The sequence below is a fragment of the Streptomyces sp. NPDC079167 genome (assembly GCF_040686735.1).
GTDB lineage: Bacteria > Actinomycetota > Actinomycetes > Streptomycetales > Streptomycetaceae > Streptomyces.
In genome coordinates, this window is the sequence record NZ_JBFBLO010000001.1 from 736,640 (window position 1) to 848,461 (window position 111,822).

Sequence of the window (111,822 nt, forward strand, 5' to 3'; positions counted from 1 at the left end):
CGATCACGCGGGCGACGTTGTCCGCGAGCGTGACCCCCTTGATGCTCCCCGGTTCGGCGGACAGGGCGGCGAGATCCTGAGGAGCCTGGTAGGGCGCGGGGAAGGTCGCCTCGAATCCATGCCCGGGAAGATCGACCGCGACCGAGCGGTGGCCCAGCAGGGCGAGTTCGGCTTGCAGAGGTGCGAACGAGAACGAGTTCGCGAAGGCCCCGTGGACAAGGATGAATGTCGGTTGGTTCGGCATGTCTCAGCCTCCAACAGAACGATCTCCGGAGCAATACCGACGTCGGTGCGGTTCCGGCCGGCCCCGCACGCCGAGGGCGACCGCTTCTCCCGTGACCCCCAGGTCACCTACCGCTGTTCTCCTCCCGCCGACGCCTGCGCCGTTCGCGACGGCGCTCGGCCCTGCGCGCCCGGGACCGCGCCTGCCGCTCCTCCCGCAGACGGCGCTCCCGCGCCAGGCGTCGCGCCTCGCGTGCCGTGTCGGTGTGGCGATGCGCGGACCACGGGATCACGACGGCGACCGCGACCAGGGCGAACGCCACGATCCAGTGACCGAAGGAGGTACCCATGGTCAGCGCGACCACCGCCCCGGCGGCCGCTCCTGCCGAGTAGCCCAGGGCCGGGCGCCAGTCCGTGCGGTAGCGCCCGAAGGCCCTGGCCATGATGCCCAGCGGCCACAACGCGGCCATGAAGGCCGTGAAGTACTTGCCCCCGCCCTCCGGAACGCCACAGCCTCCCTTCGGATGCGGCGCGCACCCCAGGGTCACCATCCCCGCCAGGCCCCAGCCGAACCAGAGCATCAACCCCGCCGCGAAGGCGGCCCCCACCCATCTCGCACGCATGCCCGGATCATAGGGACGGCCGCTGACCGCCGCCCTGTGAAGCCGTCGGGCAGGGCCACCGGCTCTCCGGCCCGCCCCCGGCCCTTGCCCGAAATGCCGGTCTCTCCAACATGTGCAACCGGGGGTTGACCGTTCCGCCACACGCCCCTAAGTTTCTCGCAACCCGCTGGTACATCGATTAACCACCCTGGTCAACGTCCTGGTTGGAGACATCCCGCTGTGCGCTCACCCCTGAGTCGGCGCGGTTTCCTTGCCGCTGGTTCCGGCCTCACCGCCGCTGCCGCGCTGCCCGCAATGTCCGGCTGCTCCACGCTCGCCTCGGCCGATTCCGACCCCGGCTCCCTACTCGTCCACACCCAGCTCGGGACCACCGCGCCGGGCTCCGCCACGTACACCGCCGTCGTCAAGGCCTTCGAGAAGGAGAACCCGGGCCTCCGGGTCAAGAACCTCGTCAACGGCGACGACCTCCCCCAGGTCTACGAGACCTCACGGCTGGCCCGTAAGGAGCCGGACGTGGTCATGGTCAACCTGTACGACAAGACGCTGGCCTGGACCGACGTCGGTGCCACCGTCGACGTCAAGGGCTACCTCGACGACTGGGGGCTGCGCGACCGCGTCCTGCCCGCCGCCCTGACGGAGTGGACCGACGGACAGGGCAGGCTCCGCGCCTTCCCGTACTTCGCCACCAACTGGCCCGTCGCCTTCAACACCCACCTGCTCGACCGGGCCGGCGTCGGCTCCGTCCCCACCACCGGCGACCAGCTCATCGGCGCCGCACGGAAGTTGCGCGCCAAGGGCATCGCCCCCGTCACCGTCGGCGGCAACGACTGGACGGGGCAGAAGCTGCTCGCCCAGATCATCCAGACCTTCCTCACCCCCGAGGAGGCCAGGCAGGTCTACACGACCGGCGACTTCAGCGGCAGCCGGGGAGCCCGCGCGGGCATCGACTACTTCGTGACCCTGCGGGACGCCGGTGTCTTCGCCGACAAGGCGCAGGGGCTGACCTCCGACACGATGACCACGCAGTACAACACGGAGGCGGCGGCCGTCCAGTCCGCGATGTCGTCCGCGCTGGCGAAGGTCCCGGCGAAGGCGGCCGGGCACACCGAGATCGGCGGCTGGCCCCTCGCACCGGGTGCCGCCCACGAGAAGCCGACCATCCTGCGCTCGTACACCCTCATCGGCTTCTGGATCAGCCCCAACGGGGTCAAGAAGCTGTCCTCCGTCGAGAAGTTCCTCCGCTTCATGTACCGCCCCGACGTGGTGTCCCGCTTCATCACCGAGAGCGGCCGGGACATGGCGCTCGTGACCGACACCGTCAGCAAGGACTTCCCGCTGGTGGCCGAGGCCCAGCAGCTCGGCGACCGGGTCGGCCAGGTGCTCCTCCCCGACCTGTACGTCCCCCCGACCGCCACCCAGCCGCTGATCACCGCGACCAGCACCGCCTTCACCCGGGGAACGAGCGCGGCCTCCGTGCGCTCCGCCCTGGAATCCGCGTACCGCACGGCCTGATCCGCGCGCCCGAGCCCTTGCGAGTCCTCCCATGACGATGCTTTCGTCCGCCCCGGGCGGCGCCTCGGTCCGCGGACCGGTCACTCCGCCGCTGTCCGCCCCCACCACGAAGCGCCGTACGCAGGGCGGGGTCATCCTCGCCGTGCCCGCGCTGGTCTGGTACCTCGTCTTCATGGTCGGCCCGCTGGTCGCCATCTTCGTGATCGCCGCCCTGCACTGGCCCGGCATGCTCCAGCCGGTCTCCTTCGCCGGCACGGGCAACATCGGCGCGGTCCTCGACGACCCGGTCTTCTGGGACGCGGTGCAGAACACCGCCGTGCAGCTCGTCGTGGCCGTGCCCCTGATGATCGTCGGGGCGTACATGCTCGGGTACTACGTGGCCCAGAAACCGCCGGGCCACCGCGTCCTGCGTTATCTGCTCTTCATCCCCGGGCTGATCTCCACCCCCGCCAAGGCGATGGTGTTCTACGCGGTCCTCTCCCCGGACGGCCTGCTCAACGGCGCCCTGGACAAGGCCGGTCTCGGCTCGCTGACCGACGCATGGCTCGCCTCGCCGTCCACCGCGCTCGGCTCCCTCATCCTCCTCGACGTGTGGAGCGGCATCGGGTTCACCGCCGTGCTGTTCGCGGCCCGGCTCGGCAGCGTCCCGGACGAGATCGGTGAGGCCGCGCAGCTCGACGGCGCCGGGCACTGGCGCGCCATGTGGCGCATCCACTTCCCCGTCATCCGTGACTTCGTGGGCGTCGTGACGATGCTCCAGTTCCTCTGGACGCTGTTCGGCTCCGCGCAGAACGTGCTGCTGCTGACGCAGGGCGGGCCGGGCAGCTCGTCGACGACGCTGTCCTTCCTCGTCTACCAGAAGGCGTTCATCGCGGCCGACCTCGGCTACAGCCAGACCGTCGGCGTGGTGCTCTTCCTGGTGGGCCTGGCCGGGCTGCTGACCATCCGTCGCGTCTTCCGCCAGAACTACTGATCGGAGCTGGTCCCATGAAGTTCGGAAGGTCCTGGCTGCCGGCGCACATCTTCGCCTGGCTGTACATGGTGCTGCTGGTCGTCCCCCTCTACTACCTGCTGGTCTCGGCGTTCAAGACGAACGACCAGATCTTCGGGAGCCCGTTCTCCCTCCCCACCTCCCTCTCCACCGCGAACTTCACCGAGTCGTTCACCTCGGCCCACCTCGGGCCGGCGATCCTCAACTCGATGCTCGTGACCGTGCTGGCGCTCGTGCTCACCCTGGCGCTCGCGATACCGGCGGCCTTCGCCATCGCCCGTGCCGAGGGACGGCTCGGCGCCCTGGTCGAGCGGGTGTTCTCGCTGGGCTTCCTGATCCCCACCTTCGCCGCGCTCTTCCCGACGTTCCTGCTGGCCGCCGCGACCGGGCTGTTCCACACCCGCGCGTTCATGGTGCTGTTCCTGCCGGCCACGGCGATGCCGCTCTCCGTCGTCATCCTGGTGCAGTTCATGCGGACCATCCCGCGTGAGATGGAGGAGGCCGCGCGCATGGACGGCGCGTCCACCTTCGCCGTCCTGCGGCACGTCTACACGCCGATGTGCATGCCGGGCATCGCGACGATCCTGCTGCTGAACTTCCTGACGTTCTGGAACGAGTACCTCTACTCGCTCGTCATCATCGGCCCCGACCCGGACCTGCGGACCGTGCAGGTCGCCCTGCCGACGCTCAAGTCCCTGACGGGTACGGACTACGGCATCCTTACGGCGGGCACGGTGCTGACCCTGGTCCCGGTCTGGGCGGTCTACACCGTGCTCCAGAAGCGGATGCAGCAGGCCCTCGTCAGCGGAGCGGTGAAGATGTGAACAAGCCTCTGGAAGGCCGCACGACCGTACGGCCCACGATCAAGGCCGTGGCCGCAGCGGCGGGGGTCTCCACCGCCGCGGTCTCCCAGGCCGTCAACGGCACCGGCCGGATCTCGGAGGCCACCCGCCGCCGGGTCCTGGACGCGGCCACCGAACTGGGCTGGTCCCCCAGTGCCTCCGCGACGGCGCTGCGCCGCGCGCGTACCCGTACGATCGCCCTCGTCGTGCGGCGGCCCACCGATGTGCTGGGCTCCGACCCGCACTTCAGTGAGCTGATCACCGGTCTGGAGGGCGAGCTCGCGCCGCGCGGCTACGGTCTGCTGCTCCACCTGGTCGCGGGCATGGACCAGGAGAACGCGCTGTACGAACGGCTCGTCGCGGAGGGCCGCATAGACGGCGCCGTGCTGACCGACGCCCGCGCCGACGACCCCCGCCCCGGCCTGCTGCGGAGCCTCGGGCTGCCCGCCGTCCTGCTGGGCGCCCCCGACGCCGGATCGCCCGTGCCCCGGGTGGGGCTCGGGCAGCAGGGCGCGGGTGTGAAGGAGGCCGTGGCCCATCTGCTGGAGCTCGGCCACCGCCGCGTCGCCTATGTCGCGGGCCCGGCCGAGCTGTTGCACACCCGGCGGCGGCTGCACGCGTTCGAGGAGGCCCTGGCCGAGGCGGGGCTGCGCCCCGTCGCCGTGCGGCACAGCGACTTCACCGAGCAGGCCGCCGTCGACGTCACCGAGGAGCTGCTCGCCCTGCCCGACCGGCCGACGGCCCTGGTGTTCCCGAACGACTCCATGGCCGTCTGCGGCATCGGCACGGCGCAGCGCGCCGGGCTCCGGGTGCCCGGAGACCTGTCGGTCATCGGTTACGACAACCTCTCGCTCGGCCGCTGGGTCCACCCCCGGCTCACCACCGTCGACCAGCAGGTACAGCGCGTCGGTGCGGCCGCCGCGCTCACCCTGCTCGCCGGGTGCGGGGAGGACGTGCCCCCGCCGGTGCTCGACGGCCGACCGCGTCTGGTCGTACGGGAGTCGACGGGCCCCCTGACCTCCCCGACCTGAACCACCGCACCACCCCGCACCCCCCGCACATCGAAGAGGACCCAGAGACACCATGCGACGCCACAGCGCCCAGCTCACCCACGACTCCGCCGTCCTCCCGTGGCTCGGCGCCAACTTCTGGTCCCGGACCGGCGGGCCGCTGATGTGGCGGAACTACGAGCCGAAGACGGTCCGCGAGGAGCTTGCCGTGCTCGCGGAGCACGGCCTGAACATGACCCGGTCGTTCTTCTACTGGCCCGACTTCCACCCGGAGCCCGGACGGATCGACGAGGAACTCTGCGACCGCTTCCGGGACTTCCTGGACGCCCACCACGAGCTGGGCATGGGCACGGTCCCCACGTTCATCGTCGGCCACATGTCGGGCGAGAACTGGGACCCGGCGTGGCGTGGTGACCGGGATCTGTACGAGGACGTGTGGCTCGTCGGCCGGCAGGCGTGGTTCGTCTCGCAGATGACCCGCCGCTTCAAGGACCATCCGGCGGTGACCGGCTGGCTGATCACCAACGAGATGCCGGGCTACGGCCGGATCTACCAGGTCGACCCGCCGTCGAGCGACGTCGTGACCGCCTGGGCGCAGTTCATGTGCGACGCGGTGCGCGCGGCCGGCGGCACCCAGCCGGTGTCGCTGGGCGACGGCGCGTGGGGCATCGAGGTGACGGGCCGGGACAACGGCTTCTCGCTGCGGGAGACCGCCGAGTACGTCGACTTCGTGGGCCCGCACGTCTACCGCTCCGACACGGACCGGCCGCGCCAGCACTACCGGGCCGCGTTCGAGTGCGAGCTCGCCGCCGTCACCGGTCAGCCGGTCGTGCTGGAGGAGTTCGGGCTCTCCACGGACACGGTCTCGGCCGCGAACGCCGGGGTCTTCTACCGGCAGACGCTGCACAACTCGCTGCTCGGCGGGGCCACCGGCTGGATGGCCTGGAACAACACGGACTACGACGATCTGTGGGAGCAGTCGCCGTACGACCACCACCCCTTCGAGATGCACTTCGGGATCACCGACAGTACCGGGCGCCCGAAGGAGCCGCTGCGCGAACTGGCGGCCTTCGCGAAGGTCCTGGAGCAGGTCGACTTCCCGCGCTGCCGCCGTACCGACGCGGACGCGGCTCTCGTCGTGCCGGCCTTCCTGGAGCGGGGCTACCCGTACAGCCGGCCCGCCGACCGCCCGTTGATCTTCACCTCGCTGCACCAGGGTTACGTGGCGGCGCGCGGCGCCGACCTGCCGGTGGCGTTCGCGCGGGAGGCCGACGGACTGCCGGACGACGCCTCGCTGTATCTGCTGCCGTCGACCCGTCAGCTGACCACCCGCACCCGCCGTGCGCTGGAGCGCCGGGCGAGGGAGGGGGCCACGGTCTACCTGTCGTTCTGCTCGGGCGAGTACCCGACGACGCGCGGCCCGTGGTTCCACGACCTCGACGGGCTGTTCGGCGTGGAGCTCCAGCTGTCCTACGGTGTCGCCGAGCCGATCGAGGACGACGTCCTGGAGATGACGTTCACCGAGGACTTCGGCTCGATAGCCGCCGGCGAGGTGCTGACCTTCCCCGTCGCGGGCAACGAGGACAGCCGCGCCTATCTGCCGGTCGTCCCGGACGGCGCGCGGGTCGTCGCCACCGACGCGCACGGCCGCCCAGCGCTCCTGCGTCACGAGACGGGCGCCGGCCGCACGGTCCTGTCCACGTATCCGCTGGAGCACATGGCCGCCCATACGGCCCGCGCCAACCCCGAGCAGACCCACCGGCTGTACGCGGCGCTCGCCGAGCTGGCCGGGGCGGCGCGCCCGGTGACGGTGGACACCCCGTACGTCAGCGCCGACACGCTGGTCCGCGAGGACGGCGCGCGCTTCGTGTGGCTGGTGAGCCAGTCCGGCGAGGAGCTGACCGTACGCCCGTCGGCGGACGGGGAGCTGCGCGAGCTGACCGGCGGGGGCCCGGTGCGGGACGTGACCCTGGCTCCGTACGGCGTGCGCGTGCTCGGACTGCGCTGACCGCCCGGTCCTTGAGGAGGCTCCCGATGTCCGATCCCCTGTTCCGCGACCCGGAAGCGCCCGTCACCGACCGGGTGCGCGATCTGCTGTCGCGGATGACGCTCACCGAGAAGGTGGGCCAGGTCAACCAGCGGATGTACGGCTGGCACGCGTACGAGCGCACCCCGTCCGGCCACCGGCTGACCGACGCGTTCCGTGCGGAGGTGGCGGCCTACGACGGGATGGGCGCGCTGTACGGACTCCAGCGCGCCGACCCCTGGTCCGGGGTGACGGCGGAGACGGGGATCGGCGCCGCTGACGGGGCGCGGGTCTCGGACGCGGTGCAGCGGCACGTCGTCGAGAACACCCGGCTCGGCATACCGGTGCTGCTGGTCGAGGAGATGCCGCACGGCGTGCAGGCGCTGGACGGGACGGTGCTGCCGGTGAACCTGGCGGTCGGCGCCACCTGGAATCCGGAGCTGTACGAGGAGGCGGCGGCCCTCGCCGCCGGGCAGCTCCGGGCCCGGGGCGGCCACGTGGCGCTGGTGTCCGCGCTCGACCTGGTGCGGGATCCGCGCTGGGGCCGCGCCGAGGAGTGCTTCGGGGAGGACCCGTATCTGGCGGCGCGGTTCACCGAGGCGCTGGTGCGCGGGGTGCAGGGGCCGGCCGGTGACCGCATCGGCCGGGACCGGGCGGCCGTCGTGCTCAAGCACTTCGCCGGGCAGGGGGCCACGGTCGGCGGCCGCAACAGCGCGGCCACGGAGCTGGGCGCGCGGGAGCTGCACGAGATCCACCTCGTGGCGGCGCTGGCGGGCGTACGGGCCGGGGCGGCGGGCCTGATGGCCGCGTACAACGAGTTCGACGGCGTCCCGTGCGCGGCGAGCCGTCACCTGCTGACGGGGATCCTCCGGGAACGGTGGGGCTTCGGCGGCCTGGTGATGGCCGACGGGCTCGCGATCGACCGGCTGGTGCGGATGGCGGGTGATCCGGCGGCGGCCGGGGCGCTGGCGCTGCGGGCCGGGACCGACCTGAGCCTGTGGGACGACTGCTACCCCCGGCTGGCGGAGGCGGTCCGGCGCGGGCTGGTCGACGAGGCGACGCTCGACACGGCGGTCGGGCGCGTCCTGGCGCTGAAGTTCCGCCTCGGGCTGTTCGAGGATCCGTACACCGGCGCCCGGGTGACGGATCCCGCGCGCGTGGAGGAGCTGAGTGAGCGCCTCGCCCGCGAGTCCGTGACCCTCCTCGAACACGACGGGGTGACGCTGCCACTGGCCGATCGCCCCATCGGGACCGTCGCGGTGATCGGGCCGAACGCCGACTCCGTGCCGCAGCAGATCGGCGACTACACCGCGCCGCAACGGCCCGGCACGGGCGGCAGTGTGCTCGCCGGCCTCCGGGCCGCGGCGCCCGCCGGTACGGACGTCACGTACGCCCGGGGGTGCGGCCTCATCGGGGGCGACCGGTCGGAGCTGCCGGAGGCGGTGGCGCTGGCCTCCGCCGCCGATGTGGCGGTGCTGGTCCTCGGCGGGTCGAGCGCGCGCGAGTCCGGGACACGCTTCGACGCGAACGGGGCGGCCGTCGTCGCCTCCGGGAACCCGGTGGAGATGACGTGCGGCGAGGGCGTCGATCTGGCCGGACTCTCTCTGCCGGAGGGGCAGGCGGCGCTGCTGGACGCGGTCGTCGCGACGGGCACCCCGGTGGTCGTGGTGCTGGTCCAGGGCCGGCCGCACGCCCTGCCCGACCTCACCGGCAGGGCGGCGGCGGTGCTGAGCGCCTGGTATCCGGGCCCGTGGGGCGGGAGGGCGGTCGCGGACGTGCTGTTCGGCCGGTCGGACCCCCAGGGGAGGCTACCGGTCTCGGTGCCCCGCTCGGCGGCCCAACTGCCCGTGTTCTACAACGTGAAGGACCACGGCTACCGGGGTTACGTCGACCAGCCGGCCACCGCTCGTCATGCGTTCGGCCACGGGCTGTCCTACACGACGGTCGCATACGGCACGCCCCGGCTGTCCGTGCGGTCCCTGGCGGCGGACCGGTTCGACGGGCCGGCACCGCTGATCTGCACGGTCCGCGTCACCAACACGGGCGCCCGGCCCGTGCGGGAGACCGTCCAGCTCTACGTGCGCCGGGTGCTCGGCGGGTCTTCGTGGCCACGGGTGCGCGAACTGCGGGGCTTCGCCCGGGTGGAGCTGGCGCCGGGCGAGAGCACCGAGGTCGCCTTCCCCTTGGACGCGGCGGCGCTGGCCTCGTACACGTACGCGGGGGAATGGGCCGTGGAGCCGGGCGAGTTCGCGATCGAGACGGGGCCGTCGTCGCAGCGCACCCGGGCGGCCGGGCTCACGGTGACGCCTGCTCCCGCCCGGCCCGCAGACCGTCGATGACGACGGCGAGCATGCGTTCGCCGCGTTCCTGCCAGTCGGGCCCGTCGGCCTTCCACAGGAACGACACGAGCAGCAGCACCTCGTCGGCGTCGGCGTCGGGGCGCAGCTCCCCCGCCTCCTTGCAGGCGGTGAGCAGCAGGTCCAGCGCGGCGACGACCGGCGCGTAGTACTCGTTGCCCAGGTCGGCGCGGGTGGCGGCCTCGACGGCCAGGGACGCGCCGTGCTTGATCCGGCCGTAGGCGGCGAGGCGGCCGAACCAGAGGCGGAGCGCGTCGAGCGGCTCGTGCTCCGCGAGCAGAACCGGGGCGGCGTCGACGAGCGCCTCGACATCCTCCCGGTAGACGGCGACGAGCAGTGCCTCGCGGTTGGGGAAGTGCCGGTACATCGTGCCCTGGCCGATACCGACCGCCTTGGCGATCGACTGGAGTGTCGCGCCGGGGGTCTCGGTGAACGCGGTCCGCGCGGTGTCGATGATGCGCGCCCTGTTGTCCTGCGCGTCCGACCGCGTGGCACGGCGGCGTGGCTCCGTCATCGGCTCTCCCTCGTTCCGTGCGCACGGACGGCATTGCTTATCCGGACACGTGTCCGCTAACGTGGAAACCGTACTGGACACGTGTCCGCATAACAGTCTAGAGCGCCTGGAACGGAGATTCGGCATGCCTGGAACCGAGGGCAAGGTCGTGGCGGTCACAGGGGCGAGCAGCGGGATCGGCGCCGCCACCGCGCGCCTGCTGGCGGAGGGCGGAGCGAAGCTCGTACTCGGCGCCCGCCGGGAGGAACGGCTCGCGGCCCTGGCCGACGAGCTGCGGGAGAAGGGGTGCGAGGTGGCGTACACCGCGGTCGACGTCACCCGCCGCGAGGACCCGGCACGCCTGGTGGAGCTGGCCCGCGAACGCTTCGGCAGGCTGGACGTCCTCGTCGGCAACGCGGGGATCGGCCCGGTCTCACCGCTCGACGACCTGCGGGTGGACGACTGGGACGCGATGATCGACGTGAACGTCAAGGGGCTGCTGTACGGCATCGCGGCCGCCCTCCCCGTCTTCCGGAGCCAGGGACACGGCCAGTTCGTGCACACCCTCTCGACCGCGGCCTACCGGACGGTGCCCACCATGGCCGTCTACTCGGCCTCCAAGGTCGCCGCGCGCACCCTCACCGAGGGCCTGCGGCAGGAGGCCGGGCCGTCGATCCGGGTCTCCGCGGTCTCGCCGGGATTCGTGGCCACCGACTTCATCGACTCCGTGCCGGACGCGGACCTGCGTGCGCGGATGAACGAGTCGAAGGAGGAGACCGCCATCCCGCCGGCGGCGGTCGCGCGTGCCATCCGGTTCGCGATCGAGCAGCCCGACGACGTCGACGTCAACGAGATCGTGGTCCGCCCGACCGCCCAGGCCTGACCCGCCCCCGTCACCGCGTGTCGCGCAGCCGGAGAACTGACCCGGGACGGAGGCGGGCGCGGCGCCAGGGCGCCGGGCGGGCACCGGTCCCACGGGGTTCTCACTGCACGCGCGCGGAGCCCCGGCCCGAGCGGTCGTCCTTGTCCTCCTCGTCCCCGTCGTCGTCCGGGACGTGGACGTCGAAGACGTGGATGTTGATCTCGACGACCTCCAGACCGGTCATCGACTCCACCGCGTCCGTCACCTGGGCCCTGATCCGGTCGGCCAGCTTGTGGATCGGGACGCCGTACTCCACCTCCACGTCGACGTCGATCGCGGCCTCCTTCTCGCCCACTTCCACCTTGACGGAACGCCCGGCCCCCGAGGACCCCGACCTCCGCCCGGTGACCGCCCCCATGGCCTTGGAAGCCCCCCGGCCGACCGAATGCACGCCGTCGGTCTCGCGGATGGCGATTCCGGCGATGGTCGCGACGACACCGTCGGCGATGGTCGTCGTGCCGCGCCCGGCCTGCCCCGTGCTCCTGTCCGCGGTTGAACTCACGCCCTGGGTCCCGACATCAGCCATGACTGCCTCACAGAGAGTTGGTGCGGCGGGGCTGCTGGCGTCCCCGCCGGCTCTCATTTCACTGTGCGCCTGCCCGCCGCCGCCCGCCATCGAGACATACGCAGCGCTCTCCACCGCCACGCTCCGCGACCGGACGCCCGGTGGAACAGGGCGTGCGCAGCATCACCCTGGACAGCCGCCGTGACCGCCGGGTAACTTTTGACCAGGACTGAGCAAGCGCTTAGCCACCGCGACCGACGCTGAAGCTGACATCAGGAGGCATCCCGTGCGCCGTACGGTTTACAACGAGGACCACGAGGCGTTCCGGGAGACCATCCGCGCCTTCATCGAGTCCGAGGTCGTCCCCGTCTACGACGAGTGGTTCGCGGCGGGCCAGGCGCCCCGCGACTTCTACTACAAGCTCGCCGAGCTCGGCATCTTCGGCATCGAGGTGCCCGAGGAGTACGGCGGCGCGGGCGTGGAGTCCTTCAAGTTCGAGGCGATCCTGTACGAGGAGACCGCCCGCGCGGGCATCTCCTTCGGCGGCTCCGGGGTGCACGTCCTGCTCTGTCTGCCGTACCTCAAGGCGTACGCCACCGAGGAGCAGAAGAAGCGCTGGCTGCCGGACTTCGTCTCCGGCAGGTCGATGTACGCGATAGCCATGACCGAGCCGGGCACCGGGTCGGACCTGGCCGGCATGAAGACGACCGCCAAGCTCTCCGAGGACGGCACGCACTACGTCCTCAACGGTGCCAAGACCTTCATCACCGGTGGTGTGCACGCCGACAAGGTCATCGTCTGCGCCCGCACGGACGCCCCCAAGGCCGACGACCGCCGGCACGGCATCTCGCTCCTGGTGGTCGACACCAAGTCCGAGGGTTACTCGGTCGGCCGCAAGCTCGACAAGCTGGGCCTGAAGGTCTCCGACACCGCCGAACTGGCCTTCGTGGACGTCAAGGTGCCCGTCGAGGACCTGCTGGGCGAGGAGAACAAGGGCTTCTCCTACCTCGGCCAGAACCTCCCCCAGGAGCGCCTGGGCATCGCCGTCGGCGCGTACGCGCAGGCGAAGGCCGCCGTGCGGTTCGCCCAGCAGTACACGCAGGACCGCACCGTCTTCGGCAAGACCGTCGCGTCCTTCCAGAACACGAAGTTCGAGCTGGCCGCCTGCAAGGCCGAGGTCGACGCGGCCGAGGCCGTCTGCGACCGGGCGATCGAGGCCCTGGACGCCGGTGAGCTCACCCCCGCCGAGGCCGCCTCGGCGAAGCTGTTCTGCACCGAGGTCGCGCACCGCGTGATCGACCGCTGCCTCCAGCTGCACGGCGGCTACGGCTTCATGAACGAGTACCCGATCGCCCGCCTCTACACGGACAACCGGGTCAACCGCATCTACGGCGGCACCAGCGAGGTCATGAAGTCGATCATCGCCAAGTCCATGGGCCTCTGAGAACGGCTACGTTTCTCCTCCATGAGCGCAGCACTTGAATCCCTGCTCGATCTGCTCGACCTGGAGCAGATCGAGCAGGACATCTTCCGGGGCACGAGCCGTTCCGCGGTCGTGCCCCGTGTCTTCGGCGGCCAGGTCGCGGCCCAGGCCCTGGTCGCCGCCGGGCGTACGGTCCCCGAGGACCGTGGAGCCCACTCCCTCCACGCCTATTTCCTGCGCCCCGGGGATCCCGGCGCGCCGATCGTCTACAGCGTGGACCGGATCCGCGACGGGCGGTCCTTCACCACCCGCCGGGTCGTCGCCGTCCAGCACGGCAAGCCGATCTTCCACCTCTCGGCGTCCTTCCAGGTGCACGAGGAGGGCTTGGACCACCAGGCGGTCATGCCCCCGGCCCCGGACCCGGAGACCCTGCCGACCGCGGCGGAGATGCTGCCCCGCCACGCGCACCGCTTCACCGACCCGCGCATGGTGGACCGGCTGCTGGAGGCCAGGGCCGCGGTCGACCTGCGGTATGTGGACGCGCCGCCGTTCGCCACCGCCGGTGAGCCGCGCGAGCCTCGCTCCCAGGTCTGGTTCCGGACACACGGCAAGCTGGCGGACGACCCGCTGCTGCACGTCTGCATGGCGACGTACGTCTCCGACATGACGCTGCTCGACTCGGTGCTGCTCGCCCACGGGCGCGGCGGCTGGTCGGTGGGTGACGTGGTGGGCGCCAGCCTGGACCACGCGATGTGGTTCCACCGCCCCTTCCGGGCTGACGAGTGGCTGCTGTACGACCAGGAGTCACCCTCCTCGTCCGGTGGGCGCGGTCTCGGCCAGGCCAGGATCTGGACGGCGGACGGGAAGCTGGCCATCACGGTCATCCAGGAGGGCCTGGTCCGCGTCCCGAGGGACTGAAACCGCGCTATTCGGACATACTGCCGTCCATGAGTGACGAGCAGACCGGCGCCGGCGAGTCCACCTTCACCGTGGTGGTCGCGGCGGCCGCCAACCTCGGCATCGCGGTGGCGAAGCTGGTGGCGGGGCTGATCAGCGGTTCGAGCGCGATGCTGTCGGAGGCCGCGCACTCGGTCGCCGACACCGTCACCGAGGTCATGCTCCTGACCGCGCTGAAGCGCAGCGAGAAGCCCGCCGACGAGGACCATCCGCTGGGCTACGGCCCCGAGCGGTACATCTGGGCGATGCTCGCAGCCGTCGCGACGTTCGTGGGCGGCGCGGTGTTCTCCCTCTACGACGGGATCCACACCCTGCTGCGGGGTGAGGAACTCGGGGATCCGCTCGTGTCGTACCTCGTACTCGCGGTCGCCTTCCTGCTGGAGGGCTTCTCACTGCGTACGGGCGTCCGGCAGGTGCGCGGTGAGGCCGCGCGGCTCCGGATGCCCGCGCCGCACTATCTGCGCCGGACCCCGGACACGGCGGTCAAGGCCGTGGTGATGGAGGACTCGGCGGCGCTGGCCGGGCTGCTGCTGGCGGCGGGCGGCCTGCTCGGCGGGCAGCTCTCGGGCTCCGGGGTGTGGGACGGCATCGCCTCCGTCCTCATCGGCGTACTGCTGGTGTACGTGGCATGGGTGCTCTGCCGGTCCAACGCCCAGTTGCTGATCGGCCGGCCGCTGCCGGCCGGGATGCGGGACGGGGTGCGCGAGGAACTGCTCTCCGTGCCGCACGTCGTCGAGGTGGTGGAGCTGACCACGCTGATCCAGGGGCCGTCGGAGATGCTGGTCGCGGCGAAGATCGACTTCCGCGACGCGTCCACGGCCGCGCAGATCGAGTGGGCGTGCGAGGAGGCGGAGCAGCAGCTGCGGGAGCGCTACCCGTCGATCCGGCGGGTGTACCTGGACCCGACACCGGGGCGCGCCCAGCGCCTTGCGGCACGCGCCGACGGCTGAGCGGGGCGCCCCCGCACCGGCGCGGCCGGCCTGACTCACCGCCCGCCGGAGACATTGTGCCTATGTACCTTTTTACGTTTCATATCAATTTTTGGAATACCTCGGTGGTTCCTGAAATTACCCGAGGGCTCGAATTCCAGCCATGATCAGCGAATTCATTGCATCTGCGGCCAGGAACCGGTGTCCTTCTCAGGGTTGCCTCAACTCGCCCTGGCCGTACGCGGGCAGGGCATCCCCCCATCCACCGAGGACCTTGTGATGACGCACATATCGGAGGCCGGTCCCTGGGTACTGGCGCTGGCCATGACGGCCGTCGCCCTCACCCTGGCGCTCCTCCACCTCCGCACGCGCCGGTCGAACGCGGCACTGCGTGCTGAGGCTCTCACCGAAGCGCGGGCCGCGGCCGGCAGATACCAGGCACTGGAGGCCAATGCGCGGTCCGGCGCACAGGCGGCGGAGCAGGCTTCGGATGCCCGCTACCGGTCGATGGAAGCCACCCTCCTCGCCGAGGCGCAGGAGGCCGAGCGCGCCAGACTCGCCGCCGAGCAGCAGACCGGCCGGATGGGCGGGGAGCTGGCGTACTTCGTCGACACCCGGCTGCCGGCGCTCGTCACGCACCTGAGACACCGTCATGTGCCGGTCCCCGGAACGCAGGACCCGGAGCTCACCCACACCGACATCGGGGCCCTCCTGGAGCGGGCCCTGAACCAGGTCGCCCAGGTCGTCGTCGACACCGAGCAGCGGGTCGACGCCGGCGCCCAGGCCGTGCTGAGGGCCACCACCGCCGAGATCCAGGCCAAGTCCTACCGCCTCCAGGAGATGATCGAGGAGGCGCAGTTCACCTTCGACGACCCGGAGATCGCGAAACGGCTCGTATCGATGGACCGCACGAACGAGGAGAACCTCCGGCAGATCCAGGCGACCGGAGTGCTCTGCGGGGCGTGGCCGGGCCTGACACGGGAGGACTCCCACCTCGGTGACATCGTTGCCGGAGCCCAGTCCCGCATCGCGGGCTACCAGCGCGTCCAGATCACCAGCCAGCTCTCCGACCCGGTCGGGGTGGTGGCCCGGGCGGTGGAGCCGCTCGCCGTGATCGTCGCCGAGCTGCTCTCCAACGCGGTGCACCACACTCCTCAGGGCACGCGGCCCGTGGACGTCAGCCTGCACCAGGTGCAGGCGGGGGCGTGCGTGGTGATCGACGACCCGGGCGTGGGCATGACCGACGAGGAGCGGGAGTTCGCCGCGCGCATGCTCTCCGGTCAGCAGGGTGTCCTGCTGACCCATCTGGGAGATCCACCGCGCGCGGGGTTCGCCACGATCGGCCGTCTTGTGCAGCAGTTCGGCTTCACCGTCACTGTCGACAAGCCCTCGTCGTACGGCGGAGTGCGGGCCGTGGCGTTCGTCCCCGATCACCTGCTGATGCTGATGGATGAGGTGGCCCGGCCCATGTCGGCCATGTCCCCCGCCCTGCGCAAGCCCGAGCCGCCCAGGCAGGAGAGCCCCGCGCCGTCCCCGGCCGGCGGGACCGCCGGCGCGGTCGAACTGCCGCGGCGGCGACGCCAGCGAGCCGTTCAGGACACGGACCGGCCCGACCGGCAGGGCCCGGACCCGACGCCTGTGATCAGCCCGGACGAAGCGGCCCGGACGTGGGGCGCCTGGCAGACCGGCACCATGCGCGGATTCGAGGACGCGCACACCGACCAGGAAGAAGGCACGCAGCCATGACCGTCGTTCCCAAGCGCCCCCTCCTCAGGGACATGTCCTGGGTGCTCACCCCGCTTCTGGAGGTGCCGGGGGTCGTGCACGCCCTGGTCCTCTCCGGAGACGGGATGATCCAGGGCGCCACCCAGGCCCTCACCCGGGAGGCCGGGGAGGGCGCCTCCGCGATGGCCTCGGCCGTCCAGGGCGCCTGCAAGGAGCTGGTCAGGAAACTGGCGGGGCAGGAGGAGAGCCCCGTACTCCACCAGGTGGTGGTCAGCACGAACTACGGGTTCGCCTTCCTGATCCCCGCGGGCGACAACACGGTCATGGCGGTCTTCGCACAGCCGGCCGTGGACATGGGCGTCATCGCCCACGCCATGCAGGTGCAGGTCTCGAAGCTCGGCGACAAGGTGATGAACTCGCCTGCTCGGGCCCGGGGATGACGCCGGCGCCCCGCCGGCGGCTCGTACCGTCGTTCCTGGCCACCGACAGCGTCCAGCCGACGCGCAACACGCTGGACCGCCTGACCCTGCTGTCGTCCACCGGCGTCACCGCCGTGGACGACCTGACGCACGCGCAGCGCCGGCTGGTCGAACTCCTCCGGGGCGGCCCGCTGGCGCTGGTCGAGGTCGCCGCGCGCCTCGTGCTGCCGGTGAGCCTGGTCCGCGTCCTCGTGGCGGATCTCGTCGACAGTTCGCACCTGCACGCCCGCGCCCCCATCCCCGAAGCGAAGGCACACGATCCCCAGCTGCTAGAGAAGGTGCTCGATGGACTCCGCAGTATCCGATAACACCTTCCTCGACAGCGACGAGCAGACGCTGGTGAAGATCGTGGTGACCGGGCCTTTCGGCGTCGGGAAGACGACGCTGATCAACACGCTCTCCGAGACCGCTCCGCTGCACACCGAGGAGGTCATGACCCAGGCCGGTGCCGCGGCCGACGATCTCGCCGGGGTGCGGGACAAGGCCACCACCACGGTCGCCATCGACTTCGGCCGCAGGACGCTCCCCGGTGACCTGGTCCTCTACCTGTTCGGCACCCCGGGCCAGAAGAGGTTCAAGCCGCTCTGGGAGGACATCGCGCGCGGCGCCCTGGGCGCGGTGGTCCTGGTCGACACCCGCCGTCTCGACGACTCGTTCGACGTCATCGACATGATCGAGCAGCAGGGGCTGTCCTACGCCGTGGCCGTCAACAGCTTCCCCGACTCGCCCGACTACCCGCCCGAGGTGCTCCGCGACCACCTGGACCTGGAGTCGCACACCCCACTGGTCGTCTGCGACGCCCGTGAGACGACCTCGGCCGTGGACGTACTGATCGCGCTGGTGACCCACCTGCTCGCCGCCCACCCCGTCCTGGAAGCCTCATGAGCACCTACCTGCCCCTGGCCGTCCCCCTGTACGGCCCGGACTTCGCCGCGGATCCCGGGCGCGTCTACGCGCGCCTGCGCGCGTTCGGGCCGGTCGCCCCCGTCGAGGTGTCCCCCGGCGTCAGCGGCTATCTCGTCACCGACCGGGACGCCGCTCTCGCCGTGCTCAACGACCCCGACGTCTGGTCGAAGGACCCGCGGGTCTGGGAGAGCGGCCTCCCGGCCGACTCGCCGGTGAAGCCGATGATGGGGTGGCGGCCCAACGCCCTGTTCAACGACGGCGCCGAGCACCGTCGTTACCGGTCGGTCATCACCGACAGTTTCAGCCGGATCGAGCCGCACGACCTCCGTCGGCAGGTCGCGGAGACCGCGGACGGCCTGATCCAGGACTTCGCCGGCACGGGTGAGGTGGACCTGGTCGGTCAGTACGCCCGCCCGCTGCCGCTGGTGCTGTTCAACGCGATGTTCGGCATGCCGCCCGAGGACGGGCCCCGCCTGGTGGCCGCCATGGGTGGCCTGTTCGAGTCCGAGCCCGAGCACGCGATCAAGGCGAACGAGGACTTCGGCCGGTACATGGACGAGCTCATCGCGCTCAAGGTGAGACAGCGCGGCGAGGACCTGACGAGCTGGTTCATGGACCACCCCGCCGGTCTGGCGCCGGAGGAACTCGCCCACCAGGTGATCCTCACGATGGCCGCCGGGCAGGAGCCGACCACGAACCTGATCTCGAACGCGCTGTCGCGCATGCTGTCCAACCCGGACTACTACAGCAGCCTCTCCAACGGTGCCCGCACCGCCCGCGACGCCATCGACGACGTGCTGCGCCACGAGCCGCCGATGGCGAACTACAGCGCGCACTACCCGCGGCGCAACATGCAGATCGGCAGCACCTGGATCGCCGCCGACAGTCTGGTACTCATCTCGTACCACGCGGCGAACACCACCCCGGACGGTTACGACGGCGGCGAGCGCACCGACGGCGGCGCGCACCTCGCCTGGTCCTCCGGCCCGCACGCCTGCCCCGTCAAGCAGCCCGCCCTGCTCATCGCGATCACCGCGATCGAGAGGCTCACCAGCCACCTCGGTGACCTCGAACTCGCCGTGCCCCGCGAGAGCCTGCAATGGCGCCCCGGCCCCTTCCACCGCGCACTGGCACACCTCCCGGCCCGCTTCGGTCCCATCACGCCGCAGAAAACTGGAGTCACCCCATGGAGCAGCAGCCCCTCGTCCTCGACCCCGCCGGCCGCGACATCCACGGAGAGTCCGGTCTCCTCCGCGAGCGCGGGCCGGCGACCCGGGTCGTACTCCCCGGCCCCATAGACGCCTGGGCCGTCACCAGCCACTCGCTCCTCAAGGAACTCCTGACCGACGACCGCGTGACCAAGGATCCCCGCGCCTGGAACGCCTGGCAGCGCGGCGAGATCACCCCGGACATGTGGGTCTACACCTGGGTGGCGGTCAACAACATGTTCACCGCCGCGGGGCAGGACCACCGCCGCCTGCGCAAACTCATCACCCCCGCGTTCACCGCACGCCGCATCGAGGCGCTGCGGCCCGTCATCCAGAAGATCGCCGACCAGCTGCTGGACGACGTGGCGATCAGCTCCGACGGCACGGTGGACCTGCGCAGCTCCTACGCCCACCCGCTGCCGATGCAGGTCATCTGCCATCTGTTCGGGCTGCCGGAGGAACTGCGGCCGCGCATGGCCCAGTTGGTGGAGAAGGTCTTCGACACGACCATCGAGGACGCCGCGTCGAACTTCGCGGAGCTCCAGCAGATGCTGACCGGCCTCATCGCGAGCAAGCGGCAGAACCCCGGCGACGACATGACGAGCGTCCTGATCGCCACCCGTGACGAGGACGGCGCCCGCCTGAGCGAGGCCGAGCTGACCGACACCCTGCTGCTCATCATCAGCGCCGGCTTCGAGACCACCGTCAACCTCATCGGCAACGCCGTCCGCGCCCTGCTGGACCACCCCGAGCAGCGCCGGCAGGTCACCGAGGCCGGTGCGAAGCGCTGGAACGACGTCGTCGAGGAGACCCTGCGCTGGGAGCCGAGCGTGGCCCACCTGCCGCTGCGCTACGCCGTCGAGGACATCGACCTGCCGGACGGCCGGCGCATCGCCCGGGGTGAGGCGATCCTCGCCTCCTACGCCGCGGCGGGCCGGGAGCCGGCCCAGCACGGCCCGGACGCCGACCGGTTCGACATCGACCGGTTCGGCCGGGAGCACCTGGCGTTCGGCTACGGCGTCCACTTCTGCCTCGGGGCCCCGCTCGCGCGCCTGGAGGCCGATGTCGCCCTGACCACCCTGTTCGCCCGGTACCCGGACCTCTCCCCGGCGTCCCCCGCCGCGGACGTGCTCCCCGTGGAGTCGTTCATCGTCAACGGCGCTCAGCGCATCGACGTCACGCTGAACGGCCGGACCACGGTCTGAGCACGGGAGAGCCGAGGGGACGGGCCCGGCCGGCCGGTCCCGGTGACGTCCACCGGCCGGCCGGCTCGACGGGCTCACTCCCGCGTCGTCACTCCCGGTCCTCGGCGGGGAGCAGTCCGGCCGCGTCCAGGAGGTAGTCGGTCATCAGGTCGTAGTAGCGCGGGTCGGTGACGTGGTCGTCGAGCGGCACGGTGACCTGGAGGGTGCCCTCCGCCTCGCCGAGGAAGAGCGCGGGGTCGTTGCAGTCGGCGTAACCGATCGAGTCGATCCCGCGCTGTCCCGCGCACCCGGCCCATCCGTGGTCGGCCACGACCAGGTCGGGCCGGGGCCGGCCCTCGCGCTCCAGGCCGTCCAGGATGGCGGCCATCGGCACCGGTGAGTGCGTGTGCCACAGGGTCGCGCCGCGCTCCAGGACGGCGACGTCGGCGAACTGGAAGACCATGCCCTCGTCCGCCATCAGGCCGCCGGGGATCCGTACGATCTCGCATCCGGCGGTCCGCAGCGCGTCCCCGGTCCGCCGGTGCACGTCGAGCAGCCCGCCCGGGTGGCCGGTGGCGAGCAGCACCCGTTCCCGGCCGGCCGCCGCCTTCCGCAGCCGCGCGGCCATCCGGTCGAGGGCGTCGACCGTCAGCTCGGGGTCGATGGTGTCCTGACCCTGGCGGTGCTCGGGGTCGTCGTTCACCCCGCATCTCTCGGCCATCACGGCGAGGACGTCCTGCTCGTCGGTCCACCGGTCGCCGAGCTCCAGCCCCAGCCAGAAGTGGCGGTTGCCGTTGGCGAGCTGGCGGTAGTGGGAGAGGTTGTTGTCGCGGGGGGTGGCGACGTCGCCCGCGATACGTGTGCGGACGAGGTGCTCGACGAGTTCGGCGCGGCTGGGTATCGGCATGCACCCATTGTGCCGTCGGCGGCGCGCTGTGTGCCTGGTGTCTCGTACGGCGGAATCCCGCGGACGGTACGGCGTCCGGGTTACGAGGCCGCCGCCTCGAAGGCCCCGCGCGCCAGCCGGTGCAGCAGGGCGGCCGTGGCCGCCCTGCCCGGGAGGGCTTCCGGGCGGGTCAGGTGGGGGGTGGAGTTCAGCAGGCCGAACACGGCGTGGACGGTGACCCGGGCCTCGTTCTCCGCGAGGGCCGGGTAGAGGGCGCGTACGGCCTCGACCCAGACCTCGACGTACTGCCGCTGGAGCTGGCGCACGCGCTTGCGGTCGGTGTCACGCAGGCGGTCCAGCTCGCGGTCGTGGAGGGTGATCAGGGGGCGGTCGTCCAGGGCGAAGTCGATGTGGCCCTCGATGAGCGCGTCCAGGAGCGCCTCCGGGGAGCCCTCGCGGGACGCGCCGTCCTCGGTGACGCGCAGCTTCCCGCCGGCCAGCAGGCGCTCGCTGATGCCGACGAGCAGTTCGGCGAGCATCGCGTCCTTGCCGGGGAAGTGGCGGTAGAGGCCGGGGCCGCTGATACCGACCGCCGCCCCTATCTCGTCGACCCCGACACCGTGGAAACCGCGCTCGGCGAAGAGGCGGGCGGCCTCCCGGAGGATCTGCTCGCGGCGGGTGGGAGCCGCGACACGGGCGGCGGCGTGGGTGCTCATGGGGATTCATTCTAGACAGGCGGGTTAGCGCTCGTTAACCTGAGCGTCATGCGTTAACGCTCATTAACGTTCATCCGATCACCGCGGTACGGGCAAGGGGGCTCGACAGGATGCAGCAGGCACCGGTCCTGGTGAGCGCGGCCGATCCCGCCTCGGAGGCCTGGCAGGCCAACGAGGCGGCGCATCACGCGCTCGCCGAGGAGCTGCGTACGCGGCTCGCCACAGCACGGCTGGGCGGGGGTGAGAAGGCCCGCGCCCGGCATGTGGCGCGCGGCAAGCTGCTGCCCCGGGAGCGGGTGGACACGCTGCTCGATCCGGGCTCGCCCTTCCTGGAGCTGGCCCCGCTCGCGGCCGAGGGGCTGTACGGGGGCGCGGCGCCGGCCGCCGGGGTGATCGCCGGAATCGGGCGGGTCAGCGGCCGGGAGTGCGTGATCGTCGCCAACGACGCGACCGTCAAGGGCGGCACGTACTACCCGATGACCGTGAAGAAGCACCTCCGCGCCCAGGAGGTGGCCCTGGAGAACCGGCTGCCCTGCCTGTACCTGGTGGACTCGGGGGGCGCCTTCCTCCCGATGCAGGACGAGGTCTTCCCCGACCGGGACCACTTCGGGCGGATCTTCTACAACCAGGCCCGGATGTCGGGCGCCGGCATCCCGCAGATCGCCGCGGTGCTCGGCTCGTGCACGGCGGGCGGGGCGTACGTCCCGGCCATGAGCGACGAGGCCGTCATCGTCCGGAACCAGGGCACGATCTTCCTGGGCGGCCCGCCGCTCGTGAAGGCGGCCACCGGTGAGGTCGTCACGGCCGAGGAGCTGGGCGGCGGCGAGGTCCACTCGCGTACGTCCGGGGTCACCGACCATCTCGCCGAGGACGACGCGCACGCGCTGCGGATCGTGCGGAACATCGTCGCGACCCTCCCCGGCCGGGGGCCGCTCCCCTGGTCCGTGGAGCCAGCCGAGGAGCCGAAGGCGGACCCCGCCGGCCTGTACGGCGCGGTGCCCGTCGACTCGCGTACGCCCTACGACGTGCGTGAGGTCATCGCCCGGGTCGTGGACGGCTCCCGCTTCCAGGAGTTCAAGGCGGAGTACGGCCAGACGCTGATCACCGGCTTCGCCCGGATCCACGGCCATCCCGTCGGGATCGTCGCGAACAACGGCATCCTGTTCTCGGAGTCCGCCCAGAAGGGCGCCCACTTCATCGAGCTGTGCGACCAGCGCGGCATCCCGCTGGTGTTCCTCCAGAACATCTCCGGCTTCATGGTCGGCCGTGACTACGAGGCCGGGGGCATCGCCAAGCACGGCGCCAAGATGGTCACGGCCGTGGCGTGCACCAGGGTCCCGAAGCTGACGGTCGTGGTCGGCGGGTCGTACGGCGCGGGGAACTACTCCATGTGCGGCCGGGCCTACGGGCCGCGCTTCCTGTGGATGTGGCCCAACGCCAAGATCTCGGTCATGGGCGGCGAGCAGGCCGCCTCCGTGCTGGCCACCGTCAAGCGCGACCAGATCGAGGGCCGCGGCGAGGAGTGGCCCGCCGAGGAGGAAGAGGCGTTCAAGGACCCCGTCCGCGCTCAGTACGAGCAGCAGGGCAACGCCTACTACGCCACCGCCCGGCTGTGGGACGACGGTGTGATCGACCCCGTGGAGACCCGGCAGGTGCTGGGGCTCGCCCTGACCGCGTGTGCCAACGCCCCGCTGGGCGACCCCCAGTTCGGCGTCTTCCGGATGTGATGTGAGGACTTCCATGTTCAGCACTGTTCTGGTCGCCAACCGTGGCGAGATCGCGGTCCGGGTCATCCGGACCCTGCGCGAGCTCGGCGTGCGGTCGGTCGCCGTCTTCAGCGACGCGGACGCGGACGCCCGGCACGTCCGGGAGGCGGACACGGCGGTACGGATCGGGCCGGCGCCCGCCGCCGAGAGCTATCTGTCGGTGGAGCGGCTGCTGGACGCCGCCCGCCGCACGGGCGCGGAGGCGGTTCACCCGGGCTACGGCTTCCTCGCGGAGAACGCGGCCTTCGCCCGGGCGTGCGCGGAGGCGGGGCTGGTCTTCATCGGCCCGCCCGCCTCCGCGATCGCGCTGATGGGCGACAAGATCCGCGCCAAGGAGACCGTCGCCGCGGCCGGGGTGCCGGTGGTGCCCGGCTCCTCCGGGAGCGGGCTCACCGACGCCCAGCTGGGCGCGGCCGCCCGCGAGATCGGGATGCCCGTCCTGCTGAAGCCCTCGGCGGGCGGCGGCGGCAAGGGCATGCGGCTGGTGCGCGAGGAGAGGCTGCTCGCCGACGAGATCACGGCGGCCCGGCGCGAGGCGCGCGCCTCGTTCGGTGACGACACGCTCCTCGTGGAGCGGTGGATCGACCGGCCGCGCCACATCGAGATCCAGGTCCTGGCCGACGGCCACGGCAACGTGGTGCACCTCGGCGAGCGCGAGTGCTCCCTCCAGCGCCGCCACCAGAAGATCATCGAGGAGGCCCCCTCGGTCCTGCTCGACGAGACGACCCGGGCCGCGATGGGCGAGGCGGCCGTGCAGGCGGCCCGCTCCTGCGGATATGTCGGGGCGGGCACGGTCGAGTTCATCGTCCCGGGCAGCGACCCCTCCTCGTACTACTTCATGGAGATGAACACCCGCCTCCAGGTCGAGCACCCGGTCACCGAGCTGGTCACCGGGCTCGACCTGGTGGAGTGGCAGTTGCGGGTCGCCTCCGGAGACCGACTGCCCTACGGCCAGGGCGACATCACGCTCACCGGGCACGCCGTCGAGGCCCGGGTCTGCGCGGAGGACCCGGCGCGCGGCTTCCTGCCGTCCGGCGGCACGGTGCTCGCGCTGCACGAGCCGGCGGGCGGCGGGGTGCGGACCGACTCGGGGCTCAGCGAGGGCGTGCCGGTCGGCAGCACGTACGACCCGATGCTGTCGAAGGTCATCGCCTACGGCCCCGACCGGGCGACCGCCCTGCGCCGGCTGCGGGCGGCGCTCGCGGACACGGTGGTGCTGGGCGTCCCGACGAACGCCGGGTTCCTGCGGCGGCTGCTGGCCCATCCGGCGGTGGCAGCGGGCGATCTGGACACCGGCCTCGTGGAGCGGGAGGCGGACGGCCTGGTCCCAGACGGGGTTCCGGAGGAGGTGTACGCGGCGGCGGCGCTGCTGCGGCAGCCGTCCCCCGTTCCCGCCGGCGGCTGGGTCGATCCGTTCTCGGTGCCCAGCGGCTGGCGGCTGGGCGGCACTCCCGCGGAAACCTTCCACCACTTCCGCGTCCCCGGCCATGACCCGGTGCGCGTGGGTCTGCGTACGGGCGCGGGGTCCACGGCGGCGCTGACGTTCGGCCACGCCGGGGACCGGGAGGAGCCCGTGGACACGTGCGGTCCGGTGCCCTCGCTGCCGGGCGCGGAGCGGTCCCGGCTGGTCGAGGCGTCCGGGAGGCGGGTCGTCGTCGAACTCGACGGCCTGACCCACACGTTCAGCCTGGCGTCGTCCCCGGACGGTATCTGGCTCGGCCGGGACGGGGACGCCTGGCACGTCCAGGACCACGACCCGGTCGAGGCGTCCCTCAGCGGCGCCGCCCGTTCGGGCGCCGACACGCTCGCCGCGCCCATGCCCGGCACCGTGACGGTGGTGAAGGTGGCGGTCGGGGACGAGGTCGTGGCCGGGCAGAGCCTGCTGGTCGTCGAGGCGATGAAGATGGAGCACGTCATCTCCGCCCCGCACGCGGGGACCGTCACCGAGCTGGACGTCATCGCCGGTGCCACGGTCGCCATGGACCAGGTCCTGGCCGTGGTGGCCCCGAGGGAGGAATCGTGACCGACACCGGTCTGCCCATGACGGTGCCCGCGCCGGGGCTGCCCGCCCGGATCCGCATCCATGAGGTCGGCGCCCGCGACGGACTGCAGAACGAGAAGACCGTCGTACCGACCGGGGTGAAGGCGGAGTTCGTCCGCCGTCTCGCGGAGGCCGGGCTCTCCACGATCGAGGCGACCAGCTTCGTCCATCCGAAGTGGGTTCCCCAACTGGCGGACGCGGAGCAGCTGTTCCCGATGCTCGGCGAGATCGCCGACGTCGGGGACGTGGCCCTGCCCGTCCTGGTGCCCAACGAACGCGGCCTGGACCGGGCGCTCGCGCTCGGTGCCCGCAGGATCGCCGTGTTCGGTTCGGCGACGGAGACGTTCGCCGCCCGCAACCTCAACCGCACGGTGGACGAGTCGCTCGCCATGTTCGAGCCGGTGGTGGCCCGGGCGAAGGCGGCCGGGGTGCATGTGCGCGGCTACCTCTCGATGTGTTTCGGCGACCCGTGGGAGGGCGCCGTGCCCGTCGCGCAGGTCGTCCGGGTGGCCAGGGCGCTGATGGACCTCGGCTGTGACGAGCTCTCCCTCGGCGACACGATCGGTGTGGCCACCCCGGGCCATGTGACGGCGCTGCTGACCGCGCTGAACGAGTCGGGAGTCGCCACCGGCACGATCGGGGTGCACTTCCACGACACGTACGGCCAGGCGCTCTCCAACACCCTGGCCGCGCTCCAGCACGGTGTGACGACCGTGGACGCCTCGGCGGGCGGCCTCGGCGGCTGCCCGTACGCGAAGAGCGCGACCGGCAATCTCGCCACCGAGGATCTCGTGTGGATGCTCGACGGCCTCGGTGTCGAAACCGGGGTCGATCTCGGCGCACTCACCGCCACCAGCGTGTGGATGGCCGAACAGCTGGGCCGCCCGAGCCCTTCCCGTACCGTCCGCGCGCTGTCCCACAAGGAGTGAACGACACATGTCCCTTGACCACCGGCTGACCGCCGAGCACGAGGAACTGCGCCGTACCGTCGAGGAGTTCGCACACGATGTGATCGCCCCGAAGATCGGCGACTTCTACGAGCGCCATGAGTTCCCGTACGAGATCGTGCGGGAGATGGGGCGCATGGGCCTGTTCGGCCTGCCCTTCCCCGAGGAGTACGGCGGCATGGGCGGCGACTACCTCGCGCTCGGGATCGCCCTGGAGGAGCTGGCCCGGGTCGACTCCTCCGTGGCGATCACGCTGGAGGCGGGTGTCTCGCTCGGCGCCATGCCGGTCTTCCGCTTCGGGACCGAGGAGCAGAAGCAGCGGTGGCTGCCGAAGCTCTGTGCGGGCGAGGCGCTCGGCGCGTTCGGCCTGACGGAGCCGGACGGCGGTTCGGACGCGGGCGGAACGCGGACGACGGCCGTGCTGGACGAGGCCGCCGGCGAGTGGGTGATCAACGGCTCCAAGTGCTTCATCACCAACTCGGGTACGGACATCACGGAGCTGGTCACGGTGACGGCGGTCACCGGCCGCAAGGAGAACGGCGCCCCGCGCATCTCCGCGATCATCGTCCCGTCGGGCACCCCCGGCTTCACGGTGGCCGCCCCGTACTCCAAGGTCGGCTGGAACGCCTCGGACACCCGTGAGCTGTCCTTCTCCGACGTCCGCGTCCCGGCGGCGAACCTGCTGGGCGAGGAGGGCCGTGGTTACGCGCAGTTCCTGCGGATCCTGGACGAGGGCCGGATCGCGATCTCGGCGCTGTCGACGGGCCTGGCGCAGGGCTGTGTGGACGAGTCGCTGAAGTACGCGAGGGAACGCCACGCCTTCGGGAAGCCGATCGGCGCCAACCAGGCCATCCAGTTCAAGATCGCGGACATGGAGACGCGGGCGCACATGGCCCGGGTCGGCTGGCGGGACGCGGCCTCGCGGCTGGTGGCGGGCGAGCCGTTCAAGAAGGAGGCGGCGATCGCGAAGCTGTACTCCTCGACGGTGGCGGTGGACAACGCCCGCGAGGCTACGCAGATCCACGGCGGCTACGGCTTCATGAACGAGTACCCGGTGGCCCGGATGTGGCGCGACTCCAAGATCCTGGAGATCGGCGAGGGCACGAGCGAGGTCCAGCGGATGCTGATCGCCCGCGAGCTGGGCATGGACGCCTGACGAACGCGGAGCTGCACGTGGACGACGACTTCGGCGCGATCTCCAAGGTGTGCCCCGGCATCGACATCCCGCGTCTCCAGCCGGTCACCGGCTGAGCCGGACGCTCCAGGCAGCCGCCTTCCCTGGTCACGGGGGAGGCGGCTTTCCCGTGGGCCGGTAACGGAACGGCCGCTGCCTCTTGCCCTCCACGTCCGCGCTATGTGAGGTTAGGCTAGCCTTCCTTCGAATCGTCAGCGGGCGCCCTGGGGCGCGTACGAAAGCAGACCCACTCATGTCCAACCTCCGGACCAGCCCACTCTCCCGCCGCGGCCTGCTGGCCGCCGGTGGTGCCGTCGGTCTCGGTGCCGTCCTCGCAGCCTGTGGCGACGGCGACGAGAAGAGCTCCGCCTCGGGTACGGGTGCGGAGAAATCCGGCCCCTGGTCCTTCAAGGACGACCGCGGGCAGACGGCGAAGGCCGATTCCGTACCGAAGAACATAGTCGCGTTCATCGGTGTGGCCGCCGCGCTCCACGACTACGGGGTCGAGGTCAAGGGTGTCTTCGGTCCGACGAAGACCTCCGACGGCAAGGCCGATGTGCAGGCCGGCGACCTGGACATCAGCAAGGTCGAGGTGCTCGGCAACGTCTGGGGCGAGTTCAACGTCGAGAAGTACGCCGGTCTCGCGCCGGAACTCCTCGTCACCGCCATGTGGGAGAAGGACGCCCTCTGGTACGTGCCGGACCAGTCCAAGGACAAGATCCTCAAGCTGGCCCCGAGCGTCGCCCTGTGGGCCGCGCAGACCACCGTGCCGAAGGCGATCCAGCGTCATGAGGACCTCGCCGCCTCCCTCGGTGCCGACATCAAGGCCAAGAAGGTCACCGACGCCAAGGCCGCGTTCGAGAAGGCGGCGGCCCGGCTGCGCGCCGCCGCCAAGTCCCAGCCGAACATCAAGGTCATGGTCGGCTCGGCCAGCCAGGACCTGTTCTACGTCTCCCTCGCCAAGACGTCCGCCGACACCCTGTACTTCCAGGAGCTCGGCGTGCAGTTCGTCGAGCCGAAGGTCAACGCGGCCGGCTTCTTCGAGGAGCTGAGCTGGGAGAACGTCGACAAGTACGACGCCGACATCATCATGATGGACAACCGCTCCTCGGCCCTGCAGCCCGACGCCCTGACCTCCAAGCCGACCTGGGCCCAGCTGCCCGCCGTCAAGGCCGGCCAGGTCGTCCCGCGTACGACGGAGCCCATCTACTCCTACGACAAGTGCGCGCCGATCCTCGACGCCCTCGCCGAGGCCATCGAGAAGGCCAAGAAGGTCAGCTGACCCTCCGGCCCTGCCGGGAGCGGATCCCGGCAGGGCCTTCGCCGTTCCGGTTCCCGGGAGGACCCCTCGCATGACGACCGCCACCGCACCCGCCGTCGCCCCCTACCGGTTCTTCGGCCTGACGGTCCTGAGGACCAGCAGGCTGAGCCCCTCCATGCGCAGAATCACCTTCGGCGGACCGGGGAGCGAGGGCTTCGTCGCCGGGGGCAGGGACCAGAGCCTCTCGATCTTCCTGCCGCACCCGGGCCGGACCGAGGCCGTCGTCCCGGTCGACGAGAACGGTGAGTGGTTCGCCGCCTGGCGGGCCCAGCCCCCGGAGGTCCGGGCCCTGATGCGGTCGTACACCGTGCGCGCCCAGCGGTACGCCCCGGACGGCTCGACCGAGATCGACATCGACTTCGCCCTCCACGCGGACGGCGGACCGGCCTGCCGTTGGGCCGAGGCGGCCGCACCGGGGCAGCGGCTCACCGTGCTGGGCCCGACCGGCGAGGACAACAACGGCATCCGCTTCCAGCCGCCGCAGGACACCGGCTGCGTCCTGATCTGCGCCGACGAGACGGCGCTTCCCGCCGCCTCGGCCGCCCTGGAATGGCTCCCGGCCGGCACGAAGGCCAGGGTCTGGCTGGAGGTCCCGCACACCCAGGACCGGCTGGACATCCGCACCGAGGCCGACGCGCACATCACCTGGCTCGTACGGGAGGAGGGCGCCCCCTCCGCCGTGGACGCCGTGCGCGCCGCCGCACTGCCCGAGGGCACTCCGTACGTCTGGATCGCCGGCGAGTCGTCCGGGGTAAAGGCGCTGCGCCGCCACTTCGTGCGGGAGCGGGAGTTCGACCGCAGGCGCGTCACCTTCACCGGCTACTGGCGGCGCGGGCTGAACGAGGAGCAGCTGAGGGAGCAAGCGGCGCGGGTCGCCTCGTAACCGCTGCCCGGCCCGGCGGAACCGCTTCGAGCGGACCGGGCAGTCGGTTACGCAGTGGCGCGAGGCCGGCAGCCCCCTCGCCGGATCCCCTCCACGCTGGCCGGAACCGCGCACCGGCCGGCCGAGGAACCGACCGCGGCCGCACAGCTCACCGTGGCCGGTTTCCGGGCGGTGGGGACCGGCACGACCGAGGGGTACCCCCGTTTTGCCGCCAACGGCGGGCAGCCCGGCTTCGCCCCTCTCCCCCTCGCGGCCACTGAGGCCGAATGATGAGAACGTAACGGACATTCCCACCCCTTCGACTCTCCAGGATGAGATTCCTGCCCGATATCGGGCAGATTTCTTGCGTAGCGCCTCCGATCCACGCAATATCGACGAGTGCTCGAACACCGCCCCACGCATGACGACCTCATCGACCACCTCGTACGCTCCACCGCGCTCCAGCGCGGCGAGGCCGCCCGGGTGATCCTCGACGTGCTGGCGTACTTCGACGAGACGACCGAGACCTTCGTCCGGCGCCGCCACCGCGAACTGCAGTCCGGCGGCCTGGTGAACACGGAGATCTTCGAGCGGATCGCGGCCGAACTGCCGCACCGCGCGGTGGCGCCGCAGGAGCTCTCGCTCCGCCAGTTGCGCCGCATCGTCTACGGCTGAGCGGGACGGCCCGGGCACCGGTCTTTTTGTACGTCGATGGAGGGCAGGACCCATGTGCGGGATCGTCGGATACATCGGGAAGCGTGACGTGGCTCCGCTGCTGCTGGAAGGCCTCCAGCGGCTGGAGTACCGGGGGTACGACTCCGCGGGCATCGTCATCACGGGCAAGGCCGCGGCCGGGAAGCCCGGCGTCCTGAAGATGGTCAAGGCCAAAGGCCGGGTCCGTGAGCTGGAGGCCCGGGTGCCCAAGCGGTTCGCCGGCACCACCGGCATCGCCCACACCCGCTGGGCCACGCACGGCGCCCCGAGCGACGAGAACGCGCACCCCCACCTGGACGCGGAGAGCAAGGTCGCCGTCGTCCACAACGGCATCATCGACAACGCCTCCGAGCTCCGGGCGAAGCTCGTCGCCGACGGTGTCGTCTTCCTCTCGGAGACCGACACCGAGGTGCTGGTCCACCTGATCTCCCGCGCGGCCGCGCTGACGCTGGAGGAGAAGGTCCGCGAGGCGCTGAAGTCCGTCGAGGGCACGTACGGCATCGCCGTCCTGCACGCCGACTTCAACGACCGCATCGTCGTCGCCCGCAACGGCTCCCCGGTCGTCCTCGGCATCGGCGAGAAGGAGATGTTCGTCGCCTCCGACGTGGCCGCCCTGGTCGCGCACACCCGCCAGATCGTCACCCTGGACGACGGCGAGATGGCCACCCTCAAGGCCGACGACTTCCGTACGTACACCACGGAGGGCTCCACCACGACGGCCACGCCGACCACCGTGGAGTGGGAGGCCGAGTCGTACGACATGGGCGGCCACGACACGTACATGCACAAGGAGATCTCCGAGCAGGCCGACGCCGTGGACCGCGTGCTGCGCGGCCGCATCGACGACCGTTTCTCCACCGTGCACCTGGGCGGCCTGAACCTGGACGCCCGCGAGGCGCGCGGGGTCCGCCGGATCAAGATCCTGGGCTGCGGCACCTCGTACCACGCGGGCATGATCGGCGCCGGCCTCATCGAGGAGCTGGCCCGCATCCCCGCGGACGCTGAGCCCGCGTCCGAGTTCCGCTACCGCAACCCGGTCGTGGACCCCGACACCCTGTACGTCGCCGTCTCCCAGTCCGGCGAGACCTACGACGTGCTGGCCGCCGTGCAGGAGCTCAAGCGCAAGGGCGCCCGTGTCCTGGGCGTCGTGAACGTCGTCGGCTCGGCGATCGCCCGCGAGGCGGACGGCGGCATGTACGTCCACGCGGGTCCCGAGGTCTGCGTCGTCTCCACCAAGTGCTTCACCAACACCGTCGTCGCCTTCGCGCTGCTCGCCCTGCACCTGGGCCGCATCCGCGACCTGTCGGTGGCCGACGGCAAGCGGATCATCGAGGGCCTGCGCAAGCTGCCGGAGCAGATCGGTCAGATCCTCGAATCCGAGGACGAGATCAAGAAGCTGGCCGAGGAGTACGCCGGTGCGCAGTCGATGATGTTCATCGGCCGCGTCCGGGGCTACCCGGTCGCGCTGGAGGCATCCCTGAAGCTCAAGGAGATCTCGTACATCCACGCCGAGGCCTACCCCGCCTCGGAGCTCAAGCACGGGCCTCTCGCGCTCATCGAGCCGGCGCTCCCCACCGTCGCGATCGTCCCGGACGACGACCTGCTGGAGAAGAACCGCGCCGCGCTGGAGGAGATCAAGGCCCGCAGCGGACGCATCCTCGCCGTCGCCCACCGCGAGCAGGAGAAGGCCGACCACACGATCGTCGTCCCGAAGAACGAGAACGAGCTGGACCCGATCCTGATGGGCATCCCGCTGCAGCTGCTCGCCTACCACACGGCCCTGGCCATGGGCCGTGACATCGACAAGCCGCGCAACCTGGCGAAGTCGGTCACCGTCGAGTAGCGGACACCGTCCCGACGCGCGCACAAAGGCCCCTGACGTGCCGTCAGGGGCCTTTGTGCGCGCTCAGGGCCGCTCAGGGGATGACGATGACCGGGCGCTGGGCGCGGCGCGCGAGACGGCCGGCCACGGACCCGAAGATGCGGCCCACGATGCCGTGCGTCGAGCCGACGACGATCGCGTCGGCCGAATACTCGCGGCCGACCTCCTCCAGCTCGTGGCAGATGTCCCCGCCTCGCTCCACGAGGACCCAGGGCACCTCGGAGAGATAGTCCGCGCAGGCCAGCTCCAGGCCGAGGACCTCGGTGCGGTGGTCCGGGACGTCGACGAAGACGGGCGGCTCACAGCCGGCCCAGACGGTGGTCGGCAGCCGGTTGGCCACATGGACGATGATCAGCCCGGAGCTGTGCCGGTTCGCCATTCCGATGGCGTACGCGAGGGCTCGTTCGCTGGACATGGAGCCGTCGAAACCGACCACGACGCCATGCCGGAAGGCGGGATCGCAGGAAGGGCGCGACTCTTCGACCGTCTGCGGTTCCGACCCGGGGTCGGCTACCTGCTTGCGGTCTGCGGGTTCAGGGATTTCGTGACCGGCCATCGGTGTCTCGGCGAAGAGAGTCCTCGTGAGGAGGGAGCGGTTTGGAGGTGTACCTGCGCGCGGTGGAGCTGTGTCCGGGAAACATCTTCCCAACCCCCTACCCCCAAGGGTACGGCGCCACTCCTCCACTGCCCAGCGCTCACACATCGCGGGCGGCGATGGAGGGAGCATGCCGGAGAGTGCCCCGGTATGGCAATGCCGGTTGCGTCGTACATCCAGCTCGTGGAGGCTTCGACGGGTTCCGGTCACGGTGTCCGGCCGGCGCCCGCCGTGATCCGGGCGGGGCGGCCGAATGTGTCGCCCACCCCTCCGGCAGGGGCCGTCACACCCCGCCATCATGCAATTGCACATCGTTCACCCAGGGCGCCCGGACGGCCTCAAGAGGCCCCGGAGGCGCGTGCGTGCTCCTGTGAACAGGGGGCGTACGCCGGTCGCATGACTGGATTACGCGCACGCACCCATCGGTTTTCAGCCAACTTCACGTTCACCCCGTTCCCTTGGGGTAACAGCCGCCCAACCCACGTGCCACCAGGCAGGAATAGACCGCGCGGTACGCTTTGACCCTATGGGGACGGGCCATGATCGCCATGCGCCCTTCCCTGTGGGGCTCGCGGGTGAAACGCTTCGTGATCGAACGCTTCGCGCCAAGTTGCCTTGTCGACATAGTGCCGGTGGGGGAACGTGTCACGTCGGGACCATGGGACGCAGTAGATTCGATCTTGAGTGTCGAGGACTGGGGACGCGTGCGAGACCGAGGGGAAACGTGCAGGAGCGACAGGCCCGCAGGGACCAGGAAGACGCGAACACCGAGGGGGGCTTAGCGTCATGAGCCAGGACTCCGCCACCGCAACGGAGGCGTCACGGAAGCTGACCGGGCGGCGACGCCGGGAAGTCGTAGCCGTACTGCTGTTCAGTGGCGGCCCTATCTTCGAGAGCTCCATTCCGCTCTCGGTTTTCGGAATCGACCGGCAGGACGCGGGCGTTCCGCGCTACCGCCTGCTGGTCTGCGGGGGTGAGGAAGGACCGCTGCGCACCACCGGCGGTCTGGAACTCAGCGCACCGTACGGCCTGGAGGCGATCAGCAGGGCGGGCACCGTCGTGGTGCCGGCCTGGCGGTCGATCACCTCCCCGCCGCCCGCAGAGGCCCTGGACGCGCTGCGCCGCGCCCATGAGGAGGGTGCCCGCATCGTCGGACTCTGCACGGGGGCCTTCGTGCTCGCCGCGGCCGGCCTGCTGGACGGCCGCCCGGCCACCACTCACTGGATGTACGCACCGACGCTGGCCAAGCGCTATCCGTCGGTGCACGTCGATCCGCGTGAGCTGTTCGTCGACGACGGCGATGTGCTCACCTCGGCCGGAACGGCGGCCGGAATCGATCTGTGCCTCCACATAGTCCGTACCGACCACGGCACCGAGGCGGCAGGGGCCCTGGCCCGCCGGCTCGTCGTACCACCGCGGCGCAGTGGCGGCCAGGAGCGCTACCTCGACAGGTCTTTACCCGAAGAGATCGGCTCCGACCCGCTCGCCGAGGTCGTGGCCTGGGCGCTGGAGCATCTCCACGAGCAGTTCGACGTGGAGACGCTGGCCGCGCGTGCCTACATGAGCCGGCGGACCTTCGACCGCAGGTTCCGCTCGCTCACGGGCAGCGCCCCGCTCCAGTGGCTCATCACCCAGCGCGTGCTGCAGGCGCAGCGGCTGCTCGAGACCTCCGACTACTCCGTAGACGAGGTCGCCGGCCGCTGCGGCTTCCGCTCGCCGGTCGCGCTGCGCGGGCACTTCCGCCGCCAGCTGGGCTCCTCCCCCGCCGCGTACCGGGCCGCCTACCGGGCCCGCCGTCCGCAGGGCGGGGCGCTGGAGAGCGTCGCCACGGTGATCGAGACGTCCGTACCCGTCCAGGGCACGGCGTCGAGCCGGCGGGCCGCCGCGGCGTCCTCACCCGGCCCGTCGCCGGTCACCGCGAACGCCGCTGCGGGCAGCCCGGCGGACCGTCCCGGACCGGGCCCGGAGGCGTACGCTCCGGGCCGCCCGGCCCTGCCGGGGCAGCGCAGCGCCCCGTAGGGTGGGGCCCATGAACGACCGTATGGTGTGGATCGACTGCGAGATGACCGGGCTCTCGCTGACGGACGACGCACTCGTCGAGGTGGCCGCCCTGGTCACCGACTCGGAACTGAACGTGCTCGGTGAAGGGGTGGACATCGTGATCCGCCCGCCGGACGCGGCCCTGGAGACCATGCCCGAGGTGGTGCGGCAGATGCACACCGCCTCGGGCCTCCTCGACGAGCTGGCCGGGGGCACGACCCTGGCCGACGCGGAGGAGCGGGTCATGGCCTACATCCGCGAGCACGTGAAGGAGCCGGGCAAGGCCCCGCTGTGCGGAAACTCCGTCGGCACCGACCGGGGCTTCCTGGCGCGTGACATGCCGTCGCTGGAGGGCTACCTCCACTACCGGATCGTCGATGTGTCCTCGGTCAAGGAGCTGGCGCGCCGCTGGTACCCGAGGGCGTACTTCAACAGTCCGGAGAAGAACGGCAACCACCGGGCGCTCGCCGACATCCGCGACTCCATCACGGAGCTGCGCTACTACCGGGAGGCGGTCTTCGTGCCGCAGCCCGGCCCGGACTCGGCCCGTGCCAAGGAGATCGCGGCGCGCCACACGCCGGCCGCCGGGCAGTAGGCACACACCCGCTGGTCACGGGCCTTCCGAGGCCCGTGCACCCGCGCCGGAGAACTGGGGCGCGAGCACCCGCTCGGACCCTGTACACTTTTTCTCGGCCGGTCAGGAAAGCGACCGGGCGACATGGTGGGTATAGCTCAGCTGGCAGAGCACCTGGTTGTGGTCCAGGATGTCGCGGGTTCAAGTCCCGTTACTCACCCTGAACGATCAGCCCCTGACCTGGGAAAACAGGTCAGGGGCTGATTGCGTTCCGGTCTTGCCGTCCTCGGGTCCGGGCTGCTTCCGCCCTTCGCCCAGGGCGGCACGCAGGTCCCCAGCGGGGGCGTACGTCGTTCCGGGACGGTTCACGTCCCCCGCGCGGGTCTCCTGCGTGTCGTGCCACACAGCGAGGAACGCGGCCCACGCAGGGCCGGGCACCCTCCAGCTCGGCGAATGACCGAGGCGATCAGTGAGGTACGCCACGAATGCTCGGCGGCGCTCCCGGGGTCACGGACGCCTGCCATCCGCCACCCTGTTCGCCGCGTCTGCTCAAGCGTGCCCGCCCCGGCCGTGGCAAGCTCCCGAGACCCGGTGTCGCCGGTTCCGGCTCGGGAGACAGGGCCGTGGCGCCGTGCGCGGCGGCAGGGATCACGCGCGGTCAGGGCCGCAGGAGCCTGACCGCGAGGAAACACGGAGCGTGGTGAAGCTTGTCGTAGGCGGCTTCGTCGTGGTCTCGCAGGCCAGGCGTGGGGCGAGGCTCGATGAGCTGTTCGAGCATGAAGCCGGCGGCCAGCAGCTGGCCGAGGAAACTCTCCAGCGGCATGCGCTGGTAGTGGACTGACAGTGATCCCCCGGCGACCGGGAGGTCGACCCAGTCCTCGGCGTAGTACGAGCCACCGAATTCCCTCCAGTCAGCCGTCGGGTGGGTCGTCGAGACCAGCAGCCATCCGCCCGGGCGGAGGACGCGTCGTAGCTCGCCGAGGAGACGCGGCCGGTCGGCGATGTGGTGGAACACCAATGCGCACACGACTCCGTCGAACGACGAGTCGTCGATGAAGTCCAGCGGCGTCTCCGCGTCGTGCACGTGGAGTTCGGCCCGGTCACCCAGTCGCTCCCGTGCGTGACCCAGCAGAGTGGCGCTGCCGTCGATCCCGACGACCTCGGCACCGGCCGCCAGGAGCTCAGCCGCGTAGTGCCCGGCGCCGCAGCCGACATCCAGAATCCTCAGCCCGGCGACCTCCCCCGCCAACGCGAGCATCGCCGGCCGGTCGGTGTAGGCGTTGTAGGGGCTGGTGTCGGCGTTCTTCGCGAAGAAGTCGCCGACTCGGTCGTGGTAAGCGTGCTCTGCGGACATCAGGACAGCATCGTGCCCACGGCTGCCGACCGCGAGCGGCTTCCCACGTTTCGGTCAGCCGACGGCCTGATCCGTGTGCGGCCGAGCGGCCCCGCCGCGTCTGGGGAGTGCGCGGCGGGGGCCGCCTTTCCGGGTGCCCGGCGGCAGGCGGTCCATGCGGGGCGTGGGGGCCGCTGGCGCCAAAAATCCGCAGCTGTGTGGGAGGCGTGAGGAAGGTTCATGCATACGTTCGGGTCTCATGGGCACGCGCAGTGCAGCCCGAACGAATGGCTGACCGAACGAAGCCGACAGGTAGCCACAATGACGCGCGGCAGGTGAAGCACATGGCCACGACCGAGAACACCAAGAGTGATGAGGGAAGCAGTGGCGGCAACGGCCGGATCGGTGTCTCCACAGCGATGCGGAAAGCGGCCGAACAGCTTGCCGAACTCCTCCAGCGCCAGCCCGATTCGGTGTCCTCGCTGAATGCGACGGACGACGGCTGGGCGGCGGATGTGGAAGTCGTCGAGATCGAGAAGATCCCGGACACCATGAGCGTGATGGCCTCTTATCGCGTCAGGCTCGACGGTCAGGGCCAACTCATGGGCTACGAACGAATTCGACGGTACTCGCGAGGACAGGTCGACCGCTGAGCCGGCCACTCGCCGAGCAGCCGTACCGCGTCACACAACTCATTGGAAGGAAGACCGACCATGAGTCTCGTACAGCAGAGCAACGCCTCCAACAGCAGCGGGGGCGGTTCCGGAAATCTCTACGACGTTCTTGAGCTCATTCTCGACAGGGGGCTCGTCATCGATGCCTTCATTCGTGTCTCGCTCGTCGGTATCGAGATCCTCAAGATCGACGTACGTGTCGTCGTCGCCAGCGTGGACACGTATCTGCGCTTCGCCGAGGCGTGCAACCGGCTGGACCTGGAGTCGGGCCGGAAGGCTCCCGCTCAGCTCACCGACATAGTCGGCGACACCATGGAGAGCGGTGCCAAGGGCAAGTCGAAAGGGGCACTGACCGGTGCGGTCGAAGCCTTCACGGACTCCTTCCAGGGTGGCCGTGACGACTCCGACGAGAAGGAGAAGGAGAAGCGGCCCGCCCGGAAGACCTCCGCTTCCAGCAGCCGCCGGACGTCCCAGCGGGGGGAGGAGTAACGCATGCCGACCTACATCTACGCCATCACCGCGGCCGACCACCCGCTGCGGCTGGACGGCCTGTCCGGCGTCGGGGAACCGGCTTCGGAGCTGCGCACCGTCACGGCGGGAGCGCTCGCCGCGGTGGTCAGCGACACACCGGCCGACCTGCGGGCCAAGCGACGTGATCTGGTGGCCCACCAGAGCGTGCTGGAGAGGCTGATGGCCGACGGCGCCGCGCTGCCGATGCGCTTCGGTCTCGTGGGACCGGACGACGAGCAGGTGCGCAACGCGCTCGAACAGGGCAAGGACAGCTACACGGCCCGCCTTGCCGAGCTGGACGGCCGGCTCGAGTACAACGTGAAGGTCTCGCGCGACGAGGAGAGCCTGCTGCGGGAGATCCTCACGGAATCGCCCGAGGCCCGGCGGCTCAGCGAACACACCCGGCAGAACCCGGGGGCGCAGGACCAGAAGATGGCACTCGGCGAACTCGTCTCGCACGAGGTCCAGGCCAGGCAGGAAGCAATGGGCCGGGAATTGGCGCGTGCGCTGGCGACCGCCGCGGAACGGGTCTCCGAAGGAGAACCCACGAAGACCCACTTCCTGAACGTGTCGTACCTCGTACGGCGCGACGAGGCGTCCGCCTTCTCACAGGCGGTCCACGAGGAGGCGGAGCGCAGGGGCGACGATTACACCTTCGCCCTGAACGGCCCTCTGCCGCCCTACAGCTTCGTCTGACGTACATCCCTCGCAGAGGGGAGGCACCTGTTCATGGGCCTCATCACGCAACTGCTCACCCTTCCGCTGGCTCCGGTACGCGGCACGGCATGGGTTCTCGACCAAGTGGTGCAAGCCGCGGAACGCGAGCACTACGACCCGGCAGCCGTACGCACGCAATTGGCCGAGCTGGAACGTGAACTGCTGAGCGGCGACATCGACGAGGAAGAATTCGACCGACGCGAGGACGAACTGCTGGACTGGCTCGCCGAGTGCGAGGCCTACCGGAATCGTCCGACCGGCAACTCCTGATGGTGGGAGATTGAGGTGTTCGACAGATGACCGGCAATGCGAAGATAGGTGCGGCCCTGGTGGGCGGCTATCTGCTGGGACGCACCAAGAAGGCCAAACTGGCGATCGGCTTCGGGATGTTCCTGGCGGGCAAGAAGCTGAGCCTGGACCCGAGGCAGATCGGGAAGATGCTGGCCGACTCGCCGCTTCTGGGCGGCCTGAACGACCAGGTCCGCAAGGAGCTGGTGGGCGCCACGAAGACGGCGGCAACCAACGCCCTCACCCAGCGGGCCACCGGCCTCGCCGACTCCCTGCACAAGCGCACGCTCGAACTCGAGGACCCGTCCGGCGCCCAGGCGCGGGACGAGGAGGACGAGGCCGACGAGGAGTCCGGGGAGGACGACGACCTCGACGCGCGGGACGCGCAGGACGACGAGGACAAGGACACCGAGGACACCGAGGAGAAGCCGGCCCCGCGCCGCACGGCGGCGGCCAGGAAGACCGCCAAGCCGGCGGCCAAGGCCGCAGGAGGCGCCCGGCGAACCGCATCGGGCGGAGCGCGGAAGAAGGCCGCTCCGGCCGCCCGCAAGACCGCCTCCGGCGCCCGTGGGAAGCGTGGTGGCAGCAATGGCTGACTCGGCTTTCAGCAAGCTCAAGGACGACGTGGCGAACAACCCCGCCACCGACCGCCTCAAGGAAGAGCTGCAGAACTACCTCAAGGCGCGTGCGCAGCACGCGGTCACCGATCTCGGCCGCAAGCTGGGCGAGGGGGCCTCCAGACTCGCGGACGGTGACGGACCCGGGGGCGCGGCGAGGACCCTCGCCAAGGGCGGCAAGGCGCTCAGCGAGGGCAAGTCCCCCGCACAGGCCGCCGTCAGCGCCGGCGCGTCCCATGTGAAGGACGCCATCAAGGACAAGGTCAAGGGATTGTTCGGCAAGGGGCGCAAGGGCGGCGGAGGCAAGTCGAAGAGCGTCACGATCTCCGAGGACATCGACGTCGGTGTGCCGGTGCGTGAGGCCTACGACCAGTGGACGCAGTTCCAGGAGTTCAGCACCTTCGCCAAGGGTGTCGTGAGCGTCGAGAAGTCCGACGACACGAGCAGCAACTGGAAGGTGAAGGTCGCCAAGTCCACGCGCAGCTGGAAGGCGAACGTCACGGAGCAGGTGCCGGACGAGCGGATCACCTGGACCACCGAGGGTGCCAAGGGGACGGTCAAGGGCGTGGTGACGTTCCACGCCATCACCGACAACCTGACGCGGGTCCTGCTCGTCCTCGAGTACTTCCCCAAGGGCCTGTTCGAGAAGACCGGCAACATCTGGCGTGCCCAGGGCCGCAGGGCCCGCCTCGACCTGAAGCTCTACCGCAAGTTCATCATGATGCGCGGTGAGGCGACCGACGGCTGGCGCGGTGAGATCCGCGACGGCGAGGTCGTCCTGGAGCACGACGAGGCCGTCGAGGAGGAAGAGGCACGCGCCGAGGAGGAGAACGGCTCCGAGGCGGAGGAGCCCGAGTCCCGGGACGGTGACGACGAGGAGCTCGCCGAGGACGAGGACGGCGAACTCCCCCCGGAGGACGAGGCCTACGAGGACGACGAAGAGGCTCCCGCCGACGAGGACGAGGCTCCCGCCGACGAACCGCGTGCGGACGACTCCTACGAGGACGAGGACGAGGACGAGCCCGAGGAGGAGGACGCGGGTGCCGAGGAGGAGCAGGAGGAGCCTCTGGAGGACGAGGACGACGAAGAAGAGGAGCCGGCCCCGCGCACCCGGCGCCGTACCGCCTCCGCCCGGAGCTGACATGCGCCGCCTACAGCACGGATGGGACTGATCCGACGTGTCCGATTCACTGGCCGGCCGTATGGGGGCCTCTTCGGGAGCGTCCCCGTACGGTCAGCAGCAGTCCTCCGCGAATCTGGCCGACATCCTCGAACGCGTCCTGGACAAGGGCGTCGTCATCGCGGGTGACATCCAGATCAACCTGCTCGACATCGAACTCCTGACGATCAAGCTGCGCCTGCTGGTCGCCTCCGTGGACAAGGCCAAGGAGATGGGCATCGACTGGTGGGAGCACGATCCCTCGCTCTCCTCCCGGGCCCGCCCTCCGCAGACGTCCCAGGCGGTGGACGGGTCGCGGGACGGGACGGCGGTGGAGGCGGAGAACGCACGGCTGCGGGCCGAGATAGCCGAGCTGAGGGCCGCTGTGGGGCTGCCGGCCGGGCAGGCCGCGCACGGGGAAGACGAGGAGCGGAAGTGACTGAGCAAGCGACCCCGGCGACCGGCCCTGACATGTCCTACGTCTATGCCGTCAGCCGCGCCGGCACCCCCCTCGACGCGGCGCTCGCGGGCCGGCAGGGCCTGGAGGGGACCCCTCTGCGGACGGTCCACTCCGGAGACCTCGCGGCCGTGGTCTCGTCCGTTCCCTCCGCCCTGTACGGAACCGAGGGCATGCAGGCGCAGATGGAGGACCTCGGCCGGCTGGAGGTGCTGGCCCGCACCCACCACGCGGTCGTCGAGGGGGCGTACGAGCACGCGACGGTACTGCCGATGCGACTGGCGACGGTCTACCTCGACGACGAGCGCGTGCGCGGGATGCTCGACGCGCGCGAGCCGGAGTTCACCGCTCTGCTCGCCCGCCTCGAAGGTCACGTCGAGCTCGGCGTCAAGGTCTACGCCGACCCGCGCGAGGCGGTCTCGGTGAGCGGCGCGGCACCGGAGGCGGACACGACGGCGAGTCCGGGGCGGGCGTACCTGCAGCGGCGCCGTGCCCAGCAGCAGAACCACCGCGCGACCTACCGGTCGGCGGGCTCGGTGGCCGCCGAGGTGCCCGCCCGGGTGGCCGGCATCGCCCGGGCGCACGTCACGCACCGTCCGCAGCAGGGGGACCTCGCGCAGGCGGCGGGCGAGAACATCGTCAACGACGCCTATCTGGTGCAGGGCACCGAGGCCGAGGCGTTCCGCGCGGCCCTCGCGGGGCTCGCCGACGGCGTACCGGGCGTACGCGTGGAGATCACCGGCCCCTGGGCCCCGTACTCCTTCGCGACTCCGCCCGCGGCGGGTGGCGGTGAGCCGGGGTGAACGAGGACTCCATCGAGTCCCTGGCGGGGCGCCAGGTGGCTCTGATCGACCTGCTGGACCGGTTGCTGAACGGGGGCGCGGTGCTCACGGGAGACCTGGTGCTCTCCGTCGCCGACGTCGACCTGGTGCACATCAACCTGCGGGCCGTGATCCGGTCGATCACGTCGGAGGAACCGGCCCCGTGGTGAGGACGAGCGAGGAGGAGCACCCCATGTCCGAGCACCCCGGGGAAGCAGCGGACCCCCGTACGCCGGCGACGAGCCTCCAGGAGGTCGCACAGGCCGCGGCGCACGCCTTCGACCTCGTGCCCGCCGGGCCCGACGAGCCGGGCACGCGCAGCGGCCTGGCTCAGCGTCTGGAGACGGACCCGGAGACGGTGGAACGCGACCTCATCAAGCTGGTGCTGACCATCGTCGAACTGCTGCGCCAGCTCATGGAGCGCACCGCTCTGCACCGGGTCGACGTGGGTGATCTCCGTGAGGACCAGGAGGAACGCATCGGCATGACGCTGATGATCCTCCAGGACCGGATGTCGGAGCTCTGCGAGCGCTACGACCTCACCATGGAGGACCTCAACCTGGACCTGGGGCCGCTGGGTTCGCTGCTTCCACGGGATTCCGGCTGAATGTTCACCGCCCCGTTTCGAGCCACTGCGAGAGGTAACACGAACACCATGACTGCAGAGAGCGAAGAATCCAAGAAGGTAGACGGTTCTGCGGCGAAGGCCGGTACGGGTGCCAGGACGGCCGCCGCCAAGGGGCGACAGACCACAGCGGCAGCCGGCAACCACGCCAAGTCCGGCTCGGCGGTCGCAGCCTCGAAGGCCAAGTCCTCGGCGCAGGACGCCAAGTCGTCCGCCGGGGAAGCCGCCCGCTCGGCGGAGACCGGAGTGCGGTCGGCCGGCCAGGCGACGAAGCGGGCAGCGGTCGCCGGCTGGGACACGGGCCGGCAGACCGTCCTGGACACAGCGGGGAAGGTGACCTCGACGGCCACCACCGCGTGGACGGTCGTCAAGCACCGCAAGGCCATAGCCGTGGGTGCCGCCGCCGGTGTCGGCGGCCTCCTGGGCGGCGCGTTCGCCCTCGGCCGCCAGACGGCCAGGACCCACGCCGGCCCGATCACCCGCCTCACCGGCGGCCGGATCTGACCGCACGGCGGCACCCGCTCCGAAAGAGGGCCGACAGACCACTGTCGGCCCTCTTTCCGTGCCGGGCCCCTCAGGACGACTCGCGCACCACCAGCTCCGTGGGCAGCACGATCCTCGGGCGCTCCTGGGTGCCGTCGCCCGAGGAGCGGTTCGCGATCTCCTGCAGCAGGACGCGCGTCATCGTGCGGCCCATCTCCTCGATCGGCTGACGCACGCTCGTCAGGGGCGGGTCCATGTGGCGGGCCACCGCGGAGTCGTCGAAGCCGATCAGGGCCACGTCGTCCGGGATGCTGCGGCCGGACTCGCGCAGCACGTGGCGGGCGCCCGCGGCCATCACGTCGGATGCGGCGAAGACCGCGTCCACGTCGGGGCGGCGCTCCAGCAGCTCCCGCATCGCGCGGGCGCCGCCCTCCTCGCTGAAGTCGGCGGGGGCGATGAGCCGTTCGTCGGGGTCGAGACCGGCCGCGGCAATGGCCTTGCGGTAGCCGTCGAGGCGGCGCTGGGCGCCGTAGACGTCCAGGCGGCCGGTGATCGTGGCGATGGAGCGGCGGCCTCGCGATATGAAGTGGTCGACGGCCGCGCGGGCACCCTCGAAGTTGTCGGAGTCCACGGAGGGCAGCGTCTCCGCGGCGTGCCTGCGACCGCTGATCACGGAGGGCATGCCGAGCTGTTCGAGGAGGTCCGGCAGCGGGTCGTCGGCGTGGACGGAGACCAGGAGCACCCCGTCGACACGGTGTGCGGTCAGGTACTGGGCCAGCCGGCGGCGCTCGCGGTCGTTGCCCGCGAGGGTCAGCAGCAGCTGCATCTCCGTGTCGGCGAGGGCCGCGCCGACGCCCCGCACGATGTCGGAGAAGTAGGGCTCGGCGAAGAACCGGGTCTCGGACTCGGGCACGACGAGCGCGATGGCGTCCGTGCGGTTGCCCGCGAGGGCGCGGGCCGCGCGGTTGGGTACGTAACCCAGTTCGGCGACCGCCGCCTCCACGGCCTCCCGGGTCTGTGCGCTGACCCGCGGTGAGCCGTTGATGACGCGTGAGGCCGTGCCCCGCCCCACTCCGGCCCGCGCCGCTACCTCTTCGAGCGTGGGCCGCCCGCCACTCCGTACTCGCGCTGCCGCCATGGCTGCCTCCCGTTCGCGGTCAATTTCTCACAGCGGGTTGGCCAAACCAAGTCCCGCCGCCCGATCCCTCGACACTTGTCAGGACCAGCCGGTCTCTGCAGCGCCACACCTCTTGGGAGCGCTCCCAAGCCTACGGGGTCCGGATGACGAACACGTAAGGCGGGCGGGCCGGGCAACGGAAAGCGGGACCCGGCGGTGTGCCGGGTCCCGCTTTTCCGTGCCGGTCGGGGTCAGACGGTGCCGACCGGGGGCAGTGCGTGGCGACGGATCACGTCGGAGTACCAGTGGGCGCTCGTCTTGGGGATACGGCGCTGGGAGGCGTAGTCGACGTACACCGCGCCGAAGCGCTTCGAATAGCCGTACGCCCACTCGAAGTTGTCCATCAGCGACCAGAGGAAGTAGCCGCGGACGTCCGCACCGTCGGCGACCGCCCGCTGCACGGCGTCGAGGTGGCCGTGCAGGTACGCGACCCGCTCCGGGTCCTCGACCTTGCCCTCGGGAGAGACGTAGTCGTCGAACGCGGCGCCGTTCTCCGTGACCATCAGCGGGAGGCCCGGGTGGTCCCTGGTCACGTCCATGAGCAGGTTGTAGAGCCCGTTGGGGTCGATCGACCAGTCCATCGCGGTGCGCTCCTTCCCCTCGGCGAGGTGGAAGGCGACGTGCTCGGAGCCGGGCCAGGGGGAATGGTCGCTGGCGCCGTGGGCGTCGCTGCGCGCGTAGTCGGCGCCCTCCACCGGGGTGGAGACCAGCGTCGGCGTGTAGTAGTTGATGCCGAGGGCGTCCACCGGGCGCGAGATGGTGGCGAGGTCGCCGTCCCGCACCAGCTTCGACCAGTCCACCAGGTGCGAGGTGTCGGTGATCAGGTCCTCGGGGTACTCCCCGCGCAGCATCGGGCCGGTGAAGACGCGGTTGCCGACGGCGTCGATGCGGCGGGCCGCGTCCGCGTCGGCCTCGCTGCCGGTGAGCGGGCGGACCTGGTGGAGGTTGAGGGTGACCGAGGTCTGCGCAGAAGCGGGGAGTTGGGCGCGCAGAACCTCGATCGCCCGGCCATGGGCGAGGTTGAGGTGATGGGCCGCCTGCAGCGCGGCTGCGGGCTCGGTACGGCCGGGGGCGTGCACACCGGAGCCGTAACCGAGGTAGGCCGAGCACCAGGGCTCGTTGAGGGTGGTCCACATGCCGACGCGGTCGCCGAGGGCGCCCGAGACGATGGCGGCGTAGTCGGCGAAGCGGTCGGCGGTCACCCGCTCGGGCCAGCCGCCGGCGTCCTCCAGCTCCTGGGGCAGGTCCCAGTGGTAGAGGGTGGCGACGGGCATGATGCCGGCGTCCAGCAGCTCGTCGACGAGCTTGCGGTAGAAGTCAAGACCGCGCTCGACGGCGGGGCCGCGGCCGGTGGGCTGGACCCGGGACCAGGAGACGGAGAAGCGGTACGCCTTCAGTCCGAGCTGCTTCATGAGCGCGACGTCGTCGCGGTAGCGGTGGTAGTGGTCGGCGGCGATGTCGCCGGTGTCCCCGTTGCGGACCTTGCCTGGCGTACGGCTGAAGGTGTCCCAGATGGACGGCGTGCGGCCGTCCTCGGCGGCGGCGCCCTCGACCTGGTAGGAGGCGGTCGCCGCGCCCCAGATGAAGCCCGTGGGGAACTGTGTACCGGGCGCCTGCTTCGGGGTGGTGTCGGGTCGTACGGCTGTCATGCGGGAGCGCTCCCATGGGGGTGGAGGGACGGGGACAGGAAGTGCGGAACCCGGTAACCGTACGGCCTGTTGTGGTCAGGCACAGGCCGTACGGGCGCGGACCGCGGCGGACGGGCGGGTCAGCCCTTGACGGCGCCGGCCATGATGCCTCCGACGATCTGCTTGCCGAAGATCACGAAGACGACGAGCAGCGGCAGGGTGCTGATCAGTGCGCCCGCCATGATGATGCTCTGGTCGGGGACGTAGGAGGCGGTCAGCTCGCCGAGGGCCACCTGGAGCGTCGGGTTGTCCGCGTTCAGAGCGAGGTACGGCCAGAAGAAGTCGTTCCATGCCTGGACGAAGGTGAGCATGCCGAGCACCATCATGGCCGGTCGGGCGACCGGAAGCACGATGCTCCACACGATGCGGAGGTTGTTCGCCCCGTCCACGCGGCCCGCCTCGATGAGCTCGTACGGCAGGGCCTCCAGGAGGTACTGGCGCATGAAGAACACACCGAACGCGCTCACCAGGGTCGGGAAGATCACCGACTCCAGCTGACCGCCCCAGCCGATGTCCGACATCATCATGAACAGCGGGACGACGCTGAGCTGCGGGGGGATGGTCAGCGTGGCGATGACCGCCGTCATCAGCGCGCCGCGGCCCCTGAAGCGCATCTTGGCGAAGGCGTAGCCGGCCAGGGTGCAGAAGAACAGGGTCGCGATCGTGATGGAACTGGACACGATGAACGTGTTGAGAATGGCCTTGCCGAGGTGGGCCTGTTCCCAGGCCGCCTCGATGTTGTGGAACAGGTTGCCGCCCGGCAGGAACGGAGGCGGTGTGTCCAGCACCTCGTCCTGGGTGCGGGACGCGGTGACGAGCGTCCAGTACAGCGGGAACAGCGAGCCGATGCCGACGACGGCGAGGACGAAGTAGGCGAAGGGGCCGGCATGGTGCTGACGGCCCGCCCCGGGCTGGAACCGACGGCGCCGCGGGGGCTGGCCGGGGACGGCGGCGTCCTTGGAGACGCGGCGGTCCGGAGCGGTGATGGGGCTGGTGGTGGTCATGGAAATCGCTCCCCGTCAGGCCGCGGTCTTGCGCGCGAGGCGCCCGATGAGCCAGTTGATCGCGGCAATGAGCAGCAGCAGGACGAGCATGGCCCACGCCACTGCGGCGGCCGGACCGAGGTGCCCGAGGTTCCAGCCGTAGTTGTAGAGGTAGATGCTGAGCGTCTCGTACTGGTTCTCGGTGCCGCCCTGCGCTCCGTTGGCGCCGCCCTCGAGCAGGAGGGGCTCACCGAACAGCTGCATGGCGCCGATGGTGGAGATGACGATCGTGAAGAGGATCGTCGGCCGCAGCGCGGGAATCGTCACGTTGCGGAACTGCTGCCAGCGCGAGGCTCCGTCGATGGACGCGGCCTCGTACAGATCGGACGGGACGGCCTGCATCGCGGCCAGGTAGATCAGCGTGTTGTAGCCCGTCCAGCGCCAGATCACGATGACCGCGATGGCGATGTTGGACGTCCAGTGGCCATTGACCCAGTTCGTCTCACCGACGCCGAAGAGGCCGAGGAACCAGTTCAGCAGGCCGCCGTCGGCCCGGAACACCAGGGCGAAGACCAGGGCCGCGGAGGCCACCGACGTGGCGTACGGGGTGAGGATCACGGTGCGCCAGAAGGTGCTGGCACGGAGCTTGTAGTTCAGCAGGTGGGCGAGGCCCAGCGCCATCATCAGCTGCGGGACGGTCGAGATGACACCGATGATGAAGGTGTTGCTGACCGCGGTCCAGAACTCGCTGTCCTGGAGGATGGTGCTGAAGTTCTCCCAGCCGACCCACTCCATCTGGTCGAGGCTGGTCATCTCCACCTTGTGCAGGGCGATCCAGCCGGTGTAGATGAGCGGGTAGAGCCCGAAGGCCCCGAAGACGAGGAAGAAGGGCGCGATGTAGGCGTACGGCGACACCTTGTCGTCGAAGCGCCACAGCCGGCTGCGCCAGGCCTGGCGGCGGGGTGTCATCGGCTTCGGAGCACGACGGCTGGGCCGCGAGCCTTGAGCGCCCCGGGTGGGGGTCGTGGTTGCCACAGGTGGGAGTCCTTCCCTGGGGTGTGCCGACACCGCAGGGGCAGGCCGGACCTCTGGTCAGGTCCGGCGGAGGTGTCGGAAAAGGTGCACGGGGCCGGTGGGGGAACCGGCACCGGTGCGGGCCGGCCGGGACGCGTGGAAGTCGTCCCGGCCGCCCGCACCGGTGAGGATCAGCCGATCACCTTGTCGATCGCCTTGGTGGCGGCGTCCCAGGCGTCGTCCGGCTTGGTGCCGCGCTGCTCCATGTTGTTGATCTGGGTGGAGATGGTGTCCTTGATGATGCCGTCCTTCGGGCCGAGCACGGCGGCCGGAATGACCTGGGCCTCTTCGGCGTAGATCTCACCGATCGGGGCGTTGTTGAAGTACTCCAGCTTGGCGGTCTTCACGTCGGGGAGCTGGTAGGCGCCCTTGTTCGACGGGAAGAGGCCGGCGGCCTTGAACACGGCGGCCTGCTGCTCGGGCGCGGTCAGCCACTTGACGAGCTCGGCGGCCTCCTTGACGTGCTTGCCCTTCTTGGGCACCGTCAGGAACGAACCGCCCCAGTTGGCGGCGGTCTTGCCCGGGGTCATGGCGATGTCCCACTTGCCCTTGTACTCGTCACCGGCGTCCGTGGTGATACGAGCGGCCATCCACGCCGGGCAGGCCACGGAGGCGATGCTGCCCTTGCGCAGGGCCACACCCCACTCGTCGGTGAACTGGGCCAGGCCCTGGCTCAGACCCTTGTCGACCGCCTGGGTGGCCAGCTGCCAGCCCTTCTCGACGCCGGCGCTCTCCTTGTAGATCGCCTCGCCGTCCTTGGAGTAGTACTGCTCCTCGCTCGAGCCGACCACGCCGTTGTACATGGCACTGGCGGAGTCCATGAAGTAGGTGTCCTTGGGAGCCTTCTTCTTGTACTCCTCACCGAGCTTGAGGTAGTCCTCCCAGCCGCCGGCGACCTTCGCGGCGACCTCGGTGCGGTCGGCCGGCAGTCCGGCCTTCTCGAAGAGGTCACGGCGGTAGCAGATCGACATCGGGCCGATGTCGGTGCCGGCGCCGATGACCTTGCCCTCGTCGGTGGTCGCCTGCAGCGCCTTCCAGTTCACCCACTGGTCGGTGTCGATCACCTTGGAGAGGTCTTCGAAGGCGTCGGCCTTCGTGTCGACGAGCTCCTTGACGCGGCCGACCTCGACACCGTGGATGTCGGCCAGACCGCTGCCCGTGTTGAGCTGCTGGAGGAACTTGGGGTAGTAGATCTTCTCGTCGCTGGAGGTGTTCGCCTTGACGGTGATGTTCGGGTGAAGCTCGTGGTACTTCTCGAAGAGCTTCGCCTCCTTGTACCCGAACTGTCCGAAGTCGGCGAGGGTCAGGGTGATGTTCCCGCCCGCGTCTGCCTCGTCGGAATCCGAGCCGGAATCGCCACAGCCGGTCAGCAGCAGGGCGGCGGCCGTGAGGCCCGTGGTAGCCATGACGGCTGTTCTGCGGCGTCGACCTGCGACGGTGCGGGTGATGCGCATTCCACTACTCCTTGTTCCAGGGTGGGACTGGCGTTCGTTCTGCGGCATACGCGCTGGTGGGTGCGGGTGCCATGAGTACGGAGAGGACATGGGCGGTGTCGTCCCCCGTACGAGCGAAAACGTCGTTCGATATGGGAGCGCTCCCATGCGCTGATGCCGGAAGATTGCTACCTCCCGGGGTGGGTGTCAAGAGTTGAAGACGCTTCCGTTGCCCGAGCGTGTCCTGCAAGTCACGGGAACGTGTCCGACCGAGGACTTGCGTTTACCTCCGCGCCCTGCATGCGAAACGCGCAAGCATTTCAATTGCCGCAGGTCAGCGGGGTGTTGATCGCTGTCGGACTCCTCCGGTGACAGGAAGAGCCCGTCCGTCGCGCAGATTTCCGCGCCATGCCCGAAAGGGCCGCGCCGAGCCCCTCCGCCGCGACATGCCCGCCGGAAGATGAACGGGACAGGGGGTTGCGGGGGGTGCACAGGGGGTCATGGGGCGTTTCCGTGTTCTTTCCCCGAACTCCACCCCGGCGCAGGGAGGTTCCGGCCCCTCGGGACGCAAGCACCCCTCCACACACCGGGGACCGGGCGTGGAGAGGCGGTGGGGGCGCGCGTCCCGGCCGGGTGTGGGGGGCGTGGGGGGCGGCCGGGACGCGCGCGTCGAGGTGGTGGCCGAAGGGTGGTGCGGACTATCCGAAGGCGCCGAACGCCTTGGTGAAGGCCAGCGGCTCCTGGAGGATCGAGCTGCAGGTCGCGTCTGCGGTCGGCTTCGCGCCGCCTTGGCACTGCGCGTCCCGCGTGCCCGACCACATCGCCAGCCGGCCGATGCCCTTCGCCCGGGCGAACTCCACCAGCTGCGTGGCGTCCTCGACGGTGAAGATCTCGGTGGCGACGTCGTTCACGCCGATCATCGGGGTGACCGCGACGGCCTTCCACGCCTCCGCGTCCGTGAGCCCGAGCACGCCCTTGACCTGGGCCTGCGTGGCGGTGGCCGCCTGGGTGGCGTAGTCGCCCATGTCCTCGCTGTACGACGCCCCGTAGTCCATCGCCATGACGTTGACGGCGCCGATCGAGACGCCGTTCTTCTTCGCGTCCGCGATCAGGTCCACGCCCGGCTGGGTCAGTCCCTCGGGCATCACGGGCAGCGTGAAGGACACGTCGAGTCCGGGGTGGGACTTCTGGAGCTGGGCGATGGCCGCCGAGCGGCGGGAGTTGGCGGCGGTGTCGGGCAGCGCGCCGCCTTCGATGTCGAAGTCGACCTTGGTCAGCTCGTACGTGTCGATGACTTCGGCGTACGCCGCGGCGAGCTCGTCCGCCGAGGAGCAGTGCAGCGCCAGTTCGGCGCCGGCCGCCCCGCCGAAGGAGACCCGTACGTCACCGCCCTCGGCCCGCAGTGCGCCGATCTGGGCGGCCACCTTGTCGTCGGCGAGACCCGTGACCCCGCCCCACAGCGGGGCGCAGCCGCCGCCCGACGTGATGAACGCCAGGTTGAACTCCTTGACGCCGGTCCTGGACGCGGTGTCCAGAAGGTCGTAGGCGGGGTGGAGCGACGTGTCGACGTACGGGGCGAATCCCGCTCCGCCGGCCGTGCCGCCCGGGGTCACGGACGGCTCGGCCGTCGCGGTCTCCGTCGGGATGGCGTCCTCCGTCGGCGTCGGTGCGGGTGCCGGGGTTCCGGTCGGGCGTCCGCTCGGTTCCGGGGTCGCGCCGCCGTCCGCCGAGCAGGGGGCCTCGTCGATGCGACAGCCTTCCGGGTCGGCGGCGGTCGTCGCGGAGGCGGACCTGGTGACGAATCCGACCGTCACGGACGCGCCCGGCGCGATGTCCTTGTTCCAGCTTTCCGGCTTCACGGTGACGTGGTTGCCGCTGACGGTGTGCTCGCCGTTCCAGAGCGAGTCGATCTCCGTGCCGGCGGGCAGGTCGAATTCGAGCGTCCAGCCCGACTGGACCGTCCCGGTGTCGTTCGAGACGACGTACTGCCCGGTGTAGCCACCGGTCCAGGCGCTGGCCCTCGTGTACGTGGCGCCCACGGCAGCCGCCTGCGCGGTGCCGGTGAGCGCGAAGACCGTGCCACCCACGACGGCCGCGGCGACGAGGGCGCCGACGGCCTTCGTGCGGGTGCTCGCCGTGCGGCGGTGCGTACTGGTGCCCATCGCGTGCCTCTGTCCTGCCGGGGGGTGATTGCGTCTGCACGCTAGCCGCCGCGAACCAGGCAAAAGGTGCTCATGGGACCCGAGTTGATGTTCTTAGGGTTTGCTTAAGGGAGACATCGGCGCCGGTTAAGCCCGGCTCTCCCGAGGGCCGGAACCCGACCCCTCAGCTCCCCGGAATTCTGCGTTCCGGCCTCGCGCTCCCCGCGGCCCCCGCTTTCCGGTACGCCGCCCCACCCGGTGTCCCCGGCGCGCGCGCTCGGCCGGGCCGCCGTCGAGCCCGATCCAGATGCGCACCTCCGTGCCGCCGAGGACCGACCGCCCGATCCGCAGGTCACCACCGGTGGATTCGGCGACCCGGCGGACGATGTCGAGACCGAGCCCGGTCGAACCCACCTCGCTCCGCGCCCCGTTCCGGCCGCTGGCGCCCCGAGTGAGGGCGGATTCCGGATCGGGTATCCCGGGCCCGGCGTCCGAGACCAGCACGATCACCGCGTGGCCGGTGTGGTGCACGTCGACGGCGAAGGCGGTGCCTTCCGGGGTGTGCCGGAAGACGTTGCCGAGCAGCGCGTCCAGAGCGGCGGCCAGCTCGGGCCTGGCCACCGGGATCCGTACGGTGCGGTCCACACCGGCCAGCCGCACCGTGCGCCCCTCGTCCTCGGCCAGCGCCGACCAGAACCCCATGCGTTCCCGGATGACCTCCGACGCGTCGCACCCGGCTCCGGCCCCCGTCTGCCCGCCCTGGGTCTGCGGGCGCTGTTCCCGGGCGGTGCGGATGATCGTGTCGACCTCGTGTTCCAGCTGTTCGACGGCCGCCCTGGTCTGCTCGGCGGCCGGGCCCTCGCCCAGCGAGGCGGCGTTGAGGCGGAGCACGGTCAGCGGGGTGCGGAGCCGGTGCGAGAGGTCGGCGGCCAGTTCGCGTTCGTTGGCCAGGAGCTGGACCACCTGGTCGGCCATGGAGTTGAAGGCGACGGCGGCGGAGCGGAGCTCGGTGGGGCCCTCCTCGGGGACCCGGGTGCCCAGCCGGCCCTCCCCCAGGTCCTGTGCGGCGCCGGCGAGCCGCTGGGCGGGCTCCACCATCCGTACGCCGAGCCGGTCGGCCACGGCCACCGAGCCGACGATCAGCGCGATCCCGACGCCGGCGAGCACCAGCCAGGCCGTGGAGACGCCGTTGGAGACCTCGTCCTCGGGCACGAAGACCTCGACGACGGCGATGCCTCCGGTGCCGAGCGCGGTGGGCTGGAGCAGCGCGGAGCCGCCGGGCACCTCGGCGATGGAGGCGCGGCCCGACTTCCGTACGGTCTCCAGGTCTTCGCGGGTGGCTCGCCGGGTGCCTATCTCCAGCCGGTGGCCGCCCTGTTCGGCTGCGGCGGGGACGTGGACCGCGAGGCGGCCCCGGCCGCCGGGCTCGGTGGAGAGGACGGCCCGGGTCAGTTCCTCCCGGTCGGTGGTGATGGTGAGGGTGGGGCCGATGGTGGCGGCCTGCCGCTCGGCGTCGGAGAAGGCGCGGTCACGGGCCATCTCCTTGATGACGAGCCCGAGCGGGACGGCGAACGCGATCACGACCATGGCGGTGACCGCCAGGCAGACCTTGACCAGGGCCCATCTCATGCGGCCGGCCCCGCGGCCGGTGGTTCGAGCTTGACGCCGACTCCGCGCAGGGTGTGCAGATAGCGGGGCCGGGCGGCCGTCTCACCCAGTTTGCGGCGCAGCCAGGAGAGATGGACGTCGATGGTCTGGTCGTCCCCGTAGGACTGCTTCCAGACCTCGGCCAGCAGCTCGCGGCGCGGGACGACGACACCGGGACGCCCGGCGAGGAAGGCCAGCAGGTCGAATTCACGGCGGGTCAGGTCCAGTGCGGCTCCGTCCAGTTCGGCCTGGCGGCGGAGCGGGTCGATGGAGAGTCCGCCGACCTGGAGGACACGCGGGGGCGGGGCCTGGGCGCCGGGACCACGGGTGCGGCGCAGGACGGCCGCCATGCGGGCGGAGAGGTGCTCCACCGAGAACGGTTTGGTCAGGTAGTCGTCGGCACCGTCGTTGAGCAGCCTGACTATCTCGGCCTCGTCGTCCCGCGCGGTCGCGATGATCACGGGTACGTCGGTGATGGAGCGCAGCATCTTCAGGGCTTCGGAGCCGTCGAGGTCGGGCAGTCCGAGATCGAGGACGACGACGTCGAAGCGGAAGTGCGCGACTTCGCGCAGTGCTTCGAGCGCGGTCCCGACGCTCCGTACGGTGTGCGAGGCCTCGGTCAGGTGCCGGATGAGGGCGGAACGTACGAACTGGTCGTCCTCGACCACGAGCACACTAGGCATGCGCCGCACCGTAGCCCATCCGGAGGAACCCGGTCCCCTCCAGGACAGCCCGTGTGCGGGTGGTGCAGGATGTGCCCGATGCAACGAGGACTCGTACACGCGATCGCGTGGTCGCTCGCCACGGGTGCGGCGGTGACCCTGTCGTGGTGGGGCGTGCACACGGTCATGTCGGGAACGGCGTACGACCCTCCGCGCGCGGTTCCGATCTCGGTGGGGGCGCGGGGCGCGCAGGCGACGGACGAGCCGGTGTCGTCCTCGACGCACCGCGCGCTGCCCTCCCCCTCGCCGAGTGCCACCGCCTCCCGCTCCACGGCCCCGGCCTCTCCACGGCCCTCCCGGAAGCCTTCGTCCCGGCCGCCGGCCGCGAGCAGCGGGGCGCCACGGCCTCCTGCGTCACCGGCCGCATCGGGCGAGGTGAAGAGCTACCCGACGCGTGGGGGCAGGGTCGTCCTGGAGCTCGCGGACGCGTCGGCGAAGCTGGTTTCGGCGACGCCGGAGCCGGGCTGGTCGATGCAGGTGTGGACGAACCCGGAGTGGATCCGGGTGGACTTCAGCGACGGGGCGGGCGCGACGGTCTCCGTGTTCTGTACCTGGAACGGCCACCCGCCGATCGTGGAGACCGTGGACCAGTAGTCCGGTTACGAGAACGCGTCGGGCGGCGGGGCCGGGGACGGCTTGGCGCCCGCGTCGGTGACGACGGCGGCGCCTCCCGTGAAGTCGGCGAGCGCGCGGCCCTGTTCGACACGGCCGGGGTGGGGGTCGCTCGCGACCCGCCGGGTCAGGTCGGCGACGGCGATCGGCAGGTCGGAGGCGACCAGGACGGCGTTCCCGAAGCGGCGGCCGCGCCAGACGGTCGGATCGGCGGCCAGGGCCACCTCGGGGAAGAGCGAGGCGGCCGTGGCGATCTGGCCGCGCAGATGGGCGAGCGGCGGGCCGTCCGCGAGGTTGGCGGCGTACTGCCCGCCGGGCTTCAGCACCCGTCGCACCTCGGCGAGGAATTCGACGGAGGTGAGGTGCGCGGGGGTCCGGGCTCCGCCGAACACGTCGGCGATGACGAGGTCGGCCCAGCCGTCCTGGATCCTGCCGAGTCCGGCGCGGGCGTCCGCCGAGCGGACCCGTATCCGCGCCTGTGGGTCCAGGGGCAGCTCCCGCCGCACCAGCTGGACGAGGGGCGCGTCGATCTCCACGATCTGCTGCGTGGAGCGCGGGCGGCTCGCGGCGACGTACCGGGCGAGCGTGAAGGCTCCGCCGCCGAGGTGCACCACCTGGAGGGGCCGGCCGGCCGGCGCGGCGAGATCGATGACATGGCCGAGCCTGCGCTGGTATTCGAACGAGAGGTACGCGGGATCGTCCAGGTCCACGTGGGACTGCGGGGCACCGTCCAGCAGCAGCGTCCACGCGCGCGGGCGCTCACGGTCGGGCACCAGCTCGGCGAGGCCGCCGTCCACCGTCGCGGAGACGGACTCCTGCCGGCGCTCGGACCGCTTCCGGTCGCTCGCGCCCCGGGCCGCTCCTCGACGTGCCACGCGCGCTCGTCCCCACTACTCACCGGTTCGGGCCGGTTCCCTGGTAGGGCCGGCGAGGGCGGGAGACCCCGCCCACCTGGCCATTATGGCCTCAGCGGCAGTTGTCGGCCGCCTCGATGAGCCTGGCCGCCTGGTCGAGGGCGGCCCGGAGGACGGCCGGATCGGTGACCGGGGCCTCGTCGACGGGCGGCAGGAGCCACCCCCCTCCGATGACGGGCGGCTCGGCGGGAACGCGCAGCCCCCGGCCGTCCGTCCTCGTACAGGCGCTGCCGGGCACGTCCCACGCCTCCGCTGTGCCGGGCGGCACCAGGAAGCCGAGGACCGCGCAGGCTCCGTCGTGCAGGACCGGGCCGACGGGCTCGTTCTCCGCTCCCCTGCGCAGGATGTCCACGGCCTCCAGGCCCTGACGCGCCGGGACGGTCACCAGGTCACACGGTGTGGTCTCCGGGCCCCTGTCCGTATGAGGCAAGGGAACCCCTCCTCTCGTCTCGACGAGACGGCGCCGCGCCCGTCTCCTCATGGACCAACGCGCCGACGGCGTCAAGGGCTACGGCGGCACGCCGCCGCAAAGGGTGGCAGTTCATGGCGGATCACGGGCGAGATGTCCGCTTTATAGCTAAACGCTTCGTGTGCGCTCCGTCACAGCAGGTACGTTCTTGCTCCGCCGGGACACCGGAAGCAGGAGCCCGGCTGCACCAGAGAGGGCCTTGCCATGGTGTCGACACGGGCAGTTCCCAACCTCGCCTTCCGGCGGCTGCGCGGACAGCGCTCCGCCGGGGAGTTCGCGGCCGCGGTCCGCCGGGCCGCGCGCGAGATCGGTGAACACGTCGCGTGCGACGCCCGGTACGTCGGACGCGTGGAGTCGGGTGAGATCCGCTGCCCCAACTACGCGTACGAACGGGTGTTCCTGCACATGTTCCCCGGGGCGAGCCTCGCGGACCTGGGCTTCTCGGCGCGCGAGAGCGTGCGCGGCCGGGGGGCCCGCGCGACACCTCTGCCCCCGCCCACCACACCCCCCGCGCTCGACAGCGACATCCACGAGGAGAGCGACGTGCTGCGTCGCGTGTTCATGACCAGCGGTACCACCACGGTGGCGGCCGCGTCCCTGGGCCTGGGCGGCCATGCGTCCGCCGCGGGCCCCCCCACCGTCCCCGCGCAGCGCCGGATCGGCGAGGCCGAGGTGAGCGCCGTGGAGAAGGCCGTACGCCAGATCCGGCTGCTGGACGACCGGCACGGCGCGGACGGCCTGTACCGGCGGGCCTCCCAGCCGCTGCGGGCCGCGTACGCCCTGCTCGACTCCGGGACGACGGCGCGGCGCAGCACGGCGGACCGGCTGCACGCGGGCGCCGGTGAGCTGGCGATCTCCGTGGGCTGGCTGGCCCACGACTCGGGGCGCTTCGACGACGCGCGCTCCCATTACGCGGAGGCGCTCGCGACGGCCCGGCTGGCCGGCGACGCCGCGCTGGAAGCGCACGCGTTCTGCAACGCCTCGTTCCTGGCCCGCGACACGGGGCGGGCCAGGGAGGCGGTCCGCGCGGCGGAGGCCGGGCAGCGGGCCGCCCGGCCGCTCGGCTCACCGCGGCTGCTGGCCCTGCTGGCGCTGCGGGAGGCGGGGGCCAGGGCGTGGCTCGGGGACCGTACGGGGTGCGAGCGGGCGATCGGGCGGGCGCAGACGGCGTTCGGGCGCGGGCCGAGCGACGCGGACCCTGAGTGGATGACCTTCTTCCGGGAGGCGGAACTGGAGCTGCTGGAGGCGCAGTGCTGGTCGGCGCTGGGTGACTGGTCCCGGGCGGCGCGGCACGGCCGGCGGGCGACCCGGCTGCAGGACCCGCACTTCACCCGGAACCTCGCGCTGTACCGCGCGCAGCTCGCGGGAGACCTGGCGCGGGCGGGGACGGCCGACGAGGCCGCGGCGGCGGGCCACCAGGTACTGGACCTGCTGGACCGTGTCCAGTCCTCCCGGATCCGCGGGATGCTGGCGAGCGCCGTGCGGGTGCTCCGCCCTCGGGGCGGCCCGGAGGTGACGGCCCTCCTGGCCCGCTACGAGGAGCTGCCCCCGGACACGTGACGCCGGGCCCGCCCGGCACCTTCCGGCTTTGGCCGACCAATACAAGCCCGTCCGGCGATTGAGGACGGAACCGGTGCGCGGGTCCCAGCAGGCGCTCTCCAGCCCGGACCCGCCAAAGCCCCCTCCCCCGGACCTTCCAGCCTCCGCCGGCCAATACAAGCCCGTCCGGCGATTGAGGACGGAACCGGTGCGCGGGTCCTGGCTGCGCTCCCCCTCAGGCCCGCATGGTCAGCCGGCCGAACCCGACACCAGGGTTCCGTCCTCAAACGCCGGACGGGCTGGATTTGCCGGCCCGGAACCGGAGCAGACGGGCTCGATCGGCCCGACTGGGCCGGGTGGGGCGGCCCGCCCGAGCCGAAGAGGACCGGCCCGGGCGGCCCGGGTCAGCGGTCCAGGTGGCCCGTGTCGTTCCAGCGCTCCAGCGCGGGCATGCCGTACGCCCACCCCAGCACCGACAGCGACGTCGGCTCCAGCCGGATCCGCGCGGCGAACGACACGTCCTCGCCCAGCCACCGCGCCCCCAGCGCCCGCAGGATGTGGCCGTGCGCGAAGACCAGCACATCGCGGTCGGCGGACCGCGCCCACTCGACGACCTCGTCCGCCCGGGCCGCCAGTGAGGCGAGGCTCTCGCCCCCCGGGACCCCGTCGCGCCAGATGAGCCAGTCCGGCCGGTCCGCCTTGATCTGCGCCGGGGTCAGCCCCTCGTAATCCCCGTAGTCCCACTCCATCAGCGCGTCCCACGGCTGGGCCCGGTCGCCGAATCCGGCGATCGCGCAGGTCTCGGCGGCGCGGACGAGCGGGCTGGTCCGCACCTCGACGCCGGGCAGGCCGCCCCAGGGCTCCCGGTGCAGCCGTTCGCCGAGCAGCTTGGCGCCCTCGCGGCCGGTGTCGAGGAGGGGGATGTCGGTCCTGCCGGTGTGATTGCCCTGGACCGACCACTGTGTCTGGCCGTGCCGGGCGAGCAGGATTCGCGGTGCCATGACGGCTCTCCCTGAAAATACGAAGATCCGAAGATCCGGGGACCCTAGGATCTGGTGGGTCCGGGACGGCGGTGTCCGGGACGGCGACGGAGCGGCGGACGCGAGCGGCCGGCTGGGACACCGGTGCGGGATCGGGCCCCGCTCCATCATCTCTCACCTGCCGCACGGGCAACCCGGGGGGCGGCGTCCGCGTCCCTCCTCACGCATGACCAGGGCCGTCCGCGTGGGACGGGCCCCGGGGGGAATCAGGGCATACGACCGCCGTACGGTTGAACGCCCGCCGTCGACCGCATGAACACTGGGGAGAGCTACCGGATGCCGCACGCCACCGCCGCGACCCCTTCCTCCGGTCACCGGCCCCGCTGGTGGACGGAGCTTCCGCTGATCGCGGTGGTGTACGGGCTGTATTCGACGGGACGGCTGCTGGTCCACGAGAACATACCGGCGGCCGTGGACAACGGGCTCGCGATCCTCCGCCTGGAGAAGGCGCTGCACCTCAACGCCGAGCACCCCCTCAACCGGCTCCTGACCGGCAACCCCGCGCTCGGGATACCCGCCGACTTCGCGTACGCCTCCCTGCACTACCTGGTCACCCCCGCCATCCTGGTCTGGATCTTCCGGCGCCGTACCGCCGTCTACCGGGCGGCCCGCACCTGGCTGATGACCTCCACCCTCCTCGGACTGGTCGGCTTCACGCTGATGCCGACCTGCCCGCCCCGGCTGCTCGACGCCCACCACGGCTTCGTCGACACGATGGCGCAGTACAGCGCGTACGGGTGGTGGGGCGCGGGCGCGAGCGCCCCGCGCGGGCTCAGCGGGATGACCAACCAGTACGCGGCGATGCCGAGCCTGCACGTCGGCTGGGCGGTGTGGTGCGGCGTCCTGCTGTGGCGGCACGGCCGCCACCCGGTCGTCCGGGCCGCGGGGGTCGCCTATCCGCTGATCACCGTGTTCGTGGTGATGGGCACGGCGAACCACTATTTCCTCGACGCCGTGGCCGGCGCCGCCGTGATGGTGGTCGGCGCGCTGCTGACCAGGCCGTTCATGCGGCTCGCGGACCGCGTCAAGGACCGGGTGAGGGCGGTGTTCGCACCGGTGCCCACGTCCGTCACCCCCACGGGCTCCACGATTGTCAGTGACGGATGCAAGACTTCCGCGGGTGAGCGAATACCCGGCCGGCGGACCGCCTCCGCAGATTCCAGCGACGCGCGCCCCCGCTCCGCGGTCGAAGCCGGCGACGACACTCCGGCAGCGGCTCGCTGAGCTGCGGGGTCCGGCCGTCGCGCCGCATCCCCTCGACGCACGCGCGCTGGCAGCGCTCGCCGCCAACCCGGGATGCAAGCGGCGCGCCCTGCTCGACGGCGCGGGCGTCGACAAGGCGGAGCTGGCCACCGCGCTCGGCTCCCCCGCGGCGTTCGGCCAGTCGCAGTTCGCGTTCGTCCGGGGCAACGCCTTCGAGGCGAAGGTCAAGGCCGACGGCGGCACGGAGCTGCTGCGCCTCCTCGTCGAGCGGCTCGGCGGCGGCGCCGAAGCGCCGGTCTCGGCCGTGGTGCCCGATCTGACGGCCGCCGGCCCCGAGGGCCGCGCCGCGCGGACGGCGCTGGCGCTGCGCGAGGCCACGGCGGCGGGCGGCTGGGCGCTGCTCGACCATCCGATGCTGGCCCTGGAGGTAGCGGGCTCGCCCGCCTACCTGGAGCCGGACGCCGTGGTGGTGCACCCCGACGGCACCTGGACGGTCGTCGAGATCAAGTCCTTCCCCATGATCGACAGCTCGGCGGACGCCGCGAAGGTCGGCGCGGCGGCCCGTCAGTCCGCGGTCTACGTCCTGGCGCTGGAGCGGATCGCCGCGATGACGGAGGGCGCCCGGGTCGCGCACCGGATCCTGCTGGTCTGCCCGAAGGACTTCTCCAACCTGCCGACCGCCTCGGTCGTGGACGTGCGCAAACAGCGTGCCGTCACCAGCCGCCAGCTGACCAGGCTGACCCGTGTCGAGGACATCGCGGCCGCCCTGCCCGAGGGCACGACCTTCGACCCGGGCCGCTCCCCCGAGGAGCTGGGCACCGCGGTCGAGGCGGTCCCCGCGGCGTACGCCCCCGAGTGCCTGGCCGCGTGCGAGCTGGCCTTCCACTGCCGGGCCAAGGCCCGCGCCGAGGGCGCGGTGGAGTCGCTGGGCCGGAGCGTGCGGGGTGAGCTCGGCGGCCTGACGACGGTCGCCGGGGTGCTGGCCGCGGCGGCCGGCAAGGAGGGGGACCCGGCCGACCCGACGGTGGCGGCCCTGCGCCGGGCCGCCGCGCTGCGGGCCGAGGCGCTGGCCGGCGCGGACGGCGGTGTCCCATGTCGTTGATCAGCACGCTCGCCCGGCTGGAGGCCGTCGACAGCGGCCGTGCCCAGCCGCTGGCCACCGTCCGCCACCGCCATCTGACCGACCGGCCGCTCGTGCTGGTGCCGCTGACGACCGCCGGTGAGGCGGGCGCCCCGCTCGGCGCGCTCGTGGGCACGGACCGCGCGGAACCCCGGCTGCTGGTGGTGGCCCAGCCGCGCGACCGGGATCTGCGGTTCGCGTTCCTCGCCGAGCTGGCCGAGGCGGTGCTGCCGCACATCGAGTCGTACGCCGACACGGTCGAGCCGGCCGAGCGCACGGAGGCCGATCCCGAGACCGGCAAGAAGGTCAGGGTCGAGGTGGAGCTGTGCGCGGACGCGGCGCAGCTGATCGTGCCCAGCAGGGCGGGTCTCGACTTCGTACGGCTGCTCGGGCGGTCCATGCGGTTCCGGCGTACGGCCGAGGACGATCCGGACACGCCCTATCCGGCGCCCGCCCGGGTGCCGCTGCTCGGCCGCTGGCTGACGCACTACGGAGAGCGGGCCAGGGTGCCGGGTTCCTCGCTGCTGCTGGCCACGACGGATCTGCTGAACCGGCACTGGGCGACGGGGCAGAGCAGCCTGGAGGACCAGCACCTCGGGGCCCTGCTCGCCTGGGTCGACCCGCCGGCCGGTGAGTCCGGCGCGGAGGCGGCACTGCGGGCGGAGGGGGAGCGGGACCGCGCCGGTCAGCTGGTCTGCCCGCCCGCCGGACCGGCGACGGATCCGGCGTTCGACAACAGGCTGCTGGCGCCCGCGATCGAGCGGTACGACCGTGCGCGGCAAGCACTGGCCGCCGCGGAGGACGGGGTCGACGCCGACACCCGGCTCGGTGAGCTGAGCGGTGCGGAGCGGGAGATCAGGTCGCTGCTGGCGGGGGTGCTGCTGCCCACCTGGGATGCCGTGTGGCGGGGGCTCGACCTGCTGCGGGAGCTGCCGGAGGGGGCCAGGGCACAGGACCGCTGGACGCGGGACCGCTGGTCGTTCACCGCGCACCGGGACCGGGTCCGGGCGGGCGAGCCCCCGCAGCCGCGCCGGGACGACGCGGTCACGGCCGCGCAGAAGCTGGCCTCGCGGGAGGCGGCCCAGGCGCAGTTGGACGCCCAGGAGGCACTCGACGACCCGCTGGTGCTTGCGGGCCGCAGGCTGGCCGGCGAGGCGTTCGTCGGGGAGGTGACGGAGGTCGAGATGGCGTACAGCGAGTCCAAGCGGCCCTCGCCGCGCCCCCTGGTCACGGTGTGGACCGAGGAGCGCCCGCATCTCGGGGAGCGCACCAAGGTGTACCGCTCGCTGGAGGGCAAGCCGCAGACGGCGGAGTTCGTGGGGTACGCCGCCGAGGATCCCGAAGCCGGCACGGTCGGCCTCGTCCTGCGCGTCACGGACCGGATGGGCCGGTCCAAGGAACCGGCGCCGGGTTCGGTGCCCGAGCCCGGCGACCGGATCGCCTGGACCCTGTTCGAACACGACCAGCGGGGCGGCCCGAAGCTGCCCGATCCGGAGGACACCCCGTGGACCCACGGCGGTCCGCCGGGCGCCGACGGCTCCGCCGGCCATGCCGAGCAGCCCGATCCCGTGACCGCGGAGGACCTCCTGTGACTGCCGTTACCGACCCGGGGGCCGCGGCGGCGCGGGCGACCGACGCGATCCTGGACGACACCCTGCGCGGCACGGCGCGCGGCATCGTCGTGGACTCTCCGCCGGGCGCGGGGAAGTCGACGCTGGTGGTGCGCGCGGCGCTGGAGCTGGCCGCCGCGGGCCGCCCGCTGATGGTGGTCGCGCAGACGAACGCCCAGGTGGACGATCTGGTGGTGCGGCTGGCGGAGAAGGCTCCCGAGCTGCCGGTGGGGCGGCTGCACAGCAGCGACTCCGATCCGTACGACAAGGTCCTGGACGGCCTGGACAACGTACGGAAGTCGGCGAAGGCGGCGGATCTGGCGGGCCTGGACATCGTCATCTCCACGGCCGCGAAGTGGGCGCACGTGAAGAACGTGGAGCCGTGGGGGCACGCGATCGTCGACGAGGCGTACCAGATGCGGTCGGACGCCCTCCTGGCGGTGGCCGGACTGTTCGAGCGGGCGCTGTTCGTCGGGGATCCGGGCCAGCTCGACCCGTTCTCGATCGTGGGCGCCGACCAGTGGGCGGGCCTGTCGTACGACCCGTCGGCGAGCGCCGTCTCGACTCTGCTCGCGCACAATCCCGATCTGCCGCAGCACCGGCTGCCGGTGTCATGGCGGCTGCCCGCGTCGGCCGCGCCACTGGTCTCCGCCGCGTTCTACCCGTACACACCGTTCCGCAGCGGCACGGACCACGGTGACCGGCGGCTGTCGTTCGGGGTGCCATCGGACGGGTCGGCCCCCGACCGGGTGCTGGACGAGGCGGCGGAGTCCGGCTGGGGGCTGCTGGAGCTCCCGGCCCGGCACACCCCGCGCACGGACCCGGAGGCGGTCAGGGCGGTGGCCCTGGTGGTGCGCAGGCTGCTGGACCGGGGCGGCGCCGCGACGAGCGAGCGCGGCCCGGATCCGGTCCCGGTGACGGCGGACCGGGTCGCGGTCGGCACGGCCCACCGCGACCAGGCCGCCGCGGTGCGGGCGGCGCTCGCGGAACTGGGTGTGACGGGTGTGGCGGTGGACACGGCGAACCGGCTCCAGGGCCGCGAGTTCGACGTGACCGTGGTCCTGCACCCGCTGTCGGGCCGCCCGGACGCCACGGCCTTCCACCTGGAGACGGGCCGCCTCTGCGTCCTGGCCTCGCGGCACCGGCACGCGTGCGTGGTGGTGTGCCGTGCCGGGGTGGCGGACCTGCTGGACGAGCACCCGTCGACGGAGCCGGTGCAGCTGGGTGTGACGGTGAAGTTCCCGGACGGCTGGGAGGCGAACCACGCGGTGCTGGCGCACCTCGCCGAGCACCGCGTGCATGGGGCGCCCTGACCCTGGGCAGCGCTCCCGGTGCGCAGAACGGCAGCGCTCTTGCGCCCGGCTGGACAATGGAAGGTGGCCGTCCGGCCGTACGAGGAAGGAACACCACATGGCACAACCCGAGCGGAACGAGCGGCAGAGGCTGCGTCCGGCGCCGCTGCTCTTCGAGCCGTCGGAGGCGGCGGCGGATCCCGAGCACTTCTTCGACCTGGAGTCGATGGAGGACCCGAAGGAGCTGCTGGCCCGCGCGACGGAACTGACGCTCGCCTTCCGGGCGGCGACCGACCGGGCCGTGGAGTTCCAGGCCGTGGCCGCCGCCCAGCTCGCCGATCCGCGACGGTTCGACCGGCTCACGGCCGCGGACATAGCCGAGCGCGCGGAGTGGACCGAGGACTACGCCAAGAAGATGATCGAGTTCGGCCGGTCCCTGCTCGACGCCCCCGCGCCCTGACCGCAGGGCCCCGGGCGACCCGACACCGCACGACCGACGAATTCGGTCACCCCACGACCGGCAACCCGGTCACCGCACGACCGTCCGTCACTGCGGGTACACCCCTGGCATATGCCGTCGGGCAAGATACTCCGCCGGGGTCCGTCCTGTCCGGCTTTCGGCAACTCTGGGGAACAGGAGCGTCACGGCCGGTAGACATGTCGTCATGAGCGCATGGCTGAATGACGAAACGACCCTGCGGACCGCCCCCGCCCCCCGCCCCGGTGTCGACATCTTCGCCCTGCTGCGGGACCGCGTGGACCGCCGGGCCGACGACAGGGCTGCCCAGGTCACGGCGTCCGGTGCCGCGTGGCTGGCGGGCGCCTCGGCCTACCCGCGCAGCACGCTCTCGCAGTGGGAGGCCAGCCCCTGTTCCCCCGGCGTACTGCCGTGCGGTTCCTCGTTCGACGTCGTGAGCGTCCCCGCCCTGTTCGGCAGGCGCATGCTGGAGCGGCTCTGGGCGGAGGGGCCGGGATCGGGTCCGGTCGCCACGCACCGGGGCCGGATGCTGCTGTTCGCCTCGCCCGGCACGGCCCAGCGGCTGCCGTCCCTGCTGGCCTGGGAGGAGTGGGGCACGGGTTGTGCCGACGCTCCCCCGCGCCGCCAGGGCGCGCTGCCACCGGTGCTCTGCCACGGCACGGGGGACGCGGTCACCGTTCCGCCCCTGACCGGCGGCGCGGATGCCGGCGGGCCTCGCTGGGTGGTCGCCCCCGACACCCGCAACCCCTGGCTGCCGGGGCCTGACGTACTGCTGTGGGCCTGTGTGAGGGTGGGCAGGTCGGCGGCCCCGTCGACCACCGGGAATTCGATTTTTCCTCCCGCCGATCCGGGTGCTAATGTCTACGACGTCAGCAGGCGCCGTTAGCTCAGTTGGTTAGAGCAGCTGACTCTTAATCAGCGGGTCCGGGGTTCGAGTCCCTGACGGCGCACCGACGGTGGAAGCCCCTTCGTGGAAGCGAGGGGGCTTCTTCGTGTTCCGGCGGGGTCAGGTCCCGGTGGCGACCCGGACGGTCCAGGCGCCGGACCGGGTGCGGTCGGCGACGTCGATGCGGATGCGCTCGCCGGGCACGCTGTAGCGCTCGCCCTCCCGGAGCGGGGCGTCCGCGAGCGGCGGGTAGACCGACCGGTCCCAGCAGGCGTCGGAGTCGGGGTGCGTGTCCAGCACCTCCACCGGGCCGCCGCCGGACGGTGTGGCGTTGCGGATGCGGTAGACGAGCACGCCCTCGGTGCAGGTCGTGCGGTCGTTGCCCGTGGCGCTGCGTGCCTCGATGGCCAGCGCGCTGTCCGGGCCGGTCCTGACGACCGCGAGCCGGGTCCCGAGGGACGCGCCGCGCACGGGCACCTCGGCCATCGGTTCCAGGGTGAGGTCGGCGGCGCCCTGGACACACACGACCTCCTCCCCGTCGAGCCAGCCGAGCTTCCACTTGTGCCAGCCGAACAGGTCCGGGGAGAGTCCGAACTGGCTGCCCATGACGTCCCAGTCGCCGACGTAGGTGTCCCAGTCGCCCTTCCCGTCCTCCGGGCGGTGGTAGAGGTCCGCCAGGTCGAAGACGTGTCCGGTCTCGTGCGCGAGGACGTTCCGGTCCGGCGGGTGTTCCTCGAAGACGGTCACCACACGCCTGATGTCCGTGCCGTCGGCGCGCACCGGACGGTCGAAGTTGACGACCTTGGTGGCGTCGGAGTCGACTCCGGGGGCGTCCGGGTCGGCTACGAGGTAGACGATGTCGTAGGCGGAGAAGTCGGTCTCCTCGTCGGCGGCCTCGATGGCGTCGCGCAGATAGGCGCTGCGGCGATCGGAGCCCCAGTCGCGCTGTATGCCGTACCAGGTGGAGGGGTGCGGCATGGAGGTCCACCGCCGCTGGGGGTGGGCGTGCAGGGTGAACTTCCCGTACGAGGCGCGCTGGAAGAAGCGTGTGGTGGAGGGGAAGTAGTCGGCGGCGAGCACCTCGGGGGGCACGACGGGGTCGGAGTCGGGGAACGAGAGGAAGACCATGACCGCGTCGAGGCTGCGGTCGGGGCGGGGGTAGGCGCCGTTCCAGGTGTCGAGGCCGAGGGAGTGGTGCGCCCCGGTCCTGGGCAGGGCGCACGGTCCCGCGTCGCGCGACGCCGCCACGGCGGGGCCGGCGACGAGTCCGGTGGCGGCGAGCGCCAGGAGGGACGTGAGAGCAGCCGCCGCGCTGCGCAGCCTCGGCCTCTCCGATCCCCCGGGTCTGCGCTGACGCGGCACATCTACCTCCGGTGGCGAATGCGGGACTTCCCCCTCACCCTGTGCCGAGTCGGCGGCGTACGCCCTGTTGTGCTGCCCCACACGGGTCAGCCGGAGGCGCCGGTGGTCAGTGCACCCACACGATCACCCTTACAGACAGTCACATTTGCTCACCCCGAAAGCCGAACCGTCCAGATCAGCACAAAAATGATCATCTACGGCCATCGCGCATGCGGATGCCACGCGCGGGACAGGCGTCAGGCAAGCGCGAGGCGGGCGTGCGCCATGCGCGTACCCCCGGTCCGAAACGGCGGGCGCGTTGGAACGGCCGGTGCGCCACCCTCTATGCTTCACCTCGTTTCCCTGCGTGGTTCCCGCCTCCGGCGCGGCGCTCCACTCCACGCAGCTGCCCGGCCACACCTGTTCATGACAATCGGCACAGCGGGAGCGAGCGGTGAGCGGAACCTCCGAAGGGCCGACGCCCCGGGCGGGCACGGCCCCCGGCGCCGGGAGGTCAGAGGTCACGCAAAGTGATCATCCGAGGCCGGGCCTCTCCGAGCTGCGCGACTACCGCGCCGCGTTCGCCGCGTCCGCTCTCCCGATGGCCGTCGTCGACCACCACGGACTGATCGTCAGGCCCAACGACGCGCTGGGCGCGCTCCTCGGCGCCGCTCCCGCGTCCCTGACCGGGCGGACCGCGGCCGATCTCCTCGGTCTGACCTCGGACAGTCCCACCTGGCGGTCCTACACCGAGGTCCTGCGCGGCGCCCGCCCCCGCCTCCGGTGCACCCGGCGACTCAAGCACGCCGACGGCCGGCCGCTGTGGGCCGAGGTCACCATCGCGCCGATGGGCGACCGGACCGGCGGCACGGGCCGTGTGCTGTTGTCGGTCGCCGACGTCAGTGACCGGCGCGAGATGCGGCAGCGGCTGCGCCATCTGCGGATACACGATCCCGTGACCCGGCTGCCCAACCGCACCCTGTTCTTCGAGCGGCTCGCGAGCGCGCTGGAGCCCCCGCCGCACCAGGACGGGCCGTCGTCGGCCCCGCACGGCCGGATCGGCCTCTGCTATCTGGACATCGACGGCTTCAAGGCGGTCAACGACACCTTGGGGCACCGCACAGGCGACCGTCTCCTCGCCGCTGTCGCCGGGCGGCTCACCGACTGCGCGGAGGCCGACGGCCACCGCACCGGCGGTCATCTGGTGGCGCGTCTGGGCGGTGACGAGTTCGCGATCCTGGTCGAGGACTCGTCGGGTACGCCGCAGCTCACCGAACTCGCCCGCTCGGTGCTCCTCGCCCTCCAGCGGCCGTTCGAGGTCTCCGGGCACCGGCTGTCGGTCTCCGCGTCGATCGGAGTGGTGGAGCGGTCGTCGGCCGGCACGTCGGCCACGGCCCTGATGCAGGCCGCGGACACCACGCTGTACTGGGCGAAGGCCGACGGCCGGGCCCGCTGGACCCTCTTCGACCCCGAGCGCAACGCCCACAGGATGACCCGGCAGGCGCTCTCCTCCACGCTCCGCCCGGCCGTCGAGCGCGGCGAGTTCACTCTGGAGTACCAGCCGCTGGTCGGCATGGCGGACGAGGTCGTACGGGGTGTGGAGGCCCTGGTCCGCTGGAACCACCCGCAGTTCGGCCTGCTCGCGCCGAGCCGGTTCGTCCCCATCGCCGAGGAGGACGGCACGATCGTCCAGCTCGGCCGGTGGGTGCTGCGCACGGCCTGCCGTCAGGCCCGCCGCTGGCAGCTGGAACACCCCGGCGAACCGCCGCTGTTCATCAGCGTCAACGTCGCCGTGCGGCAGGTGTGGGACTCCGACCTGGTGGCCGATGTCGCGGAGACCCTCGCCGAGACGGGCCTCGAACCCGGGCTGCTGCAGCTGGAGCTGACCGAGTCCGCGGTGATGGGCTCGTCGGGCAGGCCCCTGCGGGTGCTCCAGGCGCTCAGCGACATGGGTGTCCGTATCGCGATCGACGACTTCGGCACCGGCTACTCCAACCTCGCCTATCTCAGCCGGCTGCCCGTGTCCGTGCTGAAACTGGACGGCTCCTTCGTACGCGGTTTCCGTTACGAGGACGGGGCGCACCCCAGCCCGGCCGACGAGACGATCGTCGAGGCCATGGTGCAGCTGGCCCACCGCCTGGGCCTGACGGTCACCGCGGAGTGCGTGGAGACCTCGGGCCAGGCGGAGCGGCTGCGCCGGATCGGCTGCGACACCGGGCAGGGGTGGCTGTACTCCCGCGCGGTGGCCCCGGAGCGGATCGCCGAGCTGATCGGCACGAGGCCACCGGAGAGCTGACCGGGTCAGCCGAGGGCGGGCAGCCCGTAGGCGTCGGCGATGAGTTCGTACGAGCGCAGCCGGGCCTCGCCGCCGTGTGCGTTGGCCGTGATCATCAGCTCGTCGGCGCCGGTGCGCTTGGCCAGGTCGTCCAGGCCGCTGCGGACCTCGTCCGCCGTGCCGTGGACGATGTCCTTCAGCCAGCCGTCGACGAACTCGCGCTCCATGGGGCTGAAGTCGTACGCCTCGGCCTCCTCGGGGCTCGGCACGAGGCCCGGGCGCCCGGTGCGCAGCCGGACCATGGACAGGGCGCCGGTGAGCACCTGGCGCCTGGCCTCGCGCTCGTCGTCGGCGGCCAGTGCCGCGACCCCGATGAGGGCGTAGGGGGCGTCGAGCACCGCGGAGGGCGTGAAGGACTCCCGGTACAGCTCCAGGGCCGGCACGGTGTTCCGGGACGAGAAGTGGTGGGCGAAGGCGAAGGGCAGGCCGAGCACACCGGCCAGCCGGGCGCTGAAGCCGGAGGAGCCCAGCAGCCAGACGGGCGGACGGCCGGGCGACTGGACGCCGCCGGGCGAGGTTGCCTGCACGGGCCCGGGGACGGCGTGGATACGGGCGTAGGGGTGCCCGTCCGGGAAGTCGTCGTCCAGGAAGCGGGTCAGCTCGGCGAGCTGCTGCGGGAAGTCGTCGGCCCCCTCGTTCAGCCGGTCCGTGCGCCGCAGGGCGGCGGCGGTGGCGCCGTCCGTGCCGGGGGCGCGGCCGAGGCCGAGGTCGACGCGGCCGGGGGCCATCGCCTCCAGCGTGCCGAACTGCTCGGCGATGACCAGAGGCGCGTGGTTGGGCAGCATCACCCCGCCGGAGCCGAGCCTGATGCGCTCGGTGTGGGCGGCCAGGTGCGCGAGGATCACGGCGGGGGACGAGGAGGCCACCCCGGGCATGGAGTGGTGCTCGGCGACCCAGAAGCGGTGGAAGCCACGGCTCTCGGCAAGCTTGGCGATGTCCACGCTGGTGCGCAGGGCCTGGGTCGCCGTGCGGCCCTGGCCCACGGTCACCAGGTCGAGCACGGAGAGGGGCACGGAGGCCGTGCCGCTCGCTGTGCCGCGGATCCCGTCGCCCCGGTTCTCGTCGCCTCGGTTCTCGTCCACGTGTTTCGGCCTCTCCGGTGCTGCGTCTGTGTACCGGAGGGTGCCAACAGGAGGATGACTCCGCTTATTCCCGCCGCTCCCCCGGCCCCGGTCCTGGTCCGCCTACTCCCGGACCTCGATGCCCCGGGGCTCCGAGGCGCCCAAGGGGGGCTCGCGGGTGGCGAACAGGGTGCCGAGGGTGGGCGCCCAGATCCGGCGCTCGGCCAGCCGGAGGCCCTCCCAGACCGCCACCTGGTTGGCGGTGAGGACCGGCTTGCCGAGGAGTTCCTCAAGTTCCGGGACGTACGCGGCGGTGTGCAGGGCGTTGTCGGGGAGCAGGACCACCTCGGCGTCCGGGTGGTCACCCGCCACGGCCAGCTCCTTCACGAGCTCCACGTCCGCGTCGGCCGCCTCGGACGCCGTCACGATGCCGCCGCCCCGCGTCGAGGTCACCTCGACGCCCCCGGACCCCAGGAAGCCCGCGAAGAGCGCGGCGACGTCGTCGGAGTAGGTCGCGGCGACCGCGACCCGGGTGGCACCCAGCTCGCGTACCGCCTGGACGAAGGCGATGGACGTGCTGGACGCGGGGAGCCCGGCGGCCCTGGCCAGGTCCGCGGCCTGCTCGTGGGCGCCCGCCCAGCCGTAGGCGAAGCTGCCGCCCGAGCAGGCCCAGACCAGCGACTCGGCGCCGGCCATCCGCAGCTCCTCGACGCCTGCGCCCAGGCGCTCGGCCGAGCCTGCCGCCCGCAGGTTGTCGGCCCTGCGGACGTCCTCGTCGATGTCGGTGTGGAAGAGCGGCACTCTGATGTCGCTGTCGAGCATGACCTCGATCCGCGGGAAGTCGTCCTCCGCGGCGTGGCCCGGGTAGAGAAGTCCTACGGTCGTCATGTCCACCCTTCCCGTGCGTCCGGATGTCCTGCCGGCACTCGTAACCACCGCTGCCCCTGCCTGGCACAAGTATTCCCCTTTTCGTCCCATACCGCCGCCCGCAACAGGGGTGACCAGCGGTTTCTCCCCGCACGCCGAGGCCCTGTTGACGGCCGTGCCCCCCGGTGCGAGCGTGGTCGTTCCGATGACCGCTCCCGTGATCCTCGTCCTGGACACCGACCCGTCACCGCGCCTGGGCCGGCTGACCGGCCGGGCCGTCGTCCGGTACGCCGACGAGCGGACGCTGGCCGCCCGGCTGCCCGGCGCGGATGTGCTGCTCGTCTGGGACTTCACCTCCGACGCCGTCCGCGAGGCATGGCCGGGCGGGGGACCGCGCCCCCGCTGGGTGCACACCGCGAGCGCCGGGGTGGACCGGCTGCTCTGCCCGGAGCTGGCCTCCTCCCCCACCGTCGTCACCAACGCCCGTGGCGTGTTCGAGCTGCCCGTCGCCGAGTACGTCGCGGGGCTGGTGCTCGCCTTCGCCAAGGACCTGCCCCACACCCTGGAGCTCCAGCGGCAGCGCCACTGGCGCCACCGGGAGACCAGGCGGCTGGCCGGCAGCCGGGCCGTGGTCGTCGGCGCGGGCCCCGTCGGCCGGGAGATCATGCGGCTGCTGCACGGCCTCGGCGTCCAGGTGGCCCTCGTCGGCCGTACGGCCCGGCGCACGATCCACGGCGTGGAGGATCTGGGCCGGCTGGCGGCCGGCGCGGACTGGGTGATCTGCGCGGCCCCGCTGACGGACGAGACGCGCGGGATGTTCGACGCCCGCTTCTTCGGACTGCTCCAGCCGTCCGCCCACTTCGTCAACGTGGGGCGCGGCCCGCTGACCGTCGAGGAGGATCTGGCCGAGGCGCTGCGGAAGCGGTGGATCGCGGGCGCGGCGCTCGATGTGTTCCACGAGGAGCCGCTGGGTCCGTCGAGCCCGCTGTGGGACGTGCCGGGGCTGCTGATCTCCCCGCACATGAGCGGCGACACGGCCGGCTGGCGGGACCGGCTGGGCGAGCAGTTCGTCTCGATGTACGAGGGCTGGGCGGCCGGTGAGCCGCTCCCCAACGTGGTGGACGTACGGCGTGGTTACGTACCTTCTCCGGACATCCCTGCCTGACGCCCGCGGTGACGCGCACTCATGAACCGCGCGGGGCGGGGAATACGCCCCGCACATCCGTCGTCGCACTCCGCCCATGACGAGACACGGGAAGGTCACCCTCCGGCCACCGTTCGGTTACATGGCAGCGCTTCCTGCATAGACGTCCGGGAGCGGGAAGGTGCTCACCCTGTCCGGACTGTTCGACACCCCGATTTCTCCAGGAGATTGCGAACCATGGCTGACTTCCCTCACCTGTCCCGTCGGGGCTTCCTCAATCGATCGGCGGCCGTGGGAGGTCTGATCGTCGTTCCCGGCCTGCTCTCCGCGTGCAGCAAGACGGACGCCGGCGCCACGGACGGTGAGGGCGCGCTCGACAAGCTCCGCAAGCAGGGCTTCGTCAGGGTCGCGTACGCCAACGAGGCCCCGTACGGCTACATGGAGGGCAAGGAGCTCAAGGGCGAGGCCCCCACACTGCACCGGGAGATATTCAAGGCGCTCGGCGTGGACGAGCTGAAGCCCACCCTCTCGGAGTGGGACGGCCTCATCCCCGGTCTCCAGGCCGGCAAGTACGACGTCGTCAGCGCGGGCATGGCCATCACTCCCGAGCGCTGCGCCAACGCCCTCTTCTCCGAGCCGGAGTTCATCTCCCCCACCGCCCTGATGGTGAAGAAGGGCAACCCGAAGAAGCTCACCGACCTCGCGTCCGCGAAGGCCGCCGGCGTCACCGTCGGCGTGATGTCCGGTGCGGTCGAGGGCTCGTACGCCGAGGGCGCGGGCATCGCCGAGGGGAAGATCAAGACCCTGCAGAAACCGCAGGACGGCGCGGACGCCGTCAAGGGCGGGCGGATCGACGCCTTCCTGCTCACCGGGATCTCCCTGCGCTGGCTCGCGAAGACCAACCCGGACACCGAGGTCACCGAGGCCTTCGTCCCCGAGCTGGACGGCGCGAAGCAGTACTCGCCGGGCGGCGCGGTGTTCCGCAAGGGCAACGAGGATCTGCGGGACTCCTTCAACCGCGAGCTCAAGAAGATCGTCTCGGACAAGTCCCGCTATGTGGAGCTCCTCCAGGAGTACGGCTTCGGCGCCACGGAAATTCCGCCGGCCACGCTCAAGACGGCCGACCTGTGCAAGGGCTGACGAGGACGGACCCCACCGTATGAGTGACTTCCTCTCCATACTCGGCGAAGAGTTCCCCCAGGTCAGGTCGGGCCTGTGGGTGACGCTCGAGGCGACCGTCCTGGGCTCCCTGCTCGCCCTGCTGCTGTCCTTCGCCCTCGGTCTCGCCGCGGGCAGCAAGCTGCTGCTGGTGCGCGGGGTCTCCCGGACCGTCGTGGAGTTCTTCCGCGGCACCTCGCTCTACATCCAGCTGTTCTGGCTCTACTACGCGATGCCGCCCCTCACGGGATACGAACTCACCCCGCTGGTCTGCGGGGTCGTCGCGTTCGGCCTCAACTACGGGGCGTACGGCTCAGAGATCGTGCGCGGCGCGATCAACTCCGTGCCGCGCGCCCAGTACGAGGCGGCCGTGGCGCTGAACATGACGCCCTTCCACCGCATGCGGAAGGTGATCATGCCGCAGGCCTGGGTGCAGATGATCCCGTCCTTCACCAACCTGCTGATCCAGCTGCTGAAGTGCACGCCCCTGCTGTGGCTGCTCTCCGCGGCCGATCTGATGACCGCGATCGAACACGTCCGCAGCCGGAGCGGTGAGAGTCTCCTCACCTATCTGCTGCTGCTGGCCGTCTACTTCGTCCTCGCCTACGCGCTGACGCTGCTGATGAACATGCTGGAGCGCACCGCCAAGCGGCGGCTGGGACTGCACACCGGTGCGGGCAGCCTGCTGAAGACACGCACGGCGGAAGCCGCCGCCACAGCGGGAGGTGCCCGGTGAACCAGTCGTTCCGGTGGGAGGCCGTCGGGGACGCCTTTCCCCTGCTGCTCGAAGGATTCAGGGTCACGCTGCTCGCGACCGTGCTCGGCACACTCGTGGCGGCGGTGCTGGGACTGGCAGTCGCCGTGGCCGGGCGGGCGCCGTCCCGCATCGTGACCGTGCCGGTGAAGGCGGTGACCGAGTTCGTCCGCTCCACCCCGCTGCTGGTGCAGCTGGTGGGCGCGGCAGCCGTCTTCAGCTCCGTGGAGCCGCTGACCATCGGCATCATCGTGCTGGGCATCCACTACGCCGCGTACACCTCGGAGGTCTACCGGGCCGGGATCGACGGTGTGCCCAAGGGCCAGTGGGAGGCCTGCCGGGCGCTCTCCATGTCACCGCGGCGGACCTGGCAGGCCGTGATCCTGCCGCAGGCGGTGCGCAACGTGCTGCCCGCGCTCGGCAACTACGCGATCTCGATGTTCAAGGAGACCCCTTTCCTCGCCGTGATCACGGTGCAGGAAATGGTCTTCGAAGCCCGGAAGTACGGAGCCGACCACTTCGTGTACACCGAGGTGTTCACGCTCGCCGGACTGGTCTTCCTGGTCGCGAGCTACCCCACCTCACTGCTCATGAGAAAGCTGGAGAAGCGCCTTGGCCACTGAACCCGCACCCCTCGAGAAGGTACCCGGGCCCGCGGACGCGGCTCCGGACACCCGGCTGACAGGAGTCGAGCCGCTGGTCCGTTTCGACAAGGTCGTCAAGCGGTACGGCGACCATGTGGTCCTGGACGAACTGGACTTCACCGTGCGGCGCGGCGAGCACGTCACGCTGATCGGGCCGAGCGGCTCGGGAAAGACGACCATCCTGCGGCTCCTGATGACGCTGGAGAAGGTCAGCGACGGCGTGATCTGGGTGGACGGCTCTCCGCTCTCGCACGTGCGGACGCCGTCCGGGGCTCTGAAGCCCGCCGGTGAGAAGCAGCTGCGGGAGTCCCGGAAGAAGATCGGGATGGTCTTCCAGCAGTTCAATCTCTTCCCGAACATGAAGGTGCTCCAGAACATCACCGAGGCGCCGGTCAACGTCCTCGGCATGGACAAGGACGAGGCGGAGGCCCGGGCCCGGGAACTGCTCGACCTGGTCGGGCTCTCCGGCAAGGTCGACGCCCATCCCTCCCAGCTCTCCGGCGGCCAGCAGCAGCGCGTGGCCATCGCCAGGGCGCTGGCGATGCGGCCGGAGATCCTGCTGCTCGACGAGGTGACCTCGGCTCTGGACCCGGAGCTGGTGGCGGGTGTGCTGGAGCTCCTCAGCGACATCGCGAGGAACACCAACATCACGATGCTCTGTGTGACCCACGAGATGAACTTCGCCCGGGACGTGTCCGAAAAGGTCCTGATGTTCGACGCGGGACGGGTCGTGGAATCCGGTACGCCGGAAAAAATATTCACCGACCCCGAACACGAACGCACGCGCGAATTTCTCAACGCGGTGCTGTGACCTTGCCTTTGGCATGTTGCCCGTGACCTTGGCATATGCCAGGTGGGTGCGCCCCGGCCGACGCGGCGGGGGCGCACCATCAACTCCCCGACAGCCCCTCCCTTGCGGCTTGTTGACGACTATCGTGGGCCGTGAGCTTGCGGTCACAACCTGGCAGAAGCCCTGGAGGGGGAACCGTGGCGTTGAAGCCCGAGCCGAAGGCGCCGTTCCATTCGGTGCAGTACGCCCTGCGGGTGCTCGAGTCCGTGTCCACCCACGGCAGCGGGGTGACCGAGGCGCGGCTCTCCCGCGAGACCGGACTTCCGGCGGGGCATCTCACGCCGCTCCTGCTGACACTGCGCCGCGAGGGGTACGTCGAGCAGGTCGCCGACGGCGCCTACATCATCGGGTCCTCCCTCCTGGAGCTCGGCTCCGGCTCCGCCCGCAGGCGGGCCCTGGAGGCGAAGCTCCAGCAGACCCTCGTGCAGCTGCGCGACTCGGTCGGTGCGGCCGTCTACGTCAGCCGCTACGTCGACGGGGAGATCCGCGTCACGCAGGTGGCCGACGGGCCCCGCACGCCCGCCGTCAACGAGTGGGTCGACTTCCGCTCGGCGGCGCACGCCAGCGCGATCGGCAAGTGTCTGCTGACGCAGCTCGACCAGAACGGCCGTCGCGACCATCTGGCCCGGCACCGGACCGCGCGGCTGACGTCGCGGACGATCACGAACGAGAAGGTGCTCTTCTCCAAGCTGGACAGCCAGCCGGCGACGGTCCCGGTGCTCGACCTCCAGGAGTACGCCGTGGGCACGGTGTGCGCGGCCGTTCCGCTGACGGCGGGCTCCTCGGCCGGGTGCCTGGCGCTCTCCCTGCCGATCGAGCACGCGCACCGGCTGCGGGCCGCGGCCGCCACGCTGAACCGGCGCGCGGCGCCGGTTCTGCTGTCGCTGGCCCTCTGAGCCGAGCTTCACAGGCCGCTCCCCTGTGGCACACACCACGCCCGGGCGGTGGCGCGGATGCCTCGCTCGGTATACATGTACGGGTGCGGGCCCGCAGGTCAGGGGCGGGTCCGCACGAACCGACGGCTGTCGCCGGGGTGCGGCGGGCATGTGTCATCAGCACCCCTGAGGACCAGGTATTATTTTCGAGTCAGCCGGCGCCGTTAGCTCAGTTGGTTAGAGCAGCTGACTCTTAATCAGCGGGTCCGGGGTTCGAGTCCCTGACGGCGCACAGACACCACAGTGGGCGGTCTCCCTCCGGGGAGACCGCCCACTGTGTTTTCGTGCCGCGCGGGATCAGAACTTCACGTCGGAGCACGCGTAGAACGCGTTGCCGGTGTCGGCGACGTTCCAGACGGCCAGGATGACGTGCTTCCCGGACTTCTGGGTGGGCATCGAGCCCTGGTGGGTCAGCGTCGCCGGCGGCTGCTGGTTGCCGTACGGCACCGTCATGAAGGGCTGCGATTCCAGTGCCGCCCTGGTCAGCGGCTTGGTGGAGTCCCAGCCGTTCTTGGTGATGTAGTAGCGGAAGTCGCTGGTGGAGTGCCGGGCGGTGAACTGCCAGCGGAAGCTGTAGCCCTGCCCCGCGGTGACCTGGGTGGCGGGCCAGTTGCCGCCTCGCGGGTCGTCGAGCTGAGCGAAACCGCTGTTCCCGCCGGAGCAGATCTTGCCGTCCGCCGGTCCTGCCGCCGGGAAGCCCTTGGGGCCCTCGACGCTCTGCGGTTCCCACTGGATGCTGCCGCAGCCGGTGACCGTGCCGTTGGCGCAGAGCTTCTGCCGGCTGATGGGGGAATCCGTGTAGCCGTGACTGCTGGCGCTGCTGGTCGCGAACATGGAGACGCCCGCTATCGCCAGGCCGATGACGGCCGCGCTTGCTCTTTTCCGCATGCTGTGTCGCTCCTCGAGAACGTGGGGGATGTTCTGGGGATGATCCGAACTGTGCTGCGCGCCTCGCTGTGCTGCGGTCTAGACCAAGTCCAGATTATTGACGCGGCATGAACATGTCCAGACCAATGTGGATCGGGTTTCAGCGGGCCCTCCGGTGCAAGCGGAGGCCGTCAGGCCCCGTCCCCGCCGCTGCGGCCGGTGTAGAAGGCCACTGTCAGATCCCTGACCAGGGCCTTGTGTTCGTAGGCGTCGAGCTCGACGATGCCGCGCGCGGTCAGCCGGCCGACGGTGTCGTCCACCGCGTCGACGACGGAGGTCAGCACCTCGTCCCGGTGCTTCGCGTCGATGGCGGCCACCCGGCACCGCTGCATCGCCGCCGCGACCTCGGGGGCGTACTCGATCACGGTGGGCTGCGCGGAGTAGACCTCGATGCCCACGGGCACGCAGTCCGCCTTCACCATGCGGGTCAGCGCGTCACCCACCGCCTCCGCGTCGCGCAGGGTACGGGTCTCCCCCTGGAAGGCGTCGGCGGGCAGCTGCGAGAGGACCCGGGCCAGCGCCGCCTCCACCTGGTCGCGCAGGTACCGCTCGTGGTCCGCGACTCCGAGCGTGGCCCGCGCGGTGTCCCGCACCCGCCATACGACGAGGACCACGGCCCGCAGCGCGGTACCGCTCGCGTCCACGGCGGGCAGCGGCTCACTGCGCCAGTGCCGCAGGCGTACGTCGATCCGGCGGCGCCGCAGGATCGGGGAGATCCAGAGGAGGCCGGTGCGCCGGACGCTGCCCCGGTAGTCGCCGAAGAGCGTCAGCACCGAGGCGTGTCCGGCGCGGGCCCGCCCGAGACCGCAGAGCGCGAACAGCGCCACCGCCAGTACGAGGGCCAGCAGCGCCCAGGTTCCGGTGCCGATGCCGTCGTACGGGCGCTCCCCCAGCCCGAGCCGCCCGGTCACCGCGGTGGGCAGTGCGCCCTGCCACCGGAGCAGGGCCAGTCCGGCGGCCACCGCGGCCGTCGCGGTGAACAGCGCGGCCCACCCAGGCAGTACGGGTCCGGGACGCTCGGTGAGCCGGGGGTCGGCAAGGGGCGCGGGCCGGGTGGGCGCCTGCGTCCGGCGGGACCGCGGCAGGGGCGCGCGTCGCACGGTGCCGGTCCCCGCGCCGGCGGGTCCGGCGCCCTCGTCGTCGCGGAAGAGCAGGTGTACGGGGATGGGGGCGGTGGTCTCGGTGGTGATGACGGGCTGCCGGCGCCCGGCCCCCCACCAGGCGACGGGGTCAGCGGCGCCGACCGTGAGCGTCACCGGGGCGGGCTCCTCTCCGCCGGGCGGCCGGAACCGGCCGGTCCTGGGCTTCCGGAGGTCCGGCGGGCCTTCCCCCTGACCGGCGTCCTGGTCCGCCGGGGCGGGCGCCGCCTCCGTGTCCGCCTCCACACCGACGGCCTCCTCCGGAACGAACGGCGGAAGACCCGTCTCCGGCTCCGTTTCCGAGGGCTCGGGGCCGAGCACCGGGGCAGGGCCACGTCCCGGCTCCGGGCCGAGCCACGGCTCCAGGTCCAGGTCGAGGTCCGGCCTCCTCGGGCCGGACGCCGGCTCCCGCACCGGCACCGGCACCGGCATGTCCGGCCCCGGCCCCAGGTCCAGGTCCGCCGGAACGCCCACGCCGTCCACCGGTACCGACCGGCCCACCACGGCGACGGCGTCCAGGGCCGGCCCCAGATCCGGCGGGATGTCGTCCTCCACCGCCGGCACATCCGCCGCAGGAGCCGGGGCCACGTCCGCCCCGCCCCCGGCCGGCTCCGCCGACGGCTCCGGAACCGCCACCGCCGGCACTTCGGCCGGCGCCTCACCCTGCGCGTCCCCCATGCCGGGACCGGGCACCATCACCCGCGTGTCCCGCTCGCCCAGCTCGTCCCACTCGCCCCGTACGTTCTCCGTTGACCGCATTCCCGCCTCCGTCATGTCCGTTCCGTCGCTTCACCCGTCACGCGAAGAGCCGTCGCCATGTCTCCGGCCCCGGATATCCGTCGGCCGCGCTCCCGCTCCAGCCCTGCGCACGCTGGAACGCCTGCACATTGCGGCGGTCCGCCTCCGTCCAGCGCGGGCCGGGGCCGGTCACGTAGTGGGTGCCGAACCCTTTCTTCACCAGGCGGTCGCCGAGCCGTTCGACGTGACCGCTGGACTGCCCCGGCCGGAAGAAGCTCTTCCCGGGGTACTCCACGGCCTCGCCCGGCCCGGCGGCGGGGATCCTGTGCCCGGTGCCCTTGACCAGCAGGCTCCAGGTCCCCGGGCCGGGAATGCCGTCCGCCTCCTTGCCCTTCCACCCCTGCGCCAGCTGGAACGCCCGGGTCGCCCGCTTGTCCGCGTCGCTCCAGCGCGGCCCCGCACCCTCCGCGTAGAAGCGCTTGCCGCCCTGCGCGATGAGCAGCTCCCCGAGCCGGGTCACCTGCGCGTTGTCGGCGCCGGGGCCGAACTTCCCGGCCCCGGGGAAGGCGGTGGCCGAACCGCTGCCGCTCGCACCGCTGACGACGCCCTTGTAGCGGTAGGCCACGTACTTCGAGGAGTTGCTCCAGTACGCCATCGGCGTCGTCGCCGCCCGCGTGTTCGGGCGGGTCTGCTCGTACGCGAGGTAGTGACTGTGCGTGTGGTCGGTCCAGCCGCCGAAGACCGTGACGTGCGACCCCACCGCGGGGTCGGCCAGGTTGTGGAAGAGGAGGATGTCGCCGGGCTCCAGGTCGGCCCGGGCGATCTTCGTCCCGAAGGCGGCGAGGCTGCCGGTCCACTCGTTGCTGCCGAGGTTCCACGCCATCGACACGAAGCCCGAGCAGTCCTGCCGGTAGCCGTCCGACCAGTACGCCCCCATGTCGTACGGGACCTTCGCCGTCACCCATTTCTTGGCGCGGTCGATGATCTCGGTCCGGGTCGTCGTGCGCGGCGCGGTGTCCGGAGCGGAGGGCGGCCCGGAGGATCCGCCGCTGTTCAGCGGTCCCACCGTGCCCTGGGGCGTGACCGGCTGGGGGTCGGTCACCGTGCCGCCCCGGGCGTCCCGTCCGGCAGCGGTGGCCGCGGCCTGACCTGCCCCGCAGGAGAGGACCACCCCTGCGGCGGTGACCAGCACCAGCGCCCGCCGCGCGCCGTTCGCGGCCGGGTGGCCGCCATGGCGTACGGGCAGCGCGGCGGCCGTACGGCGACGTCGCGCGCAACCCGGACAGGCACAGTCGGCGGCTGGTTCGAACTCCTCGAAGACCGGCACAGTCATGCGACTCCTCTTCCCCTCGGCAGTCGTCCAGATCTTCCGTATGTCAACTTTCCCGGCATAGCTCATGGTGACGGATTAAAGAGACAAAACGACCATCCGACAGGCCGTACCGGAGAGGAATTGGTCAGGAGCACTCCAGGACATCGGGTAAAGTTCTTCAGGTCAGCAGGCGCCGTTAGCTCAGTTGGTTAGAGCAGCTGACTCTTAATCAGCGGGTCCGGGGTTCGAGTCCCTGACGGCGCACGCAACAGCAAGGCCCCCTCACCGAGTGTGAGGGGGCCTTGCTCATGTCCCGCGGCAACGGCTCGGACAGCGCGTCGGGCAACTGCCTCCCGGATCCGGACATCCTGCCGAAAACACTCCGGGTGCGGGGCGTCGTCGGCCTACAGTGTCGTGTCGGTACGAACGACCCGACCTCCCGCGTCGCGCCCGGGTCACTCCCGCGGTCCGGGCGCCGCGGTAGAGGACCGGCCCGGCCGGCGGCTCCGAGGGGGAGCGGGCGCCGGCCGGGCCAGGTCGCCTTCAGGTGCGGCTCTTCGAGCCGTGCTCCTCCACGCTCTTCTCCGCCGTCAGATACGCGGAGACGACGACGTTCGCCGTGTACGCACGGGACTTGTGGTCGTACGTACCGCCGCAGGTGATCAGCCGGAGCTCCGCCCGCCCGTCCTCGCGCGGCCCGTACGCCTTCTGCGCGTCGAAGCGTTCGCGGGTGAAGACCTGGACGTCGTCGATGGTGAATTCGGCGATCTTGCCGTCGGACCGGCTCACCCGGACCTTCTCGCCCGGTCTCGCGGCGCTCAGCCCGTAGAAGACGGCCGGTTCCGTCTCGGTGTCGACATGGCCGACGAAGAGCGCGGCGCCCTCCGTGCCGGGCTCGGTGCCCTCGGCGTACCAGCCGACGGCACCCGGCGTCTCGAACGGCGGGGGCGTGATCGCCCCTTCGTCGTCCAGCCCACGGCTCACGAGGTCCGCGTCGATCCCGAGGGCCGGGATCTCGACCCGCTGCGGCGTGGCACCGTCCAGCGGATCGTGCGCCGGGGGCATCGGGACACCCAGGGGGCGGCCGACCGCCGCGACGTCACCGGTCGTCGGGGCGGAGTTCCCCGCGGTGGCCGCGCGGCCCCACAGCCAGAGTCCCAGCAGGAGAACGGCCCACACGACACCGGTCAGCAGCCGCCCGGTCCCGGCGGGACGGTCCGGGGCCGCCATGTCAGTGCTGCGCCGGGCGGCGGCGTCGCGCGCTGCGGAACGCGACGGCGACGGCCGCGACGGCGCCCAGTCCGAGACCGATCACCGCGTGCCGGGTGCCGGGGCCCTCGTCGGCGGCCTCCTCGGCGAGCACCGCGGTGCCTCCGCCGCCGGCCCGCACGGGGGCGACGGGCGAGGGGCGGCCGTGATGGACGACGGTGACCGTGCCGGTGGCCTTGCCGTGGCCGTCCTTGCAGGTCACCCAGACCTCGTAGTCGTCGGGCGCGGCGTCGGAGCGGATCCGGGCCTCGGCGACGAGCTCCTTGCCGTCACCCCGCTCGAAGTGGGCTTCGGCGGCGAAGGCTTCGGAGTTGCCCCGGGCCGACCTGCCCTTGCCGCAGGCGTCGGTCCGGAGCTCCACCTCCCCGCCGGGTGAGACTCGGGACGGGCTGACCGAGACCGTCCCGTGACGCTTCTCGTCCCTGGAGTCGTCGGACGTGGGAGCGGCCGACGCGGCGGACGCGGGAAGGGCTATCGTCCCGGCCGCGATCGCGGCACAGAACGTGAGGGGCAGTGAACGCATCGTAAACCTCCTGAGTGAAGGTTCACGCTCCGGGCGGCACCCCGCATCCGCTGTAGCCCGGTCGGGTTACGGCACGGGCAGGTCGACCAGGTCGACGAGGTCCGCGATCGAGTCGACGACCGTGGAGGGCCGGAAGGGGTAGCGGTCCATGTCGGCCACCGTGGTCAGGCCGGTGAGGACCAGGAAGGTCTGCATCCCCGCCTCCAGACCGGCCAGCACGTCGGTGTCCATCCGGTCGCCGATCATGGCGGAGGTCTCGGAGTGGGCGCCGATGGCGTTGAGCCCGGTCCGCATCATCAGCGGGTTGGGCTTGCCCGCGAAGTACGGTGCCTTCCCGGTGGCCTTGGTGATCAGCGCGGCGACCGAGCCGGTCGCGGGCAGCGGGCCCTCGGCGGACGGGCCGGTCTCGTCCGGGTTGGTGCAGATGAAGCGGGCGCCGCCGTTGATCAGCCGGATCGCCTTGGTGAGGGCTTCGAAGCTGTAGGTCCGGGTCTCTCCCAGGACGACGTAATCGGGCTCGTGGTCGGTGAGCACGTAGCCGATGTCGTGCAGCGCGGTGGTGAGTCCGGCCTCGCCGATGACGTACGCCGTGCCGCGCGGCCGCTGGTCGTCCAGGAACTGGGCGGTGGCCAGGGCGGAGGTCCAGATGTTCTCCACGGGCACGTCCAGACCCATGCGCTTGAGGCGCGCGTGCAGGTCACGTGCGGTGTAGATGGAGTTGTTGGTGAGGACCAGGAACGGCAGCCCGGATTCCCGCAGCCGCTTGATGAAGGCGTCGGCCCCGGGGATCGGTGTGCCCTCGTGGATGAGGACACCGTCCATGTCGGTCAGCCAGGATTCGATCGGCTTGCGCTCTGCCATGTGACGGGCTCCTGCCGTACGCGCTGTGCACCCGAGGTGCTGGACGCCGGCGGCACCGCGTTGTGCAGCGCCGACGCCCCGATCTTAGACAGACGGGGAGGGACGGTGGTCAGCCGCCCGTGGCCGACTTCCAGGCCTCGACGTACTCGTCCAGGCCGGTGCTGATGCCGGACCGGTCCGGCTCGAAGATCTGCACGCCCTTCATCAGTCCCGCCAGCTCCACCGCGTTGGCGTCGGTGGCCTCGACGCCCTCCCGCGCGCTGAATCCGCGGCGCGCGGCCCTGGCGGCGTACGCCCCCGGTGTGGCTGGTGAGCGAGAGCGGCTGTTCGAGCTTGGGGGCCCGCCACGACCGTCCCCCGCCCCTGCCTGCGGAGCCGGCCCTCCAGCAGCAGCTCGCGCAGCGCCTGCCGCACGGTCTCGCACGAGACCTCGAAGCGCAGGGCGAGGTGACGCTCCGTGGGAAGCGTGCCGCCCTCGCCCAGCTCCTCTATGAGGGCGGAGACATGGGTCTTCACCACGTAGTACTTGGGGATACGGCCGTGTTCCGGGATGCCGGAACGGATCGGTGCGCCAGGTGCCTGGTCGGTCGGGAAGTCCGCGGCGGATGCTGCCGGCCGGTCAGTCCCGTACGCGGCGGATCCTGCGGGCGCCGGCCAGTGCGGCCACACCGCCTGCCAGCAGCACACCGGCGGCGATTCCGGCCGCGGCGGCCTGGTCATCCTGTCCCGTGCGGGCCAGCTCGGAGGTCTCCGTGTCGCGCCCCTCGCCGGTGTCCGTCCCGGGGCCGGTGGGTTCCAGGTCGGTCCCGCCGTCGAGGCCCCCCTCGACGATGTCGAAGGTGTAGTCCTCCGACTCCCCCACCCAGTCCCCGTCGTCACCGCGCCGCTCTCCCGCCGCCAGCCGCTGCACGACGGCCGCGTTGGCCGTGACCCGTCCGGGTTCGGTGTCCGAGGTGAAGGCCATCCGGACCTGGACGGTGACGGTGCCCCTTGCCGGCACGGTGAAGCCGGGGAAGTCGTCGTCCTCGCCGCCGCCGAAGACCCCGATCTGTTCGTGCCGTTCCGTGGTCTCCCAGGAGACGCGGTGCCGTGTGTCCGGGTCGGACTCCTCGGCGAACTCCAGCTGGATCCGGGCGGGGGTGAGCGTGCGGTCCTCGTCGGTGAGCACCAGCACCGGGTGGATGGCCCGGCACGGCTCGGCCGTGGTGTTGGTGAGGTCGAGGTTCCAGATGCCGTAGCCGCCGCCGGAGGCGTAGGTGTCCGGGCCGCCGTGGATGCGGGTCTCGATCGGGAAGCGCTCGGCTTCCGGTTCGCCGCAGACGGGCTGCCGGTCGTCGGCGACGACCGAGGTGGGAGCCGCCGGTGCCGCGTCCGCCTGGGTTCCGCCGAGGAGGACGGCGGGTACGGCAAATCCGGCCGCCAGCCCGAACGTCCCGAGGGTGGAGAAGACACGGCCGTCGCGCGGCCGTGCGGGGGGTTTGGGGGGCATGGGAGAACACCCTTCGCTGCTCGCGAACGACCGGCGCGGGGAGGCCGGCTGCCGGGGACGACGCTGCCACGCGCGCGCGAGGGCGGCCACCGCCGACCGGGCGACACCGCCCGTACGGGCGTCGGAAACCGCCCGATCAGCCCTGCCCGGACCGCTCTTCGGCCTCACCCGCCCGGCCGAAGAGCGGGGCGAGGACCAGCTGGGCCGCCCCTTCGGCCACGGGGCGGTCCCCGCCGCCGGCCACGGTGACGGGGACGGCGGAGGTGACGCCCTCGCGCCGGGCACGCTCCTCGACGACGGCGCGGACCCCCCTCAGGTAGGCGTCCTCGTCGGCGGCGACCGTACGGCCGCCGAGGACGATCCGGTCGATGTCGAGCAGCCCGACGAGGTTGGCCGCGCCCGCGCCGAGGACCCTGGCCGCCTCCGCGATGTCACCGCGGGCGGCGGCGGCCAGGCAGAGCGCCTCGACGCAGCCGCGTCCGCCGCAGCCGCACGGCGGGCCGTCCAGCTGGAGGGTCTGGTGGCCGAACTCTCCGGCGCCGGTACGGGCCCCTCGGTGCACGGCCCCGCCGAGGACGAGACCGGCGCCGAGGCCGGTGCCCAGGTGGAGGTAGGCGAAGTCGGCGTCGGCGCGTTCACGCAGGGCGAGGCCGAGGGCGGCGGCGTTGGTGTCCTTGTCGAGGACGACGGGCAGCCCGGTGTACTCCGCGAGGGCGTCGCGCAGCGGGTAGCCGTCCCACCGGGGGAAGCCGGTGACCCGGTGCAGCACTCCGCCCCGGTGGTCCAGGGGGCCCGGGAGGGCGGCGCCCACGCCGAGGATCTGGCCGTCCCCGGCCCCGTGGGCCGCTGCCCGTAGCGTCTGCACCGCGTGGGCGGCCGTGGTGAGGACCTCGGCGGCCGGGGCTCCGAGGTCGAGCGGGAAGGTGCGGGTGGCGACCGTGGTACCGGCGAGGTCGGCCAGGACGGCGGTGAGTTCGTCGCGGTCCAGATGGAGGCCGACGGCGTATCCGGCGTCCGGGACGAGGCGCAGGACGGTGCGGGGTTTGCCGCCCGTGGAGGCGAGCCGGCCGGCTTCGGCGGCGAGGCCCTCCGCGCGGAGCCTGGCGGTGATCTTGCTGACGGCCTGCGGGGTGAGCCCGGTGCGCCCGGCGAGCTCCAGCCGGCTGATGCCCTGCTCACCGGCGACGCGCAGCAGGTCGAGGACGAGCGACGCGTTGTGGTGGCGCAGCGCCGGCAGATTCGCTCCGCCGCTCCTGCTGTTGCTCCTGTTCACCGCCCCATTGTCTCCATCGCTTGCACTTTGGCAACAGCGTTGCTTAAGTGGATCGCATGACTGCCAACGCTCCTCTCCGCGTCGGGCTCGTCGGCTACGGCCTGGCGGGTTCCGTCTTCCACGCCCCGCTGGTCGCCGGGACCGAGGGCCTCGTCCTCGACACGGTCGTCACGTCGAACGAGGAGCGGCAGGCGCAGGCCCGCGCCGAGTTCCCGGGCGTGCGGTGCGCGGCCTCGCCCGACGAGCTGTGGCCGCGCGCGGACGAGCTGGACCTGATCGTGATCGCCTCGCCGAACAAGACGCACGTCCCGCTCGCGCGGGCCGCGCTGGAGGCGGGGCTGCCGGTGGTCGTGGACAAGCCGCTCGCCGGCACGGCCGCCGAGGCCCGTGAGCTGGCCGCGCTGGCCGGTGAGCGGGGGCTGCTGCTCTCGGTCTTCCAGAACCGCCGCTGGGACAACGACTTCCTCACCCTGACCGGTCTGATCGAGGAGGGCGAGCTCGGTGAGGTGCAGCGCTTCGAGTCCCGTTTCGAGCGGTGGCGTCCGCAGCTGAAGGGCGGCTGGCGCGAGTCGGGCGACCCGGAGGAGATCGGCGGGCTGCTGTACGACCTGGGCAGCCATGTCGTCGACCAGGCGCTCACCCTGTTCGGGCCGGCGGTGCAGGTGTACGCGGAGTCCGACGTACGCCGTCCTGGCGCGGCGGCCGACGACGACACGTTCATCGCGATCACGCACCGCGACGGGGTGCGCTCGCACCTCTACATGAGCGCCACCACGGCCCAGCTCGGCCCCCGTTTCCGGGTGCTCGGCTCGAAGGCGGGCTATGTGAAGTACGGCCTGGACCCGCAGGAGGCCGCGCTGCGTGAGGGCGCGCGTCCGGCGGCCGGCGTGCCGTGGGGCGAGGAGCCCGAGGAGCTGTGGGGCCGGATCGGTTCCGGCGAGTCCCCGCTGACCGGCGGCGGCGACCCGGTCCGCACGCTGCCGGGCGACTATCCCGCGTACTACGCCGCCGTGGCCTCGGCCCTGCGCGGCAAGGGTGCGAACCCGGTGACGGCTCTGCAGGCCGCCGCCGCACTGGATGTCCTGGAGGCGGCACGGCGCTCGGCCCGTGAGGGCGTGTCCGTGACGCTTCTGCCCCACCACGACGAGGAGCAGCACGCATGAGCACCGGCGCTCCGACCATCTCCGAGCTGATCGCCCAGGAGCGGCGTCTGACGCTGCCGCGCTTCGGCTACGACGACGCGTACGCGCTGGGCGGCCTGCTGGTCGCGCTGGCCCGTGAGCGGCACGCCCCGGTCGCGATCGACATCCGGCGGGGCGGCCAGCAGCTGTTCCACGCCGCGCTGCCGGGTTCGAGCGCGGACAACGACGCCTGGATCGACCGTAAGCGGAAGGTGGTGGAGCGGTACGGGGAGAGCTCCTACCTGGTCGGTACGCGGTTCCGGGCGAAGGGCACCACGTTCGAGGAGTCCTCGCGGCTGGACCCGGACACGTACGCCGCGCACGGCGGCTCGTTCCCGATCGCGGTGGAGGGGGCCGGCGTGATCGGCTCGGTCACGGTGTCGGGACTGCCGCAGGCCGAGGACCACGCGCTGGTCGTGGAGGCCCTGGAGCAGTTCATGACGCGTCCGCAGGCCTGACAGGGGGTGGGGTGGGCCACCGGGACCGCCCGGCGGCCCACCCCTCCGTCACGCCTGCTTGAGCTCCTGGCGCTGGCGGCCCAGTCCCTCGACCTCCAGCTCCACGACGTCTCCCGCCCGGAGGTACGGCTTGGGCTCGGGCCGGCCCATGGCGACGCCCGCCGGGGTTCCGGTGTTGATGACGTCACCCGGGTAGAGCGTCATGAAGTGGCTGAGATAGCGCACGACCTCGCCGACCGGGAAGATCTGCTCGGCCGTGGTGCCGTCCTGCTTCAGCTCCCCGTTGACCCACAGCCTGAGCGGCAGCGCCTGCGGGTCGGGCACCTCGTCCGCCGTGACGAGCCAGGGGCCGAGCGGGTTGAAGGTCTCGCAGTTCTTGCCCTTGTCCCAGGTGCCGCCGCGCTCGATCTGGAACTCGCGCTCGGAGACGTCGTGCGAGGTCGCGTATCCGGCGACGTGTCCCAGCGCCTCCTCGGCGGAGTCGAGGTAGCGGGCGGTGCGGCCGATCACGACGGCGAGCTCGACCTCCCAGTCGGTCTTGCGGCTGCCGCGCGGCACCAGCACCGTGTCCTCGGGGCCGACGACGGTGTCGGGGGCCTTGAAGAACAGGATCGGCTCCTCCGGGATCGCCGCCCCGGTCTCGGCGGCGTGGTCGTGGTAGTTCAGCCCGATGCACACGATCTTGCCGATCCGCCCCAGAGGCGGCCCGATCCGCAGGCCTTGCGCGTCGAGCGGGGGCAGGACGTCGGGCGTCTGCGCCGCCTCCCGTACGCGTGTCAGTGCGGAGGCGTCGGCGAGGAGCTCGCCGTCGATGTCGGTGACGAGGCCCGAAAGGTCACGCAAAGTCCCGTTCCGGTCAAGCAGCGCAGGGCGTTCGGAGCCCGCCGTACCCACTCGAAGAAGCTTCAACGGTCCATCTCCCCTTGGTCGCGATCGAGCCAGTCGGTGGGTTGCGGCCAGCGAAAGGCTCGGTCGATCCTCCAAGACATCGGATCACTCCGCAAGACCCTGTTCACTCACTGGACCCGAGGCGCCTAGCTAGACGGCGGGGGCGACCGCGGCCTCGGTGGCCGGGGTCTCCCGGTAGAGGAAGGCACGCTCGATCGCGGTCCAGGTGGTGCTCGTGACGATGTACAGGGCCGCGGCGAGCGGCACGTACGCGACGGAGACGAGGGTCAGGAAGGACATCAGCGGCATGACCTTCGTCATCGCACCCATGCCGGGCACGGGCTGTCCGTCCGGGCCGGTGGCCGGCGTCATCGGGTTGGCGGCCATCTGCCGCTTGGTGCGTCCGTAGTTGAAGGTGGCGACGGCGGCGACGATCACGAAGAGCGCGAGGTAGACCATCCCCTGCTGGCCGAAGGGGCCGCCGTCGGCCAGCGCGTCGTGCCAGCGTTCGCCGAGCGGGGCGCCGAGGAGTTCGTGGCCGAGCAGCGAGTTGGCTTCGCCGCCGATCCGCCGGCTGGAGAAGAGGTGGTAGAGCAGGAAGAAGGCGGGCATCTGGAGGAGGCTCGGGAGGCAGCCGGAGAGCGGTGAGACCTTCTCCTTCGCGTGGAGCTCCATGAGCGCCTTCTGCATCCGGTCGGGGTTCTTGGCGTGCTTCTTGCGCAGTTCGGCGATCTGCGGCTGGAGCTTGGTGCGGGCCTTCTGCCCGCGCGCCGCCGCCCGCGAGAGGGGGTGGACGGCGAGCCGTACGAGCGCGGTGAAGAGGACGATCGCGGCGGCGGTGGAGGCGCCTTGGAAGAGGGGCTGGAGCAGATCGGCGAATGCGCCGACCAGGCTAGCGAATGCGGACATGAACGCGGACATGGGTGAGCCCTCCGGGGGTCTCGTCGTGCCGGGGAGTGAATGACTCGGCAGGACGGCCCGCGCAGGGGTGGTGGCAGGGTGCCCTCTACGCGGCCGTCAGGAGGGCGGCCCCGGGCGCTCGGGGCCTGGTGCGTCCCCGGGCGTCGGGGTCACGCTGCGGGAGGAACGCGGTGCGCTTCTCCCGGTCGCGCATGGCGGTGCGCACTCTCGTACGGGGTACGGGGGCGGCGCAGCGCGCGCTGATGACGGAGCAGACGAGCAGCGCCGAGCCGGCGGCCGCGGTGGCGGCGAGCGCGACGGCGGCGGAGAGGCTGCCGCCCTCGGCGAGGAGGACCTCGGTGAGGAAGAGGACGAGGAAGGCGGCGGGGCGCAGGAGCCGGGCGACCGCACGGCGCCCACGGTTCATGTCGTCGTTCATCGGCCCTCCCCTGTCGCTTCGCGCTCGTACGTATCCTCCAGCCGTTATACACGATCGGTGGCCGGCGGCTGAAGGAGCGGTGCTGCCGCCCGCCACCACGGCGGCGGGCCTCCTCCCCCTGCGGGAGCGGGCCCCCGGGCGTTCTCCCCGGCGTCCTCCGGCCTTCGTCCAGCACTCCGGCCCGCACCCTCTCACCTCGCACCCGACCCGCAGTACCGTGTGGTCCATGCGCCCCGACACGCCTGCCGACCACATCGCCGAAGCCGAGCGCCTGCTGCGCACCGCGGCGCAGTATCCCGAGGACCACGAACCGCTGTTCCTCCAGGCCGCGGCCCATCTGGAGCTCGCCGGAGAGCGTGCCCGCGCGAGCACCCTCTACGACGAACTGCTCGGCTCGGCCGAGACCACCATCGATCACCCGCACCTGGTCAAGGCACTCAAAGCCGCCAACCTGTGGGAGTACGGCCACGAGGCGGAGGCCCGCGCGATCATCGACGGCATCCGCGCCGCCGGTCCGCTCGACGCGGCACCGTGGGAGATCGCCGCGGAGACGCTCGAAGCGCACGACGAGCTGGAGGCGGCCCACGACTTCTTCTCGACCGCGCTGACGCTGCTCCTCGCGCCGGGCGAGGAAGTCCCCTACGCCACCCAGTCGCTGGTGACCGGGCGGCACCGGGTGCGCAGGCTGATGGGCGTCGCCCACGACGCGTGGGACGAGCTGGCCGACGCGCTGCACACGGCCGCCGTCCCTCTCGACGAGCTGCACGACCCGAAGCGTCTGTGGTCCCTCGGCTCCTCGGACCCGGGCGAGCTGCAGGCGGAGATCAACCGGCTCCGCGCCGAGCTGGGCACCTACCGCAGCGCCCTGTCCCGCCCGTTCCCCGTCGCGGTGCTGCACTGGCCCGAGGGCGAGCTGCGGGAGCTCCTGACGGCCTACCCGGAGCTGGCCCAGGAGTACCTCTCGCACCAGGACCACCTGGCACGCCTGGAGGCGGCGCTGCGGGATCTGCATGCCGCGGGCACGCCGAATCTCGGCATCGTGACGGGCACGGTCCCCTCCTACGAGGCGTTCGCCGCGTCGGAGGCCGCGTCCCCGTCCGACCCCGACCTGCTCCCCCAGTACGCCACGACGCTGGCGGCCCGTGGCCGCGCCGTCCCGTGGCCCCCGGCGCGGAGCGCGGCGTGCTGGTGCGGCTCGGGGCGTTCGTACCGCGAGTGCCACGGGGCGGGCTGAGGGAGGCTGCCCCCTTTCCGGGGCAGCCCCGTCACTTCCCCGCGAACACGTCCCGCAGCTCCTTGTCGAGCTTCGCGGCGGCCTCGTCGGTGTCGGGCCGCTCCGCGGCCAGCAGCGCGTGCACATGGGATTGCAGGACCTGGGTGAACGCGCCGTAGTAGGGGGTGCGCGGCCGTTGCACCGCCTCGGCCAGCGCCTCGCCGAGGATCCGGATGTACTCGGCTCGCTCGTCTTCCCCCTGCCCCTGCGGCGCCCCCTCCCCCGTGGCCGCCGCCTTCGGCGCGTCCCCCGCCGGCCGGAGCGCGGCGGCGACCCGGGGCCAGCAGGGCTTCGCGGTGCTGCCGTAGACGGAGGCCCGGGTCGCCGCGAAACCGGCGTCGAGCAGGCAGCGTTCGCTCTCCGGCGAGGTCAGGAAGGTGATGAGCTCGCCGGCTGCCTCCGCGCGGGGCGAGTCGGCGGTGACGGCGAGGTTCTGCCCGCCGAGCACGGCCTTCCCCGGCAGCCGGTTCACGGCGTAGTCCTGCGGGCGCATCAGGCTCCCCAGAGCCCCGTAGGCGTACGGCCAGTGGCGCAGGAAGACCGCGCGTCCCTCGGCGAAGTCGGTGAGGGACGCCGTCTCGTCGGAGGTGAGCGCGGCGGGCTGGACACGGCCCCGGTCGACGCGGTCGAGGAGCGTGTCGAGCCCCTTCTTCAGCTTTCCGGCGTCGGAGGTGTACTTGCCTTCGCTGTCGGTGAGTTCGACCCCGGCGTCGGCGAACGCCTCGACGGTGTTGACGGTCAGTCCCTCGTACTGCTTCAACTGCGTGGTCCAGCCGGCCCGTTCGTCACGGCGGACCGGGTTCAGCCCGAGGGTCTTGACGGAGGAGTAGAGCTGGTCCCACGTCCAGTGGTCGTTGGGCTGCTTGTCCGCCTTGATGTCGGCCGCCGTCAGTAGGCGGGGCCGGTAGTAGAGGAGCCCCACGTCCGTGTTGAACGGCCGGGCGTAGGACCGGTCCTTCCAGACGGTGGTGGCGTGTACCTGCGGGATGAAGTCGAGGTCGCCCTCGGCGGCTGTGGCCCCGGATTCCCCGACGGGCATCGGGCGGATGAGCCCGGCCTCGGCGAACTCCGGGATCCAGGTGATGTCGAGGTTCACCACGTCGTAGCGGGCGCTGCCGGACTGGAGGGCGCCCAGGAGCTGGCTGCGCTGCTGGTCGGCGCCGCCGGGCAGCTCGACGAGCTTCGCCTGTTCGGCCTTCGACCCGGCGTGGCGGCGGTTCCATTCCTCTATGAGCTGCTGCCGTACGCTGCCGGAGCCGGTGACGTCCAGTCCGCTGGCGACGACGATCGGACCTTCGGCCGGCTTCCCCTGACCGTCCTGCGGCGCCCCTCCCGGCCCTCCCGTGCAGGCGGCGGAGACGAGCGCGAGCAGGCAGGTGAGGGCGACGGCCGCCCTGCCCCTCCGGTGATTGGTGCGCCGGTCGCAGTGGGTCATTCCGCGTCCCCCGTACCGGTCTTGGCGACCTCCGCCGTCAGTTCCGCCGCGATGTCGTCGGCCGGATCGAGGCAGCGGCCACCGCTCGCCTCCGCGAGCCGCTCGCCGAACCGGCCGGGTGCGCAGGCGCCGTCCTGGAGCGAGACCGTCACGATCCTGACCAGCGGGGTCCTCCCCGCCTCCGTGACCAGCCGCTGCTGTTCCCTCTCCTTCACGGCTTCAAAGTCCTCGCCGTCGGTGACCAGGACGAGCAGCCGGGGCTGCTCCTCGTCGGGCAGTTCCCGCAGAGTGCCGAGCGCCTCGCGCATGCCCGCCGCGATGCGGGCGTCGAAGTCGGCGGTTCCCGCGCGTGCGACGGTCTTCTGCGCGTCGGCCCTGGAGGCAGACCCGAAGGGAACGCGGTCCGTGGCCCGTTTCCCCTCGGCGACGGCCGCCAGCCACACCCCGTACGAGTCCCCGGCGCCCAGGGAGCTCATCGAACGGGCCACCAGTTCCTTGGCCCCGCCGGTGCCGTCCCAGACCCGTTTGTCGGCCATCGAGGTCGAGTTGTCGAGGAGATACAGCACCCGTCCGGGCCCGAGCGCTCCCCGGTAGCGGTCCAGGGTGTCGGTCAGTGAGGTGGAGACGTCGGCTCCCGGGCCGGTCTGCGGGATCTGTTCGCGTACGGCCGACGTGTTGTCCTCGTTGGCCAGCACCGAGTCCCCGGTCGGCGGTGCCGGGGAGCCCTTCGCGACGCCCCGGAAGCCGTCGTCGGTGAAGCACCTCTGGGCGTCCTCGTCCGTGGTCAGCCAGGTGTAGAAGTCCTTCACGGCGTCCTCGCGGGCGGCGGCGTCCCGGTCGGCCCCGGCCCAGGTGACCCGGACGAAGGGGAGGTCCAGCATCGGCACGTCGGACGGGTAGTGGGCCACCCGGTGCGCCAGTGCCTCGGTCGCGCAGGAGGGCCGGCCCGGCTCGCCCGCCGACAGGTTGAACTGCGCCAGGGTCTGCTCCGGCACGAGGACGGCCGCCCGGTCCTCCAGGTCGTTGTGGGCACCGTCGGCCAGTACGCACATCAGTTCCCGTGCGGTGGAGGGCATGGGCCGCAGCACCTGGGACATCCTCTGTTCGAGCGTGCCCACGCTCCCGGAGGAGGCGTAGAGCGCGTCGGTCGCCAGCAGGGCCCCCTCGGTGTCCTCGGGGTCGGGACGCAGGATCTCGACCGTCTGGTCCTCCTCCAGCCCGGAGATGATCGCGCCGAGCGGATCGTCGGTCTGCAGGGACTGCGCGAGACGCATGGTGTCCGGCACGCCGAGGACCATCGGCGTATAGGCGATGGGTCCCAGGCGGTCGAGGTCCACCACACTCTTTCCGGCGTCGGCCGCGGGCTCGTCGCCGTCGTCCCCGGTGGCCGTCGCGGTGGAGGGCGTGCCGCCGCCCGCCCCGTCGGCCGTCGCCCGCTGCCACGCGCTGTCGGCGGCCGGGATCCAGATGTCCGGCTGGGCGCCCACGTCCCGCTGGGGCCGCGGGCAGTCACCGGAGGACGGGCAGGTGGCGGGCGGTTCCTGCCAGAGCGAGGAGGACCGCAGGGCGGCCACGGCGTCGGTGGCCTTGGCGTCGTACACGTTGATGCCGACGGTCCGGCAGCCGTCGACGTCCCGCTTGGTATAGGCGTCGGCGGCCTTCTGCACGGTGGCCCTCAGATCGGGGTCGGTGGCCACGCGCAGTTCCAGGGGCGACGGGCAGGGGCCGCCGGAGGCCCCGCCCAGGAAGTACCACGCACCGGCCCCGGCGAGGGCGACGACACCCGCCAGGACCACCGCTGCCGTACGCGTCAGACGGCTGAGCACCCCGGAAAGCAGCCGGCCCGGGAGGCACGGCGGCCGCTCCGGGTCCTGCGGATTCTCGTCCTCTTCCGGGGGCTTCGGATCCGGCGGATGAAGGACCGGGGGCACAGGGCGTTCCGCGTCCGTGGCGAAGGCGAGCACGACGTCGTCGCCGTGGCGGAGCTCGTCCGGGATCCACGGGTGCCCGTCGACGGCCTTGAAGGGCTCCATCGCCTCACGGATCCCCTCGACGATCCGCGTGAAGGTGACCGGCTCGCCCTTGCCGGTGGTCAGCAGCCGGTGGAGGGCCGCCGTGAACTCCGTACCGGTACGGGGATCGCCGGGCGGGACCTCCACGCCGGGCTCGGCGGCGGTGAGGAGGGCGAAGTTCTGCCCCACGGCCGGCTGGAAGGCGCGGAGGGCGTTACCGGCGAAGCAGCAGTCGAGGATGACGACGACCCAGTCGGCGTGGGAGTTCCGCAGGACGCCCATGACCTCGTTGTCCCAGGACAGGGTGCCGACGAAGGGATGGTGCCGGTCCCTGGTCACCTCCGAGTCGGTGAACATCAGGTTGAGGTCACTGCCGTCGGGGCGCACGATGCCGTGCCCGGCGAAGTAGACCACCAGCAGCCCGGTGACCTCCCTGCGGGCAGCGGCGAGCGCGGTGCGCACGCTGTTCGGATCGACGGTGGTGTCAGGGCCGCCACCGTCCGGTGGGACCACGACGAGATCCTCCGGGGCGAGCACGCCGGTGCGTTCGTCAGTCAGGGCCTCGCGCATGAGGCGGAGGTTCGTGGTGACGGAGGGCAGGTCGTTCCGGGCACCCCTGTAGTGCTCCACCCCGATGAGCACGGCCCTGTGACGCTTGGCTCCGTTCTCCTCGCCGCGCGCGTCGTACGGCGGCACGGCCCGCTAGTCCTCTCCGGGCTCGTCGCCACCGCGCGTTCGGTTCGGGCCGCCGGACCCGGGCCCCGCGTCCGGGCCCCCGTCACCGACGCGGGAGTCGCCCCGGGAGTCGCCCCGCGCGGCGTCCTCGTCGGTGTCGCGTCTCAGGTCGGACCCGGCGCCCTCGGGCGGCCCGTCCAGCGTGACCCGCGGCCTCTCCTCGGGGTCGGCGAACCGGCGCCGGTTGCGCAGCCAGGTCTCCACGGACCGCCAGGCGTTCTCGGCCACCGAGCGCGCCACCTCGACGGAGACGACCAGGATGATGTCCTGGATCAGCTCCCCGCCCATCGCCTCGGCCTGCTTGAACGAGGCCTTGCGGGCCAGGGTGACTTCGTCCCGCTCCAGCGCGTCCTCGAGGACCGGCGCGTTCCTCAGCCAGGTGCTCAGGGCTTCGAGGTCGTCGCGCCGGGTGTGCGTCCCGCTGAGGCTGATCCGTAACTCGATGCTCTCCTGCCCCTGTTCCCGCACGCCCGTGTCCGCCCCGTCCGCCATGCCTGCCCCCATCGACCCCGTCGCTCTCGCCCCGCAAGGGACTGGTCACTGAACACAGGAGTATTTCACGCGAGTTGACAGGAGGCACCCCTTTGTTCCGCTCCATCTGAAGCTTCCGCGCGAGGTCGTGGTGCGCGTGCCGAGGTCGCGGTGCGCGTACCCGAGGTCGTGGTGCGCGCACCCGAGGTCGTGGTGCGCGCACCGATGACTTCTTCGCCCTCCGGCAGTCATCATCACCGGCCACACGGACCTCATGACGGAACCACGGACGGGACGAGAACATGACCGAAGCAGTGAAGGGCCCGGCGAGCTACTTCCCCTCGATCGAGAAGAAGTACGGCCGCCCGGTCGCGGAGTGGAAGGAGCTCGTCCGCTCCTCGCCCCTGACCGGGCACATGGAGCTCGTCTCCTGGCTCAAGTCCGAACACGGCATGGGACACGGCCACGCCAACGCCCTGGTCGCGCACACGCTGGCCGAGGACAAGTAGGAGCCGGCAGGGGCCTGTTCACCCCTGGTCGTCCGGGAGCTCGTCGTCGGGGAGCGCGCCGGTGGAGGGCCCGTCGTCGGGGGTCTCGCCCTCGACGTCCGTCTCGGGGATCGCCTGCTCCGACCAGACGGTCTTGCCCTCGGCCGCGTAACGGGTGCCCCACAGCGAGGCGAGCTGGGAAATGATGAAGAGGCCCCGCCCGCCCTCGTCGACCGCTCCGGCGTACTTCATGTACGGGGCGGTGGTGCTGCCGTCCCGGATCTCGCAGGTCAGACCGCGGTCCAGGATGAGGCGCAGCTCCACCGGCGGGCGGCCGTAGCGCACGGCGTTGGTCACCAGCTCGCTGACGATCAGCTCGGTCGCGTCACCGGTGTCACCGTCGACGTGCCAGCCGGCCAGCGCCTTCGACGCGAGGCGGCGCGCGGTGGCCGGGGCCGTCTTGTCGTACGGGAGCTCCCAGGCGGCGTACCGGTCCGCGGGCATCGCGTGCGTGCGGGCCAGGAGCACGGCCGAGCCGCGGAGGGCGGCGGCGTCGGGCAGGGCGTAGGAGACCGCGTCGCAGAGTTCCCGCAGCGGCCGGTCCGGCGGTGAGAGCGCCTGGACCAGCAGGCCCGTACGGGGGTGGGCGTGGTCCTGCAGCGCGTTGCTGTGGAGCGCGATCAGGCTGCCCTCGGGCACCGGGAACGTGACCGCCGCCACGGGTTCGCGGTTCTGCGTGCCGAGTGGTGGTCCCTTGGGGACGGTGGCCTCCGTGAGGGCGCCCTCCGCGCCGACGACGAGGGGGGCGCAGTGCCCGGCGGAGGCCACGGTGCACGTCTCGGTGAAGGGGTCGTACACGGCGTACGTGCACGACGCGGTCAGTGGCTCACGGTGCAGCGGGTCGCTCTGCGGCAGGTCGGCGCGTTCCCGTGCCAGCCGGTCCGCGGTGTCGTACAGGCGCGCCAGCAGCTCGTCGGGTTCCAGGTCGAGTGCGGCGAGGGAGTGGACGACGGTGCGCAACTGCCCCATGGTGGTGGCCGCGTGGATGCCCCGCTCGGCCACCTCCCCGATGACGAGGGCGGTGCGGGCCCCGGGCAGCGCGATCGTGTCGAACCAGCTGCCCGCGCCCCCGCCGGGCAGCAGCAGGTGGTCCGTCTCGACGGCGGGCTGGGGGGACGGGCGCTGGGGCAGCAGCCGGCGCTGCAGGGCGCTGGCGATGGTGTACTCGTGCACGTAGCGGCGGGCGTTGTCGATGCCGAGGGCGACGCGGGACGCCATCGCGGTCGCCACGGGGATGTCCTCCTCGGTGAAGGGCTCGGAGTCGCCGCAGCGGTAGAGGCTCACCATCCCGAGGACGGCTCCGCGCAGGGTCAGCGGCGCCAGCAGGAGCGTATGGGCGCGCTGCTCCCGGATGGAGCGCGCCCGCGCGGGGTCGGCGTCGGCCCAGGGTGCGTCCTCGACCGGGACGACGCGGGCCCGCAGGTCGGACAGGGCACGCTGGAACGGCGTCCCCAGGGCCACGGCCCGCACGTCGCCGATCGGGTAGGCGGGCTCGTCGCCGCCTCCGAACGCGGCCCGCCGCAGCGGCACGTCCCGGCCGAGCGGTCCGGGCTGCGGGGTCTCGCCGCGCAGGACCGCGTCGACGACCTCGACGACGCCGATGTCGGCGTAACCGGGGACCAGCGCGTCGACGAGGTCGCGGCAGGTGGCCTCGACGTCCAGTGTGCGGCCCACGCTGTCGCGCACCGCGTCGAGCGCCGCGTCCCGGGCCTGGCGCCTCGCCTGTTCGGTGACGTCGGCCACGGAGACGGAGACCCCCAGGACGGCACCGTGGCGGCCCGGCCGCGCCCCGTGCCCCTCCTGGAGCCGGAACGCCGAGAGGGAGAGGGTACGCCGCCCGCCGGGCACGTCGCCGGGGCGGGCGCGGAAGGGGCGCTCGATGCCGGGCACGCCGGTGCGCAGGACCTCCCGTACGAACGCCTCGACCCGCTCCGGTTCCTCGAAGGCGCACACATCGCGGAACGGCAGGCCGCGCAGCCGCTCGGTCTCGTCGGTGTCGGGGTCCGGGGAGTGGTCGCTGATCCGCAGGAGGCGGAGGTCCGGGTCGAGGACATGGACGCGTACGTGTGCCTGGGTGAACATCACGTCCAGCAGCGCCTGCCCGAGGGCCCCGGGGCCGGGGCCCCCGTCGGCGGCGCGGACGGCCCAGCCCCCGCCCGCGAGCGGCTCCAGCCGCAGGCCCGTACGCGCCTGGCCGTCCCCGCCCAAGGCGTCGCCCTCACCTCGGATGCCGCCGGTTTCGTCCGCCAGTACGTCCATGACGTACCGGCCCAGCGCGTCGGCGGTCGTCGCACCGAAGCGCCTCTCGGCCGCCCGGCTCCACCCGGTGACCACTCCGGCGCCGTCCACGACCATCAGGGGCGCATCAGCCATGAATCCAGCTCCTCCACCCCCGCTCGGGCCCGGGACAGGGCCTCCTTACACGTGGACACGTACCGAACCAGCATCGGGCCCGCTTCTGCCGACCGCTACCTGAGCGGGCGGACAGCAGGACAACCGGGCCTTGTACCACATCGCCGCCTCTCAGGACGGAATATGCCCCTATCTGCGCAATCCACTGACATTCAGGTCACCCCTACGCCACACTCTGGCTCCCGAACAATGACAGAGCGGACAGGAGACCGGATGACAGGCTCGGCCGATCCGCCCGGTGCCGACGGCCGGGTCACTCGTACGTCCCCGGAGCCCGGCACCGCGCCGCCTCCGCCGGGCCGAGGCCCCCGTCCCGTGCGGTACGTGCACGACGAAATCCTCCGTACGCTCGCCCCACCGGTGCGAAAGACGCTGGTCAGGGTTCTGGCTGTGCCGCTCGTCCTCCTTCTGGTGCCGGCCACACACCCTTGGTCGTATCTGCCGTCCGACGACGGCGGCGAATCCCCCTACAGCGCGGGTGCGCCCGAGTCCTCCGCCTCGGACCCGGCGGGCGGCGGCAGTGCGGAGGAGCCCCCGCCGACCGGGACACCGGCCACCTCCACGGCGCCGACCGCGTCCGCCGAGGAGGCAGCCCAGGCGGGCGCGCTGGACGAGATCGTGGAGAAGTCGGCCGACTACCGGACGAGTGTGCAAACGGCTGTCGACGACGCCTCGGCGTGCGGCGCGGCGCAAGGCCTCGACCAGGACGCCTCCGCCCTCCGCGGCGCGGCCGAGGCGCGGAGTTCACTCGCTTCCGACGTGAACGCCCTGACACTCGACCAGGTCACTCGCGGACTCGACCTGAAAGTTCTTCTCCAGGAGGCGCTTCGACTCTCGGCCACCGTCGACAACCACTTCGCCGACTGGGCCGCGGCTGTCGACGACGGCTCGTGTTCCGCTTCCTCCGTCACCGACCAGGCCGACTACCTCCTGGCCACGGGCGAGGCGAACGAGGCCGCAGCGACAGCGAAGCAGGACTTCGTGGACGCCTGGAACCCGATCGCGGAGACGTACGCGCTGCGTTCGTGGCGTGCCGACCAGTTCTGAGCCCTACCGCCGTGAACCGGCGAGAACTCCCGGGGGATCGACATGAGCACTGACCGCACCACGTCTTCCGCACCACCGCCCGGCGGCCCGGACCGCACCGACCCCGCGCCCCCGGACCCGTCACCGGTGCCGGGGGGCCAGGACGGGGCCCCCTCCGCGCAGTCCGAGGTGACCAGGCTGCTGTCCGTCGGCGCCCATGTGGACCGGGAGTTCGCCGACCGGGTGATCGAGGAGCTTTTCGACAACCGCCACCGCCTCGCCGCTCCCGCCTACGGCTACGACGCGGCGACCGTGCTGGGCCACGCGCTTGCCGCCCGTCGGCTGCGGCGCGTCCGGACGGCCGTGTCCACCGCGGCGGCTCTCCAGTGGCTCCTCGTCGGGGTGCTCGCCGTCGTGGCGGGACCGCTCGGAGTGACGGCCTTCTGGGTGTGCACCGTCGTGGGTCTGTGGGCGGCCTGGGCCGCGCGCCTGGTCGGCGAGATCGTCACCCGGCAGATCACCACGGTCCATCTCAGGCCTGCCACGCGGTCGGACGCCGGGTACGGTTTCGACGGCGAGCCGCCGCTGAGCACCACGAGCGATGCCGAGATCTACGACGAGATCCGGCAGGAGCAGGACGGAAGCTCCGGCATCGTCCACTACGGCGGGTACATGCCGTTCGTCGGCGCGGGGCACGCGCTGCGCGCCTGGTCCTTCGCCGTGCTGCTGGACGGAGCGCCCCTCCACCCCACCGCCCTTTCCCGCCCGGACCCCGCTTCCACGCCGGCCGGCATCACCCCCTTCACCGGCCCGGAGCTGACGGCCTACGTACAGGAGCGGCTCACCACGCACCTGCTGACGGAGGTCTCGCACCCGGACCAGCGGCTGGACGGCCTGGAGGTCACTCGCCGTCTCTACGCACGCGCCGACGGCCCGCATCCGCCCGCATCCGGGGAGGACGGCGGCCCCCGGCCGGACGGCCCGTCCACGCGGGAGCGGTCCGAGCACTACGACGCGGCACGCGAGTTCCTCGTCGTCCGGGTCGGTTCCTGGTCGGAGGAGCTCGTCCTCACCGTCTTCCTCAACTTCGATCTCAAGGGCAGGGTCCTGCACACCCAGTTGCACGCCTACGAGCTCCTGCCGGTGAAGGCGGCCTACCACGCTCCGGACCGGCTGCCGCGCGGAGTGAACAGCCGGGTGCTGCGGACCCTGGCACTCGAGGCGCTGCTCGGCGGCATGGGCGCGGTCGCCGCCGCACCCCGGGCCCTGCGCTCCCGCCGGGCGGCCGCGCGCCGGGCCACCGGCACCGTGCCACTACCGGATCCGGACACCGACGCCGGTGACCTGCCGTACACCGACTGGGGCGCGCGGCACAGCGTGCGCCAGCTGGGGGCGAGCTCGGGCTATCACCACTACTTCCAGCGGATGGACAGCACCAAGTACTTCAAGGTCGTGGAACGCCGGACGCTGGAGGTCATCCTCGACTTCCTCGATCTGAAGCACGTGGACACCACCGAATTCCGGGCCCGGCAGTCGGAGGTCCTGAACGTCGGCATCCTGCAGACCGGCAGCGGCACGATCGTCAACCGCGGTACCACCGCCGTCGGTTCCGACGCGTCCGTCTCGGTCACCGGCAGCGGGTGACGGCGGGCCACCAGGCCACCGGTCCACCGGGACATCCACGTCCCACACGTCGACCACGCGAGAAGAGAAGAGAGACATGAGCGGCGAACAGAACATCGGCATCTACCAGGCCGGCAGCGGAAAGATCGACAACTCGGGTACGACAGTCGCCGGTTCGGGTGCCAAGGTGTCCGTCACCACCGACGGTCCGGCCACCGCACCGGACGGGCTGTCCCCCAGCGAGGCGCTCGCCGCGCTGCGCGAACTGCTCGCCGTGCACGGCAGGGAGCTCCCCGACGCCGACCGCGCACGGGCACGCGGCGAGCTGGAGGAGGTGGCGGACGAACTCGCCGCCGACGAGCCGGACCGGGGCCGCCTCGCCGGCGCACTGGACCGGCTGGGCACCGCACTCGGATCCGTCGCCGGCCTGGCGGCCGCCGCGGAAGCCCTGAAGCAGGCCGTCACCGGGCTCTTCGCGTGACCATCGGACCTCACGGCGGGGCCGTACCGGGAGAGGGCGGGCACTGATGCCGAACGAATTCATGCAGCTGCGGAAGGCCGTCCGCAGGCGGGACCTGATCAGATACGGCAGCCTCGGTCTGCTGTCCGTCGCCCTGGCCGCCTGCGGCGGGAAGAAGGGGGAGGACGACGACGCCTCGGGCGCCAAGGGACGGGGCGGCGGTTCCAGCAGGCCGACCGTCGCCGGGGCCGCCGTCCAGGCCTTCGTACAGGGCGCGTGGAACCTCGCCTACAGCCCACAGGGAGAGGTCAACGACGAGTACCGGCGGATCGAGATCACGGGCCGCACCTGGGACCTCGACGGGGGCGACCTGGTCGGCTCCTTCACGCTCACCGGCGACGAACTCCAGCTCACGATCGACAACATGAGCACGGACAACGTCTGGGCTGCCACCGGCATGCCGGGCACGGTCGGCGAGGACGCCTCGCTCACCCTGCAGTGGGGGCACGACGCGGAGTCCGGCCTCAGCGACGGAGAACCGGTGGACACCACACCGTTCCCCCTCCCCGTCGCGTGGGACGGCACCACGCTCAAGATCCAGACCGTCGACGGTGTATTGATCACCGCGGTGCGCGCCTGACATCCCGTAACGGTGCGGGTGAGCTCCCTACGGTCAGCCCTTGGATCAGCGTGCCGACGCCGTGGGCCGGCTGCGGTCCGTGGGCGGCGGCGTGGCGGGCGTCCGTCCGGACGTGCCCCGCAGGAAGACGGCCGAGAACACCCCGGCCCCCGCCATGGCCACCGCCGCACCGACCGCCGCGATGCCCAGCCCGTGGGTGAAGGCGTCACGCGCGGCGGACAGTACGGTCTCGGCCGCCGCGGCCGGCAGCTCGGCCGCGACCGCCGCCGCGCCGCCCAGGGTCTCGCGCACCACGTCGGCGTGGGCCGTCCCGGCGGGCAGGGCGTCGGCCATGTCCCGGCTGTAGACCGCGGCGCCGACGGAACCGAGGATCGCCATGCCGAGGGCTCCGCCCAGCTCCTGCCCCGACTCCAGGACGGCCGCCGCCGATCCGGCGCGCTCCGGCGGGGCGGCACCCAGGGCGAGCTCGTTGGCGAGGGTCATGGAGGCGACCAGGCCGCCCGCGTAGACGGAGCCGCCGGCGAGGGCGAACCACAGGGGCGAGTCCGTACGCAGCTGGGACAGCCAGAGGAATCCGCAGGCGGCGACGAGAAAGCCGCCCCCCATCACGTAGGCACGGTCGGTCCGCTGGGCGAGCGCGGCCCCGGTCGGCGCCATGACGGCGACGCCCGCGGCGGGCACGAGGCTCCACAGCGCGGCGGTGAGCGGGCTCAGGCCGAGCACGGACTGCAGGTACTGCGTGAAGAAGACGGCCATGCCCACCGTGGCGAACATCGCGAGCAGGTTGGCGAGCACCGGCCCGCCGAAGGCGCGCCGTCCGAGCAGGCCGAGATCGATCAGGGGGTGGGCGACGCGCTTCTGACGGCGTACGAAGACGAGGCCGAGCACCAGCCCGGCGGCGACGCAGAGCGCGGGCAGCGGTTCGTAACCGTGCCGGGCCCACTCCTTGATGCCGTAGATGACCGCGAGCAGGGCACCGAGCGAGAGCACGGCGCCGAGCAGGTCGAACCGTCCGCGGGCGGTGGTGGCGGTCTCCGGCACCAGGACGGGCACCAGCACGAGCAGCAGCACCATGGCGGGGAGGTTGACGATGAACACCGAGCCCCACCAGAAGTGTTCGAGCAGCAGCCCGCTGACGACGGGTCCCAGCGAGATACCGGTGGTCATGACGCCCGTCCAGACGGTCACCGCCTGCCCGCGCTGCTTCGCGTCGTGGAAGAGGTTGCGGATCAGGGCGAGGGTGGAGGGCATCAGGGCCGCCCCGCCGATCCCCAGCAACGCGCGTACGCCGATGAGCACTTCCGCGGAGTGCGCGTACGCGGCGGCGACCGAGGCCGCGCCGAAGACGGCGGCTCCGGCGAGGACCAGCGTGCGCCGCCCGATGCGGTCGCCGAGGGCGCCCATGACGATGAGCAGGCCGGCGAGCACGAAGCCGTACACGTCCAGGATCCACAACTGCTGGGTGGCGCTCGGCTCCAGGTCCTGGCTGATGTAGGGGATGGCGAAGTAGAGGACGGACACGTCCATCGAGACGAGGAGCAGCGGCAGCATCAGGACGCCGAGGGCGGTCCATTCCTTGCGGCCCGCGCGGGGGCCGGGTGTGTTCTCCATGTGCAGCACGGAAGCGGGCCGCGACGTACACCGCAAACAGCTCCCTAGTGCACCGGCCCGCACTCCCAGCTGACAGGGGTGCGGGGGCCCCAGGTGCACTAGTACGGTGGCGCGATGACCACCGAACCGCCCTACCTCCGCATCGCCGGGGAGATCCGCCGCCGCATCGCCTCGGGCGAGCTCGGCCCGGGTGACGCGGTCCCCTCCACGCGCCGGATCACGCAGGAGTGGGGCGTCGCGATGGCCACGGCCACGAAGGCCCTCGGGGCGCTCGGCCAGGAGGGCCTGGTGCGGGCGGTGCCCGGCATCGGCACCGTGGTCGCGGAGAGCGGCCGGGAGCGCGCCATGCCGCCGGGCCGGCAGCTCAGCCGCGAACGCGTCATCCGTACGGCGATTGCGCTGGCGGACGAGGAGGGCCTCGCCGCACTCTCGATGCGGCGCCTCGCGACGGAGTTCGGCACCTCCACGATGGCCCTGTACCGCCACGTCCCGAGCAAGGGCGAACTGGTCCGGCTGATGTCGGAGGCGGTGTTCGGCAGCGGCCCGCCCGGCCCACGCCCGACGGGCTGGCGCCCCCGGCTGGAGCGGGAGGCACGCTGGCTGTGGAAGCAGTACCAGCAACACCCCTGGCTGGCCCGCGCCATGGCCAGCATCACCCGCCCGATGGCCTCCCCGAACGCCATGCAGTACCTGGAGCGCGTCCTGAGCGCCCTGACGGGCCTCGGCCTCACCCCGGAGCAGATGCTGCACACCCACCTCACGGTGCTCGGCTACGCCCAGGGCATCGCGATGGCCGCCGAGCTGGAATCCCGGGCGCGGCAGGACAGCGGCATGACGGCGGCCGAGTGGATGACGTCGATGGAGCCGCGCATGGACGCGATCCAGACGGCCACGGCCTACCCGGTGCTGTCCACGCTCTCGGATGAGGACGGCTTCGAACTGGAGCTGGACGCCCTCTTCGAGTTCGGCCTGGCACGGGTGCTGGACGGGGTGGAGGGGCTGGTGGCGGGGGCGCAAGCGGATACGGGTTGACGAAGAGGAGGGCGGGCGGCCGGGAGCTCGGTGTCCGTGCCCCTTGATACAACTGCACCTGTACGTGACGAGACGAGGGGGACTCGGCTATGCCCAGCGACATTCCAACGACCGCCCCAGTGGTCGGGCTTTATGAAACGCTCATCACGCACCGCCTGGAAGAGCGGATGAAACAGCTCGATGCGGCCGGGTGGCGTTCCATCGAAGGGCACGTTGGTCCCGAATCTTCGCCTCACGTCCTCGCCCGCCACATCGGCAATACGGTCCGACAGGTCCTCCAGGGGCTCTCCCCTACAGAGCAGGTGCTCGCGGCCAACCACATCCTGGAGTCCCTCAACACCATTGAGGGTGCGACGCAATGGGTTGACCTGGTCACCGATGGCCCCCGTCAGCTGCTATCAGTCGCCGAGGAGGAAGCTCCCGGTGTGTACGCCATCCGCCCCGCGACCCCCTTGTCCGACACGGCCCTCATCACCAACTCCCCAGAGGATCCGAGCCTCGGCTTCGAACTCCGCGCCGAGCTGGCCACAGCAGACAGCGTCGATCTCCTCTGTGCCTTCGTGAAGTGGCATGGCCTTCGTGTCCTTGAGCAGTCCCTCACCTCCGCACAGGCTCGCGGCGTACCAATCCGGGTCCTAACAACCACGTACATCGGAGCCACGGAACGCCGCGCTTTGGACCGTCTTGTCCGGGATTTCGGAGCACAGGTCAAGGTCAACTATGAGCTTCGCTCCACACGACTCCACGCAAAGGCCTGGCTCTTCCGGAGGGCAAGTGGCTTCGACACGGCCTACGTAGGCAGCTCGAACCTGTCCAAGGCCGCGCTTCTTGATGGACTCGAGTGGAACGTACGTCTTTCATCCGTCGCCACGCCTTCTGTCCTCCGCAAGTTCGAGGCCACATTCGATGCTTACTGGAGCGAGCAGGCCTTCGAGCCCTACGACCCCGACACCGACGCGCAACGGCTGGACGAGGCCCTTTCCCACGCCGGTGGCTCCCACCAGCGAGACCGAAGCACGATCACTCTCTCCGGCCTAGAAGTCCGTCCCTACCCGCATCAGCGCGACATGCTCGAACGCCTAGAAGTCGAGCGAACCGTACATGACCGCCACCACAATCTGCTGGTGGCCGCGACGGGCACAGGCAAGACAGTGATGGCCGCACTGGACTTCAAGCGTCTACGCCAGACGCTCGGTAGAGAGCCCCGCCTACTCTTCGTGGCCCATCGCAAAGAAATCCTCGAACAGTCCCTCCGCGTGTACCAAAATGTGCTAATCGACGCCAATTTTGGCGAGCTGTTCTACGCCGGCGAGATCCCAGACCACTGGACTCACGTCTTCGCAAGCGTCCAGTCTCTGAACGCGCGCACCCTGGACCGCTTCGCCTCGGACCATTTCGACGTCATCGTCATCGATGAGTTTCACCACGGCACATCACCCACCTACCGCAAGATTTTGGATCACTTCGCACCGAAGGAGCTGCTCGGTCTCACGGCGACACCGGAGCGCATGGACGGCCTGAACATTCAGGACGAGTACTTCGATGGGCGGATCGCCGCGGAGATGCGGCTCTGGGAGGCCTTGGAGAACGAGCTACTCAGCCCGTTTCACTACTTTGGCATCACCGACAACACCGACATGAGTGCGGTCACCTGGAAGCGCGGGACGTACGACTCGACAGCTCTCAGTAATCTGTTCACCGGTAACGACGCACGCGCCCGTCTCGTTGTCCAGGCAGTGATCGACAAGGTGACAGACCCAGGCTCGATGCGCGCTCTGGGCTTCTGTGTCTCGGTGGCACACGCACACTTCATGGCCACCTTCTTTCAGCGCGCTGGGCTCAACGCCCGCGCGCTCTCTGGCGAGACGCCACGTCACGAGAGGAAGGCAGCTCTCGACGAACTACGAGCGGGCACCCTCCAAGTGATCTTTTCGGTGGATCTGTTCAACGAGGGACTCGACATCCCCGACGTCGACACCTTGCTCCTGCTGCGTCCCACTTCCAGCGCCACTGTCTTTCTTCAGCAGTTGGGGCGCGGGCTTCGCCGCACCGAAGACAAGGCCGTGCTCACGGTCCTGGACTTCATCGGACAGCACCGCAAGGAGTTCCGCTTCGAAGAGCAGTTCCGGGCGCTGACCAACCTGACGAGGAACCGCCTGCTGACGAACATCGAGCAAGGCTTCCCGCAACTTCCCTCTGGCTGCCAGATCGTCCTTGAGGCGAAAGCCAAGGACCTGATCATTGACAACATCAGGAACCAAATCGGTGTAAATGTCACCCAGCTGGCACGCGAAGTAGCCGCGTACGCCGAGCCGCGCCTCACGGACTACCTTCGGGAGAGCGGCCGGGAGTTGAAGGAGCTCTACCGGGGCAACGGGAACTCCTGGACCGGGCTGCTGCGCCGGGCGAAGCTACTGGCGGAGGTAGGGCCTGCCGGTGAAGCAGCGCTCCTGAAGCGGGTCTCAGCCTTCCTTCACGTGGATGACCCGCTCCGCGTGGCGGCATACAGTCAACTCCTGACCGACGACACCCCGGACTACGAACAGCTCTCGGAACAAGGGCAGGCGTACGCCCGCATGTTCTTCTTCTCGCTCTGGCCGCTGGGCGGTGGCTTCACCAGCTACCAAGCCGGCCTCGACGCTCTGCGCCCCCAGAAAGCCTTCCGTGACGAGCTCCACCAGGTTCTTGCCCATGTCCTCGAACAGGCAGACCATGTCCCCCTTCCCCTTCTCGGCTCCCACACAAGCCTGCCGCTCGCAGTCCATGCGTCGTACAGCCGCGAGGAAATCTTGCCTGCCCTTGGGCAGTCGGCCGTAGACGGCTTCATGCCCGGCCATTTCCGAGAGGGGGTGAAGTGGTGTGAGGGCATCCAGACGGATGCCCTCCTCATCACTCTTGAGAAGGACGAGAAGGACTTCTCGCCAGAGACGCGATACAAGGACTACGCCCGCAGCGACTCACTGTTCCACTGGGAGTCTCAGAACCAGACCTCGGAGTCCTCTCCCACCGGCATCCGCTACCAGACCCACAAAGAGCGGGGCACTCACGTGCTGCTTTTCGTTCGTCGCTACAAGAAGACGGACATTGGGGGCCCTCAGCCATGGATACTGCTGGGCCCCGCCGAGTATGTCGAGCACAAGGGCAGCAAGCCCATGGGAATTGTGTGGAAGCTCCGCCATCAGATCCCAGCTGACGTGCTCACCTACTCGGCCATCGCCGCCGGATGATCTGAACCTGATATTCCCCAGAATCGACGATGCGCACGAGCAAACTGCGGCTCTATGCGATGTTGCTCAACGGTCCTTAGTGGCGTTACACGTCGAAACTCGTCTGTGGCGTACCGATCAATAACGTGCAAGTAGTCGGTAATATAGAGGGCTCCTCGATCCAGGCGAATGTGGCAGTTGGGGCACAGGCATAGGACGTTGCCGTCAACGTCCGGTCCCCCATCCGGGCCACCTAGAGCCTGCATGTGTGCCCCCTCCGCATACTTTTCACCATTACGCCCTACTGAGATCGCCAGTCCACATATCTGGCAAGTGTAATCGTGCAACCTCTTCACTCGTCGGGAGACCGCGGTGTCCCGAATGATGCGGTTTATGGTGGCGGTGCGCCTCCGGGTGGACGTGTCAGGCCCGCCCCTGCCCGCTTCTACTTCCGCACTTTGCCGATGCAGCAGGTCCCGCACTTGCTCCTCAACTGAGGTCAACTCCTGCGCTCGGTCTCCGAGGCGTCGAAGCCTGAACCGGCATATGCGGAAACCTTCTTTGCCGGCCTCGTCCCAGTCCTGCAGCACCGCATACAGACCGTCGTACCGATAGCCGGTGACTGGTGAGTATTTTGTAACCCCCTTGTATCCACGGATGACGCGAACGGGGGCCTGCTGGATGCGACTCATCCGGAGACTCGCATTGCCGCGATTCCCCCAGCTCTGATCTTCTACCTGCCGTTTAGAGTTTCCTTTCTGCCCACCAGCGCCTGTGTAAATAATCTCGGTCCACCGATCGACATCATCGACGTAGCCGTCATTCAGCACTATCGCATCGGCGACTTTGCGACCTTCACCATCTACACCCCAAGAAATACCAGCTATCGTCTCTTTGGTGAGCCCGGCAGCCTTAACATCCGCCCTTGACTTGAAGTGTGATCCAGGAGCCACGTCGCCCACATGCCCAAGAACAGCTTTGTAGTCACTCATGCGCACATACTGCCGAAGAAAGTTCCGATTGTGACCACTTGAGGCGGAACATGATCACGAGTGGCCGAAAGCAATCCAACCTTGGCTGGAATTAAGAGCTGGGTATTTAGGTTAGAGCCCTCCATGACCCACTCGCACACTCACACGTAGCCAACCTCGATTCACCAGTAGGTCCAGTACCGAATCGAATTCACGCGAGCGGATGCAGAAATGCTGAAAGAATTTTACTCATGACCGGTTCGACCCGGTGATCCGTCGAACTCTGCCGTGATGTGGGCACGCCTGCCAGGTTCTCGAGGTGCGAAGAACTCGTCCGAGAGGCTTGCATCAGCACTATGACCGAAGTGCTCGCTGACCTGGTAGGGAACGATGAGTTCGCTCAGCCTCCTCGAAGAATCGACGACGGAGAGGCCCCGCCGGACGTGGAAGACCTGGGGCCGGAGCGAGTAGTTGGGCGGCGATTGAGATCATCGGCGACGACATCGCGCCCGGCTACGAGACCGGGCACCGCCTCCTCCTCATCCGCCACCTCCGCTACACCCGTCAACTGCGAGGTGGTCTATGGCTGCTCCGGCGCTAATTTCAAACGCGCGATTCAGCAGCAAGCACCCTGAACGCGGACCATGCGTGAGGCGAGACCGTCAGCGCGTGCCTCCGTACGTCCTTCGAGTCCCGGACCAACACGGCCTCGACAGCAAAGGCAACCTCGACGCAGTTGTCACCGCCGGTGCCGCTGTAACTGCTTTTGAACCAGGCGAGTTCAGAGGTGGTCATAGCGCTCCTCGCAGTTGCTCAAGCAGGCTGGCGGACGCCTCGGGGCTGAGGGCCTGCGAGCGCATCTTGCCATAGCGCTGGAGCATTGAACTGACCTGATCTCCTTGGGTAGCGAGCGCACTGGTGTCGTGGCCCTCGACGTACCCGATCCACTGGTGCCCGGGAGTCTCCGCCAAGTACATCGAACCGTCCAGCCCCGCGTGCGCTACCTGCCGCAGCGGCATGACCTGGATCTCCACGTTACGCAGGCTGCCCATACGCAGCAGGTAGCCGATGAGGGAGCGCGTGACCTCCGGACCGCCGGTGTCCCGTTGAATCAGTGCCTGCTCGATGATGAAGCCGAACGCCGTGTTCCCCTTGTCCGTGAGCAGGCGCTGACGTTCCAGTCGCGCGGCAACCTGCGTCTCGAGTTGATCGTCCGTCAACGGTGGCAACCGGCTGCTGAACACTGCCCTGATATACGGCTCCGGCTGCAACAAGCCTGGAATGACTCGGCACTCATACGCGTACAGCGCGATCGCGTCCTCCTCGATCCCCGCCCACTGCAAGAACCACGACGCCAGCCCCACCTTCCGCGTCAGGCTCTTGGCCGCCGCTGCCAGCACCCGTGCCGCCGCCGCTCCCAGTACGTCCTCCGAGCGGTCGAGCAAGTCCCTCGGCGGGAATCGCTTGCCCTGCTCGATCTTGGCGATGTACGCCGCCGAGTATCCGACCCGCGCTGCGAACTGCTCCTGCGTCAGCCGCGCTTCGTCGCGCAGCGCCTTGAGTACGGCCCCGAACGTCTTGAGGCTGTCCGAGGACTCCGGCTCCCCACAGTGTCCCCCGCCGTTGTCCGAAGCCATGCCCGGCCGCCTCTCCCCTTGCGCTGCGCCCGCTTGTGGGCCACGAGCAAGGGTTACGTACAGTGACCCTCCCGGTCCAGCGCGTGAACCAGTACAAGCCGATCTGTATCGGCGCCGTGCCTGCCGCGAAGCCTTGCGCTCGCACCAGGCTGGCGTCCATGCCAGCCCCTCACACCCCATCCCCCGTCACCACGCGCCTGTTCCTGCAGCGCTTCTCCGCCACCCGGCGCGGAGCCCGCCTCGCCCGCCTGCTCGCCGGGCTGCAGTTGGCCGAGTGGGGGCACCCTCGCGGGGCGGACGACCATGACGCGGTCACGATCGTCGTCGCCGAGCTCGCCGCGAACGCCGTGCTGCACGGCCGTGTGCCCGGCAGGGACTTCGCCCTGTCCCTCCGTTACGACCAGGCCCTGGGCGTCATCTGTATCGAGGTGTCCGACACCCACCCGGCCCGGCCCGTCCCCGTCGTGCCGGCCTCCGACGAGGACCACGGCCGCGGGCTGATCCTCGTCGATGCTCTCGCCACCCGTTGGGGTGTTCATGACCGCGTGGGACCCGGCAAGACGGTCTGGGCGGAGTGCGCCCTGTCCACGGCGGCCGGATAGCCCAGGGAGCCGGATGGCCTGGGGCCGGGTAGCCGGGGCCGGGTAGCCGGGGGCCGGATCGCCCGCGTACCGGCCCGTTGCCCCATGAGGCGAGGCCC

General features: G+C 71.2%; 104 protein-coding genes, 4 tRNA genes and 3 pseudogenes (1 of these 111 running past the window's edge). 67 read left to right on the plus strand and 44 right to left on the minus strand.

Annotation, left to right across the window (positions count from 1 at the left end):
• Together AB0P41_RS03385 and AB0P41_RS03390 are read right to left on the minus strand one after the other, a co-directional pair.
• Positions 1-244, minus strand: the start of a protein-coding gene (locus AB0P41_RS03385) for an alpha/beta fold hydrolase (RefSeq protein WP_356708276.1). It extends 611 nt beyond the left edge of the window; 244 of the gene's 855 nt are visible here — the first part of the coding sequence; it begins with the start codon at positions 242-244; its stop codon lies off the left edge, out of view.
• Positions 245-347: 103 nt separating this feature from the next.
• A complete protein-coding gene (locus AB0P41_RS03390) occupies positions 348-845 on the minus strand; it encodes a hypothetical protein (RefSeq protein ID WP_365929796.1) in 498 nt (165 codons plus the stop codon).
• Between the two features lie 219 nt (positions 846-1,064).
• On the opposite strand from AB0P41_RS03390, the gene AB0P41_RS03395 reads away from it, so the two are divergent.
• From AB0P41_RS03395 to AB0P41_RS03420, 6 genes are read left to right on the plus strand one after another with little or no spacing between them, the layout of a single operon-like run.
• Complete coding sequence (locus AB0P41_RS03395) at positions 1,065-2,357, plus strand: ABC transporter substrate-binding protein (RefSeq protein WP_365929797.1); 1,293 nt, start codon at positions 1,065-1,067, stop codon at positions 2,355-2,357.
• A gap of 31 nt (positions 2,358-2,388) precedes the next feature.
• Positions 2,389-3,330 (plus strand): sugar ABC transporter permease, encoded by a 942-nt coding sequence (locus AB0P41_RS03400; RefSeq protein ID WP_365929798.1) that lies wholly within the window; start codon positions 2,389-2,391, stop codon positions 3,328-3,330.
• A gap of 14 nt (positions 3,331-3,344) precedes the next feature.
• Positions 3,345-4,172: a carbohydrate ABC transporter permease gene (locus AB0P41_RS03405; RefSeq protein ID WP_356708281.1), complete on the plus strand. Its 828-nt coding sequence runs from the start codon at positions 3,345-3,347 to the stop codon at positions 4,170-4,172.
• Positions 4,169-5,221, plus strand: coding sequence for a LacI family DNA-binding transcriptional regulator (locus AB0P41_RS03410; RefSeq protein WP_365929801.1), 1,053 nt, complete (start codon positions 4,169-4,171; stop codon positions 5,219-5,221). Before AB0P41_RS03405 ends, AB0P41_RS03410 begins: the two co-directional genes overlap by 4 nt.
• A 52-nt stretch (positions 5,222-5,273) precedes the next feature.
• Positions 5,274-7,208 carry a cellulase family glycosylhydrolase gene (locus AB0P41_RS03415; RefSeq protein ID WP_365929803.1) on the plus strand — a complete coding sequence of 645 codons (1,935 nt, stop codon included), beginning with the start codon at positions 5,274-5,276 and terminating at the stop codon, positions 7,206-7,208.
• A gap of 26 nt (positions 7,209-7,234) precedes the next feature.
• Positions 7,235-9,565 (plus strand): glycoside hydrolase family 3 N-terminal domain-containing protein, encoded by a 2,331-nt coding sequence (locus AB0P41_RS03420; protein ID WP_365929805.1) that lies wholly within the window; start codon positions 7,235-7,237, stop codon positions 9,563-9,565.
• Here the strand turns inward: AB0P41_RS03420 and AB0P41_RS03425 are convergent.
• A complete protein-coding gene (locus AB0P41_RS03425; protein WP_356708289.1) occupies positions 9,522-10,097 on the minus strand; it encodes a TetR/AcrR family transcriptional regulator in 576 nt (191 codons plus the stop codon). The two genes, AB0P41_RS03420 and AB0P41_RS03425, sit on opposite strands and share 44 nt — an antisense overlap.
• A gap of 124 nt (positions 10,098-10,221) precedes the next feature.
• Between AB0P41_RS03425 and AB0P41_RS03430 the strand changes: the two genes are divergently transcribed.
• Entirely contained in the window at positions 10,222-10,959 is a 738-nt protein-coding gene (locus AB0P41_RS03430; protein WP_365929806.1) for an SDR family oxidoreductase, read from the plus strand.
• Between the two features lie 100 nt (positions 10,960-11,059).
• On the opposite strand, the gene AB0P41_RS03435 is transcribed toward AB0P41_RS03430, so the two are convergent.
• On the minus strand, positions 11,060-11,524 hold the full coding sequence (locus AB0P41_RS03435; RefSeq protein ID WP_365929808.1) for an Asp23/Gls24 family envelope stress response protein: 465 nt from the start codon (positions 11,522-11,524) through the stop codon (positions 11,060-11,062).
• Positions 11,525-11,789: 265 nt separating this feature from the next.
• Here AB0P41_RS03435 and AB0P41_RS03440 point away from each other — a divergent pair, with 265 nt between their 5' ends.
• The 9 genes from AB0P41_RS03440 (at position 11,790) to AB0P41_RS03480 (ending at position 20,335) form a co-directional block, all read left to right on the plus strand.
• Positions 11,790-12,947, plus strand: a complete 1,158-nt coding sequence (locus AB0P41_RS03440; RefSeq protein ID WP_356708294.1) for an acyl-CoA dehydrogenase family protein — start codon at positions 11,790-11,792, stop codon at positions 12,945-12,947.
• A gap of 21 nt (positions 12,948-12,968) precedes the next feature.
• Complete coding sequence (locus AB0P41_RS03445; protein ID WP_356708296.1) at positions 12,969-13,844, plus strand: acyl-CoA thioesterase II; 876 nt, start codon at positions 12,969-12,971, stop codon at positions 13,842-13,844.
• A 29-nt stretch (positions 13,845-13,873) separates the two neighbouring features.
• Positions 13,874-14,833, plus strand: coding sequence for a cation diffusion facilitator family transporter (locus tag AB0P41_RS03450; RefSeq protein ID WP_356708298.1), 960 nt, complete (start codon positions 13,874-13,876; stop codon positions 14,831-14,833).
• A 258-nt stretch (positions 14,834-15,091) separates the two neighbouring features.
• On the plus strand, positions 15,092-16,558 hold the full coding sequence (locus AB0P41_RS03455; RefSeq protein ID WP_356708300.1) for an ATP-binding protein: 1,467 nt from the start codon (positions 15,092-15,094) through the stop codon (positions 16,556-16,558).
• On the plus strand, positions 16,555-16,977 hold the full coding sequence (locus tag AB0P41_RS03460) for a roadblock/LC7 domain-containing protein (RefSeq protein WP_356708302.1): 423 nt from the start codon (positions 16,555-16,557) through the stop codon (positions 16,975-16,977). The genes AB0P41_RS03455 and AB0P41_RS03460 overlap by 4 nt, the downstream gene beginning before the upstream one ends.
• The gene (locus tag AB0P41_RS03465; RefSeq protein ID WP_356708304.1) at positions 16,974-17,324 is read left to right on the plus strand and encodes a DUF742 domain-containing protein; all 351 of its coding nucleotides are present in this window, start codon (positions 16,974-16,976) and stop codon (positions 17,322-17,324) included. The genes AB0P41_RS03460 and AB0P41_RS03465 overlap by 4 nt, the downstream gene beginning before the upstream one ends.
• Complete coding sequence (locus AB0P41_RS03470) at positions 17,302-17,901, plus strand: ATP/GTP-binding protein (protein WP_356708306.1); 600 nt, start codon at positions 17,302-17,304, stop codon at positions 17,899-17,901. The genes AB0P41_RS03465 and AB0P41_RS03470 overlap by 23 nt, the downstream gene beginning before the upstream one ends.
• A complete protein-coding gene (locus AB0P41_RS03475; protein ID WP_365929812.1) occupies positions 17,898-19,220 on the plus strand; it encodes a cytochrome P450 in 1,323 nt (440 codons plus the stop codon). The genes AB0P41_RS03470 and AB0P41_RS03475 overlap by 4 nt, the downstream gene beginning before the upstream one ends.
• Entirely contained in the window at positions 19,109-20,335 is a 1,227-nt protein-coding gene (locus AB0P41_RS03480; protein WP_365929814.1) for a cytochrome P450, read from the plus strand. Before AB0P41_RS03475 ends, AB0P41_RS03480 begins: the two co-directional genes overlap by 112 nt.
• Positions 20,336-20,423: 88 nt before the next feature.
• Here AB0P41_RS03480 and AB0P41_RS03485 read toward each other — a convergent pair whose 3' ends face one another.
• Positions 20,424-21,221, minus strand: a complete 798-nt coding sequence (locus AB0P41_RS03485) for a phosphatase (RefSeq protein ID WP_365929816.1) — start codon at positions 21,219-21,221, stop codon at positions 20,424-20,426.
• Between the two features lie 80 nt (positions 21,222-21,301).
• The gene (locus tag AB0P41_RS03490) at positions 21,302-21,916 is read right to left on the minus strand and encodes a TetR/AcrR family transcriptional regulator (protein ID WP_356708314.1); all 615 of its coding nucleotides are present in this window, start codon (positions 21,914-21,916) and stop codon (positions 21,302-21,304) included.
• A gap of 110 nt (positions 21,917-22,026) precedes the next feature.
• Between AB0P41_RS03490 and AB0P41_RS03495 the strand changes: the two genes are divergently transcribed.
• From AB0P41_RS03495 to glmS, 8 genes are all read left to right on the plus strand, one after another.
• Positions 22,027-23,643 carry a carboxyl transferase domain-containing protein gene (locus tag AB0P41_RS03495; protein ID WP_356708316.1) on the plus strand — a complete coding sequence of 539 codons (1,617 nt, stop codon included), beginning with the start codon at positions 22,027-22,029 and terminating at the stop codon, positions 23,641-23,643.
• Positions 23,644-23,656: 13 nt separating this feature from the next.
• Entirely contained in the window at positions 23,657-25,705 is a 2,049-nt protein-coding gene (locus AB0P41_RS03500) for a biotin carboxylase N-terminal domain-containing protein (protein ID WP_365929818.1), read from the plus strand.
• A gap of 17 nt (positions 25,706-25,722) precedes the next feature.
• The gene (locus AB0P41_RS03505) at positions 25,723-26,652 is read left to right on the plus strand and encodes a hydroxymethylglutaryl-CoA lyase (RefSeq protein ID WP_356708810.1); all 930 of its coding nucleotides are present in this window, start codon (positions 25,723-25,725) and stop codon (positions 26,650-26,652) included.
• 7 nt (positions 26,653-26,659) lie between these two features.
• Positions 26,660-27,826, plus strand: a complete 1,167-nt coding sequence (locus AB0P41_RS03510; protein WP_356708320.1) for an acyl-CoA dehydrogenase family protein — start codon at positions 26,660-26,662, stop codon at positions 27,824-27,826.
• A 271-nt stretch (positions 27,827-28,097) separates the two neighbouring features.
• A complete protein-coding gene (locus tag AB0P41_RS03515; RefSeq protein WP_365929820.1) occupies positions 28,098-29,126 on the plus strand; it encodes an ABC transporter substrate-binding protein in 1,029 nt (342 codons plus the stop codon).
• Between the two features lie 70 nt (positions 29,127-29,196).
• Positions 29,197-30,048, plus strand: coding sequence for a siderophore-interacting protein (locus tag AB0P41_RS03520; protein WP_356708324.1), 852 nt, complete (start codon positions 29,197-29,199; stop codon positions 30,046-30,048).
• A 378-nt stretch (positions 30,049-30,426) separates the two neighbouring features.
• Entirely contained in the window at positions 30,427-30,702 is a 276-nt protein-coding gene (locus AB0P41_RS03525) for a hypothetical protein (protein ID WP_356708326.1), read from the plus strand.
• 52 nt (positions 30,703-30,754) lie between these two features.
• A complete protein-coding gene (gene glmS, locus AB0P41_RS03530) occupies positions 30,755-32,584 on the plus strand; it encodes a glutamine--fructose-6-phosphate transaminase (isomerizing) (protein WP_365929822.1) in 1,830 nt (609 codons plus the stop codon).
• A gap of 73 nt (positions 32,585-32,657) precedes the next feature.
• Here the strand turns inward: glmS and AB0P41_RS03535 are convergent, their stop codons facing one another.
• Positions 32,658-33,179: a universal stress protein gene (locus AB0P41_RS03535; protein ID WP_356708330.1), complete on the minus strand. Its 522-nt coding sequence runs from the start codon at positions 33,177-33,179 to the stop codon at positions 32,658-32,660.
• Positions 33,180-34,004: 825 nt separating this feature from the next.
• Here AB0P41_RS03535 and AB0P41_RS03540 point away from each other — a divergent pair.
• From AB0P41_RS03540 to AB0P41_RS03550, 3 genes are all read left to right on the plus strand, one after another.
• A complete protein-coding gene (locus AB0P41_RS03540; protein WP_356708332.1) occupies positions 34,005-35,237 on the plus strand; it encodes a helix-turn-helix domain-containing protein in 1,233 nt (410 codons plus the stop codon).
• Positions 35,238-35,247: 10 nt separating this feature from the next.
• Positions 35,248-35,853 carry an oligoribonuclease gene (gene orn / locus AB0P41_RS03545; RefSeq protein ID WP_356708334.1) on the plus strand — a complete coding sequence of 202 codons (606 nt, stop codon included), beginning with the start codon at positions 35,248-35,250 and terminating at the stop codon, positions 35,851-35,853.
• A gap of 126 nt (positions 35,854-35,979) precedes the next feature.
• Positions 35,980-36,052 (plus strand) — tRNA-His (locus AB0P41_RS03550).
• 110 nt (positions 36,053-36,162) lie between these two features.
• Here the strand turns inward: AB0P41_RS03550 and AB0P41_RS03555 are convergent.
• A pseudogene (locus AB0P41_RS03555) lies at positions 36,163-36,395 on the minus strand (HD domain-containing protein); the annotation flags it as partial.
• Between the two features lie 95 nt (positions 36,396-36,490).
• Positions 36,491-37,186 carry a class I SAM-dependent methyltransferase gene (locus AB0P41_RS03560; RefSeq protein ID WP_356708336.1) on the minus strand — a complete coding sequence of 232 codons (696 nt, stop codon included), beginning with the start codon at positions 37,184-37,186 and terminating at the stop codon, positions 36,491-36,493.
• 323 nt (positions 37,187-37,509) lie between these two features.
• Here AB0P41_RS03560 and AB0P41_RS03565 point away from each other — a divergent pair, with 323 nt between their 5' ends.
• The 11 genes from AB0P41_RS03565 to AB0P41_RS03615 are packed head-to-tail and all read left to right on the plus strand — an operon-like array spanning position 37,510 to position 43,537.
• On the plus strand, positions 37,510-37,818 hold the full coding sequence (locus AB0P41_RS03565) for a gas vesicle protein (RefSeq protein WP_356708338.1): 309 nt from the start codon (positions 37,510-37,512) through the stop codon (positions 37,816-37,818).
• A 60-nt stretch (positions 37,819-37,878) separates the two neighbouring features.
• On the plus strand, positions 37,879-38,328 hold the full coding sequence (locus AB0P41_RS03570; protein WP_365929825.1) for a gas vesicle structural protein GvpA: 450 nt from the start codon (positions 37,879-37,881) through the stop codon (positions 38,326-38,328).
• Positions 38,329-38,331: 3 nt separating this feature from the next.
• Positions 38,332-39,045: a GvpL/GvpF family gas vesicle protein gene (locus tag AB0P41_RS03575; protein ID WP_356708342.1), complete on the plus strand. Its 714-nt coding sequence runs from the start codon at positions 38,332-38,334 to the stop codon at positions 39,043-39,045.
• Positions 39,046-39,078: 33 nt separating this feature from the next.
• Positions 39,079-39,336 (plus strand): gas vesicle protein GvpG, encoded by a 258-nt coding sequence (locus AB0P41_RS03580; RefSeq protein WP_356708344.1) that lies wholly within the window; start codon positions 39,079-39,081, stop codon positions 39,334-39,336.
• Between the two features lie 26 nt (positions 39,337-39,362).
• Entirely contained in the window at positions 39,363-39,950 is a 588-nt protein-coding gene (locus AB0P41_RS03585; RefSeq protein ID WP_356708346.1) for a hypothetical protein, read from the plus strand.
• On the plus strand, positions 39,943-41,112 hold the full coding sequence (locus tag AB0P41_RS03590) for an SRPBCC family protein (RefSeq protein ID WP_365929827.1): 1,170 nt from the start codon (positions 39,943-39,945) through the stop codon (positions 41,110-41,112). Before AB0P41_RS03585 ends, AB0P41_RS03590 begins: the two co-directional genes overlap by 8 nt.
• 37 nt (positions 41,113-41,149) lie before the next feature.
• Complete coding sequence (locus tag AB0P41_RS03595; RefSeq protein WP_365929829.1) at positions 41,150-41,569, plus strand: gas vesicle protein; 420 nt, start codon at positions 41,150-41,152, stop codon at positions 41,567-41,569.
• Positions 41,566-42,390, plus strand: coding sequence for a GvpL/GvpF family gas vesicle protein (locus tag AB0P41_RS03600; RefSeq protein ID WP_365929830.1), 825 nt, complete (start codon positions 41,566-41,568; stop codon positions 42,388-42,390). Before AB0P41_RS03595 ends, AB0P41_RS03600 begins: the two co-directional genes overlap by 4 nt.
• Positions 42,387-42,578, plus strand: coding sequence for a gas vesicle protein (locus tag AB0P41_RS03605; protein WP_356708353.1), 192 nt, complete (start codon positions 42,387-42,389; stop codon positions 42,576-42,578). Before AB0P41_RS03600 ends, AB0P41_RS03605 begins: the two co-directional genes overlap by 4 nt.
• Positions 42,579-42,601: 23 nt before the next feature.
• Entirely contained in the window at positions 42,602-43,015 is a 414-nt protein-coding gene (locus AB0P41_RS03610) for a gas vesicle protein K (protein ID WP_356708354.1), read from the plus strand.
• Between the two features lie 48 nt (positions 43,016-43,063).
• Positions 43,064-43,537, plus strand: coding sequence for a hypothetical protein (locus AB0P41_RS03615; RefSeq protein ID WP_365929832.1), 474 nt, complete (start codon positions 43,064-43,066; stop codon positions 43,535-43,537).
• 70 nt (positions 43,538-43,607) lie between these two features.
• Here AB0P41_RS03615 and AB0P41_RS03620 read toward each other — a convergent pair whose 3' ends face one another.
• From AB0P41_RS03620 to AB0P41_RS03655, 8 genes are all read right to left on the minus strand, one after another.
• Positions 43,608-44,654, minus strand: a complete 1,047-nt coding sequence (locus AB0P41_RS03620; RefSeq protein ID WP_356708364.1) for a LacI family DNA-binding transcriptional regulator — start codon at positions 44,652-44,654, stop codon at positions 43,608-43,610.
• A gap of 230 nt (positions 44,655-44,884) precedes the next feature.
• Positions 44,885-46,342 (minus strand): GH1 family beta-glucosidase, encoded by a 1,458-nt coding sequence (locus AB0P41_RS03625; RefSeq protein WP_356708366.1) that lies wholly within the window; start codon positions 46,340-46,342, stop codon positions 44,885-44,887.
• Between the two features lie 119 nt (positions 46,343-46,461).
• On the minus strand, positions 46,462-47,385 hold the full coding sequence (locus AB0P41_RS03630) for a carbohydrate ABC transporter permease (RefSeq protein ID WP_356708368.1): 924 nt from the start codon (positions 47,383-47,385) through the stop codon (positions 46,462-46,464).
• Between the two features lie 15 nt (positions 47,386-47,400).
• Entirely contained in the window at positions 47,401-48,333 is a 933-nt protein-coding gene (locus tag AB0P41_RS03635; RefSeq protein WP_356708370.1) for a sugar ABC transporter permease, read from the minus strand.
• Positions 48,334-48,569: 236 nt separating this feature from the next.
• Complete coding sequence (locus AB0P41_RS03640) at positions 48,570-49,892, minus strand: ABC transporter substrate-binding protein (RefSeq protein ID WP_356708372.1); 1,323 nt, start codon at positions 49,890-49,892, stop codon at positions 48,570-48,572.
• 677 nt (positions 49,893-50,569) lie between these two features.
• The gene (locus AB0P41_RS03645; protein ID WP_365929835.1) at positions 50,570-52,033 is read right to left on the minus strand and encodes a cellulose binding domain-containing protein; all 1,464 of its coding nucleotides are present in this window, start codon (positions 52,031-52,033) and stop codon (positions 50,570-50,572) included.
• A 126-nt stretch (positions 52,034-52,159) separates the two neighbouring features.
• Positions 52,160-53,641, minus strand: a complete 1,482-nt coding sequence (locus AB0P41_RS03650) for a HAMP domain-containing sensor histidine kinase (RefSeq protein ID WP_356708376.1) — start codon at positions 53,639-53,641, stop codon at positions 52,160-52,162.
• Entirely contained in the window at positions 53,638-54,342 is a 705-nt protein-coding gene (locus AB0P41_RS03655) for a response regulator transcription factor (RefSeq protein ID WP_356708378.1), read from the minus strand. The genes AB0P41_RS03650 and AB0P41_RS03655 overlap by 4 nt, the downstream gene beginning before the upstream one ends.
• A 78-nt stretch (positions 54,343-54,420) precedes the next feature.
• On the opposite strand from AB0P41_RS03655, the gene AB0P41_RS03660 reads away from it, so the two are divergent.
• On the plus strand, positions 54,421-54,975 hold the full coding sequence (locus AB0P41_RS03660) for a hypothetical protein (protein ID WP_356708380.1): 555 nt from the start codon (positions 54,421-54,423) through the stop codon (positions 54,973-54,975).
• 5 nt (positions 54,976-54,980) lie between these two features.
• Here the strand turns inward: AB0P41_RS03660 and AB0P41_RS03665 are convergent, their stop codons facing one another.
• Positions 54,981-55,868, minus strand: a complete 888-nt coding sequence (locus AB0P41_RS03665) for a fused MFS/spermidine synthase (RefSeq protein WP_365929838.1) — start codon at positions 55,866-55,868, stop codon at positions 54,981-54,983.
• A 91-nt stretch (positions 55,869-55,959) separates the two neighbouring features.
• Entirely contained in the window at positions 55,960-56,337 is a 378-nt protein-coding gene (locus AB0P41_RS03670) for a hypothetical protein (RefSeq protein WP_356708384.1), read from the minus strand.
• 243 nt (positions 56,338-56,580) lie between these two features.
• Here AB0P41_RS03670 and AB0P41_RS03675 point away from each other — a divergent pair, with 243 nt between their 5' ends.
• On the plus strand, positions 56,581-57,936 hold the full coding sequence (locus tag AB0P41_RS03675; protein WP_365929840.1) for a tetratricopeptide repeat protein: 1,356 nt from the start codon (positions 56,581-56,583) through the stop codon (positions 57,934-57,936).
• Positions 57,937-58,319: 383 nt separating this feature from the next.
• On the opposite strand, the gene AB0P41_RS03680 is transcribed toward AB0P41_RS03675, so the two are convergent.
• Positions 58,320-58,916: a histidine phosphatase family protein gene (locus AB0P41_RS03680; RefSeq protein ID WP_356708388.1), complete on the minus strand. Its 597-nt coding sequence runs from the start codon at positions 58,914-58,916 to the stop codon at positions 58,320-58,322.
• 315 nt (positions 58,917-59,231) lie between these two features.
• Between AB0P41_RS03680 and AB0P41_RS03685 the strand changes: the two genes are divergently transcribed.
• The 7 genes from AB0P41_RS03685 to AB0P41_RS03715 all read left to right on the plus strand — a co-directional run bounded on the left by AB0P41_RS03685 (position 59,232) and on the right by AB0P41_RS03715 (position 65,608).
• Positions 59,232-60,179, plus strand: coding sequence for a phosphatase PAP2 family protein (locus tag AB0P41_RS03685; protein WP_356708813.1), 948 nt, complete (start codon positions 59,232-59,234; stop codon positions 60,177-60,179).
• On the plus strand, positions 60,076-61,260 hold the full coding sequence (locus AB0P41_RS03690) for a hypothetical protein (RefSeq protein ID WP_356708390.1): 1,185 nt from the start codon (positions 60,076-60,078) through the stop codon (positions 61,258-61,260). The genes AB0P41_RS03685 and AB0P41_RS03690 overlap by 104 nt, the downstream gene beginning before the upstream one ends.
• A complete protein-coding gene (locus tag AB0P41_RS03695; RefSeq protein ID WP_356708392.1) occupies positions 61,251-62,870 on the plus strand; it encodes a hypothetical protein in 1,620 nt (539 codons plus the stop codon). Before AB0P41_RS03690 ends, AB0P41_RS03695 begins: the two co-directional genes overlap by 10 nt.
• On the plus strand, positions 62,867-64,201 hold the full coding sequence (locus tag AB0P41_RS03700; protein WP_356708394.1) for an AAA domain-containing protein: 1,335 nt from the start codon (positions 62,867-62,869) through the stop codon (positions 64,199-64,201). The genes AB0P41_RS03695 and AB0P41_RS03700 overlap by 4 nt, the downstream gene beginning before the upstream one ends.
• A 97-nt stretch (positions 64,202-64,298) precedes the next feature.
• On the plus strand, positions 64,299-64,640 hold the full coding sequence (locus AB0P41_RS03705; RefSeq protein WP_356708396.1) for a hypothetical protein: 342 nt from the start codon (positions 64,299-64,301) through the stop codon (positions 64,638-64,640).
• Between the two features lie 205 nt (positions 64,641-64,845).
• Positions 64,846-65,544: a hypothetical protein gene (locus AB0P41_RS03710; RefSeq protein ID WP_356708398.1), complete on the plus strand. Its 699-nt coding sequence runs from the start codon at positions 64,846-64,848 to the stop codon at positions 65,542-65,544.
• Positions 65,535-65,608: transfer RNA gene (locus AB0P41_RS03715), tRNA-Lys, on the plus strand. The genes AB0P41_RS03710 and AB0P41_RS03715 overlap by 10 nt, the downstream gene beginning before the upstream one ends.
• Positions 65,609-65,664: 56 nt before the next feature.
• Here the strand turns inward: AB0P41_RS03715 and AB0P41_RS03720 are convergent.
• Complete coding sequence (locus tag AB0P41_RS03720; protein WP_356708399.1) at positions 65,665-66,906, minus strand: M6 family metalloprotease domain-containing protein; 1,242 nt, start codon at positions 66,904-66,906, stop codon at positions 65,665-65,667.
• Positions 66,907-67,339: 433 nt separating this feature from the next.
• Here AB0P41_RS03720 and AB0P41_RS03725 point away from each other — a divergent pair, with 433 nt between their 5' ends.
• Positions 67,340-69,181 carry an EAL domain-containing protein gene (locus AB0P41_RS03725; protein WP_356708401.1) on the plus strand — a complete coding sequence of 614 codons (1,842 nt, stop codon included), beginning with the start codon at positions 67,340-67,342 and terminating at the stop codon, positions 69,179-69,181.
• A gap of 5 nt (positions 69,182-69,186) precedes the next feature.
• Here AB0P41_RS03725 and AB0P41_RS03730 read toward each other — a convergent pair whose 3' ends face one another.
• Both AB0P41_RS03730 and AB0P41_RS03735 read right to left on the minus strand, forming a co-directional pair.
• Positions 69,187-70,302 carry an LLM class flavin-dependent oxidoreductase gene (locus AB0P41_RS03730; protein WP_356708403.1) on the minus strand — a complete coding sequence of 372 codons (1,116 nt, stop codon included), beginning with the start codon at positions 70,300-70,302 and terminating at the stop codon, positions 69,187-69,189.
• Positions 70,303-70,404: 102 nt separating this feature from the next.
• On the minus strand, positions 70,405-71,169 hold the full coding sequence (locus AB0P41_RS03735; RefSeq protein ID WP_356708405.1) for a decarboxylase: 765 nt from the start codon (positions 71,167-71,169) through the stop codon (positions 70,405-70,407).
• Positions 71,170-71,353: 184 nt separating this feature from the next.
• Between AB0P41_RS03735 and AB0P41_RS03740 the strand changes: the two genes are divergently transcribed.
• From AB0P41_RS03740 to AB0P41_RS03770, 7 genes are all read left to right on the plus strand, one after another.
• Positions 71,354-72,313 carry a D-2-hydroxyacid dehydrogenase gene (locus AB0P41_RS03740; protein WP_356708407.1) on the plus strand — a complete coding sequence of 320 codons (960 nt, stop codon included), beginning with the start codon at positions 71,354-71,356 and terminating at the stop codon, positions 72,311-72,313.
• Between the two features lie 216 nt (positions 72,314-72,529).
• Positions 72,530-73,432, plus strand: a complete 903-nt coding sequence (gene ehuB / locus AB0P41_RS03745; protein ID WP_356708409.1) for an ectoine/hydroxyectoine ABC transporter substrate-binding protein EhuB — start codon at positions 72,530-72,532, stop codon at positions 73,430-73,432.
• A 19-nt stretch (positions 73,433-73,451) separates the two neighbouring features.
• Positions 73,452-74,186 carry an ectoine/hydroxyectoine ABC transporter permease subunit EhuC gene (ehuC, locus tag AB0P41_RS03750; RefSeq protein ID WP_356708410.1) on the plus strand — a complete coding sequence of 245 codons (735 nt, stop codon included), beginning with the start codon at positions 73,452-73,454 and terminating at the stop codon, positions 74,184-74,186.
• On the plus strand, positions 74,183-74,827 hold the full coding sequence (ehuD, locus tag AB0P41_RS03755; protein WP_356708412.1) for an ectoine/hydroxyectoine ABC transporter permease subunit EhuD: 645 nt from the start codon (positions 74,183-74,185) through the stop codon (positions 74,825-74,827). The genes ehuC and ehuD overlap by 4 nt, the downstream gene beginning before the upstream one ends.
• Positions 74,817-75,659, plus strand: a complete 843-nt coding sequence (ehuA, locus tag AB0P41_RS03760) for an ectoine/hydroxyectoine ABC transporter ATP-binding protein EhuA (protein ID WP_356708414.1) — start codon at positions 74,817-74,819, stop codon at positions 75,657-75,659. The genes ehuD and ehuA overlap by 11 nt, the downstream gene beginning before the upstream one ends.
• Before the next feature lie 176 nt (positions 75,660-75,835).
• A complete protein-coding gene (locus tag AB0P41_RS03765; protein WP_356708416.1) occupies positions 75,836-76,594 on the plus strand; it encodes an IclR family transcriptional regulator C-terminal domain-containing protein in 759 nt (252 codons plus the stop codon).
• Positions 76,595-76,791: 197 nt separating this feature from the next.
• Positions 76,792-76,865, plus strand: a tRNA-Lys gene (locus AB0P41_RS03770).
• A 65-nt stretch (positions 76,866-76,930) separates the two neighbouring features.
• On the opposite strand, the gene AB0P41_RS03775 is transcribed toward AB0P41_RS03770, so the two are convergent.
• The 3 genes from AB0P41_RS03775 to AB0P41_RS03785 all read right to left on the minus strand — a co-directional run bounded on the left by AB0P41_RS03775 (position 76,931) and on the right by AB0P41_RS03785 (position 80,770).
• Complete coding sequence (locus AB0P41_RS03775; protein ID WP_356708417.1) at positions 76,931-77,521, minus strand: lytic polysaccharide monooxygenase; 591 nt, start codon at positions 77,519-77,521, stop codon at positions 76,931-76,933.
• Positions 77,522-77,691: 170 nt separating this feature from the next.
• Positions 77,692-79,458: an SPFH domain-containing protein gene (locus AB0P41_RS03780; RefSeq protein ID WP_356708418.1), complete on the minus strand. Its 1,767-nt coding sequence runs from the start codon at positions 79,456-79,458 to the stop codon at positions 77,692-77,694.
• A gap of 37 nt (positions 79,459-79,495) precedes the next feature.
• Positions 79,496-80,770: a peptidoglycan-binding protein gene (locus tag AB0P41_RS03785; protein WP_365929848.1), complete on the minus strand. Its 1,275-nt coding sequence runs from the start codon at positions 80,768-80,770 to the stop codon at positions 79,496-79,498.
• 169 nt (positions 80,771-80,939) lie between these two features.
• On the opposite strand from AB0P41_RS03785, the gene AB0P41_RS03790 reads away from it, so the two are divergent.
• Positions 80,940-81,013, plus strand: a tRNA-Lys gene (locus AB0P41_RS03790).
• A gap of 279 nt (positions 81,014-81,292) precedes the next feature.
• Here AB0P41_RS03790 and AB0P41_RS03795 read toward each other — a convergent pair.
• The 7 genes and pseudogenes from AB0P41_RS03795 to AB0P41_RS03825 form a co-directional block, all read right to left on the minus strand.
• Positions 81,293-81,979 (minus strand): class F sortase, encoded by a 687-nt coding sequence (locus AB0P41_RS03795; RefSeq protein WP_365929849.1) that lies wholly within the window; start codon positions 81,977-81,979, stop codon positions 81,293-81,295.
• Between the two features lies 1 nt (position 81,980).
• A complete protein-coding gene (locus AB0P41_RS03800; protein WP_365929850.1) occupies positions 81,981-82,541 on the minus strand; it encodes a hypothetical protein in 561 nt (186 codons plus the stop codon).
• A 66-nt stretch (positions 82,542-82,607) separates the two neighbouring features.
• Positions 82,608-83,402, minus strand: coding sequence for an HAD-IIA family hydrolase (locus tag AB0P41_RS03805; protein ID WP_356708422.1), 795 nt, complete (start codon positions 83,400-83,402; stop codon positions 82,608-82,610).
• Positions 83,403-83,511: 109 nt separating this feature from the next.
• Positions 83,512-83,670: pseudogene (locus AB0P41_RS03810) on the minus strand (2-aminoethylphosphonate ABC transporter substrate-binding protein); the annotation flags it as partial.
• A 7-nt stretch (positions 83,671-83,677) separates the two neighbouring features.
• Positions 83,678-83,966, minus strand: a pseudogene (locus AB0P41_RS03815) (GntR family transcriptional regulator); the annotation flags it as partial.
• Between the two features lie 55 nt (positions 83,967-84,021).
• On the minus strand, positions 84,022-84,891 hold the full coding sequence (locus AB0P41_RS03820) for a hypothetical protein (protein ID WP_365929851.1): 870 nt from the start codon (positions 84,889-84,891) through the stop codon (positions 84,022-84,024).
• A 136-nt stretch (positions 84,892-85,027) separates the two neighbouring features.
• Positions 85,028-86,164 (minus strand): ROK family transcriptional regulator, encoded by a 1,137-nt coding sequence (locus AB0P41_RS03825; protein ID WP_356708425.1) that lies wholly within the window; start codon positions 86,162-86,164, stop codon positions 85,028-85,030.
• 56 nt (positions 86,165-86,220) lie between these two features.
• Here AB0P41_RS03825 and AB0P41_RS03830 point away from each other — a divergent pair, with 56 nt between their 5' ends.
• Positions 86,221-87,327, plus strand: a complete 1,107-nt coding sequence (locus AB0P41_RS03830; RefSeq protein WP_365929852.1) for a Gfo/Idh/MocA family oxidoreductase — start codon at positions 86,221-86,223, stop codon at positions 87,325-87,327.
• A complete protein-coding gene (locus AB0P41_RS03835; RefSeq protein ID WP_356708429.1) occupies positions 87,324-87,803 on the plus strand; it encodes a heme-degrading domain-containing protein in 480 nt (159 codons plus the stop codon). Before AB0P41_RS03830 ends, AB0P41_RS03835 begins: the two co-directional genes overlap by 4 nt.
• Before the next feature lie 48 nt (positions 87,804-87,851).
• Here AB0P41_RS03835 and AB0P41_RS03840 read toward each other — a convergent pair whose 3' ends face one another.
• The 3 genes from AB0P41_RS03840 to AB0P41_RS03850 form a co-directional block, all read right to left on the minus strand.
• Complete coding sequence (locus AB0P41_RS03840) at positions 87,852-88,712, minus strand: fumarylacetoacetate hydrolase family protein (protein ID WP_356708430.1); 861 nt, start codon at positions 88,710-88,712, stop codon at positions 87,852-87,854.
• A 129-nt stretch (positions 88,713-88,841) separates the two neighbouring features.
• Positions 88,842-89,612 (minus strand): YidC/Oxa1 family membrane protein insertase, encoded by a 771-nt coding sequence (locus AB0P41_RS03845; protein WP_356708432.1) that lies wholly within the window; start codon positions 89,610-89,612, stop codon positions 88,842-88,844.
• A gap of 85 nt (positions 89,613-89,697) precedes the next feature.
• On the minus strand, positions 89,698-90,030 hold the full coding sequence (locus AB0P41_RS03850; RefSeq protein ID WP_365929853.1) for a DUF6412 domain-containing protein: 333 nt from the start codon (positions 90,028-90,030) through the stop codon (positions 89,698-89,700).
• Positions 90,031-90,256: 226 nt separating this feature from the next.
• Between AB0P41_RS03850 and AB0P41_RS03855 the strand changes: the two genes are divergently transcribed.
• Positions 90,257-91,264, plus strand: a complete 1,008-nt coding sequence (locus tag AB0P41_RS03855; protein WP_356708435.1) for an SEC-C domain-containing protein — start codon at positions 90,257-90,259, stop codon at positions 91,262-91,264.
• Between the two features lie 31 nt (positions 91,265-91,295).
• Here the strand turns inward: AB0P41_RS03855 and AB0P41_RS03860 are convergent, their stop codons facing one another.
• The 3 genes from AB0P41_RS03860 to AB0P41_RS03870 are packed head-to-tail and all read right to left on the minus strand — an operon-like array spanning position 91,296 to position 95,977.
• A complete protein-coding gene (locus AB0P41_RS03860; RefSeq protein WP_365929855.1) occupies positions 91,296-92,738 on the minus strand; it encodes an extracellular solute-binding protein in 1,443 nt (480 codons plus the stop codon).
• Positions 92,735-95,446, minus strand: a complete 2,712-nt coding sequence (locus AB0P41_RS03865) for a VWA domain-containing protein (protein ID WP_365929857.1) — start codon at positions 95,444-95,446, stop codon at positions 92,735-92,737. Before AB0P41_RS03865 ends, AB0P41_RS03860 begins: the two co-directional genes overlap by 4 nt.
• Before the next feature lie 6 nt (positions 95,447-95,452).
• Complete coding sequence (locus AB0P41_RS03870) at positions 95,453-95,977, minus strand: hypothetical protein (RefSeq protein WP_365929860.1); 525 nt, start codon at positions 95,975-95,977, stop codon at positions 95,453-95,455.
• A 281-nt stretch (positions 95,978-96,258) separates the two neighbouring features.
• Between AB0P41_RS03870 and AB0P41_RS03875 the strand changes: the two genes are divergently transcribed.
• Complete coding sequence (locus AB0P41_RS03875) at positions 96,259-96,465, plus strand: DUF4287 domain-containing protein (protein ID WP_365929861.1); 207 nt, start codon at positions 96,259-96,261, stop codon at positions 96,463-96,465.
• An 18-nt stretch (positions 96,466-96,483) separates the two neighbouring features.
• On the opposite strand, the gene AB0P41_RS03880 is transcribed toward AB0P41_RS03875, so the two are convergent.
• Positions 96,484-98,877, minus strand: coding sequence for a SpoIIE family protein phosphatase (locus AB0P41_RS03880; protein WP_365929863.1), 2,394 nt, complete (start codon positions 98,875-98,877; stop codon positions 96,484-96,486).
• Positions 98,878-99,240: 363 nt separating this feature from the next.
• Between AB0P41_RS03880 and AB0P41_RS03885 the strand changes: the two genes are divergently transcribed.
• From AB0P41_RS03885 to AB0P41_RS03900, 4 genes are all read left to right on the plus strand, one after another.
• A complete protein-coding gene (locus tag AB0P41_RS03885; RefSeq protein ID WP_365929865.1) occupies positions 99,241-99,963 on the plus strand; it encodes a hypothetical protein in 723 nt (240 codons plus the stop codon).
• A 42-nt stretch (positions 99,964-100,005) separates the two neighbouring features.
• The gene (locus AB0P41_RS03890) at positions 100,006-101,586 is read left to right on the plus strand and encodes a hypothetical protein (protein WP_365929866.1); all 1,581 of its coding nucleotides are present in this window, start codon (positions 100,006-100,008) and stop codon (positions 101,584-101,586) included.
• Positions 101,587-101,662: 76 nt separating this feature from the next.
• Positions 101,663-102,046, plus strand: coding sequence for a DUF5955 family protein (locus AB0P41_RS03895; protein ID WP_356708449.1), 384 nt, complete (start codon positions 101,663-101,665; stop codon positions 102,044-102,046).
• A 46-nt stretch (positions 102,047-102,092) separates the two neighbouring features.
• Complete coding sequence (locus AB0P41_RS03900; RefSeq protein WP_365929868.1) at positions 102,093-102,665, plus strand: hypothetical protein; 573 nt, start codon at positions 102,093-102,095, stop codon at positions 102,663-102,665.
• Positions 102,666-102,710: 45 nt separating this feature from the next.
• Here the strand turns inward: AB0P41_RS03900 and AB0P41_RS03905 are convergent, their stop codons facing one another.
• Positions 102,711-104,276, minus strand: a complete 1,566-nt coding sequence (locus tag AB0P41_RS03905) for an MFS transporter (protein WP_365929870.1) — start codon at positions 104,274-104,276, stop codon at positions 102,711-102,713.
• 114 nt (positions 104,277-104,390) lie between these two features.
• Between AB0P41_RS03905 and AB0P41_RS03910 the strand changes: the two genes are divergently transcribed.
• Both AB0P41_RS03910 and AB0P41_RS03915 read left to right on the plus strand, forming a co-directional pair.
• Positions 104,391-105,308 (plus strand): TetR/AcrR family transcriptional regulator C-terminal domain-containing protein, encoded by a 918-nt coding sequence (locus AB0P41_RS03910; protein ID WP_365929872.1) that lies wholly within the window; start codon positions 104,391-104,393, stop codon positions 105,306-105,308.
• An 89-nt stretch (positions 105,309-105,397) separates the two neighbouring features.
• Positions 105,398-108,535: a DUF3427 domain-containing protein gene (locus AB0P41_RS03915; protein ID WP_365929874.1), complete on the plus strand. Its 3,138-nt coding sequence runs from the start codon at positions 105,398-105,400 to the stop codon at positions 108,533-108,535.
• Here the strand turns inward: AB0P41_RS03915 and AB0P41_RS03920 are convergent.
• The 3 genes from AB0P41_RS03920 to AB0P41_RS03930 all read right to left on the minus strand — a co-directional run bounded on the left by AB0P41_RS03920 (position 108,511) and on the right by AB0P41_RS03930 (position 111,122).
• A complete protein-coding gene (locus AB0P41_RS03920; RefSeq protein WP_365929876.1) occupies positions 108,511-109,506 on the minus strand; it encodes a YDG/SRA domain-containing protein in 996 nt (331 codons plus the stop codon). The genes AB0P41_RS03915 and AB0P41_RS03920 overlap by 25 nt on opposite strands.
• A 582-nt stretch (positions 109,507-110,088) precedes the next feature.
• Positions 110,089-110,280: a DUF397 domain-containing protein gene (locus AB0P41_RS03925; protein WP_365929878.1), complete on the minus strand. Its 192-nt coding sequence runs from the start codon at positions 110,278-110,280 to the stop codon at positions 110,089-110,091.
• Positions 110,277-111,122, minus strand: a complete 846-nt coding sequence (locus AB0P41_RS03930; protein ID WP_365929880.1) for a helix-turn-helix transcriptional regulator — start codon at positions 111,120-111,122, stop codon at positions 110,277-110,279. Before AB0P41_RS03930 ends, AB0P41_RS03925 begins: the two co-directional genes overlap by 4 nt.
• 158 nt (positions 111,123-111,280) lie before the next feature.
• On the opposite strand from AB0P41_RS03930, the gene AB0P41_RS03935 reads away from it, so the two are divergent.
• Positions 111,281-111,724 carry an ATP-binding protein gene (locus AB0P41_RS03935; RefSeq protein WP_365929882.1) on the plus strand — a complete coding sequence of 148 codons (444 nt, stop codon included), beginning with the start codon at positions 111,281-111,283 and terminating at the stop codon, positions 111,722-111,724.
• Positions 111,725-111,822 lie beyond the last annotated feature (98 nt).

Coding starts and splice junctions, on each gene's coding strand:
- AB0P41_RS03390 (WP_365929796.1), bottom strand. CDS start 845: ATGCGTGCGAGATGGGTGGGGGCCGCCTTCGCGGCGGGGTTGATGCTC.
- AB0P41_RS03400 (WP_365929798.1), top strand. CDS start 2,389: ATGACGATGCTTTCGTCCGCCCCGGGCGGCGCCTCGGTCCGCGGACCG.
- AB0P41_RS03405 (WP_356708281.1), top strand. CDS start 3,345: ATGAAGTTCGGAAGGTCCTGGCTGCCGGCGCACATCTTCGCCTGGCTG.
- AB0P41_RS03415 (WP_365929803.1), top strand. CDS start 5,274: ATGCGACGCCACAGCGCCCAGCTCACCCACGACTCCGCCGTCCTCCCG.
- AB0P41_RS03420 (WP_365929805.1), top strand. CDS start 7,235: ATGTCCGATCCCCTGTTCCGCGACCCGGAAGCGCCCGTCACCGACCGG.
- AB0P41_RS03425 (WP_356708289.1), bottom strand. CDS start 10,097: ATGACGGAGCCACGCCGCCGTGCCACGCGGTCGGACGCGCAGGACAAC.
- AB0P41_RS03430 (WP_365929806.1), top strand. CDS start 10,222: ATGCCTGGAACCGAGGGCAAGGTCGTGGCGGTCACAGGGGCGAGCAGC.
- AB0P41_RS03435 (WP_365929808.1), bottom strand. CDS start 11,524: ATGGCTGATGTCGGGACCCAGGGCGTGAGTTCAACCGCGGACAGGAGC.
- AB0P41_RS03445 (WP_356708296.1), top strand. CDS start 12,969: ATGAGCGCAGCACTTGAATCCCTGCTCGATCTGCTCGACCTGGAGCAG.
- AB0P41_RS03450 (WP_356708298.1), top strand. CDS start 13,874: ATGAGTGACGAGCAGACCGGCGCCGGCGAGTCCACCTTCACCGTGGTG.
- AB0P41_RS03455 (WP_356708300.1), top strand. CDS start 15,092: ATGACGCACATATCGGAGGCCGGTCCCTGGGTACTGGCGCTGGCCATG.
- AB0P41_RS03460 (WP_356708302.1), top strand. CDS start 16,555: ATGACCGTCGTTCCCAAGCGCCCCCTCCTCAGGGACATGTCCTGGGTG.
- AB0P41_RS03465 (WP_356708304.1), top strand. CDS start 16,974: ATGACGCCGGCGCCCCGCCGGCGGCTCGTACCGTCGTTCCTGGCCACC.
- AB0P41_RS03470 (WP_356708306.1), top strand. CDS start 17,302: ATGGACTCCGCAGTATCCGATAACACCTTCCTCGACAGCGACGAGCAG.
- AB0P41_RS03475 (WP_365929812.1), top strand. CDS start 17,898: ATGAGCACCTACCTGCCCCTGGCCGTCCCCCTGTACGGCCCGGACTTC.
- AB0P41_RS03480 (WP_365929814.1), top strand. CDS start 19,109: ATGGAGCAGCAGCCCCTCGTCCTCGACCCCGCCGGCCGCGACATCCAC.
- AB0P41_RS03485 (WP_365929816.1), bottom strand. CDS start 21,221: ATGCCGATACCCAGCCGCGCCGAACTCGTCGAGCACCTCGTCCGCACA.
- AB0P41_RS03490 (WP_356708314.1), bottom strand. CDS start 21,916: ATGAGCACCCACGCCGCCGCCCGTGTCGCGGCTCCCACCCGCCGCGAG.
- AB0P41_RS03495 (WP_356708316.1), top strand. CDS start 22,027: ATGCAGCAGGCACCGGTCCTGGTGAGCGCGGCCGATCCCGCCTCGGAG.
- AB0P41_RS03500 (WP_365929818.1), top strand. CDS start 23,657: ATGTTCAGCACTGTTCTGGTCGCCAACCGTGGCGAGATCGCGGTCCGG.
- AB0P41_RS03505 (WP_356708810.1), top strand. CDS start 25,723: ATGACGGTGCCCGCGCCGGGGCTGCCCGCCCGGATCCGCATCCATGAG.
- AB0P41_RS03510 (WP_356708320.1), top strand. CDS start 26,660: ATGTCCCTTGACCACCGGCTGACCGCCGAGCACGAGGAACTGCGCCGT.
- AB0P41_RS03515 (WP_365929820.1), top strand. CDS start 28,098: ATGTCCAACCTCCGGACCAGCCCACTCTCCCGCCGCGGCCTGCTGGCC.
- AB0P41_RS03520 (WP_356708324.1), top strand. CDS start 29,197: ATGACGACCGCCACCGCACCCGCCGTCGCCCCCTACCGGTTCTTCGGC.
- glmS (WP_365929822.1), top strand. CDS start 30,755: ATGTGCGGGATCGTCGGATACATCGGGAAGCGTGACGTGGCTCCGCTG.
- AB0P41_RS03535 (WP_356708330.1), bottom strand. CDS start 33,179: ATGGCCGGTCACGAAATCCCTGAACCCGCAGACCGCAAGCAGGTAGCC.
- AB0P41_RS03540 (WP_356708332.1), top strand. CDS start 34,005: ATGAGCCAGGACTCCGCCACCGCAACGGAGGCGTCACGGAAGCTGACC.
- orn (WP_356708334.1), top strand. CDS start 35,248: ATGAACGACCGTATGGTGTGGATCGACTGCGAGATGACCGGGCTCTCG.
- AB0P41_RS03560 (WP_356708336.1), bottom strand. CDS start 37,186: ATGTCCGCAGAGCACGCTTACCACGACCGAGTCGGCGACTTCTTCGCG.
- AB0P41_RS03565 (WP_356708338.1), top strand. CDS start 37,510: ATGGCCACGACCGAGAACACCAAGAGTGATGAGGGAAGCAGTGGCGGC.
- AB0P41_RS03570 (WP_365929825.1), top strand. CDS start 37,879: ATGAGTCTCGTACAGCAGAGCAACGCCTCCAACAGCAGCGGGGGCGGT.
- AB0P41_RS03575 (WP_356708342.1), top strand. CDS start 38,332: ATGCCGACCTACATCTACGCCATCACCGCGGCCGACCACCCGCTGCGG.
- AB0P41_RS03580 (WP_356708344.1), top strand. CDS start 39,079: ATGGGCCTCATCACGCAACTGCTCACCCTTCCGCTGGCTCCGGTACGC.
- AB0P41_RS03585 (WP_356708346.1), top strand. CDS start 39,363: ATGACCGGCAATGCGAAGATAGGTGCGGCCCTGGTGGGCGGCTATCTG.
- AB0P41_RS03590 (WP_365929827.1), top strand. CDS start 39,943: ATGGCTGACTCGGCTTTCAGCAAGCTCAAGGACGACGTGGCGAACAAC.
- AB0P41_RS03610 (WP_356708354.1), top strand. CDS start 42,602: ATGTCCGAGCACCCCGGGGAAGCAGCGGACCCCCGTACGCCGGCGACG.
- AB0P41_RS03615 (WP_365929832.1), top strand. CDS start 43,064: ATGACTGCAGAGAGCGAAGAATCCAAGAAGGTAGACGGTTCTGCGGCG.
- AB0P41_RS03620 (WP_356708364.1), bottom strand. CDS start 44,654: ATGGCGGCAGCGCGAGTACGGAGTGGCGGGCGGCCCACGCTCGAAGAG.
- AB0P41_RS03625 (WP_356708366.1), bottom strand. CDS start 46,342: ATGACAGCCGTACGACCCGACACCACCCCGAAGCAGGCGCCCGGTACA.
- AB0P41_RS03630 (WP_356708368.1), bottom strand. CDS start 47,385: ATGACCACCACCAGCCCCATCACCGCTCCGGACCGCCGCGTCTCCAAG.
- AB0P41_RS03635 (WP_356708370.1), bottom strand. CDS start 48,333: ATGACACCCCGCCGCCAGGCCTGGCGCAGCCGGCTGTGGCGCTTCGAC.
- AB0P41_RS03640 (WP_356708372.1), bottom strand. CDS start 49,892: ATGCGCATCACCCGCACCGTCGCAGGTCGACGCCGCAGAACAGCCGTC.
- AB0P41_RS03645 (WP_365929835.1), bottom strand. CDS start 52,033: ATGGGCACCAGTACGCACCGCCGCACGGCGAGCACCCGCACGAAGGCC.
- AB0P41_RS03650 (WP_356708376.1), bottom strand. CDS start 53,641: ATGAGATGGGCCCTGGTCAAGGTCTGCCTGGCGGTCACCGCCATGGTC.
- AB0P41_RS03655 (WP_356708378.1), bottom strand. CDS start 54,342: ATGCCTAGTGTGCTCGTGGTCGAGGACGACCAGTTCGTACGTTCCGCC.
- AB0P41_RS03660 (WP_356708380.1), top strand. CDS start 54,421: ATGCAACGAGGACTCGTACACGCGATCGCGTGGTCGCTCGCCACGGGT.
- AB0P41_RS03675 (WP_365929840.1), top strand. CDS start 56,581: ATGGTGTCGACACGGGCAGTTCCCAACCTCGCCTTCCGGCGGCTGCGC.
- AB0P41_RS03680 (WP_356708388.1), bottom strand. CDS start 58,916: ATGGCACCGCGAATCCTGCTCGCCCGGCACGGCCAGACACAGTGGTCG.
- AB0P41_RS03685 (WP_356708813.1), top strand. CDS start 59,232: ATGCCGCACGCCACCGCCGCGACCCCTTCCTCCGGTCACCGGCCCCGC.
- AB0P41_RS03695 (WP_356708392.1), top strand. CDS start 61,251: ATGTCGTTGATCAGCACGCTCGCCCGGCTGGAGGCCGTCGACAGCGGC.
- AB0P41_RS03705 (WP_356708396.1), top strand. CDS start 64,299: ATGGCACAACCCGAGCGGAACGAGCGGCAGAGGCTGCGTCCGGCGCCG.
- AB0P41_RS03710 (WP_356708398.1), top strand. CDS start 64,846: ATGAGCGCATGGCTGAATGACGAAACGACCCTGCGGACCGCCCCCGCC.
- AB0P41_RS03735 (WP_356708405.1), bottom strand. CDS start 71,169: ATGACGACCGTAGGACTTCTCTACCCGGGCCACGCCGCGGAGGACGAC.
- AB0P41_RS03740 (WP_356708407.1), top strand. CDS start 71,354: ATGACCGCTCCCGTGATCCTCGTCCTGGACACCGACCCGTCACCGCGC.
- ehuB (WP_356708409.1), top strand. CDS start 72,530: ATGGCTGACTTCCCTCACCTGTCCCGTCGGGGCTTCCTCAATCGATCG.
- ehuC (WP_356708410.1), top strand. CDS start 73,452: ATGAGTGACTTCCTCTCCATACTCGGCGAAGAGTTCCCCCAGGTCAGG.
- AB0P41_RS03775 (WP_356708417.1), bottom strand. CDS start 77,521: ATGCGGAAAAGAGCAAGCGCGGCCGTCATCGGCCTGGCGATAGCGGGC.
- AB0P41_RS03780 (WP_356708418.1), bottom strand. CDS start 79,458: ATGCGGTCAACGGAGAACGTACGGGGCGAGTGGGACGAGCTGGGCGAG.
- AB0P41_RS03785 (WP_365929848.1), bottom strand. CDS start 80,770: ATGACTGTGCCGGTCTTCGAGGAGTTCGAACCAGCCGCCGACTGTGCC.
- AB0P41_RS03795 (WP_365929849.1), bottom strand. CDS start 81,979: ATGGCGGCCCCGGACCGTCCCGCCGGGACCGGGCGGCTGCTGACCGGT.
- AB0P41_RS03800 (WP_365929850.1), bottom strand. CDS start 82,541: ATGCGTTCACTGCCCCTCACGTTCTGTGCCGCGATCGCGGCCGGGACG.
- AB0P41_RS03805 (WP_356708422.1), bottom strand. CDS start 83,402: ATGGCAGAGCGCAAGCCGATCGAATCCTGGCTGACCGACATGGACGGT.
- AB0P41_RS03820 (WP_365929851.1), bottom strand. CDS start 84,891: ATGCCCCCCAAACCCCCCGCACGGCCGCGCGACGGCCGTGTCTTCTCC.
- AB0P41_RS03830 (WP_365929852.1), top strand. CDS start 86,221: ATGACTGCCAACGCTCCTCTCCGCGTCGGGCTCGTCGGCTACGGCCTG.
- AB0P41_RS03835 (WP_356708429.1), top strand. CDS start 87,324: ATGAGCACCGGCGCTCCGACCATCTCCGAGCTGATCGCCCAGGAGCGG.
- AB0P41_RS03845 (WP_356708432.1), bottom strand. CDS start 89,612: ATGTCCGCGTTCATGTCCGCATTCGCTAGCCTGGTCGGCGCATTCGCC.
- AB0P41_RS03850 (WP_365929853.1), bottom strand. CDS start 90,030: ATGAACGACGACATGAACCGTGGGCGCCGTGCGGTCGCCCGGCTCCTG.
- AB0P41_RS03855 (WP_356708435.1), top strand. CDS start 90,257: ATGCGCCCCGACACGCCTGCCGACCACATCGCCGAAGCCGAGCGCCTG.
- AB0P41_RS03860 (WP_365929855.1), bottom strand. CDS start 92,738: ATGACCCACTGCGACCGGCGCACCAATCACCGGAGGGGCAGGGCGGCC.
- AB0P41_RS03870 (WP_365929860.1), bottom strand. CDS start 95,977: ATGGCGGACGGGGCGGACACGGGCGTGCGGGAACAGGGGCAGGAGAGC.
- AB0P41_RS03875 (WP_365929861.1), top strand. CDS start 96,259: ATGACCGAAGCAGTGAAGGGCCCGGCGAGCTACTTCCCCTCGATCGAG.
- AB0P41_RS03880 (WP_365929863.1), bottom strand. CDS start 98,877: ATGGCTGATGCGCCCCTGATGGTCGTGGACGGCGCCGGAGTGGTCACC.
- AB0P41_RS03890 (WP_365929866.1), top strand. CDS start 100,006: ATGAGCACTGACCGCACCACGTCTTCCGCACCACCGCCCGGCGGCCCG.
- AB0P41_RS03895 (WP_356708449.1), top strand. CDS start 101,663: ATGAGCGGCGAACAGAACATCGGCATCTACCAGGCCGGCAGCGGAAAG.
- AB0P41_RS03900 (WP_365929868.1), top strand. CDS start 102,093: ATGCCGAACGAATTCATGCAGCTGCGGAAGGCCGTCCGCAGGCGGGAC.
- AB0P41_RS03905 (WP_365929870.1), bottom strand. CDS start 104,276: ATGGAGAACACACCCGGCCCCCGCGCGGGCCGCAAGGAATGGACCGCC.
- AB0P41_RS03910 (WP_365929872.1), top strand. CDS start 104,391: ATGACCACCGAACCGCCCTACCTCCGCATCGCCGGGGAGATCCGCCGC.
- AB0P41_RS03915 (WP_365929874.1), top strand. CDS start 105,398: ATGCCCAGCGACATTCCAACGACCGCCCCAGTGGTCGGGCTTTATGAA.
- AB0P41_RS03920 (WP_365929876.1), bottom strand. CDS start 109,506: ATGAGTGACTACAAAGCTGTTCTTGGGCATGTGGGCGACGTGGCTCCT.
- AB0P41_RS03925 (WP_365929878.1), bottom strand. CDS start 110,280: ATGACCACCTCTGAACTCGCCTGGTTCAAAAGCAGTTACAGCGGCACC.
- AB0P41_RS03930 (WP_365929880.1), bottom strand. CDS start 111,122: ATGGCTTCGGACAACGGCGGGGGACACTGTGGGGAGCCGGAGTCCTCG.
- AB0P41_RS03935 (WP_365929882.1), top strand. CDS start 111,281: ATGCCAGCCCCTCACACCCCATCCCCCGTCACCACGCGCCTGTTCCTG.